This window comes from Pantoea sp. DY-15, from assembly GCF_019795935.1.
Taxonomy (GTDB): domain Bacteria; phylum Pseudomonadota; class Gammaproteobacteria; order Enterobacterales; family Enterobacteriaceae; genus Pantoea; species Pantoea leporis.
Map to the genome: position 1 here is coordinate 230,381 of NZ_JAIMIF010000003.1, position 114,069 is coordinate 344,449.

109 protein-coding genes, 7 tRNA genes and 1 pseudogene (2 of these 117 only partly in view) are annotated in these 114,069 nt (G+C 55.2%); 80 read left to right on the forward strand and 37 right to left on the reverse strand.

The features are described from left to right. A protein-coding gene (gene ligA, locus K5Y32_RS13650) for an NAD-dependent DNA ligase LigA (RefSeq protein ID WP_222184557.1) crosses the window boundary here: on the forward strand, window positions 1-771 show its final stretch. 1,248 nt of this gene lie to the left of the window's left edge; only the last 771 of its 2,019 coding nucleotides appear in the window; its start codon lies beyond the left edge, outside the window; the stop codon is at window positions 769-771. A gap of 1 nt (window position 772) precedes the next feature. Next, complete coding sequence (locus K5Y32_RS13655; RefSeq protein WP_101763581.1) at window positions 773-991, forward strand: DUF3820 family protein; 219 nt, start codon at window positions 773-775, stop codon at window positions 989-991. A gap of 31 nt (window positions 992-1,022) precedes the next feature. Here the strand turns inward: K5Y32_RS13655 and K5Y32_RS13660 are convergent, their stop codons facing one another. Next, window positions 1,023-2,024: a bile acid:sodium symporter family protein gene (locus K5Y32_RS13660; protein WP_101763582.1), complete on the reverse strand. Its 1,002-nt coding sequence runs from the start codon at window positions 2,022-2,024 to the stop codon at window positions 1,023-1,025. Window positions 2,025-2,125: 101 nt separating this feature from the next. Here K5Y32_RS13660 and K5Y32_RS13665 point away from each other — a divergent pair, with 101 nt between their 5' ends. Further along, window positions 2,126-3,046 (forward strand): LysR family transcriptional regulator, encoded by a 921-nt coding sequence (locus K5Y32_RS13665; RefSeq protein ID WP_101763583.1) that lies wholly within the window; start codon window positions 2,126-2,128, stop codon window positions 3,044-3,046. Here K5Y32_RS13665 and K5Y32_RS13670 read toward each other — a convergent pair. The 5 genes from K5Y32_RS13670 to K5Y32_RS13690 all read right to left on the reverse strand — a co-directional run bounded on the left by K5Y32_RS13670 (window position 3,043) and on the right by K5Y32_RS13690 (window position 3,929). Beyond that, a complete protein-coding gene (locus K5Y32_RS13670; RefSeq protein WP_222184560.1) occupies window positions 3,043-3,372 on the reverse strand; it encodes a FlxA-like family protein in 330 nt (109 codons plus the stop codon). The two genes, K5Y32_RS13665 and K5Y32_RS13670, sit on opposite strands and share 4 nt — an antisense overlap. 159 nt (window positions 3,373-3,531) lie before the next feature. Next, window positions 3,532-3,607 (reverse strand) — tRNA-Lys (locus K5Y32_RS13675). Between the two features lie 4 nt (window positions 3,608-3,611). Further along, window positions 3,612-3,687, reverse strand: a tRNA-Val gene (locus K5Y32_RS13680). Between the two features lie 41 nt (window positions 3,688-3,728). Then, window positions 3,729-3,804 (reverse strand) — tRNA-Val (locus K5Y32_RS13685). A 49-nt stretch (window positions 3,805-3,853) separates the two neighbouring features. Continuing rightward, window positions 3,854-3,929, reverse strand: a tRNA-Val gene (locus K5Y32_RS13690). Window positions 3,930-4,202: 273 nt separating this feature from the next. Here K5Y32_RS13690 and gltX point away from each other — a divergent pair. Continuing rightward, on the forward strand, window positions 4,203-5,624 hold the full coding sequence (gene gltX, locus K5Y32_RS13695) for a glutamate--tRNA ligase (RefSeq protein WP_101763585.1): 1,422 nt from the start codon (window positions 4,203-4,205) through the stop codon (window positions 5,622-5,624). Window positions 5,625-5,659: 35 nt separating this feature from the next. Here gltX and K5Y32_RS13700 read toward each other — a convergent pair whose 3' ends face one another. Continuing rightward, complete coding sequence (locus K5Y32_RS13700) at window positions 5,660-6,013, reverse strand: YfeC-like transcriptional regulator (protein ID WP_192411427.1); 354 nt, start codon at window positions 6,011-6,013, stop codon at window positions 5,660-5,662. A gap of 111 nt (window positions 6,014-6,124) precedes the next feature. Then, complete coding sequence (locus K5Y32_RS13705) at window positions 6,125-6,913, reverse strand: formate/nitrite transporter family protein (RefSeq protein ID WP_222184561.1); 789 nt, start codon at window positions 6,911-6,913, stop codon at window positions 6,125-6,127. A 361-nt stretch (window positions 6,914-7,274) separates the two neighbouring features. Here K5Y32_RS13705 and K5Y32_RS13710 point away from each other — a divergent pair. Next, window positions 7,275-7,350 (forward strand) — tRNA-Ala (locus K5Y32_RS13710). A gap of 42 nt (window positions 7,351-7,392) precedes the next feature. Further along, window positions 7,393-7,468 (forward strand) — tRNA-Ala (locus K5Y32_RS13715). Between the two features lie 137 nt (window positions 7,469-7,605). Here the strand turns inward: K5Y32_RS13715 and K5Y32_RS13720 are convergent. The 4 genes from K5Y32_RS13720 to K5Y32_RS13735 all read right to left on the reverse strand — a co-directional run bounded on the left by K5Y32_RS13720 (window position 7,606) and on the right by K5Y32_RS13735 (window position 12,282). Beyond that, window positions 7,606-9,222, reverse strand: coding sequence for a rhodanese homology domain-containing protein (locus tag K5Y32_RS13720; RefSeq protein WP_222184563.1), 1,617 nt, complete (start codon window positions 9,220-9,222; stop codon window positions 7,606-7,608). Further along, the gene (locus K5Y32_RS13725; protein WP_137386238.1) at window positions 9,215-9,805 is read right to left on the reverse strand and encodes a cysteine dioxygenase; all 591 of its coding nucleotides are present in this window, start codon (window positions 9,803-9,805) and stop codon (window positions 9,215-9,217) included. The genes K5Y32_RS13720 and K5Y32_RS13725 overlap by 8 nt, the downstream gene beginning before the upstream one ends. Window positions 9,806-9,810: 5 nt before the next feature. Beyond that, complete coding sequence (locus tag K5Y32_RS13730) at window positions 9,811-10,899, reverse strand: LLM class flavin-dependent oxidoreductase (protein ID WP_222184565.1); 1,089 nt, start codon at window positions 10,897-10,899, stop codon at window positions 9,811-9,813. A gap of 192 nt (window positions 10,900-11,091) precedes the next feature. Continuing rightward, window positions 11,092-12,282, reverse strand: a complete 1,191-nt coding sequence (locus tag K5Y32_RS13735) for a NupC/NupG family nucleoside CNT transporter (RefSeq protein ID WP_101763591.1) — start codon at window positions 12,280-12,282, stop codon at window positions 11,092-11,094. A 369-nt stretch (window positions 12,283-12,651) separates the two neighbouring features. Here K5Y32_RS13735 and K5Y32_RS13740 point away from each other — a divergent pair, with 369 nt between their 5' ends. Then, window positions 12,652-13,893: an Nramp family divalent metal transporter gene (locus tag K5Y32_RS13740; RefSeq protein ID WP_008101352.1), complete on the forward strand. Its 1,242-nt coding sequence runs from the start codon at window positions 12,652-12,654 to the stop codon at window positions 13,891-13,893. A gap of 45 nt (window positions 13,894-13,938) precedes the next feature. Here K5Y32_RS13740 and K5Y32_RS13745 read toward each other — a convergent pair whose 3' ends face one another. Then, on the reverse strand, window positions 13,939-14,295 hold the full coding sequence (locus tag K5Y32_RS13745) for a DUF2502 domain-containing protein (RefSeq protein WP_101763592.1): 357 nt from the start codon (window positions 14,293-14,295) through the stop codon (window positions 13,939-13,941). Between the two features lie 159 nt (window positions 14,296-14,454). After that, the gene (mgrA, locus tag K5Y32_RS13750) at window positions 14,455-15,444 is read right to left on the reverse strand and encodes an L-glyceraldehyde 3-phosphate reductase (RefSeq protein ID WP_222184567.1); all 990 of its coding nucleotides are present in this window, start codon (window positions 15,442-15,444) and stop codon (window positions 14,455-14,457) included. Between the two features lie 213 nt (window positions 15,445-15,657). On the opposite strand from mgrA, the gene K5Y32_RS13755 reads away from it, so the two are divergent. Both K5Y32_RS13755 and glk read left to right on the forward strand, forming a co-directional pair. Beyond that, on the forward strand, window positions 15,658-17,310 hold the full coding sequence (locus K5Y32_RS13755; RefSeq protein ID WP_222184569.1) for an alpha-keto acid decarboxylase family protein: 1,653 nt from the start codon (window positions 15,658-15,660) through the stop codon (window positions 17,308-17,310). Between the two features lie 160 nt (window positions 17,311-17,470). Beyond that, window positions 17,471-18,436: a glucokinase gene (gene glk / locus K5Y32_RS13760; protein ID WP_101763595.1), complete on the forward strand. Its 966-nt coding sequence runs from the start codon at window positions 17,471-17,473 to the stop codon at window positions 18,434-18,436. A gap of 31 nt (window positions 18,437-18,467) precedes the next feature. Here the strand turns inward: glk and K5Y32_RS13765 are convergent, their stop codons facing one another. Continuing rightward, entirely contained in the window at window positions 18,468-19,193 is a 726-nt protein-coding gene (locus K5Y32_RS13765; RefSeq protein WP_222184571.1) for a LytTR family DNA-binding domain-containing protein, read from the reverse strand. Beyond that, window positions 19,190-20,881, reverse strand: a complete 1,692-nt coding sequence (locus tag K5Y32_RS13770; protein ID WP_110866529.1) for a sensor histidine kinase — start codon at window positions 20,879-20,881, stop codon at window positions 19,190-19,192. Before K5Y32_RS13770 ends, K5Y32_RS13765 begins: the two co-directional genes overlap by 4 nt. 330 nt (window positions 20,882-21,211) lie before the next feature. Between K5Y32_RS13770 and K5Y32_RS13775 the strand changes: the two genes are divergently transcribed. Further along, window positions 21,212-21,736, forward strand: a complete 525-nt coding sequence (locus K5Y32_RS13775; RefSeq protein ID WP_222184573.1) for a GNAT family N-acetyltransferase — start codon at window positions 21,212-21,214, stop codon at window positions 21,734-21,736. Window positions 21,737-21,854: 118 nt separating this feature from the next. After that, window positions 21,855-23,093, forward strand: a complete 1,239-nt coding sequence (alaC, locus tag K5Y32_RS13780; RefSeq protein WP_008101332.1) for an alanine transaminase — start codon at window positions 21,855-21,857, stop codon at window positions 23,091-23,093. 41 nt (window positions 23,094-23,134) lie between these two features. Here the strand turns inward: alaC and ypdK are convergent, their stop codons facing one another. The 3 genes from ypdK to K5Y32_RS13795 all read right to left on the reverse strand — a co-directional run bounded on the left by ypdK (window position 23,135) and on the right by K5Y32_RS13795 (window position 26,044). Continuing rightward, window positions 23,135-23,206 carry a membrane protein YpdK gene (gene ypdK, locus K5Y32_RS13785; protein ID WP_099686956.1) on the reverse strand — a complete coding sequence of 24 codons (72 nt, stop codon included), beginning with the start codon at window positions 23,204-23,206 and terminating at the stop codon, window positions 23,135-23,137. Window positions 23,207-23,408: 202 nt separating this feature from the next. Next, window positions 23,409-24,437, reverse strand: a complete 1,029-nt coding sequence (locus K5Y32_RS13790; protein ID WP_222184575.1) for an HlyD family secretion protein — start codon at window positions 24,435-24,437, stop codon at window positions 23,409-23,411. Between the two features lie 5 nt (window positions 24,438-24,442). Further along, complete coding sequence (locus tag K5Y32_RS13795) at window positions 24,443-26,044, reverse strand: MFS transporter (RefSeq protein WP_222184578.1); 1,602 nt, start codon at window positions 26,042-26,044, stop codon at window positions 24,443-24,445. 150 nt (window positions 26,045-26,194) lie between these two features. Here K5Y32_RS13795 and K5Y32_RS13800 point away from each other — a divergent pair, with 150 nt between their 5' ends. The 4 genes from K5Y32_RS13800 (at window position 26,195) to K5Y32_RS13815 (ending at window position 28,786) form a co-directional block, all read left to right on the forward strand. After that, window positions 26,195-26,980: an IclR family transcriptional regulator gene (locus K5Y32_RS13800; RefSeq protein ID WP_008101326.1), complete on the forward strand. Its 786-nt coding sequence runs from the start codon at window positions 26,195-26,197 to the stop codon at window positions 26,978-26,980. A 7-nt stretch (window positions 26,981-26,987) separates the two neighbouring features. Further along, window positions 26,988-27,440, forward strand: a complete 453-nt coding sequence (locus K5Y32_RS13805; RefSeq protein WP_101763602.1) for a universal stress protein — start codon at window positions 26,988-26,990, stop codon at window positions 27,438-27,440. Window positions 27,441-27,449: 9 nt separating this feature from the next. After that, a complete protein-coding gene (locus K5Y32_RS13810) occupies window positions 27,450-28,253 on the forward strand; it encodes a hypothetical protein (RefSeq protein WP_222184580.1) in 804 nt (267 codons plus the stop codon). Window positions 28,254-28,504: 251 nt separating this feature from the next. Continuing rightward, complete coding sequence (locus K5Y32_RS13815) at window positions 28,505-28,786, forward strand: membrane lipoprotein lipid attachment site-containing protein (protein ID WP_154190406.1); 282 nt, start codon at window positions 28,505-28,507, stop codon at window positions 28,784-28,786. A 516-nt stretch (window positions 28,787-29,302) separates the two neighbouring features. Here the strand turns inward: K5Y32_RS13815 and K5Y32_RS13820 are convergent. Beyond that, the gene (locus K5Y32_RS13820) at window positions 29,303-30,517 is read right to left on the reverse strand and encodes an MFS transporter (RefSeq protein WP_222184582.1); all 1,215 of its coding nucleotides are present in this window, start codon (window positions 30,515-30,517) and stop codon (window positions 29,303-29,305) included. 269 nt (window positions 30,518-30,786) lie between these two features. On the opposite strand from K5Y32_RS13820, the gene K5Y32_RS13825 reads away from it, so the two are divergent. Then, a complete protein-coding gene (locus K5Y32_RS13825; RefSeq protein ID WP_008101313.1) occupies window positions 30,787-31,026 on the forward strand; it encodes a hypothetical protein in 240 nt (79 codons plus the stop codon). Window positions 31,027-31,064: 38 nt separating this feature from the next. On the opposite strand, the gene K5Y32_RS13830 is transcribed toward K5Y32_RS13825, so the two are convergent. Beyond that, complete coding sequence (locus tag K5Y32_RS13830) at window positions 31,065-31,964, reverse strand: DMT family transporter (protein ID WP_222184584.1); 900 nt, start codon at window positions 31,962-31,964, stop codon at window positions 31,065-31,067. A 180-nt stretch (window positions 31,965-32,144) separates the two neighbouring features. Here K5Y32_RS13830 and K5Y32_RS13835 point away from each other — a divergent pair, with 180 nt between their 5' ends. The 3 genes from K5Y32_RS13835 (at window position 32,145) to K5Y32_RS13845 (ending at window position 33,688) form a co-directional block, all read left to right on the forward strand. Then, window positions 32,145-33,014 carry an AraC family transcriptional regulator gene (locus tag K5Y32_RS13835; RefSeq protein WP_222184586.1) on the forward strand — a complete coding sequence of 290 codons (870 nt, stop codon included), beginning with the start codon at window positions 32,145-32,147 and terminating at the stop codon, window positions 33,012-33,014. A 187-nt stretch (window positions 33,015-33,201) separates the two neighbouring features. Beyond that, complete coding sequence (locus K5Y32_RS13840; RefSeq protein WP_210081370.1) at window positions 33,202-33,453, forward strand: hypothetical protein; 252 nt, start codon at window positions 33,202-33,204, stop codon at window positions 33,451-33,453. Window positions 33,454-33,478: 25 nt separating this feature from the next. Beyond that, window positions 33,479-33,688 (forward strand): hypothetical protein, encoded by a 210-nt coding sequence (locus tag K5Y32_RS13845; protein ID WP_137386226.1) that lies wholly within the window; start codon window positions 33,479-33,481, stop codon window positions 33,686-33,688. Between the two features lie 20 nt (window positions 33,689-33,708). Here K5Y32_RS13845 and K5Y32_RS13850 read toward each other — a convergent pair. Continuing rightward, a tRNA-Arg gene (locus K5Y32_RS13850) sits at window positions 33,709-33,783 on the reverse strand. 87 nt (window positions 33,784-33,870) lie between these two features. Then, window positions 33,871-34,785: a formate/nitrite transporter family protein gene (locus K5Y32_RS13855; RefSeq protein ID WP_137386225.1), complete on the reverse strand. Its 915-nt coding sequence runs from the start codon at window positions 34,783-34,785 to the stop codon at window positions 33,871-33,873. A gap of 243 nt (window positions 34,786-35,028) precedes the next feature. Here K5Y32_RS13855 and ccmA point away from each other — a divergent pair, with 243 nt between their 5' ends. Genes ccmA through mlaA form a run of 10 tightly spaced genes read left to right on the forward strand, consistent with a single transcriptional unit; the run spans window position 35,029 to window position 42,787 of the window. Continuing rightward, the gene (gene ccmA, locus K5Y32_RS13860) at window positions 35,029-35,643 is read left to right on the forward strand and encodes a cytochrome c biogenesis heme-transporting ATPase CcmA (protein ID WP_192411448.1); all 615 of its coding nucleotides are present in this window, start codon (window positions 35,029-35,031) and stop codon (window positions 35,641-35,643) included. Then, window positions 35,643-36,302 (forward strand): heme exporter protein CcmB, encoded by a 660-nt coding sequence (ccmB, locus tag K5Y32_RS13865; RefSeq protein WP_137386223.1) that lies wholly within the window; start codon window positions 35,643-35,645, stop codon window positions 36,300-36,302. The genes ccmA and ccmB overlap by 1 nt, the downstream gene beginning before the upstream one ends. Window positions 36,303-36,359: 57 nt before the next feature. Then, entirely contained in the window at window positions 36,360-37,100 is a 741-nt protein-coding gene (locus tag K5Y32_RS13870; protein WP_222184588.1) for a heme ABC transporter permease, read from the forward strand. After that, on the forward strand, window positions 37,097-37,330 hold the full coding sequence (ccmD, locus tag K5Y32_RS13875) for a heme exporter protein CcmD (protein ID WP_110866542.1): 234 nt from the start codon (window positions 37,097-37,099) through the stop codon (window positions 37,328-37,330). The genes K5Y32_RS13870 and ccmD overlap by 4 nt, the downstream gene beginning before the upstream one ends. Next, window positions 37,327-37,812 (forward strand): cytochrome c maturation protein CcmE, encoded by a 486-nt coding sequence (gene ccmE, locus K5Y32_RS13880; protein WP_008101293.1) that lies wholly within the window; start codon window positions 37,327-37,329, stop codon window positions 37,810-37,812. Before ccmD ends, ccmE begins: the two co-directional genes overlap by 4 nt. Continuing rightward, entirely contained in the window at window positions 37,809-39,767 is a 1,959-nt protein-coding gene (locus tag K5Y32_RS13885) for a heme lyase CcmF/NrfE family subunit (protein ID WP_110866543.1), read from the forward strand. The genes ccmE and K5Y32_RS13885 overlap by 4 nt, the downstream gene beginning before the upstream one ends. After that, window positions 39,764-40,321, forward strand: a complete 558-nt coding sequence (locus K5Y32_RS13890; RefSeq protein WP_101763614.1) for a DsbE family thiol:disulfide interchange protein — start codon at window positions 39,764-39,766, stop codon at window positions 40,319-40,321. The genes K5Y32_RS13885 and K5Y32_RS13890 overlap by 4 nt, the downstream gene beginning before the upstream one ends. Next, on the forward strand, window positions 40,318-40,773 hold the full coding sequence (locus tag K5Y32_RS13895; RefSeq protein ID WP_101763615.1) for a cytochrome c-type biogenesis protein: 456 nt from the start codon (window positions 40,318-40,320) through the stop codon (window positions 40,771-40,773). Before K5Y32_RS13890 ends, K5Y32_RS13895 begins: the two co-directional genes overlap by 4 nt. Beyond that, on the forward strand, window positions 40,773-41,984 hold the full coding sequence (gene ccmI / locus K5Y32_RS13900; protein WP_222184590.1) for a c-type cytochrome biogenesis protein CcmI: 1,212 nt from the start codon (window positions 40,773-40,775) through the stop codon (window positions 41,982-41,984). The genes K5Y32_RS13895 and ccmI overlap by 1 nt, the downstream gene beginning before the upstream one ends. Window positions 41,985-42,019: 35 nt before the next feature. Continuing rightward, a complete protein-coding gene (gene mlaA, locus K5Y32_RS13905; RefSeq protein ID WP_101763617.1) occupies window positions 42,020-42,787 on the forward strand; it encodes a phospholipid-binding lipoprotein MlaA in 768 nt (255 codons plus the stop codon). Between the two features lie 47 nt (window positions 42,788-42,834). On the opposite strand, the gene fadL is transcribed toward mlaA, so the two are convergent. Beyond that, complete coding sequence (gene fadL, locus K5Y32_RS13910) at window positions 42,835-44,118, reverse strand: long-chain fatty acid transporter FadL (protein ID WP_222184592.1); 1,284 nt, start codon at window positions 44,116-44,118, stop codon at window positions 42,835-42,837. Window positions 44,119-44,477: 359 nt separating this feature from the next. On the opposite strand from fadL, the gene K5Y32_RS13915 reads away from it, so the two are divergent. From K5Y32_RS13915 to sixA, 4 genes and pseudogenes are all read left to right on the forward strand, one after another. Further along, window positions 44,478-44,774 carry a YfcZ/YiiS family protein gene (locus K5Y32_RS13915; RefSeq protein WP_222184593.1) on the forward strand — a complete coding sequence of 99 codons (297 nt, stop codon included), beginning with the start codon at window positions 44,478-44,480 and terminating at the stop codon, window positions 44,772-44,774. Between the two features lie 166 nt (window positions 44,775-44,940). After that, a pseudogene (gene fadI / locus K5Y32_RS13920) lies at window positions 44,941-46,249 on the forward strand (acetyl-CoA C-acyltransferase FadI). Then, complete coding sequence (fadJ, locus tag K5Y32_RS13925) at window positions 46,249-48,378, forward strand: fatty acid oxidation complex subunit alpha FadJ (protein ID WP_222184595.1); 2,130 nt, start codon at window positions 46,249-46,251, stop codon at window positions 48,376-48,378. The pseudogene fadI and the gene fadJ overlap by 1 nt, the downstream one beginning before the upstream one ends. A 195-nt stretch (window positions 48,379-48,573) precedes the next feature. Then, window positions 48,574-49,056: a phosphohistidine phosphatase SixA gene (gene sixA, locus K5Y32_RS13930; RefSeq protein WP_101763719.1), complete on the forward strand. Its 483-nt coding sequence runs from the start codon at window positions 48,574-48,576 to the stop codon at window positions 49,054-49,056. 54 nt (window positions 49,057-49,110) lie between these two features. Here sixA and smrB read toward each other — a convergent pair whose 3' ends face one another. After that, window positions 49,111-49,659 (reverse strand): endonuclease SmrB, encoded by a 549-nt coding sequence (smrB, locus tag K5Y32_RS13935; protein WP_222184597.1) that lies wholly within the window; start codon window positions 49,657-49,659, stop codon window positions 49,111-49,113. Window positions 49,660-49,819: 160 nt separating this feature from the next. Between smrB and prmB the strand changes: the two genes are divergently transcribed. From prmB to K5Y32_RS13965, 6 genes are all read left to right on the forward strand, one after another. Further along, window positions 49,820-50,752 carry a 50S ribosomal protein L3 N(5)-glutamine methyltransferase gene (prmB, locus tag K5Y32_RS13940; RefSeq protein WP_110866547.1) on the forward strand — a complete coding sequence of 311 codons (933 nt, stop codon included), beginning with the start codon at window positions 49,820-49,822 and terminating at the stop codon, window positions 50,750-50,752. Window positions 50,753-50,798: 46 nt separating this feature from the next. Next, complete coding sequence (aroC, locus tag K5Y32_RS13945) at window positions 50,799-51,884, forward strand: chorismate synthase (RefSeq protein ID WP_101763624.1); 1,086 nt, start codon at window positions 50,799-50,801, stop codon at window positions 51,882-51,884. A 5-nt stretch (window positions 51,885-51,889) separates the two neighbouring features. After that, complete coding sequence (mepA, locus tag K5Y32_RS13950; protein WP_370635109.1) at window positions 51,890-52,717, forward strand: penicillin-insensitive murein endopeptidase; 828 nt, start codon at window positions 51,890-51,892, stop codon at window positions 52,715-52,717. 8 nt (window positions 52,718-52,725) lie between these two features. Then, complete coding sequence (locus K5Y32_RS13955; RefSeq protein WP_222184599.1) at window positions 52,726-53,523, forward strand: sulfite exporter TauE/SafE family protein; 798 nt, start codon at window positions 52,726-52,728, stop codon at window positions 53,521-53,523. Between the two features lie 66 nt (window positions 53,524-53,589). Continuing rightward, window positions 53,590-54,135 carry an elongation factor P hydroxylase gene (locus K5Y32_RS13960; protein WP_222184601.1) on the forward strand — a complete coding sequence of 182 codons (546 nt, stop codon included), beginning with the start codon at window positions 53,590-53,592 and terminating at the stop codon, window positions 54,133-54,135. Window positions 54,136-54,165: 30 nt separating this feature from the next. Further along, complete coding sequence (locus K5Y32_RS13965; protein ID WP_008101252.1) at window positions 54,166-54,447, forward strand: YfcL family protein; 282 nt, start codon at window positions 54,166-54,168, stop codon at window positions 54,445-54,447. A gap of 29 nt (window positions 54,448-54,476) precedes the next feature. Here K5Y32_RS13965 and mnmC read toward each other — a convergent pair whose 3' ends face one another. Then, window positions 54,477-56,489 (reverse strand): bifunctional tRNA (5-methylaminomethyl-2-thiouridine)(34)-methyltransferase MnmD/FAD-dependent 5-carboxymethylaminomethyl-2-thiouridine(34) oxidoreductase MnmC, encoded by a 2,013-nt coding sequence (gene mnmC, locus K5Y32_RS13970; RefSeq protein WP_222184603.1) that lies wholly within the window; start codon window positions 56,487-56,489, stop codon window positions 54,477-54,479. Between the two features lie 153 nt (window positions 56,490-56,642). Between mnmC and fabB the strand changes: the two genes are divergently transcribed. Beyond that, window positions 56,643-57,863: a beta-ketoacyl-ACP synthase I gene (fabB, locus tag K5Y32_RS13975; protein WP_222184606.1), complete on the forward strand. Its 1,221-nt coding sequence runs from the start codon at window positions 56,643-56,645 to the stop codon at window positions 57,861-57,863. A 219-nt stretch (window positions 57,864-58,082) separates the two neighbouring features. Further along, window positions 58,083-59,264, forward strand: a complete 1,182-nt coding sequence (locus K5Y32_RS13980) for an MFS transporter (RefSeq protein WP_222184608.1) — start codon at window positions 58,083-58,085, stop codon at window positions 59,262-59,264. Here K5Y32_RS13980 and K5Y32_RS13985 read toward each other — a convergent pair. After that, window positions 59,227-60,663 (reverse strand): PLP-dependent aminotransferase family protein, encoded by a 1,437-nt coding sequence (locus K5Y32_RS13985; protein WP_222184610.1) that lies wholly within the window; start codon window positions 60,661-60,663, stop codon window positions 59,227-59,229. The genes K5Y32_RS13980 and K5Y32_RS13985 overlap by 38 nt on opposite strands. Before the next feature lie 86 nt (window positions 60,664-60,749). Here K5Y32_RS13985 and K5Y32_RS13990 point away from each other — a divergent pair, with 86 nt between their 5' ends. Further along, entirely contained in the window at window positions 60,750-61,193 is a 444-nt protein-coding gene (locus tag K5Y32_RS13990; protein ID WP_222184612.1) for a rhodanese-like domain-containing protein, read from the forward strand. On the opposite strand, the gene flk is transcribed toward K5Y32_RS13990, so the two are convergent. Then, on the reverse strand, window positions 61,190-62,221 hold the full coding sequence (gene flk, locus K5Y32_RS13995) for a flagella biosynthesis regulator Flk (protein ID WP_222184614.1): 1,032 nt from the start codon (window positions 62,219-62,221) through the stop codon (window positions 61,190-61,192). The two genes, K5Y32_RS13990 and flk, sit on opposite strands and share 4 nt — an antisense overlap. A gap of 112 nt (window positions 62,222-62,333) precedes the next feature. Further along, a complete protein-coding gene (locus tag K5Y32_RS14000) occupies window positions 62,334-63,239 on the reverse strand; it encodes a DMT family transporter (RefSeq protein WP_222184616.1) in 906 nt (301 codons plus the stop codon). Window positions 63,240-63,333: 94 nt separating this feature from the next. Between K5Y32_RS14000 and K5Y32_RS14005 the strand changes: the two genes are divergently transcribed. The 15 genes from K5Y32_RS14005 (at window position 63,334) to hisP (ending at window position 77,487) form a co-directional block, all read left to right on the forward strand. Further along, complete coding sequence (locus tag K5Y32_RS14005) at window positions 63,334-64,113, forward strand: helix-turn-helix domain-containing protein (protein WP_008101234.1); 780 nt, start codon at window positions 63,334-63,336, stop codon at window positions 64,111-64,113. 56 nt (window positions 64,114-64,169) lie between these two features. After that, window positions 64,170-65,294, forward strand: coding sequence for a 4-phosphoerythronate dehydrogenase PdxB (gene pdxB, locus K5Y32_RS14010; protein ID WP_222184617.1), 1,125 nt, complete (start codon window positions 64,170-64,172; stop codon window positions 65,292-65,294). Between the two features lie 101 nt (window positions 65,295-65,395). After that, the gene (locus K5Y32_RS14015) at window positions 65,396-66,406 is read left to right on the forward strand and encodes an aspartate-semialdehyde dehydrogenase (RefSeq protein ID WP_222184619.1); all 1,011 of its coding nucleotides are present in this window, start codon (window positions 65,396-65,398) and stop codon (window positions 66,404-66,406) included. Then, window positions 66,406-67,212, forward strand: a complete 807-nt coding sequence (gene truA, locus K5Y32_RS14020; RefSeq protein ID WP_101763635.1) for a tRNA pseudouridine(38-40) synthase TruA — start codon at window positions 66,406-66,408, stop codon at window positions 67,210-67,212. The genes K5Y32_RS14015 and truA overlap by 1 nt, the downstream gene beginning before the upstream one ends. 36 nt (window positions 67,213-67,248) lie before the next feature. Continuing rightward, the gene (locus K5Y32_RS14025; RefSeq protein WP_101763636.1) at window positions 67,249-67,902 is read left to right on the forward strand and encodes a DedA family protein; all 654 of its coding nucleotides are present in this window, start codon (window positions 67,249-67,251) and stop codon (window positions 67,900-67,902) included. Window positions 67,903-68,034: 132 nt separating this feature from the next. Beyond that, complete coding sequence (accD, locus tag K5Y32_RS14030) at window positions 68,035-68,943, forward strand: acetyl-CoA carboxylase, carboxyltransferase subunit beta (protein ID WP_008105205.1); 909 nt, start codon at window positions 68,035-68,037, stop codon at window positions 68,941-68,943. 126 nt (window positions 68,944-69,069) lie between these two features. Continuing rightward, window positions 69,070-70,335, forward strand: a complete 1,266-nt coding sequence (gene folC, locus K5Y32_RS14035) for a bifunctional tetrahydrofolate synthase/dihydrofolate synthase (RefSeq protein ID WP_222184621.1) — start codon at window positions 69,070-69,072, stop codon at window positions 70,333-70,335. Beyond that, the gene (gene dedD, locus K5Y32_RS14040) at window positions 70,325-71,074 is read left to right on the forward strand and encodes a cell division protein DedD (RefSeq protein ID WP_222184623.1); all 750 of its coding nucleotides are present in this window, start codon (window positions 70,325-70,327) and stop codon (window positions 71,072-71,074) included. Before folC ends, dedD begins: the two co-directional genes overlap by 11 nt. A 250-nt stretch (window positions 71,075-71,324) precedes the next feature. Then, on the forward strand, window positions 71,325-71,810 hold the full coding sequence (gene cvpA / locus K5Y32_RS14045; RefSeq protein ID WP_064739347.1) for a colicin V production protein: 486 nt from the start codon (window positions 71,325-71,327) through the stop codon (window positions 71,808-71,810). Window positions 71,811-71,846: 36 nt separating this feature from the next. Continuing rightward, a complete protein-coding gene (gene purF / locus K5Y32_RS14050) occupies window positions 71,847-73,364 on the forward strand; it encodes an amidophosphoribosyltransferase (protein ID WP_101763639.1) in 1,518 nt (505 codons plus the stop codon). A 116-nt stretch (window positions 73,365-73,480) separates the two neighbouring features. After that, the gene (locus K5Y32_RS14055; RefSeq protein WP_061717852.1) at window positions 73,481-74,050 is read left to right on the forward strand and encodes a UbiX family flavin prenyltransferase; all 570 of its coding nucleotides are present in this window, start codon (window positions 73,481-73,483) and stop codon (window positions 74,048-74,050) included. 278 nt (window positions 74,051-74,328) lie between these two features. Then, window positions 74,329-75,111, forward strand: a complete 783-nt coding sequence (gene argT / locus K5Y32_RS14060; RefSeq protein ID WP_101763640.1) for a lysine/arginine/ornithine ABC transporter substrate-binding protein ArgT — start codon at window positions 74,329-74,331, stop codon at window positions 75,109-75,111. Window positions 75,112-75,305: 194 nt separating this feature from the next. Beyond that, on the forward strand, window positions 75,306-75,992 hold the full coding sequence (locus tag K5Y32_RS14065) for a histidine ABC transporter permease HisQ (protein WP_008105192.1): 687 nt from the start codon (window positions 75,306-75,308) through the stop codon (window positions 75,990-75,992). Beyond that, complete coding sequence (locus K5Y32_RS14070; protein WP_008105190.1) at window positions 75,989-76,705, forward strand: ABC transporter permease; 717 nt, start codon at window positions 75,989-75,991, stop codon at window positions 76,703-76,705. Before K5Y32_RS14065 ends, K5Y32_RS14070 begins: the two co-directional genes overlap by 4 nt. 8 nt (window positions 76,706-76,713) lie before the next feature. After that, on the forward strand, window positions 76,714-77,487 hold the full coding sequence (hisP, locus tag K5Y32_RS14075) for a histidine ABC transporter ATP-binding protein HisP (protein WP_101763641.1): 774 nt from the start codon (window positions 76,714-76,716) through the stop codon (window positions 77,485-77,487). Between the two features lie 173 nt (window positions 77,488-77,660). Here hisP and K5Y32_RS14080 read toward each other — a convergent pair whose 3' ends face one another. After that, window positions 77,661-78,608, reverse strand: coding sequence for a sugar-binding transcriptional regulator (locus K5Y32_RS14080; RefSeq protein ID WP_101763642.1), 948 nt, complete (start codon window positions 78,606-78,608; stop codon window positions 77,661-77,663). Between the two features lie 195 nt (window positions 78,609-78,803). On the opposite strand from K5Y32_RS14080, the gene dalD reads away from it, so the two are divergent. From dalD to K5Y32_RS14095, 3 genes are read left to right on the forward strand one after another with little or no spacing between them, the layout of a single operon-like run. After that, window positions 78,804-80,198: a D-arabinitol 4-dehydrogenase gene (gene dalD, locus K5Y32_RS14085; RefSeq protein WP_222184625.1), complete on the forward strand. Its 1,395-nt coding sequence runs from the start codon at window positions 78,804-78,806 to the stop codon at window positions 80,196-80,198. 10 nt (window positions 80,199-80,208) lie between these two features. Next, on the forward strand, window positions 80,209-81,678 hold the full coding sequence (xylB, locus tag K5Y32_RS14090; RefSeq protein ID WP_222184628.1) for a xylulokinase: 1,470 nt from the start codon (window positions 80,209-80,211) through the stop codon (window positions 81,676-81,678). Window positions 81,679-81,700: 22 nt separating this feature from the next. Then, window positions 81,701-82,981, forward strand: coding sequence for an MFS transporter (locus tag K5Y32_RS14095; protein WP_192233267.1), 1,281 nt, complete (start codon window positions 81,701-81,703; stop codon window positions 82,979-82,981). 32 nt (window positions 82,982-83,013) lie between these two features. Here the strand turns inward: K5Y32_RS14095 and K5Y32_RS14100 are convergent, their stop codons facing one another. After that, on the reverse strand, window positions 83,014-83,907 hold the full coding sequence (locus tag K5Y32_RS14100; RefSeq protein WP_101763646.1) for a TIGR01777 family oxidoreductase: 894 nt from the start codon (window positions 83,905-83,907) through the stop codon (window positions 83,014-83,016). Window positions 83,908-84,111: 204 nt separating this feature from the next. On the opposite strand from K5Y32_RS14100, the gene yfcF reads away from it, so the two are divergent. After that, the gene (gene yfcF, locus K5Y32_RS14105; RefSeq protein WP_008105173.1) at window positions 84,112-84,753 is read left to right on the forward strand and encodes a glutathione transferase; all 642 of its coding nucleotides are present in this window, start codon (window positions 84,112-84,114) and stop codon (window positions 84,751-84,753) included. Window positions 84,754-84,864: 111 nt separating this feature from the next. After that, the gene (yfcD, locus tag K5Y32_RS14110) at window positions 84,865-85,410 is read left to right on the forward strand and encodes an NUDIX hydrolase YfcD (protein WP_007889295.1); all 546 of its coding nucleotides are present in this window, start codon (window positions 84,865-84,867) and stop codon (window positions 85,408-85,410) included. 46 nt (window positions 85,411-85,456) lie between these two features. On the opposite strand, the gene K5Y32_RS14115 is transcribed toward yfcD, so the two are convergent. The 3 genes from K5Y32_RS14115 to ackA form a co-directional block, all read right to left on the reverse strand. After that, a complete protein-coding gene (locus K5Y32_RS14115; RefSeq protein ID WP_222184630.1) occupies window positions 85,457-86,716 on the reverse strand; it encodes a 4-aminobutyrate--2-oxoglutarate transaminase in 1,260 nt (419 codons plus the stop codon). A gap of 128 nt (window positions 86,717-86,844) precedes the next feature. Further along, on the reverse strand, window positions 86,845-88,989 hold the full coding sequence (gene pta, locus K5Y32_RS14120) for a phosphate acetyltransferase (RefSeq protein WP_176971183.1): 2,145 nt from the start codon (window positions 88,987-88,989) through the stop codon (window positions 86,845-86,847). 73 nt (window positions 88,990-89,062) lie between these two features. After that, window positions 89,063-90,265, reverse strand: a complete 1,203-nt coding sequence (ackA, locus tag K5Y32_RS14125) for an acetate kinase (RefSeq protein ID WP_101763649.1) — start codon at window positions 90,263-90,265, stop codon at window positions 89,063-89,065. Window positions 90,266-90,604: 339 nt separating this feature from the next. Here ackA and yfbV point away from each other — a divergent pair, with 339 nt between their 5' ends. From yfbV to K5Y32_RS14140, 3 genes are all read left to right on the forward strand, one after another. After that, window positions 90,605-91,057, forward strand: coding sequence for a terminus macrodomain insulation protein YfbV (gene yfbV / locus K5Y32_RS14130; RefSeq protein WP_222184632.1), 453 nt, complete (start codon window positions 90,605-90,607; stop codon window positions 91,055-91,057). Between the two features lie 151 nt (window positions 91,058-91,208). Next, window positions 91,209-91,703, forward strand: a complete 495-nt coding sequence (locus K5Y32_RS14135) for a YfbU family protein (protein WP_008105160.1) — start codon at window positions 91,209-91,211, stop codon at window positions 91,701-91,703. A gap of 14 nt (window positions 91,704-91,717) precedes the next feature. Next, window positions 91,718-92,377 carry a sugar phosphatase gene (locus K5Y32_RS14140; RefSeq protein ID WP_222184634.1) on the forward strand — a complete coding sequence of 220 codons (660 nt, stop codon included), beginning with the start codon at window positions 91,718-91,720 and terminating at the stop codon, window positions 92,375-92,377. A gap of 27 nt (window positions 92,378-92,404) precedes the next feature. Here K5Y32_RS14140 and yfbR read toward each other — a convergent pair whose 3' ends face one another. After that, window positions 92,405-93,004, reverse strand: coding sequence for a 5'-deoxynucleotidase (gene yfbR / locus K5Y32_RS14145; RefSeq protein ID WP_176971187.1), 600 nt, complete (start codon window positions 93,002-93,004; stop codon window positions 92,405-92,407). Between the two features lie 70 nt (window positions 93,005-93,074). Further along, entirely contained in the window at window positions 93,075-94,292 is a 1,218-nt protein-coding gene (locus K5Y32_RS14150; RefSeq protein WP_008105154.1) for a pyridoxal phosphate-dependent aminotransferase, read from the reverse strand. A 967-nt stretch (window positions 94,293-95,259) separates the two neighbouring features. On the opposite strand from K5Y32_RS14150, the gene lrhA reads away from it, so the two are divergent. From lrhA to K5Y32_RS14225, 15 genes are all read left to right on the forward strand, one after another. Continuing rightward, window positions 95,260-96,183, forward strand: coding sequence for a transcriptional regulator LrhA (gene lrhA, locus K5Y32_RS14155; RefSeq protein ID WP_021509211.1), 924 nt, complete (start codon window positions 95,260-95,262; stop codon window positions 96,181-96,183). A gap of 660 nt (window positions 96,184-96,843) precedes the next feature. Next, window positions 96,844-97,287, forward strand: coding sequence for an NADH-quinone oxidoreductase subunit A (locus K5Y32_RS14160; RefSeq protein WP_007889316.1), 444 nt, complete (start codon window positions 96,844-96,846; stop codon window positions 97,285-97,287). A gap of 15 nt (window positions 97,288-97,302) precedes the next feature. Then, the gene (locus tag K5Y32_RS14165) at window positions 97,303-97,983 is read left to right on the forward strand and encodes an NADH-quinone oxidoreductase subunit B family protein (protein ID WP_008105151.1); all 681 of its coding nucleotides are present in this window, start codon (window positions 97,303-97,305) and stop codon (window positions 97,981-97,983) included. 116 nt (window positions 97,984-98,099) lie between these two features. Next, window positions 98,100-99,899 carry an NADH-quinone oxidoreductase subunit C/D gene (nuoC, locus tag K5Y32_RS14170; protein ID WP_008105149.1) on the forward strand — a complete coding sequence of 600 codons (1,800 nt, stop codon included), beginning with the start codon at window positions 98,100-98,102 and terminating at the stop codon, window positions 99,897-99,899. Window positions 99,900-99,901: 2 nt separating this feature from the next. Further along, complete coding sequence (gene nuoE / locus K5Y32_RS14175; RefSeq protein ID WP_101763655.1) at window positions 99,902-100,417, forward strand: NADH-quinone oxidoreductase subunit NuoE; 516 nt, start codon at window positions 99,902-99,904, stop codon at window positions 100,415-100,417. 2 nt (window positions 100,418-100,419) lie between these two features. Next, on the forward strand, window positions 100,420-101,760 hold the full coding sequence (nuoF, locus tag K5Y32_RS14180; protein WP_222184893.1) for an NADH-quinone oxidoreductase subunit NuoF: 1,341 nt from the start codon (window positions 100,420-100,422) through the stop codon (window positions 101,758-101,760). Window positions 101,761-101,863: 103 nt separating this feature from the next. Further along, the gene (nuoG, locus tag K5Y32_RS14185) at window positions 101,864-104,587 is read left to right on the forward strand and encodes an NADH-quinone oxidoreductase subunit NuoG (RefSeq protein ID WP_222184636.1); all 2,724 of its coding nucleotides are present in this window, start codon (window positions 101,864-101,866) and stop codon (window positions 104,585-104,587) included. Then, window positions 104,584-105,561 (forward strand): NADH-quinone oxidoreductase subunit NuoH, encoded by a 978-nt coding sequence (gene nuoH / locus K5Y32_RS14190; protein WP_008105140.1) that lies wholly within the window; start codon window positions 104,584-104,586, stop codon window positions 105,559-105,561. The genes nuoG and nuoH overlap by 4 nt, the downstream gene beginning before the upstream one ends. A gap of 11 nt (window positions 105,562-105,572) precedes the next feature. After that, complete coding sequence (nuoI, locus tag K5Y32_RS14195; protein WP_007889332.1) at window positions 105,573-106,115, forward strand: NADH-quinone oxidoreductase subunit NuoI; 543 nt, start codon at window positions 105,573-105,575, stop codon at window positions 106,113-106,115. 10 nt (window positions 106,116-106,125) lie between these two features. Continuing rightward, window positions 106,126-106,677, forward strand: coding sequence for an NADH-quinone oxidoreductase subunit J (gene nuoJ / locus K5Y32_RS14200; RefSeq protein ID WP_008105138.1), 552 nt, complete (start codon window positions 106,126-106,128; stop codon window positions 106,675-106,677). After that, the gene (gene nuoK, locus K5Y32_RS14205; RefSeq protein WP_007889334.1) at window positions 106,674-106,976 is read left to right on the forward strand and encodes an NADH-quinone oxidoreductase subunit NuoK; all 303 of its coding nucleotides are present in this window, start codon (window positions 106,674-106,676) and stop codon (window positions 106,974-106,976) included. Before nuoJ ends, nuoK begins: the two co-directional genes overlap by 4 nt. Continuing rightward, window positions 106,973-108,808, forward strand: a complete 1,836-nt coding sequence (gene nuoL, locus K5Y32_RS14210) for an NADH-quinone oxidoreductase subunit L (protein ID WP_176971190.1) — start codon at window positions 106,973-106,975, stop codon at window positions 108,806-108,808. Before nuoK ends, nuoL begins: the two co-directional genes overlap by 4 nt. An 84-nt stretch (window positions 108,809-108,892) precedes the next feature. Continuing rightward, a complete protein-coding gene (gene nuoM / locus K5Y32_RS14215) occupies window positions 108,893-110,413 on the forward strand; it encodes an NADH-quinone oxidoreductase subunit M (RefSeq protein ID WP_222184638.1) in 1,521 nt (506 codons plus the stop codon). A 6-nt stretch (window positions 110,414-110,419) separates the two neighbouring features. Further along, on the forward strand, window positions 110,420-111,877 hold the full coding sequence (nuoN, locus tag K5Y32_RS14220) for an NADH-quinone oxidoreductase subunit NuoN (RefSeq protein WP_008105131.1): 1,458 nt from the start codon (window positions 110,420-110,422) through the stop codon (window positions 111,875-111,877). Between the two features lie 189 nt (window positions 111,878-112,066). Beyond that, window positions 112,067-112,519: a GNAT family N-acetyltransferase gene (locus K5Y32_RS14225; protein WP_101763661.1), complete on the forward strand. Its 453-nt coding sequence runs from the start codon at window positions 112,067-112,069 to the stop codon at window positions 112,517-112,519. A 29-nt stretch (window positions 112,520-112,548) separates the two neighbouring features. On the opposite strand, the gene K5Y32_RS14230 is transcribed toward K5Y32_RS14225, so the two are convergent. Continuing rightward, window positions 112,549-114,069 carry the 3' portion of a glucan biosynthesis protein D gene (locus K5Y32_RS14230; RefSeq protein WP_222184640.1) on the reverse strand. It continues 138 nt past the right edge of the window, so only the last 1,521 of its 1,659 coding nucleotides appear in the window; the start codon falls outside the window, past its right edge; it ends in the stop codon at window positions 112,549-112,551.

Genomic DNA, 114,069 nt, shown 5'->3' on the forward strand with positions numbered 1-114,069 from the left:
CGCGTGGAAGGTGAAGTCGTGACGCGCTGCACCGGCGGCCTGATTTGTGGCGCGCAGCGTAAAGAAGCGCTTAAACATTTCGTTTCGCGTCGTGCGATGGATGTCGATGGCATGGGTGATAAGATCATCGATCAGTTGGTCGAGAAAGAGTACGTCTTAACGCCAGCCGATCTGTTCCGCCTTACTGCCGGTAAGCTAACCGGACTCGATCGCATGGGCCCTAAATCGGCTCAGAACGTGGTTGATGCGCTGGAAAAGGCCAAATCCACCACGCTGGCACGTTTCCTCTATGCGCTGGGTATTCGCGAAGTGGGCGAAGCCACTGCCGCCAACCTTGCCAATCACTTTGGCGAGCTGGAAAAGGTGATGAACGCCGATCTCGATGCGCTGATTGAAGTACAAGATGTCGGCAAAGTGGTGGCGACGCATGTGCGTAACTTTATGGATGAAGAGAGCAACCGCGCCGTTATTCGCGATCTTACTGAAGAGATTGGCGTGCACTGGCCGCAGGTTGAAGTGGTCAATGTCGAAGAAATTGATAGTCCATTTGCCGGTAAAACCGTGGTACTGACCGGCTCTCTGTCGCAGATGAATCGCGATGATGCCAAAGAGCGTCTGGTAGCGTTGGGCGCTAAGGTGAGCGGTAGCGTGTCGAAGAAAACCGATTTGCTGATTGCGGGTGAAGCGGCCGGTTCCAAGCTGGCGAAAGCGCAGGAGCTCGGCATTCCGGTGATCGACGAAGCGGAAATGATTCGCCTGCTCGGAGCGTAATGTGGATAAACAGCAACTGGTTGAAATCGCCAATACCGTGATGCCGTTCGGCAAGTACAAGGGCAGAGCGCTGATTGATGTGCCGGAGGAGTATTTGCTGTGGTTCGCTCGCAAAGATGAATTCCCGGCCGGTAAGTTAGGCGAATTGATGCAGCTTACGCTGACCATCAAGATCGAAGGGCTGGAAGGTTTAATCAAACCGCTCAAGCGCAATGAATAATAAAACGGCCCGCTTTTGCGGGCCGTTTTATTTAGGACTTCTGCGCTTCTACTTGCTGCTGCGCCAGCCGTTTTTCATTCCCGGCTTTGTAGCGCTGGGCAATGAAAGAACACACCATTAACTGCACCTGATGGAAAATCATCAGCGGCAGCACGATTATCCCCACGGAACTGGCCGGGAACAGGATGTTAGCCATCGGCACACCGTTCGCCAGACTCTTTTTCGAGCCACAGAACAGCACCACAATCTCGTCCGCACGGCTGAAACCAAACAGGCGCGATGCTGCCAGGTTAATCGCCAGTGCGATAAACAGCACCAGCACGCTACCAACCAGAATCCACAGCAAGGTATCCACGCCCACGCGATGCCAGATGCCGTTCACCACCGCTTCGCTGAACGCGGAGTAAACCACCAGCAGAATCGAGGTTTGGTCGGTTTTACCAATCAGGCTGCGATGTTTTTCGACCCACGCGCCAATCCAGCGACGCGACAGATGTCCTAAAACAAACGGCACCAGCAGTTGCAGCATGATTTTGCCAATCTGCTCCAGACCGTTGCCCGGCATTTCGCTGTGAACATTCATCACCAGATTCACCAGCAGCGGCGAGACAAATACGCCGAGCAGGCTGGAGGCTGAAGCCGCACATACTGCAGCGGCGACGTTGCCGCCCGCCATTGAGGTGAAGGCGATTGAGGATTGCACGGTCGCTGGCAGAATACACAGATAGATAAAGCCGGTGTAGATTTCCGGGCTGACGTTAACCGGATGCCACCAGACAATTAGCAAACCAATAATCGGGAAAATCACAAAGGTGCTGCACATAATCCACAAGTGCAAACGCCAGTGGCTGCTGCCGGCAATGATCTTCTCGCGCGACAGTTTGGCGCCATGCATAAAGAACAGCAGGGCGATGGCGGCGGTGGTCAGATATTCGAAGATATCGACAAAGACGCCTTTGGCAGGAATAAAGCTGGCCAGCAGCACGGTAATGATGAGTTTAATCATCATCGGATCGAGGCGTAAAAATCCCATTGTTAAAATCCGGTTAAATTTAAAAAATGATGGTGCTGATTGTGCGCCTGCTAGGTTTAGAAATAAAATTGATTTATTGCATCAATCTATGAGCGATATCGATGAATTACACCTTACGTCAGTTGCGCACCTTTGTCGCGGTGGCGCATCACGGCAGCTTCAGTCTGGCCGGACAAGCGATTGGTTTAAGTCAATCGGCGGTCAGCCATAGCATTAAAGAGCTGGAAGCGGAAATGGGCGTGCGCTTACTCGATCGCACTACGCGGGAAGTAATGCTGACCGAGGCGGGGCAGCAGCTGGCCACACGGCTTAACCGTCTGCTGGACGACCTCAATACCACCGTGTTGGATGTGCGCAGCTATGGCGAACAGCGCAGCGGCACGGTGCGTGTTGCCGCCAGCCAAACGCCTTCTGCCCATCTGATGCCGCAGTGCCTGGCCAGCAGCCAGCAGCGCTATCCGGATATCCGCGTCATCCTGCATGACCGCGTACAGCAATGGGTGCTGCAAAGCGTACGCAATGCGGAGGTTGATTTTGGCATTGTAATTGGCCCGCTCAACGACACTGATTTCGACAGCGAAGAGATTCTGCAGGAGCCTTTTTTACTGCTGTGTCATGAAGATGACGAGCTGGCGCAAATTGAACAGGCGCAATGGTCGATGCTGGCCGGACGCAATATGGTGCTACAGGATTATGCTTCCGGCAGTCGCGTGTTAGTTGATGCCGCGCTGCAACAGCTGGCGTTGAGTGTGCATGTGGTGCAGGAAATCGGTCATCCCGCTACGCTTTATCCGATGGTGGAAGCGGGAATTGGCATCAGCATTCTGCCTGCGCTGGCCTTGCCGTTGCCGTCAGGACGCAAACTCACGGTGCGGCGTCTTTATCCGGAAATTAATCGCAGCCTGATGCTGATAAAGCGCAAAAATCGCTCGCTGACACCCGCCGCAGAAGCGATCTGGCAGGAAGTGCGCCAGCAGGCAGCCCTGCTGACGCAACAACGCATGCTAAAGCCGGCGTTTTAAACGTACACGTTGATTTGATTGGTATCAGTTGGGCGGTTAATACCATCAGCTTTGGTGGCCGCAGGTTGCTGTGCTTCCTGTTTCTGTTGCGCTTTCTCAGCTTGCTGCTGCTCAATCTGCGCGATTTGCGCTTCAATCATTTGAATCTGTGATTGCAGCATCTGCTCCTGTTCAGACTTTTGCTCATCGGTGAGCGTATCGTCGCTGGAAAGATCTTTCAGCTGCTTAGTGATGGATTGAATCTGTTTATAGAGGCTGGCGATTTCTGAGGTAGAACCGCTGCCGCTACTTGCGGTGCTGACACTACCTACGCTGGATATAGACATGGTTTTCTCCTTGCAATAGACCATTATCGTTATCGGTCAGAGTATAAGGAGGCTTGAGGGCAGGGAGTGTTAAACTTGCGAAAAGGGGTTGTTAGGATTTGGCGCTAACCACAGATTTAACGCATAGCAAAAAGGCGCCTTTAGGGCGCCTTTCTACATTGGTGGGTCGTGCAGGATTCGAACCTGCGACCAATTGATTAAAAGTCAACTGCTCTACCAACTGAGCTAACGACCCGAAGTGGTGGGTGATGACGGGCTCGAACCGCCGACCCCCTCCTTGTAAGGGAGATGCTCTACCAACTGAGCTAATCACCCACTTCGGTACTGCTTAACAAGAGTGTCATCTGACTAAGATATGGTGGGTGATGACGGGCTCGAACCGCCGACCCCCTCCTTGTAAGGGAGATGCTCTACCAACTGAGCTAATCACCCATATCTTATCTCTTGTTCACTGCGGGCCATCTTTAAACCTTCTAAAGAGTGGTGGGTGATGACGGGCTCGAACCGCCGACCCCCTCCTTGTAAGGGAGATGCTCTACCAACTGAGCTAATCACCCCCGCTGTGTGGAGTCGCATTATAGGGATCCTTCAAAGTGAGTCAACGGTTTTTAAAACTTAAATGTGCGTTCGCTTTAAAAATAATCATCGTGGGGCGCTTTTCGCCAATGTGCTGGTTTTATTAGCAGAAAAGCGCACAGCAAACCGGGATGCCACCGCGACAATCATTGAGGAATCAGCCTCACCTGCTAGAATGTGCGCACTGTTTTTTCGCGTTAACCCGTTTTTTTGTCATCCAGACAATGAAACCTGCGCATTTAAGGCAATGCTGAATGAAAATCAAAACTCGCTTCGCACCCAGCCCAACGGGCTATCTGCACGTAGGCGGTGCTCGTACTGCTCTTTACTCCTGGCTTTATGCTCGCCATAACAAAGGCGAATTCGTTCTGCGTATCGAAGATACCGATCTGGAGCGTTCCACACCGGAAGCCATTGAAGCCATCATGGATGGTATGAACTGGCTGAGCCTTAACTGGGATGAAGGTCCGTATTATCAGACCAAGCGTTTTGATCGCTACAACGCGGTGATCGACGACATGCTGGAAGCGGGCACGGCCTATAAATGCTACTGCAGCAAAGAACGTCTCGATGCGCTGCGTGAAGAGCAGATGGAAAAAGGCGAAAAACCACGTTATGACGGTCGCTGCCGCGACAGCCATGAACATCACGCCGCTGATGAGCCGTGCGTGGTGCGCTTCCGCAACCCGCAGGACGGTTCTGTCATCTTTGACGATCAGATTCGTGGTCCGATTGAATTCAGTAATCAGGAACTGGATGACCTGATCATTCGCCGTACCGACGGTTCGCCCACCTATAACTTCTGTGTGGTGGTGGATGACTGGGATATGGGCATCACTCACGTGATTCGTGGTGAAGACCATATCAACAACACGCCACGCCAGATCAATATCCTGAAAGCGATCGGTGCAGAAGTGCCAACTTACGCGCACGTATCAATGATCCTCGGCGATGACAGTAAGAAGTTGTCCAAGCGTCATGGCGCTGTTGGCGTGATGCAGTATCGTGATGACGGTTATTTGCCGGAAGCGCTGCTCAACTATCTGGTACGTCTTGGCTGGTCACATGGCGATCAGGAGATTTTCAGCGTGCCGGAAATGGCAGAGCTGTTCACTCTGGATGCCGTGAGTAAGTCGGCCAGTGCTTTCAATACTGAAAAACTGCAGTGGCTGAATCATCACTACATTAATACGCTGCCGCCGGAGTACGTTGCTACGCAGCTGCAATGGCATATTGAACAGCAGAAGATTGATACCCGCACCGGTCCGGAGCTGGCAAAGCTGGTTACCTTGCTGGGCGAGCGTTGCAAAACCCTGGTAGAGATCGCGGCATCTTGCCGTTACTTTTATGAAGAGTTTGAAGCCTTTGATGCTGACGCGGCGAAGAAGCATCTGCGTCCGGTCGCGCGTCAGCCGCTGGAAGTGGTGCGCGACAAACTGGCTGCAATCAGCGACAGCAACTGGAACGCAGAGAATGTGCATCATGCAATTCAGTCTGCGGCAGATGAGCTGGAGCTGGGGATGGGCAAAGTCGGTATGCCACTGCGTGTAGCGGTGACCGGTTCTGGTCAGTCACCGGCGCTGGATGTGACGGTGGAAGCGATTGGTCGCAGCCGCAGCGTTGCGCGAATCGAAAAAGCGCTGGCATTCATCGCGGAGCGCGAAGCAAACGCATAATGTGAAAAAGCCGGAAGCATCTGCTTCCGGCTTATTTATTCTTCCTGAATCCCCAGACGTTCCATTACGCCTCGAATTCCCTCCCGCAACAACAACGCCGCAAATTGCTCTTGCTCCGCTGCCGTCATTTGCTGGACAGAATTTATTAATAACGCAGGTAACGTATTTTGTTGTGCACCGTAATTAGCCGCCGGTTCGTTCGCGTGGCGGGTGGATTGAACAAAGCTCTTTACGCGCTCATCTATATGGATCAATCGCGCTTTACCGCCCTGAACACCGGGCTTTGGCGTGGTTGTCCAGTTTTCACGCTTGATCCATTTATTCACCGTTTGCCGACTGTAGCCCGTTTCCTGCGCGAGCTCCTCGGGGGTAAGCCATTCCTTTTTCACGATGCTGTCCCTGTTAAATACATTAGTTCTACATATTACAACAAAACGTAACGGGGAAAAGTAACCTGAACAGAAAATGCCTTCTGCTCTCCAACAAAAGGCAAAATTAGGTTATTGCGCCTGGCTCACTGCGGCTTGTTCCGGACGGAAAGCGATGAAATAGGTGAGGCCAACAAAAATTGCACCGCCCACGCCGTTACCGAGGAACACCGCGATCACGTTTGGCGCAAATTCCGCCCAGCTCATCTGGCCGGCAAAAATTGCCGCCGGAACAATAAACATGTTTGCGACGACGTGCTGGAAGCCAATCGCCACGAACGCCATCACCGGGAACCACATACCGAAAATTTTACCCACTACATCTTTACTGGCGAAGGCGAGCCACACCGCCAGACACACCAGCCAGTTGCAGCCCACGCCGGAAATAAAGGCATGCAGGAAATCGGCATTCACTTTTGCGTGCGCAATCGCCACGGTTTTTTTCAGGTAATCGCCTTCGGTCATGCCCAGCATGTGACCAAAGAACCATGCAACCGCAACGCTGCCAATGAAATTGGCGAGGGTAACCCAAAACCAGTTACGCAGAACGCTGAAGCCACTGATGCGACGAGCGAACCAGGCGATGGGCATCGTCATCATATTGCCGGTCAGCAGCTCGCCGCCCGCCAGTACCGTCATGATCAACCCGACCGGGAACACCGCAGCGCCGAGTAGCACGCCGAATGAACCCCATTCAGCAGGCAGTTGGTTAATGACATGCAGATCGAGCAGGAAGCCAGTGGCGATAAACGCACCGGCCATAAAGCCAAGAATCAACAAGGTGGAGATAGGCAGGCGGCTTTTAGCCACGCCAGCTTGAATCGCCAGTTGGGCGATCTCTTTAGGTGTATGCAGCGACATAGTTCACTTTTCTTTTATGGATTAATGGGGACGTTGCTGGCCGGTCATTGAGAGAACACCCTGGTAGGATGACCGGTTAATTAGCGCGCTAAGTTTTACACGCACTTTTAACGAAAACAAGACTGCTTCTAACATCTTTAACCTAAAGTTAACGCTGGGTTGAGGTTGGAGTGGGGAAGCATTGTTGGATAATGCATATAAATAGTCGCGAAGCGGGATGGCGTGTTGAAAAAAAACCATGCTGACGCGGGGTTGACGCCTTTTTCAGCGATCAAACACAGAACGAGAATTTGACGTTGACACTCAAGGGGCGGTTTCATATTATCCCGTCCGTCGAGTTTACTCGGCAGTTTTTCGGTTCGGGGGTATAGCTCAGCTGGGAGAGCGCTTGCATGGCATGCAAGAGGTCAGCGGTTCGATCCCGCTTATCTCCACCAAACCGCTCCCAACGGTTTGACCGAAAAATGATTTCCAGATGTGGGGGTATAGCTCAGCTGGGAGAGCGCTTGCATGGCATGCAAGAGGTCAGCGGTTCGATCCCGCTTATCTCCACCAAATCTCTGTTCGTTCTGAACACATTCAAAAAATCATCCTCTAAACGCAACGCAATCAATTGCGATTTTTGTCGTTGTAGGGTCGCCATTTATGGCGACCAACCTGTACGCGAGCAATACGTCCCACATAATACGCTATCAGACGGTTGCTACCTGCGGCTGCAACTGCAGCACCCGGAAACCGTGCGTGCCATCGCGATCCAGCTGCGCCACCAAGCCGTATTCCCAGTCCAGATACGCCTGCATCACGCCCGCTTCAATATCGGTGCCTTCATACGGGCGACGATAGCGATCGATGGCCGGTGACAGCAAATGCTGCTCTCCTTGCTCCGTTGGCAAACCCGCACCGCGCCAGGCAGCGTTACCGCCTTCCAGCACAAACACCGGCTTGCCGGTCAGCTCAGCCACTTGTTCCACCGCATAACCCGCCAGCAGGCTGCTGCCGCAGGTCAGAACATAGCGACGTGCCTCCGGCAACAATGCTTTGCCTTGCTGCTGCAGGGTAGAGCGCAGCAACCAGGCCGCGCCCGGAATATGGCTGTTGAGATGGTTCGCGCGCGTGGTGAAATCCAGTACCTGCGTTTGTCCTTCCTGCAGCCATTCCGCCAACTGTTGCGGTGAGATGAATTCGGGTTGAGCGACGGGCGGCACCTGCGCTTTCCAGTTACCGCGTTCACTGAAATCACTGGCCTGCAGCTCCTCCAGTACCGAAACCTGCCAGCCAAGCTGCGCCAGCCAGGATGCGGTCATATTGGCGCGCACGCCGTCATCATCAATCAGCACGATGCGCGCACCGCGCACGCTGGCGTAATGATCGGTCTCCTGCACCAGTTGACCTCCCGGCACATGGCGGCTGCCAGGCAGATGCCCGGCAGCGTATTCGTCGGCATCACGCACATCAAACAGATAAGTGGTGCGCGTCTCCTGCTGCCAGCGCTTCAGCGTGGCGAGTGGGATACGTTCCACACCGGCGCGATCGGCGATGATGCGCGCATTGTTCGCCGCCTGATGCTGTGCGGTTTCGCTGGCCTCGCCGTAGCGGCGCGACTGGCCTTTATCCAGCGCATGCCCGGCCAGCGTCCAGCCGATGGTACCATTACGCAGTGCGAACACCGGATTGCGAATCCCGGCGTTCACCAGCGATTGCGTGCCAATGATGCTGCGCGTGCGACCGGCGCAGTTAACAATCACTGTGGTCTCCGGCGATGGCGCGATGTCACGCACGCGCAGCACCAGTTCACCGCCCGGCACGCTGGTGGCGCCTGGAATACTCATGGTTTGATATTCATCGAAACGACGCGCATCGAGCACTACCACGTTAGCATCGCTGTTAATCAGCTGATGCACCTCGTCCGCAGACAAAGAAGGTGTGTGATTGTGATGCTCAACCAGCTCGCCAAAGGCTTTGCTGGGTGAATTCACGTCGATAAACAGTTCGCCGCCCGCCGCTTGCCAGCCGGCCAAATCATCTGCCAGCAGCGCGACGTTGCTGTAACCCAGCGCGGCAATCCGTTCGGCAGCGGTTTGCGCCAGGCCTTCGTTACCGTCATACAGCGTGATCGCGGTGGTGCGCTGCGGAATGCGGTCCAGCAGCTCAAGCTCCAGTTTTGACAGTGGAATATTCACCGCAAACAACGGATGCGCGGTGGCAAAAAGCGCTTCATCGCGCACATCGACAATCGCCACTTCCTGCTGCTGACGCAGGGCCTCAATAATTTCCGCCGCCTGGCGTAAAGGGAAAACCGATTTAGTCATGTGAAAGGTCCCAAATGTTCGGTAAGTAACGGTTGCTGTAACCGGAGATAAACGTTTTTTCACTGCCGTCTTCGCGGTAGACCGCGCGTTTGACCGCGCCAATGTTGGCGCCATAAACGTGAATGCTGATGGAGACGCGGTCGTCATAGGCGTTGCTGACGCGATGAATATCGCCCACCGTCGGCGACACCGCTTCAACGCGGCCGGGATCGAGTCGGACTGGCGCGCCTTCCGGCTGCAATCCGTTTGGCCCCGGCTGCCAGGATTGTGAAATCTCTGCGCCGCGCAGCATGCCAATCAATCCCCATACACGATGGTCGTGAATCGGCGTTTGCTGGCCTGGCCCCCAGACGAAACTCACCACCGAAAAGCGCTGCTGCGCATCGGCATACAACAAATATTGTTGATAGTGTTCGGGATGAGGTTGGGTAAAGGCGTCGTCCAGCCAGTCGTCGTGGCGAATCAACTCGCCAAGCCACGCGCTGCCACGTTGCAACACCGTGGCCTCCTCCGGCTGCGCATCCAGCAAGTTGGCAAGATTGGTGACAAAATCACGCAGGCGCTGGTGCTGATACTGGCTCATAGGCTTCAGGCGCTCCTTTTATCGGCGGCGGAGAGCGCATCGACTTTCGCGCGCGTCAGCGGAATCAGCTCGCGACCATATTCCACCGCATCGTTAAGCGGATCGAAGCCGCGAATCAAAACGCTATGAATGCCAAGGCGATAATATTCCAGCAGTGCATCGGAAACTTGCTCCGGCGTTCCCACCAGCGCAGTGGAGTTGTAGCCGCCCTGAACCAGTTTTGCGACGCCGGTCCACAGCACTTTATCCAGACGATCGCCTTCATTGGCGGCGGCGAGTAAACGCTGCGCGCCAACGCTCTGCGGCTTCGCCTTACCAAAGGCAAAGCCACTTTCGTTAAGCTGTTTTTCGGCCGTGGCGCGGATGTGCTCCGCACGTTCCCAGGCTTCTTTTTCAGTTGTACCAAGAATCGGCCGGAACGAGATGTTGAAGTTAATTTCGCGGCCCTGTCTGGCGGCAGCGACACGCACGTTGCGTACCGTCTCTTCCGCGCCTTTCAGCGGCTCGCCCCACAGCGCAAACACATCGGCATGGCGTGCTGCAACATCAATCGCCTCCTGCGACGATCCGCCAAAATAGATGGGCAGTTTATTCTGCAGCGGTTTGATGGCTGAGAACGCCTGCTCGGCCTGATAAAACCGGCCTTGATGATCGTACGGCTGCGCGGATTCGAGACTCTGCTTCAATACGGTGAGGAACTCATCGCTACGCGCATAGCGCTCGGCTTTATTGAGGAAGTCACCGTCGCGGCGCTGCTCGGCATCGCTGCCGCCGCTGATGATGTGCACCGCTAAGCGACCGTCGGTGAGGTGATCAAGCGAAGCCAGTTTGCGCGCCGCTAGCGTCGGCGAGACAAAGCCGGGACGATGCGCCAGCAAAAATTTCAGCGTCGAGGTGTGCGCCGCCGCGTGCGCGGTGACCAGAAAACCATCCGGCTGATCCGACCAATAGCCCACCAGAATGCGATCAAAACCGGCGTCTTCGTGCGCCCGCGCAAAACGCGCAATGTACTCTTTATCGAACAGCGGGCCGCTAGCCGGAATAATTTCGGAAGCGAGGCGGTGGCCAATCATGCCAAGGAATTGAATGCTCATGCGGTTCTCCTGAAGTGACGTCATGGAGAAAAACTACGGGCGCAGGCGGTGTGAACGGAAATTCAATATTGTGCAAAGGTTTTGCGTTTAACAGTGAAGCGGGTGATAGCGGGGGAAAAGCGGAAGCGACGCGGATTAGAACCGATGGAAATAATTAAGAAGAGAAGGGCGAGCCGCAGCTCGCCCCGTATATCAGAAGGCCAATACCAGACCAGCGATAGCGGCTGACAGCACGCTCACCAGCGTTGAACCGTACAGCAGTTTCAGGCCGAAGCGTGAAACCACGTTACCTTGCTCTTCGTGCAGACCTTTAATCGCGCCCGCCACAATCCCGATTGAGGAGAAGTTAGCAAAGGAGACCAGGAACACCGAGAGAATACCTTCCGAGTGTGGCGACAGCTGACCGGCGATTTTCTGCAGATCCATCATTGCCACGAATTCGTTGGAAACCAGTTTGGTGGCCATGATGCTGCCTACTTGCAGCGCTTCGTGTGAAGGAACACCCATCACCCACGCAAATGGATAGAACACATAGCCCAGCACGCCCTGGAAGCTGATGCCGAAAATCAGGTCGAACAGCGCGTTCAGACCGGTGATCAAGGCGATAAAACCAATCAGCATTGCGGCAACAATCATCGCAACTTTAAAACCGGCGAGGATGTATTCGCCCAGCATTTCGAAGAAGCTCTGGCCTTTATGCAGGTCCTGCAATTGCAGATCTTCTTCGCTATCCACGCGGTACGGGTTAATCAGCGACAGCACAATAAAGGTGCTGAACATGTTCAATACCAGCGCGGCCACCACATATTTTGGCTGCAGCATGGTCATGTAGGCGCCGACAATTGACATCGAAACCGTCGACATGGCAGTCGCTGCCATGGTGTACATACGGCGCTGTGACATTTTGCCAAGGATATCTTTATAGGCGATGAAGTTTTCTGACTGTCCCAAAATCAGAGAGCTCACGGCGTTAAAGGATTCCAGTTTGCCCATACCGTTTACTTTGGACAGCACGGTACCAATGCCGCGAATCACCCACGGCAAGATGCGGAAATGCTGCAAAATACCGATTAACGCAGAGATGAAAATGATGGGGCAAAGCACGTTGAGGAAGAAGAAAGCGAGACCTTTTTCGCTCATATTGCCAAACACGAAGTTGGTGCCTTCGGCGGCATATTTGAGCAGATGATCAAAGAATCCTGCGAAGCCCTGCACAAAGCCGAGACCGATGGAGGAGTTCAGGAAGAACCAGGCCAGCAGAATTTCGATTACCAGAAGTTGAACGATATAACGAAGACGGATGCTTTTACGATCGTGGCTGACCAGCAAGGCCAGCACCGCTACCACCACTAGTGCTAAAAGAAAATGCAAAACATGGGACATGTCGGCTCCAAATTTGAGGAGGGTTGTATTTTGTTGCGTATTCTATGTAACGCGTTACTTAAAAACGAGATCAAAACCACATTATAAGTATTCGCTATCGCGTTTTTTCTCAGATAAGTCTGACCGCTCACAACCCTATTACAAATTCATCACAAGAAATATCCACAAAAACATTGTCTATAAAATAACCCAAGAGTAGAGTCTTTTGCGTTGCACTTGTTTTTAGCAAGAACTGACTTTACCGCAATGTATAGCAATGGCTATACTTTATAGCACCATCTATTACTACAATAACTATAACCAAATTTCATCTGCCTTGAATGACCCTTAATCTGGACAGGTCAACAAGCATTAGGACAGGGTAAAACTATGCTAGAAAGCCGCACCGCCGAGCGCGCCGCTCGCGGAGCCAGAAAGATCAAACTCGCGCTGCTGGGCCCCGCCTTTATTGCGGCGATTGGCTACATCGATCCCGGCAACTTCGCGACCAACATTCAGGCCGGCGCCGCCTACGGCTACAAGCTGTTATGGGTGGTGGTGTGGGCCAACGTCATGGCGATGCTGATCCAGCTGATGTCCGCCAAGCTGGGCATTGCTACCGGCAAAAATCTTGCAGAACACATCCGCGATCGCTTCCCGCGCCCGGCGGTGTGGTTCTATTGGGTGCAGGCGGAAATCATCGCCATGGCCACCGATCTCGCTGAATTTATCGGCGCGGCGCTCGGCTTCAAGCTATTACTTGGCATTTCCCTGCTGCAGGGTGCGGTGTTAACCGGTATCGCGACCTACCTGATTCTGATGCTGCAAAGTCGCGGGCAGAAGCCGCTGGAACTGGTGATTGGCGGTCTGCTGCTGTTTGTAGCGGCGGCTTATATTGTGGAGCTGTTTTTCTCCCAGCCTAAAGTGAGTGAGCTGGTGGTTGGCATGGCGCTGCCATCGCTGCCAACATCGGATGCGGTATTCCTCGCTGCTGGTGTGTTAGGCGCCACCATTATGCCGCACGTGATTTATCTGCACTCGGCGCTGACGCAGCACGGCAATAAAGGCAGCAAGGCGCAACGTTACAGTTCAACCAAGCTGGATGTGGCTATCGCCATGACCATCGCTGGCTTTGTGAATCTGGCGATGATGGCCACCGCCGCCGCGGCGTTTCACTTTAGCGGTCACTCCAGCATCGTCGATCTCGATCAGGCATACCTAACGCTGCAACCGCTGTTGGGTGAAGCGGCAGCAATTGTGTTTGGTTTGAGTCTGGTGGCTGCCGGTCTCTCCTCAACCGTGGTTGGCACGCTGGCGGGACAAGTGGTGATGCAGGGCTTTATCCGTTTCCACATTCCGCTGTGGTTCCGCCGCACCATCACCATGTTGCCCTCTTTTATAGTAATTTGGGCGGGCTGGGATCCCACGCGCATTCTGGTAATGAGTCAGGTGCTGTTGAGTTTTGGTATCGCGCTGGCGCTGATTCCGCTGCTCTCCTTTACCGGCAACCGCGAATTGATGGGCGATGAGATGGTGAACTCGCGCCTGATGCAAAATGCCGGGCGGCTGATTGTGGTGCTGGTGATCGCCCTCAATCTCTATTTGCTGGTCGGCGAAGCGCTCGGTTGGTAACTGCCAGAGAAAAGAAAAATCCCGCCATTGTGCGGGATTTTTTGTTTAGTGATGATGGTGATCGTGGTGACCTCGACGATCATCATGGCGATGATCGTGGCGGTGATGTTCACGACGTTCACGCTCATGCCAGCGGCGTTCGCGCTCACGTTCATAGGCGCGATGACGTTTCCACTCTTCGTGACGCCACCAGCGATGATCGTTGTACTGATAACGATCGTTCCACCAGCGCGGCTCGCGCCAGCGCCCCCCGTCCCAGTAATTACCGTGACGATCGCGATCGCCGAGATGCAGCGTAACGCCCGGACCCAAATTGATGGTGGCGCTGTCGGCTTGTGCTGTGCTGATAGCCAACGGGGATAAGGTTGCCAGCAAGGCGGCAAACAAAATGGCACGTTTCATAACTTCTCCTTTTCAGTAGCTTATAACTGCCACCGTTGCGCTAGTTTGCCACATCGGACCAGGGAAGCCTTGAGAATCAGTCTGAAAACGCTGAGGGAAATCTGAAATGAGAATTTTCTGCTGCGGAAAACGCCCGACCAATGCCGGGCAGGTAAACGTTTACACTAAGATATTGTGGATAGCGTCGATCTCATCCCGGCTTAGTTCCGGCTGGCTCAACATCTCAACCGCATCATCAATTTGCGCGGTTTTACTGGCGCCAATCAGCACCGAGGTGACACGCGCATCGCGCAGCACCCAGCTCAGCGCCATCTGCGCCAGCTTCTGGCCGCGCTGTTGGGCAATCGCCTGCAGCTGACGCACTTTTTCCATCTTCTCTTGCGTCAGCTGGTTTTCATTCAGGAACTTACTGCCGCTGGCGATGCGCGAATCTTGTGGAATACCCTGCAAATAGCGGTCGGTTAACACGCCTCCCGCCAGCGGCGAGAAGGCGATGCAACCAACGCCGTTGTCGCCCAGCACATCCAGTAAACCCTGCTCAGGCGTACGTTCAAACATCGAATAACGCGGCTGGTGGATCAGGCAAGGCGTGCCGAGGTCGCGCAGAATCGCAATCGCTTCGGCAGCTTTGTCTGCCGGATAGTTGGAGATGGCGGCATACAGCGCTTTGCCCTGACGCACCACCTGATCAAGCCCACGCATGGTCTCTTCCAGCGGCGTTTCGGGATCGGGGCGGTGATGATAGAAGATATCAACGTACTCCAATCCCATGCGCTTCAGGCTTTGATCGAGACTGGAAATCAGATACTTGCGCGAACCCCAATCGCCGTATGGGCCGTCCCACATGGTGTAACCGGCTTTAGTTGAAATCACCAGCTCGTCACGCAGCCCCTGAAAATCCTCGCGCAGAATGCGACCAAAGTTGGATTCCGCCGATCCCGGCGGCGGGCCGTAATTATTGGCGAGATCGAAATGGGTAATGCCGCGATCAAAGGCATGGCGCAGCAGTTCACGGCTGTTATCGACGCGCGTACTGTCGCCAAAGTTATGCCACAAACCCAGTGAAATCGCCGGTAACTTCAGGCCGCTACGGCCACTGCGGCGGTATTGCATCTGTTGATAACGTTCGGGATGGGGAAAAGCACTCATGCAGCGTTCCTGTCTCATAGGGGAGAAAGTGACATCAGCATATCAGTGTATGCGTTTACACTAAGGCGAAACGCGCCGAAGATCGCAACTTACAGAATTATCTGTCGTCGTAACGAATGCTTGCCACAAATCACCACGCCACGATGATGAATATCTCGCCAATTCAGCCACATCGCTAATACTCCTGATTATCCCCTTAACAAGGAGCTGTCGATGAAAAACCCGAACGTTGGCGATTATTTACTGCACCGATTACAGCAAGCTGGCATCCGTCATCTGTTCGGCGTGCCCGGCGATTACAACCTGCAATTTCTCGACAGCGTGATTGCGCATCCCGACATTGCCTGGGTTGGCTGTGCCAATGAACTGAATGCGGCGTATGCGGCGGATGGTTACGGGCGCTGCAACGGTGCGGCGGCACTGCTGACCACCTTTGGCGTCGGCGAGCTAAGCGCGATTAACGGCATCGCCGGCAGCTATGCCGAATATGTGCCGGTGATTCATATCGTTGGCGCGCCCGCCAGTCAGGCGCAACAGCAGGGCGATTGTGTGCACCATTCGCTGGGCGACGGCGATTTTGGTCACTTCCTGCGTATGGCGCAGGAAGTAAGTGTGGCATCGGCGGTGCTGACGGCGGAAAACGCAGTGACTGAGATTGATCGCGTTATCAGCGAGGCGCTAACGCAACATCGCCCCGGCTATTTATTGCTGGCGGTGGATGTGGCGGCGGCTGAGATTTCGCTACCAGGGGAAAAAGCCACAGCCGCAGATAACCATCAGCAGGTTGCCGTGGCCTTTGCCGATGCGGCAGAACGCTTGCTGGCACCAGCACAGCGCGTGGCGCTGTTGGCCGATTTCCTGGCCTCACGCTGGCAGTTGCAGCCACAGCTTGAGGTGTTGCGCCAGCTGCGTGCGATTCCTGCCGCCACCTTGTTGATGGGCAAGGGCGTGCTGAACGAGCAGCAGCCGGGCTTCGTCGGTACATACGCCGCGCAAGGCAGCAGCGATGCGGTGCGTCAGGCCATCGAAGATACTGACGTTACGATTTGCGTCGGCGTGCGGTTTACCGACACCTTAACCGCCGGCTTCACACAAAATCTGCCCGCCGAGCGCGTGATCGATCTGCAGCCGTTTCAGGCCACGGTCGCTGGCGAGGTGTTTGCGCCGTTGAGCATGCAGCAGGCGCTGGCGGCGCTGACGCCGATTTATCAGCGTCACTGCGCGCACTGGCGGCTGGCAGATGCGCCTGAGTGCGAGGAAAGTGAGCAAATTGCTGCGGCGGTAATCAGTCAGCAGGCATTCTGGCAGGCGATGCAGCGCTTCCTGCAACCCGGTGATATTATCCTTGCCGATCAAGGCACTGCGGCCTTTGGCGCGGCGGCGCTGCGTTTACCGCAGGATGCACAACTGTTGGTGCAACCGCTGTGGGGATCGATTGGCTATACTTTACCCGCCACTTTTGGTGCGCAAACCGCGCAGCCAGATCGGCGGGTCATCCTGATCATTGGCGATGGCTCTGCGCAGCTGACGATTCAGGAGTTAGGTTCGATGCTACGCGACGGCCAGCAGCCGATTATCTTCTTGATTAATAACGATGGTTATACCGTTGAGCGCGCGATTCACGGTGCTGAGCAACGTTACAATGATATCGCGCAATGGAACTGGACCGCGCTACCGCAGGCGCTGAGCCAGCACTATGCGGCGCAAAGCTGGCGCGTCAGCGAAACGGTGCAACTCGACGCGGTGATGGAACAATTAATGCGGAATCGACGTCTGTCGCTGGTGGAAGTGGTGATGGACAAACAGGACTTGCCGCCGCTGCTGCGTAAGGTCACCGCCGCATTGCATCAGCGTAATAGTGGCTAAATTTCGGAAAGTTGCCGCTGGGAAGTCGGGCAGGTGATCGGTAGGCTGTGCAGCATCTTTGAATGGATTACGCCCATCGTGCAGGTGGGCGTTGTTGTTTTATTGGCAGGCTTTTATAGTGTCCTGCAATTGTTTATGACCCAAGCGGAGCAGCAGAAGAATGACAACATACGCCCTGGTCGGCGATGTGGGCGGTACCAATGCCCGTCTCGCATTGTGTGAGGTAGAAAACGGCGCTATCTCGCAAGCCCAAACTTTCTCAACATCAGACTACGACAATCTCGAAGCGGTGATTCGCCACTATCTGGACGAGCAAAAACAGGACATTAAGCACGCCTGTATCGCCATTGCCTGTCCGATTACCGGCGATTGGGTGGAGATGACCAACCACGATTGGGCGTTCTCGACCAAAGTGATGAAAGAGCATCTGGCGCTGGAAAGCCTGGAAATCATTAATGATTTCACCGCCGTTTCCATGGCGATTCCGATGCTGAGCGAACAGGAAGTGATTCAGTTCGGCGGTAGAGCGCCGGTTGAAGGCAAGCCTATCGCGATTTATGGTGCGGGTACCGGCCTCGGCGTCAGCCATTTAGTGCACGTGGATAAACGCTGGATCAGCTTGCCGGGCGAGGGCGGTCACGTTGACTTTGCGCCAAATAGCGAAGAAGAGGGTGAAATTCTCGAAGTGCTGCGCGCGGAGATTGGCCACGTTTCGGCGGAACGCGTGCTGTCCGGTGCCGGTTTGGTCAATCTGTATCGCGCCATCGTGAAGTCTGATGAGCGTGAGCCAGAAAACCTCAAGCCTAAAGATGTTACCGAACGCGCATTAAAAGATACCTGCATTGATTGCCGTCGCGCGCTGTCGCTGTTCTGCGTGATTATGGGCCGTTTTGGCGGCAACCTGGCGCTGAATCTGGGCACCTTCGGCGGCGTTTATATCGCGGGCGGTATTGTGCCGCGCTTCCTCGATTTCTTTAAAGCCTCCGGTTTCCGCGCGGCATTTGAAGATAAAGGTCGCTTCCGCGATTACCTGGTCGATATTCCGGTATATATGATTACTCACGATCAGCCGGGCTTACTCGGCGCCGGTGCGCACCTGCGTCAGGTGTTGGGCCGCGAGCTGTAAACACGCAGGCGAGCGGCATCCGCCGTTCGCCTTATAATCTCATCAACTGCCGAAAGGCTTTCACCTTGCTGCGACTCACCGGCACCTGCGCATCCAAATCACGCAACTTCACCAAATAGGTATTGTTAAACCACGGCTCGATTTCACGAATCTTGCTCAGGTTGACGCAGTAAGAGCGATGGCAGCGGAAGAACTGCTGTTCCGGTAAACGGCTGCAAAACTCACTGATCACCATCGACATCACATAGGCTTCGCGCCGCGTATACACAAACGTCAACTTCTCGTGCGCCTCAACGTAATAAATCTCGTTGATATCGGTGACGATAATGCGTTCATCTTTCACCAGATTGACGGTTTGTGGCGAGCTGGTGGCTGCGTTTTGTGGTTGCAACTGCTGTTGCGCGCTGGCTTCCAGTTTCTGCAGCATGGTCATGATGCGCGACTCATGATACGGCTTGAGAATGTAGTCAAACGCGTCCAGCTCAAACGCTTCAACCGCATGCTCTTTCCACGCGGTGATAAACACAATCAGCGGTTTGTGGGCAAACTGATTGATGTTTTGCGCCAGCAGCATGCCATCGAGCGAAGGAATGTTGATATCAAGGAAAATCACATCCACACGATGGTTCTGCAGATATTTCAGCACTTCCAGCCCATCATCAAAGCAGGCCTCAACGCTGATTTGGCTATGATGCTGAATCATCCAGCTTAACTCTTGCTGGGCGAGAAACTCGTCTTCAACGATGATGGCTTTCACGTGGCGGTTTCCGTGGTGGGGCGCAGCGGGGCAGGCAGCCGCTGGCCATTCTTGCTAAGCGTAAAGGCAATTTCCGTGCCGGGATGATGGCGGGTGATGACCAAACCCTGGCCGGAGAGCAGCTTAACGCGATGATGCACATTCAGCAGACCAATTTTATTGCCGGGCATCTCGTTTCGCGCCACGCGGCTCATCACATCATCGCTGATGCCATCACCGGTATCGCGCACCGCAACGCGCACCCGATCGCCTAAATCCTTCACGCTCAGCGTCACTACGCCTTTGCCGCGACAAGGCTGAATGCCGTGCACAATGGCGTTCTCTACCAGCGGCTGAATCAGCAGGCTGGGCAGCGTGAAGTGCAGATCTTCATCCACGTCATAAATCATCGACAGCTTATCGCCGAAACGCGCCTGCTCAATCGCGATGTAATCCTTCACCTGCCACAACTCTTTCTTGATATCGATAAGCTCGTCATCGTTGAGTTCGAGGTTGTAACGCAGATAACGTGACAAATTGATCACCAACTGGCGCGCGGTGTCCGGATTAAGGCGAATCGAAGAGGAAATAGCATTCAGGGCGTTAAACAGGAAATGCGGGTTAATTTTGCTCTGCAGTGCGCGCAATTCTGCCTTGTTCGCCATCTCGCGCAGCTGTTCAGCCCGCGAGACTTCCAGCTGGGTGGAGATGATTTGCGACAGCCCAATCGCCATCTCTTTCAGCGACCCGGTGATGCGATGCGCACGGCGATAATAGATTTTTAGCGTGCCTGTTACTTCCCCTTTTTCCCAAAGGGGAATAACCAGCATCGAGTGAATATCTTTGGTGCGATGTGCCTCGTCGTTGTTTTTAATAATAATTTTACCGCTGGCGATCGCCTGCGCGGTGGTCGGGCTGATAGCATCATCGCCGTTGTGATAGTTCTGCTCGCCGTAACCGACATAGGCGAGAATCTGTTTGTTATTGGTGATGGCGACTGCATCGGCGTGAATGTCGGTGCGGATGATATCACACACTTTATGCAGCGACTGGCTATCAACCTGGCGAAACAGCGGCAATGTTTTGTTGGCGATCTCCAGCGCAAGCTTGGCCTGACGCGCCGCAATCGCCTCTTTTTCACCTTCGACGCTCTGCACCAGCAGCACGATTAAACCGATGCTCGATGCGCCCAAAATCATCGGCAGCGCAATCTCGGACACAATCGCCAGTCCCAGCGTCATTGGCTTGGCCCACAGCACAATCAGCAGCATGGTCAGGCTTTCGCACAACATGCCGCCAAGAATACCGGCGCGCCAGCGCTGCTCTTTATTCACCCGGCGATTAATCACGCCCGAAGCGATGCCGGCAATGATGCTGGTGATCAGGCAAGGCACCGCCGTGACGCCATCCATATCAATTAGATAGCGATGCAAACCGGCAATCACGCCGGTGGCGATGCCCACCCACGGACCAAACAGAATGCCGCCGGACATCACTGCAATCACGCGCACATTGAGCAGCGAGCCGTCGACGTTAATGCCTGACCAGGTGCTGAACAGCGCAAACAGCGAGAATATTGCCGTCACCACCAGTTTTTCTCGCACCGAATGCTCATCTTTTTGCAGCAGCTGACGAAACACCCGCGTGCGAGTGAGGAAGAACAGGCAAATCAGCATCAGCGCCGCGCGGTCAAAAACCGCCAGCAGCATGTCGAAGTGGGAAGGCAAGGGCATCTCTCAGGCAAGAAACGGGAGGCTATGATAAAAAATGTGATCACGATGCGCCAGCGCCACAGCATTCAGCAGACCTTTCTCGTAGTCGAGATCAATTTTTAATATGCAGGTCGCCATAAATGGCGCCCCTACGACGTAATGGCGGATCAATATCGTTACGACTTTGTAGGGTCGCCATTCATGGCGACCTCCCCAAAAGAGGAAAACTTGACCAGAAAAAAGAGGATTAGCTAAAGCGTGCGCCGATCGCTGGTTGTGAATACTCCGGTTTGCTATGTTGCCGTATAAAAAAAGGGGAGCTCAGCCATGCAATTACTCACTCCACGTTTGTCCCTTAGTCGGCTTCAACCTGAAGACTGGCAGATTTTCAAGGCTGTACATCAGGACCGCGCGACCATGACGTGGGTCAGTGAAATCCCGGATGAAAATGATATTCGTCAACGCTTTACTGAGCGTCTGGCGCCATGGCAGGCGAGCAGTTTTCATATGCTGTGTCTGGTGGCGCGCATCCGGGAAACCGGCGAGCCGATCGGCCTGTTTGGCTGCAGCGCCGAGTGGCATCCTTATCGTCAGGCCGAAGTGGGTTACATGCTGCGCGCGGCGTTTACCGGCATGGGTTATGGCAGTGAAGCGCTCGACGCGCTGTGCCAATTTTTGCTGCAGGTAGAATTTCATAAACTGAAAGCGATGGTGATTGAGGGAAATTGGCCGTCACGCCGCATTCTGGAGAAGAATGGTTTTGTTCTTGAGGGCACGCTGCGGGATAATTATCTGCTAAACGGCCAATGGGTAAGCGATTGGGTGTTTGGCCGCCTGAATCCGCAACATTAAAAAAATTTCCGTCTGCTCTCGACAATCTTGTAATCAGCGCGTTATGTTCTTGGTGCGGTCACCACAGTGACCCACGTCGCTCGGACGGTCCGGGCGCTTACGTAAACCAGAGGACATCATGGCTGATAACAGCACACCCCGTCGTTTCTCGCGTATTGAACGCCTTCCACCGTATGTTTTTAATATTACAGCTGAATTGAAGATGGCTGCGCGTCGGCGCGGCGAAGACATCATCGATTTTTCGATGGGCAATCCGGATGGCCCCACGCCGCCGCACATCGTCGAAAAACTCTGCCAGGTAGCGCAGCGCGAAGACACGCACGGTTACTCGACCTCAAAAGGTATTCCCCGTTTGCGTCGCGCGATTTCGCGCTGGTACGCAGATCGTTATCAGGTGGAGATCGATCCGGAATCGGAGGCGATTGTCACCATCGGCTCCAAAGAGGGTTTGGCGCACTTGATGCTGGCCACGCTCGACCACGGCGACACCGTGCTGGTGCCAAACCCCAGCTATCCAATTCACATTTACGGCGCGGTGATTGCCGGTGCGCAGGTGCGTTCTGTCCCGCTGGTGGCGGGCGTTGATTTCTTCAACGAGCTGGAGCGGGCGATTCGCGAAAGTTATCCCAAGCCGAAGATGATGATTCTCGGCTTCCCGTCAAACCCTACGGCGCAATGCGTTGAGCTCGACTTCTTCGAGCGCGTCATCGCGCTGGCGAAGCAGTACAACGTGCTGGTCATCCACGATCTCGCCTACGCTGATATTACCTACGATGGCTGGAAAGCGCCGTCGATTATGCAGGTGCCAGGCGCGCGTGATGTGGCGGTAGAATTCTTTACCCTGTCGAAAAGCTACAATATGGCGGGCTGGCGCATCGGCTTTATGGTCGGTAACAAAGAGCTGGTTTCCGCGCTGGCGCGTATCAAGAGTTATCACGATTACGGCACCTTCACGCCACTGCAGGTCGCGGCGATTGCGGCGCTGGAAGGCGATCAACAGTGCGTGCGCGATATCGCTGAACAGTACAAACGCCGCCGTGATGTGCTGGTGAAAGGCCTGCACGAAGCGGGCTGGATGGTCGATCTGCCGAAGGCGTCGATGTACGTCTGGGCGAAAATTCCCGATCACTACGCGCATCTCGGCTCGCTGGAGTTCGCCAAATTACTGATGCAGGAAGCCAAAGTGTGCGTCTCGCCGGGCATCGGTTTTGGTGATTACGGTGATACCCATGTGCGTTTCGCGCTGATTGAAAACAGCGATCGTATTCGTCAGGCGGTGCGGGGGATTAAATCGATGTTCCGTGCCGATGGCATTTTGCCGGGAACGGTAAAAGCGCTGGAAGAAGAAGAGGAATAACCAGTAAGTGGGGCGACTCAGCGTCGCCCCGCCTGGCGGCTCTACAGCATCAGTACAAAAGTACCGACCCAAAGCAACAGGAAGAAAGAAATTCCCATCAAAGCGTATCTCACAAAACAACTCCTCTGAGCGGCTACCCGGCGGGCGATCCCAAACCCGCGTAACCCGAACAGAATAAGAGAAAGGTGGAGTTCATCATCGCTACACGCTTTCTTCTCAGGTCGCTCCAGGCAAGCCCGAAACAGGATCGAGGGCTAATTTACGCGGATTTGTCCCAAAAATAAATAGGCCGCTTCTGAGATATTGCTCACATTTTCAGCGGGTCTCAATCTCCGGTATCGCCGACATTCCCACGCGCAGTTTGGCCAGATCCGGCTGGTTTTCATCGAGCACAATTTTCACCGGTAAACGCTGTACCACTTTGGTGTAATTGCCGGTGGCGTTGTCCGGCGAAATGGCGGAAAAGGTCGCGCCCGTCGCCGGAGCGATGCTGTCGACGCGGCCGCTAAATACCTTGTCTGGCAAGGCGTCCACCTTCACGCTCACTTTCTGCCCTTGCTTCACATCCGCCAGCTGGGTTTCCAGATAATTAGCGGTGATATAGGTTTGCTGCAGCGGCACCACCGCCAGCAAACGCGTGCCTGCGCTAACGTAGGCGCCGAGGCGCACCGAACGCTGACCGACCATGCCATCCACCGGCGCTACAATCCGCGTGTAGGAAAGATTGAGCTGCGCCTGATTGACGCTGGCCTGCGCGGCAGCGACATCGGCAGCAGCCTGACGCACCGCAGCTTGCAGCACACCCACTTGCTTGACGGCGGAAGCCAGCGCCGCTTCGCTCTGGCGGACGGTAGCCGAGGCGGAGCGCTGCGTTGAGTTGGCTTTTTGCTGATCGTCTGCGGCGATGGTGCCACTTTTATACAGCTGGTTGTAACGCGCGGCGCTTTGTCCGGCGTACTGCGCGGAAGCCTGGCTCGCCGCTAACGTGGCCTTCGCCTGGTCGATAGTGGATTGCTGCTGTTCCAGCTGCGCCTGGCTACTCAAACGCTTCGCCTCGCTGACCTGCAAATTGGCCTGCGCGGTCTCTAACGCCACACGGTAATCGCGATCGTCGAGTGTCGCCAGCAGTTCGCCGGCCTTCACGCGCTGGTTGTCTTGCACGTTGACGCTGGCGATGTAGCCGGAAACTTTCGGTGCAACCAGCGTGTAATCGGCATTCACGTAGGCATCGGTGGTGCGGTGATCGTTGCCGGTCATTGATGACCAGACAAAAAAAGCCATCGCTAATAACACCAGTAATAAGGCGCTCAACAGCACCGTTCTCTTCAAAGCAAAAGCTTGCATATCAATTATCTCGACGTCGTCGTAACAGGTTGGATCAGTGTTTGTGGTGGCCACACGCGTTTTGGCAACCAGGCGGTTAACAGTAAAAGCAGGGCGGCGAAGGCAATCAGCATCTGGTAGCAATCACTCAGGCTCAGCACCATTGCCTGCTGTTTCAGCAAGGTGGCGAAACCGCTGAGGTTTTCCGCGCTGCTGGCGCTGCCGTCCGGCAGCAACGGCACGCTGCTGCTGGATTGTGCGCTGTTCGGCGCCGTCATCAGCCATGAACGGCTGGCGGCGCTATCGACCAGCACGTTGGAGTGGAATTTTTCACGGTGGCTGATAAACCATTCCACCAGCGTGCTGGCGGCGATGCTGGAGAAACCGCGCACCGTGTTGAACATCGCCGAGGCAAAGGGGCCTTCTGGTGGTGCAACCACGCTGGTGGCACTCATCAGCACCGGCAAAATCACCATGGGCTGGCCGAACGCCTGCAAAATCTGAATCAGCCAGAAATTCTGCCGCGCCCAATCGGTGGTGATGTGCATGCCCATCAGGCAGGACGTCACCAACAGCGCTACGCCCGCCGTCAACATCCAGCGGCAATCCACCCAGCGAATATTCAGTAGCGCGGCAACAAAAGGCGCGATCAGCAACTGCGGCAATCCGATGGTCAACGCCAGCGGGGCGAACTGCAGCGTGCGGAAGCCTTGCACCTGCGCCAGATAGGCCGACGGCAGCGCCGAACCTGACAGCGACAGAATCAGCACGCCCGCCAGCACCAGCAAGCCGTGCGCGAGATTGCGCCGCCCCAGCATCTGCAATTTGAACAGCGGCAGCGGGTGAAACCATTCATTAATAAAGAACACAGTCAGCAACGCCAGTGCGCTGAATAATAGGCCGCAAAATAACGGCGATTCGAGCCAGTCGAGTCGCTCGCCCTGCGTCAGCGCCAGAATCAACAGCGCCATACCGGAGCAGCCGGTCAGCATGCCGAACAGGTCGATCTGTTTAAAACGCTCAAGGCGCAGCGGATCCTGCGGCAAACCCCAGCTAATCAGCAGCATGGCAATCAGCATGGCGGGCACCACTTGCCAGAAGACAAACAGCCAGCTGACGTCATCGGTCCAGAACGCCGCCAGCGAAGCGGCCATATTCGGACCGAAGGTGGCGGTCAGCGCATATCCGGCTAAACCGTATAATTTGATCGGCGGCGGAAGAAAGCGCAGCGCAACGGTCATCAGCATTGGCGGCAGCGCGCCGCCAAATAACCCCTGCACCACGCGCAAGGCGATAAACAGCGTGGCGTTAGGCATCAGCGGCAGCAGCAGACCGCTCAGCATAAAACCAGCGGAGACGGTGAGCGCAAAGCGGCGCAGCGAAAAGGTGACGGCGAACCAGGGCGCAATCATCATTGCCGCCACTTCAGCGGCCTGATACGCGGAGATGATCCAGCTGCCTTGATCGTAACTGATGCCGATGGCAGCGCGGATATCGGCTAACGCGATATCAGTGACGCGATCGTTTAATCCCGATGTGAGCGCGGCAATCAGCACGCCAACCAATCCCAGCGCGAGGCGCAGAGTAAACGGATGGGGGGCCGGAGCCGCAATGGGCTGGGCGTTCATAGCAGGCTTCTCGTTATAATGTTGATGCAGTGTATTGCAATGTGATACAGATGGCATCTTACATATCGATATGCTGTATTGCAATGTGATACAGGGTGTAAAAGTGCGATCATTCGCGTTAAAGTAGGGCAGGCCAAAAAGGAACGCATCATGGTTGAACTTCCCTCAAGCCGTGAGGATGAAAAAGCGGGTGGCATTCAGGTCATCGCGCGTGCGGCAAAAATTCTGAACGCGCTGGGTGAGCATCCCGGCGGCATGAGTTTAGGTGAAATTGCGCAGGTGGTTGATCTGCCGCGCTCGACGGTGCAGCGAATTATTGGTGCGCTGGACAGCGCACAGCTGGTGCGCAGCAGTGGTGCCGGCGGGTTACGTCTTGGTCCGGCGCTGCTCAAGCTGATCTCCAGCGTGCACAGCGACGTGGTGGAAATCGTGCGTCCATTCCTCGAACAACTCTCTGCAGAGATTAATGAAACGGTATCGCTGGCGCGGGCCAGCGGCACGCAGCTGGCGATCGTGCATTATGTGGTGGCCTCGCGCGAACTGCGCGTGGTGCCGCGCATCGGGCTGAATTTGCCGCTTTACAGCACATCGGGCGGCCGCGCTTTGCTGGCGCTGGAGAGCGATGAAGATGTGCGCGTGATGGTGGGCGAAGCCTATAAAGAGTTAACCGAGATGACGGTGAAAACGCTGCCGCAATTGCTGGAGCTGATTGCCGAGGTACGCGCCAGCGGATTGGCGATTGATCGCGGTGAGACGCTAGAGGGCATTTCGACCATGGCGGTCGCCATTGATACGTTGTTTGGCCGCTTCTCCATCTCATTACTGGTGCCGACCGCGCGTTTTCATAAGCAGGAAGCGCACTATCGTGAGCAAATCATCAAGTGCAAAGACGCCTTAATTCGTGAAATTGGCAAAATGACCGCTGTGGAAGGATAACCAACTGATGAAAACCTTGCTGATGGCCATCGATAACTCTCCGGTGGCGGAAAAAGTGATTGCGTTGACCATTGAACAAGCGCTGGCGCATCAGGCGCAGGTCACGGTACTGTGCTGCGTTGATCCCGCTTACTCCTCCTGCAATCAACCGATTGAGATTGATGCCGGTGAAGATCCGGATGATTTTGTGGCGGCGAAAGATGAGCAGAACACCGCCGAAATGGTGGTGCGTCATGCACTGGCGCCGCTACTGCGCGCGGGCGTGGCGGCAAAGGGATTGATTCTGGCCGGTGAAGCGGCGGAAACCATTGTGGCGCAATCCACACTTTTGCATGCCAGCATGATCATCATGGGACGTCGCCATTTGTCGCCGTTTAATCGTCTGCTGAAAGGCTCGGTCAGCGCCGCAGTGATTGAGCGCGCCAATTGCCCCGTTTTAATCGATGTACGTAAGGATTAATCCCGCTCGATGCTCTCGCTTTTTCCGATTACGCTAGCGGCGTTCGCGCTGCTGGCGATCATTATTATTCTGCTGGTGCGCACCACCTCGCTGCGACTGTGGCAAGGCGTGCTGTTATTTATCTTGCCGCTAATACTGGCGAATCTGCTGTGGTTCAGCTGGCTGCATCCGCGTCAGGAGCGTCAGGCACTGGTGGAAGAGGTGGCAACCCAACTCAGCCTCGCGCCCGGTTATCGCCTGCTAAAAATTCAGGAACCGGCCTTGTGGCAGTTGCTCAATCGCGAACTGCTGCATAAACGGCTGGAAGGCGTTCCCGCCGATCAGGCGTTGGGGGATATGCGCGGCTGGTTGATGGATCTGGTCAATCAACGTCTGACAAGAGCCAGCGATGCGGCGATCATTGACTACATCCGTGTCTCGGTCGAGGAGATGCAGGCGTTGCAGCAGCAGGAACCGCAGCGCTGCTTCCGCTTCCTCTATCCGCAGGTGAATGGCGGCGTCAATTTGCAACAGGTGCTGTCACCGGAACTGAATCAGCGCGATGCGCAGGCGCTCGAAACGCTGCTGCAGCAAAGCACTGGCAATGAACAGCCGCTGGATCAGGCTGCGGCGCAGCGCGATCTGCAAAGCGTGGTGGAAAAGCTGTATGGCAAGTGGGGCGATCGGCTGCAACAGCTGAACATGCCGGCGGATACTGCGGTTGATCGCAGCGCAATGTGCGCGATGTCGATTGATCTCTACAGCGGCATTCTCGCATTGCCTGACAAACAAGCGGCCAATCTTTTACGTAAGATGGTCAGCCTTACCGGTTAGCGGGCAAAAAAAAGCCCGCTCAGCGCGGGCATGAAGGTCACTATCAGTATGTTTATTATTAACTCACCTGGTGTGGTGCAGACTTCGCTTTGTCTGGGTACATAATCGCACCGCTAAGTTGATAAGGGAAACCGTTTGGTTTTATCGATTTGATTGGCGAAAGCTTCAATAATCCCGGACATTTCGCGCTTTAATCCTATAGATAAGCGCGGCGTTGCATTTTAGACTGCGACGTTTTAGAGGAAACCCTAATGAAAAAAATGCTTATTAGCGCAATGGCGCTTTTTATGCTGGCCGGTTGTAGCGTCAGCAAACCAGGAGGATTTGAGCGTGTCGATGAAGATACCAGCTCAAATACCGTGCAGTATCGTTACGATCCGCACACGCTGAATAAAGACGCAATGGAGATCGACCTTGCGAATTATTGCAGTCAGCGTGGATTTGATAAGGTGGAATCACTGCCGTCGCAAAATAGCCATTTGCCCGGACTAAAGAAAGCCTGGTATCAATGTAATTACGCGGTAAAAAGCTAAAAAATAGGGCGGGATAATTTCCCGCCCTTTTTTATTTTCTTATTATTTGCTGTGTGTGCTTTGCCCAACTATCTGCGGTGTCCATAACCGCCGTGCCCATGATGCCAGCCTCCGCCACCATGATGGCCCCAACCTGGGGCGCCGCCTCCACGATGATGATCGATAATACAGCCACTCAACATCGTCATAATGGCTACAACCGATGCAAGCTTAATAACTTTCTTCATGGAGAGTCCTCCTCTGTTCCAATGACGTCAGATTACAGGGGAATAGTGGAGTGAAGATGCAGGAAATGTAGAGTTATTGCGGGATGTATTACGAAGTGTGTCAATTAAATGCTAAAAAAGTCGCGGGGTAAAATAAACCAATCGGAATAAGCCGAATGCCTGATAATAATAACGAGATTCCTCCGAAAGGCAAGGCTTAATAATAGTGGTTCTCAATTAATGCGTTATTGTGGATCAATTATGGAGAAATGGGATGCCGAGTATTAATGCGGCATCCCAGCGAACTTAATTATTGCAGTAAAGGTTCTGCCACGTTTTGGCGATTTGGCATACGAATGCTCAGCGACAACACCAGCGAAATCACCAGTAAGGTCATAATCAGGCTGAAGGTGACGGTGAAGCCGCCAAAGGCGGAAGCAACCAGCGAACCCAGCACGCTGCCGATACCGAAGCCAAGGTAAATCAGACCATAGTTTTTGGTCAGGTTGTTCAGGCCAAAGAAATCGCTGACCAGCGATGGGAACACGGTAATGGTGCCGCCGAAGCTGAAGGCTACGCAGGCTAAGGAGAGGAAGAAGGTCGATTCACTCATATGGGTGAACAGCAGAATACTCATCCCCACCAGCGAGACGATCTGCGCCAGCGTAATCACGCGGATGCGCGCCATTTTATCCGACAGCACACCAAGAATCAGACGCCCGCTGAGGTTGGCAATCGCAATCACCGTGACCGCATTGGCGGCGGTTTGCGCGCTCAGATGTACCATGCCTTCACCGATATCTTTCGCCACGCCAATCACGTACAGGCCGCTCATGCAGGCAGTCAGGAACATCAGCGCCAGCATCCAGTACTGCGGTAAACGCACCGATTGCGCCAGCGTATAATCTTTGGCTTCCAGCTGCGTATTACGGCCACTCTTCTGCATCGGTGCATCACGCATCAGCAACGCGCCGACAATAATCATGCTCATCGCCAGCACGCCCCAGATCATGAAGGTATTCTCCAGACCTTGTGCACTCAGCAGTGCGCCGCAGATGAATTTGAAGCCGAGGCTGCCCAAACCGTACGCACCAATCGAGCAGGCCGAAATGAGCCCTTTGCGCTCCGGGAACCACTTCACGCAGTTAGAGAGCGTCATCAGATAACCAGCACCATCGGCCAATCCCACCAGAATCCCGGCGCTGAGGTAAAGCATCATCAGATTATCGGCATGCGCGGTCAGCCAGAAACCTACCGCCATCAGTATGCCCGCACCGATGGTGACGTTGCGCACGCCAAAGCGCTCCTGCAATTTCCCGGCAAGCGATGAAGCGATCGCCAGGCCAAGACTGAGCAAACCGAACGAGAAAGCCACTTCACTGATGGGCGCATCCAGCTTATTTGCCAGCGGGCCGTTAAACAGGCTCCAGGTATAAACCGAGCCCAAAGCGAACTGGGTGATAATGGTGCCAATAAGGGTGAGCATGCGGGTACGTTGGTAATTCGCGGGGGTTGCTGTTGTCATTTTTATCTCTCACTCGAGAAAGCGGAATCTGTGGAGATAATAAGTTGCTCTCGCGCGTGCGGGGGAAACAGAGGCGTGAATGAACCGGACGGTGGAATGAAATGCAGTTATACGGGTATGAATGACATTGTGATGACAGCGAATGATGTCATTTAAACCGCAGCGGTTGCCACGGGTAACCATGTGTAAGCATTTGTATCGATCGCGCCATATAGCCTGCAAAGTTGTGGATGTTTGCCAGGCTTAGAATTCATTCAAGAGGAGGAAATATGAAAGACCGAACATATGAATCCGCGTCAAATGAGGATGAGGTTTGCTGCATTATCGGTCAGGCGGTGATCGAGTTAAGCGATGAGCATCAACCAGTGAATAAATCCACGTTGTCGCTGAAATTACTGGCAATGGCCGACCGCGACAAAGATGATGAACGCGTCCTGCTTTACTGGATTGCCAGAAAAGCCATAACTAAACCTCACCAGCTCAATATCGGCGTTCAGGGCTGGCGCTAGAGGAACAAAAGAGCGGGCGCAATGCCCGCTCTCGTTATTTAAGCGGTCCGTAATCGCCCCATCGTCGGCCAGCGCACAAACATCACCATATTCCCCGCCAGAATCATTACCAACCCGACAATCGCATTACTGTGCCAGTGATAACCTTCGTAAAGCGTGGAGAGCGTTAGCGCCACCAGCGGGAACAGCAAAGTACTGTAAGCGGCCTGACTGGCACCAATACGGCCCACCAGCGTGAAATAGGCACCAAATCCTACCACCGAACCAAATATCGCCAGGTAGCTCATCGCGCCTAGCCACTGCATATTCAGCGCTGGCGCCAGCGAATCGCCGTTGATGAATGCCAGTGCGGCCATCACCAAAGCGCCATACAGCATCGCGTAGCTATTGGTGGTCAACACATCACGCTGACGGCGTTGATGGCGCAGCGAAATCATATTGCCGAAAGAGAATCCCAGCGTGCCAAGCGCGCTGAGGCCCACGCCCCACAGCAACTGCGGAGCCGGATGCGCCGCCTGAATATCATTCCAGAACAGCGCGACAATACCGCCCAGGCCAAGCACCGCCGCTGGTAACAGGCGAAACGATGGGCGCTGACGGAAGAAGATCCAGCTGTTAAGCGCGTTATACAGCACGGCCATCGAGAAAATCACCGACTCCAGTCCGCTGCTGATCCACGCGGCAGCATGATAGAAGCAGACAAAATTGAAGCCAAACACGCAGCAGCCCTGCAGCAGACAAAACAGATGATCGCGCTTATCCAGCGTTCGTAGCCGATGCAGCAGTTTGAGGATCACCAGCATCACCAGCGACGCCAGTAAGAAACGCCAAAATACCGCCACCAAAACGGGCGTATCGCCCGCTTCCTGCTGCAGGAAAATGGCAATCCAGGTGGTTCCCCAAATCATCACCACGGCAAGGTATAACATCACATTCATAGCGCACTCTCCGACATAATCTGGCCCGCAGTGTGGCGTGAAAAGCAACCTGCGGCTTGCACGTTTTTGCGCGGCAATTGCAAAATCTTGCGCTTTTTACTTCTGTGTCCGGCTGTGGCCTGTTTTCTGTCTGCGGAGATCCGTACACTGGGCGCTCATGAACTTCGAGTGATATGAACCATGGCCGATTACCAGACCTTCAACATGCTGCAGCGCCACAAAGCGCAGCTGCGCGACAGTGTGCAGTTGTCGAGCGGCATTAAGCTGGCGGCCTGGTTTAACAGCGGCGATCGCGTCACTAATCTTAGCGATCATCATACGCTGAGCCTGTATACCGCCGACGGCTATGAAACCTGGTATAAAACTCAAAACGGCTGGCGCAACGGCGGCGGCCCGGATCGCTTTTGCCTGATGCCCAGCGGGGTAGAATCGGTGTGGGATATTCGCGCCGATTTGTCGTTTGTGCATCTCTATTGCACCGACGAACATCTGCGGCATTTGGGCGAGCAGATTTGGGATCGCAGTCCGTCGCAGCTTAATCTGCATGAAAAGATCTTCGCGGCGGACGATCGCATCACTCAACTATATCGCCACTTCTTGCTGAGCACCGACTGGCAACAGCCGGCGAACCAATTGATGCTCAGCAGCGCATCAACGTTGCTGATGACGCATCTGCTGCAACGCTACAGCGATGTGCAATGGCAAGCGCCGCAGGTGCGTGGCGGACTGGCGCCCGCCGTGTTGCGGCGAGTCATGGCGTATATTGATGCGCAGCTCGATCAGCCATTAACGCTGGCGCAACTGGCAGCTGAAGCGGCGCTGAGCGAATACCATTTTGCCCGCATGTTCCGCAGCAGCGTTGGCGAGGCCCCGCATCAATATGTGATGCGCCGCCGCATGGATGCGGCGCTGCAGTTGCTGAAATTCAGCCATTTACCGCTAACAGAAATCGCATTGCGCTGCGGTTTTCACTCCTCGAGTCACTTCAGTAACCGCTTCCGTCAGCTGCATGGCGTGACGCCATCGGCATGGCGCCACGATCAAGTCTGATTACGATCTCACTTTTAAAACGTTGTAATCGGCTGCAAGAACCCCTGTTTTTTTCTGAACACATCTCTCAGTTGAGCATTTTCAAACTCAGTGAGGCATTTTTTCCATGGATTTTGGAGTAGGATGCTTTGCAGGAAAATTAAGCTATCACATTGATTACAATGACAAGTTACAAGAGGCCGTAATTATGGAAAAGCGCGTGTCAAAGCTGGAAGCGGATATTGACGATATCAAAACCGATATGGCAGTAATGAAAACGGATATCGCGGTGATCAAATCGAATTACGTCACCAAAAGCGATCTTTATCAGGAGATCGGCAAAGTGCATCAGGATATTGGGAGAATTCATCAGGAGTTGAGCAAACAGACAAAATGGATAGTCGCGGGGATGCTGAGTACCGCAGGTATGACGCTGGCACTGGCTCGCTGGTTGTTTTGAGTGAATTGATGATCAAGGAGTGAACATGGAAAAGCGCGTTTCAAAGCTTGAAGCGGATATCGACGATATCAAAACCGATATGGCGCTGATGAAAACGGATATCGCGGTGATTAAATCGAACTACGCCACTAAAAGCGATCTTCATCAGGCGATAAATCAACAAACGAAATGGATTGTGGCGGGAATAATGAGCACCGCTGGACTGACACTTGCTCTGGCGAGATGGCTGTTTTAGGCGGGAGAACGATGAAAATCTGGTGTCCCCTGCAGGAATCGAACCTGCAACTAGCCCTTAGGAGGGGCTCGTTATATCCATTTAACTAAGGAGACGCCGGGCGCGCAGTATAGCGCACCGCGAACCTGATTTTAACTATGCAGCGGTTGTTTGCTCAATCTATCAGCAATTTAAGACCAGGCTTACGCCTGTTTTTGCTTCTCTTTCCGCTTCTGTTCCGCACGCGCTTTGGCTTTCGCCGCTTCACTCATATCGTTACGAATCTGCGCATGGCTGATCAACGCAAATATCAGCGTACCGCCCGTGATGTTGCCAAGCAGCGTAGGCAAGGCAAATGGCCAGAAGAATTCGTACCACGGCAGCGTGCCCGCAAACACCAGATATAGCACCTCAACCGAACCGACCACGATATGCGCTAAATCACCTAACGCCACCAGCCAGGTCATCATCACAATCACTACAATCTTTGCGCCACCCGCATACGGGAACATCCATACCATGGTGGCGATAATCCAGCCTGATATCACCGCATTAGCGAACATTTCGCTTGGTGAGTTCACCATCACTTTTTCACTGATGGCGGTAAAGGCCTGACGCGTCGCATCGTCGAATATTGGCATATGATTAAAGGCCAGCGCCCCCAATGCGGTGCCAATCAGATTGCCGAGCAGCACCACGCACCAGAGCCGTAACAGCAGCGCAAAGTTGCTGCCGGTCGGTTTGTGCATCACCGGCAAAACGGCGGTAACGGTATTCTCGGTAAACAGTTGCTGGCGCGCCATAATCACGATGACAAAGCCAAAGGTATAACCCAAATTTTCCAGTAAAAATGCGCCCGGCACGCCTTTAAGATGGACCTGAAAAATGCCTTTCGCCATCAGCGAAGCGCTCATTGACAGTCCCGCCGCAACCGCGGACCAGAGCAGCGCCATGCCGTCACGCTCGAGCTCTTTTTCCCCATCCTGGCGTATCTCTTCATGAATCGCCGCAGCCTGCGAGGGCAGGGCATCTTCATCGACTTCTATCTCCTTACCTTGCTCCTTCTCATCACTCTCTACATCGTTGTCACTGTTTGAAATCGATGGTGATTGTTTCATGTTTTCCTCAGGTGATAATGCCATTGCGTCATAAGCGTAGCTGGTTTTTGCAAGGTCGATTTGTTACGAAGATTCAAATTAAGAGTAACGAAATTTTAACTGAGTTGGATTTTTGAGCAATTTGTTGATCTGGGGCGCACGAATACCCCATTTGGGGTAAGTGGGAGCCAGCTCACAGACTTCGGCCCACAGATTCAATGTGGTATTATCCCCGCCTCATTCATTGCCGCGATTCTCCCTTCTATGCTTGAAGTCATTAATCTCTCATGCGTTCGTGATGAGCGAACCTTGTTTCATGGGTTGAGCTTCCGCGTGCAACCGGGTGACATTGTGCAAATTGAAGGGCCAAACGGAGCCGGGAAAACTTCGCTGTTGCGCCTGCTGGCCGGATTAAGCCGGGCGGAAGAGGGCGACGTAACGTGGCAGTCACAGCCCCTTCGTCAACAGCGCGAAGTATGGCAACAAAATCTGCTCTATCTTGGCCATCATCCCGGCGTGAAATCGGTACTCTCACCGCTAGAGAACCTGCATTTCTGGCACGGTAGCAGCAAAGAAGACGCGATTTTTGCCGCGCTTGAGCAGGTCGATCTGCTGGGCTTTGAAGAGGTGCCGGTGGCACAACTCTCCGCCGGACAGCAGCGGCGCGTGGCATTAGCACGCTTATGGCTTAGCCCAGCGTCGATATGGATCCTCGATGAACCCTTAACCGCCATCGATAAAGGCGGTGTGGAAAAATTAATGGCGCGATTCGTCAGCCATGCCGATAACGGCGGAGCGGTGATTCTGACCACGCATCAGGATCTGCCCGATCACAGCGCGCGCGTGCGTAAAATTCGTCTTACTTCGGAGTGGGCTTGATGTTAGGCCGGGTCATTCAGCGTGAATTAAAAATCGCCTTTCGTAGCGGCGGGGAAGTGATCAATCCGCTGTGGTTTTTCCTGATTGTTATCACGCTGTTTCCGTTAGGTATCGGACCGGAGCCACAGCAGCTGGCGCGCATTGCGCCGGGCGTGGCGTGGGTTGCCGCGTTACTGGCCTCATTGCTGGCGCTGGAACGGCTGTTTCGTGACGATTTTCTTGATGGTTCGCTTGAGCAACTACTTCTGTTGCCGACGCCGCTGCCGATCACGGTGCTGGGCAAAGTGATTGCTCACTGGCTGATTACCGGGCTACCGCTGATTTTATTGTCGCCGCTGGCGGCATTGTTGCTGTCGCTGGATTTTGCCAGCTGGCGCGCGATGGCATTGACGTTATTACTTGGCACGCCAACGCTGAGTTTTCTCGGCGCGATTGGTACCGGATTAACCGTTGGGTTGCGGCGCGGCGGCGTATTACTGAGTTTACTGGTATTGCCGTTGTCGATACCGGTTTTGATATTTGCCAGCGCGGCGATTGATGCCGCCGGAATGGGATTGCCGATCGGGGGTTATCTGGCGATTCTTGGCGCGATGCTGGCGGTAAGCGCAACGCTGTCGCCGTTCGCGACGGCAGCGGCCTTGCGTATCAGTCTGCATTAATTCGTGCCGCCCCAGAGCGGTCGAAACCTGAATTCTCTTTATTGTGAGCTATGCAAAATGTGGAAATGGTTACACCAGTGGGCAAAGCCTGAGCGGCTTTACCAGCTATGCGGTCGCTTGATTCCGTGGTTCGCTGTGCTGGGTTTTGGCACGCTGTTACTCGGCTGGGTCTGGGGCTTCGGCTTTGCACCGGCGGATTATCAGCAGGGCAACAGCTTCCGGATTATGTACATTCACGTGCCTGCAGCGATGTGGTCGATGGGCGTGTACGCGTCAATGGCAATCGCGGCGTTTATCGGCCTGGTGTGGCAGATGAAGATGGCCGATCTGGTCTCGGCGGCGATGGCGCCGATTGGCGCGGTGTTCACCTTTATCGCGCTGATTACCGGCTCCGCCTGGGGTAAACCGATGTGGGGAACCTGGTGGATCTGGGATGCACGCCTGACATCTGAGCTGGTGCTGCTGTTCCTCTATATGGGCGTTATCGCGCTGTATCACTCCTTTGAAGACCGCCGCACCGCCGGGCGCGCCGCCGGCATTTTGATTCTGGTTGGCGTGGTTAATCTGCCGATCATTCACTTCTCGGTGCAATGGTGGAACACGCTGCATCAGGGCTCATCAGGCATTCTGCAGCAGGCTATCGATCCAAGCATGCGCACACCGCTGCGCTGGTCCATTCTCGGTTACCTGCTGGTGTTTGGTGCGCTGACCTTAATGCGCCTGCGCAATTTGATTCTATTCACCGAGCGTCATCGTCCGTGGGCGATTGATGTGGCGCAGAGAGTAAGCAAATCATGACGCCAGCCTTTGCATCGTGGAGCGATTTCTTCGCCATGGGCGGCTATGCCTTTTACGTCTGGCTCGCCGTTATCCTCACGTTGATCCCGTTATTCGGTCTGGTGCTGCACACCGTGCTGTTCCGCCGCCGTTTGCTGGCGGAAATTCGCCAGCGTCAGTCCAGGGATCGCCGCATTCGCGCGGCTAAATCGAAAAAAGCTGCCAGTGGAGCAGCGGGAGAATCCGTGTGAATATCCGTCGTCGTAATCGCCTCTATGTGGCGATCGCGGTGTTGATCGGGCTTGGCCTGGCGACCGCGCTGGTGATGTACGCGCTGCGTTCCAACATCGACCTTTTTTATACCCCGAGTGAAATTATCAACGGCAAAGGTGAAGATCATCAGAAGCCTGAGCCGGGCCAGCGCTTGCGCATTGGCGGCATGGTGATGCCGGGCAGCGTAAAGCGCGATCCGAAAACGCTCGCCGTCTCTTTCAAACTGTATGACGCCAACGGCGTGGTCAGTGTGACCTATGAAGGCATTCTGCCGGACCTGTTCCGTGAAGGGCAAGGCGTGGTAGCGCAAGGCGTGCTGGAAGAGGGCAATCTGGTGAACGCCAAAGAAGTGCTGGCGAAACACGATGAAAAATATACGCCTCCCGAAATTGAAGATGCCATGAAGAAGAATCACACAGGACCTGCAGCAGCCTATCAGCAGTCGGGTGCGCAATCATGATGCCGGAAATTGGTAGCTTTCTGCTGTGTCTGGCGCTGGCTTTAGCGCTCCTGTTGAGCGTCTATCCGTTGTGGGGCGCTGCGCGGCAGGATGCGCGTTTGATGGCCATGGCGCGCCCGTTGACCTGGGGCATGTTTATCTGTGTCGCCGCCTCTTTTGTGGTGTTGGTGCACGCCTTTGTGGTGAATGACTTTACCGTTGGCTATGTCGCCACCAACTCCAACACCTTGCTGCCGGTCTATTATCGCATCGCGGCAACCTGGGGTGCGCACGAAGGTTCACTGCTGTTGTGGGTGCTGTTGCTCAGCACCTGGACGCTGGCGGTGGCGATCTTCAGTCGCGGGATGCCGCAGGATGCGCTAGCACGCGTGCTGGCGGTGATGGGCATGATTAACCTTGGTTTCCTGCTGTTTATCATTCTCACCTCGAATCCATTTACCCGCACCTTACCAAACTTCCCGATTGACGGGCGCGATCTCAACCCGATGCTGCAGGATATCGGGCTGATCTTCCATCCGCCGCTGCTGTACATGGGTTACGTCGGCTTCTCGGTGGCCTTTGCGTTTGCTATTGCCTCGCTGATGGCCGGACGTCTGGATACCGCATGGGCGCGCTGGTCACGTCCGTGGACTACCGCCGCGTGGGTCTTCCTGACTATCGGTATCGTCCTCGGTTCGGCGTGGGCTTATTACGAACTCGGCTGGGGCGGCTGGTGGTTCTGGGATCCGGTCGAAAACGCCTCCTTTATGCCGTGGCTGGCTGGTACCGCGCTGATGCACTCGCTGGCGGTGACGGAAAAGCGCGGCAGCTTCAAGTCCTGGACGGTGTTACTGGCGATTACCGCGTTCTCGTTAAGCCTGCTTGGCACTTTCCTCGTGCGCTCCGGCGTGCTGGTTTCCGTGCACTCGTTCGCCTCCGATCCGGCGCGCGGCATGTTTATCCTCGCCTTCCTGGTGATTGTGATTGGCAGCTCGCTGCTGCTGTACGCGCTGAAAGGCGGTCAGGTGCGCAGCCGCGTACAGAGCGAAGCCTGGTCACGCGAATCCTTCCTGCTGGGTAATAACGTGCTGCTGATCGCCGCGATGCTGGTGGTGTTACTCGGTACGCTGCTGCCGCTGGTGCATAAACAGCTCGGTCTCGGCAGCATCTCGGTGGGCGAACCGTTTTTCAACACCATGTTTACCTGGCTGATGGCACCGCTCGCGCTGATGCTCGGTATCGGTCCGCTGGTGCGCTGGCGTCGTGACCAACCACAGAAACTGTGGAAACGCCTTGGCGTGGGCCTGTTGGTGACGCTGATTCTGTCGATCGCCCTGCCGTGGCTGCTGCAGGATCGCATTGAGGCGATGACGGTTATCGGCCTGCTGATGTCGATCTGGGTGATTATGTTGACGTTGATGGAACTGCACGAGCGCGCCACCCATCGCCACTCTTTCTTCAAAGGTTTACGACATCTATCGCGCAGCCATTGGGGCATGGTGCTGGGGCATTTAGGCGTGGCGGTGACCGTGGTTGGTATCGCCTTTAGCACCCAATACAGCGTTGAGCGTGATGTGCGCATGAAGGCGGGCGACACCGTAGATATTCACAATTATCACTTTACCTTCCACGGCGTGCGCAACCTGCAAGGGCCGAACTACAGCGGCGGCGTGGCGGTGATTGAAGTGACGCGTAACGGCAAGCTGGAAGCGGTGATGCAGGCGGAAAAACGCTTCTATGCAGCCGCGCGCACCATGATGACCGAAGCGGCAATCAGCGGCGGTTTCACCCGCGATCTGTATGCGGCGCTGGGCGAAGAGCTGGATGACGGTTCGTGGGCGGTGCGGATTTACTACAAACCGTTTGTGCGCTGGATCTGGTTCGGCGGCGTGTTTATGGCGGTGGGCGGCTTGTTCTGCCTGTTCGATCCGCGCTATCGCTCACGCAAAAAAGAGCAGCGCGAGGAGCTGGCATGAACAAAAAAATCCTGTTTATCCCGTTAGTTCTGTTTTTGCTGCTGGCCGCAGCGCTGCTATGGCAGCTGTCGCGCAACGCCAACGGCGATGATCCAACGCGTCTCGAATCAGCGTTGATCGGCAAACCGGTACCCGTATTCAAACTGGAAGCGCTGGATCAACCCGGCAAAATCTATGATCAGCAGGTGCTGACCGACGGCAAACCGATTCTGCTCAACGTCTGGGCAACCTGGTGCCCAACCTGCCGCGCGGAGCATCAATACCTCAACACGCTGGCGGAAAAAGGCATTCGCGTGGTTGGCCTCAACTATAAAGACGATCGCACCAAAGCGGTGACCTGGCTGAACACGCTGGGCAATCCTTATGCGCTCAGCCTGTATGACGGCAACGGGATGCTCGGTCTCGATCTCGGCGTTTACGGCGCACCGGAAACCTTCCTGATCGACGGCAAAGGGATCATTCGTTATCGCCACGCAGGCGACATGAACGATCGTGTCTGGCTCGAAGAAGTGAAACCGCTGTGGGACAAATACAACAAGGAGGCGGGCGTATGAAACGGCTGCTTCTACTGTTAGCGGGCATTCTGCTCAGCACCAGCCTGTGGGCGGCGATTGATACGTATCAGTTCGATTCGGTGCAGCAGGAAGAGCAATACCGCGATCTCACCGCATCGCTGCGTTGCCCGAAATGCCAGAACAACAGCATTGCCGATTCCAATGCGATGATCGCGTCGGATATGCGTCTCAAAGTCTACGAGTTGATGAAGCAGGGCGAAAGCCGCCAGCAGATCATTGATTACATGGTGGCGCGTTACGGTAATTTCGTGACGTATGAGCCGCCGGTAACGCCTTCCACGCTAATTTTGTGGGTGGGTCCAGCGCTGTTTGTGGTGTTGGGCGCGCTGATCATTATTCTGCGTAATCGTCGTGGCAAAGCGCGTAGCGAACTCGACGACAGTGAACAACAGCGCCTTGCGGCGTTACTCAAGCGTGACGGGAAGCCGTAATGACTGGATTCTGGATTACCCTGATTATTTTACTGCTGGCGGCTATTGCGCTGTTTCTGCGTTCTGGCTGGCGTCAGCGCGAGGCCAGCAGTGGCGATCGCGATCGTCTCAACACCGATTTCTATCAGCAGCGCCTGCGTGAGCTGGAGCGTGATGAAGAAGAGGGCGTGGTGGCTGAGCGCCCGGAAATGGTGCGCGAACTGCAACAAACGCTGTTAACCGATGTGCCGCAGCAGGATGCCGCGACCATTCATCGCAGCAGTCGCTGGGTGTTGCTGCCGGGCGTGATTGTGCTGCTGGTGGTATCGGTTGGCGTGTATCTGAAAACCGGCGGACTCACGCAGCAAACCGCGTTTGTTAGCGTGCAACAAGAGTATCCTGCCTTACGCGCGCGCGTGATGGATCCCCAGGCTAAGCCGCTGACCATGGAAGAGCTGGCGCGTCTGCAGCTGGGTCTGCGCAGCTCGCTGCAAAATGACTCTTCAAACCTCAACGATTGGGCGATGCTGGGCCGCTTAGGGATGGTGCTGAATAACGCCACCGATGCCAGCCAGGCATTTGAACATGCGCTACAGCTGGCGCCAGACAACATCGAACTGCAGCAGGATTATGCCGAAGTGCTGACGCGCTCCAGCGATCCGCAGGATAACCGTCAGGCCAACGTGTTGCTGAAAGCGCTGCTTAAACGCGATCACAGCGATGTGCGTACGCTGAGTCTGCTGGCGTTTAACGCCTTCGAACAGCAGCAGTACAACGAGGCGATTGGTGCGTGGCAGGTGATGCTGAAACTGTTACCGGCAGGCGATCGCCGCATCACCATGATCGAGCGCAGCATTGAACAAGCGAAAACCGACGCGGGACAGCAAAATAGCAGCCTGGCATTGACGGTGAGTTTGACGCCGCAGGCAGAAAAAATGTTACCGCAAGGCGGAGTGTTGTATATTTCTGTGTCTGACGGTGTTTCACCGGTGCCTGTGGCTGTAAAGCGTTTACCGCTGAGCCACTTCCCGTTATCGCTCACGCTCGATGACAGCAATGCCATGATGCCCGATCGCCTGCTTTCGGCACAGCATCAGGTGCAAGTCAGGGTGCGCATTTCGCGCGATGGCAGTGCCAATCCACAGTCTGGCGACTGGTTGGGTTTAAGCGCAGTTACACCCTGGGATGGTCATCAGCAACTGGCTGTGGAAATTAATCAACAGCAGCCCTGAAGCGATACCTTACTGATCCGCACAGGGAGAGAAGAATGAATAACCGCCTGACCGGTTTGGCGTTAGCCAGCTTACTGCTGGTGGGTTGTGCCAGCTCAAAACCGGCTGAAAATACGGAACCTGCGCAGCGCAGCGATCCGCTGGAAGGCTTTAACCGCACGATGTTTAACTTCAACTACAACGTGCTGGATCCGTATGTTCTGCGTCCGGTGGCAGTCGCCTGGCGCGATTATGTGCCGGTGCCGGCTCGTAGCGGCATCAGTAATGTGTTATCCAACGTTGAAGAGCCCGCCAGCATGGTCAACGCCATTCTGGTGGGTGAACCGCGCCAGGCAGGCATCCACTTCACCCGCTTCTTCCTGAACACCGTGTTAGGGCTGGGTGGCTTTATCGACGTGGCGGGCAAAGCCAATCCGGCACTGGCGCGTGAAGTGCCGCATCGCTTTGGTAGCACGCTGGGACGTTATGGCGTGGGTTACGGCCCGTATGTTGAATTGCCGGCCTACGGTAGCTTCACCATCCGTGAAGATGGCGGTGACTTCGTTGATACGCTCTATCCGGTCTTAAGCTGGTTGAGCTGGCCGATCTCGGTAGGTAAATGGACGCTGGAAGGGATTGAAACCCGTGCGCAGTTGCTGGATTCGGACGCCATTTTGCGTCAGCAGCAAGATCCGTACGCCTTTATTCGTAATGCCTACTTCCAGCGACATGACTTTATTGCCAACGGCGGTAAGCTGAAGCCGGAAGATAATCCGAACGCCAGTGCGATTCAGGATGATCTGAAAGATATCGACTCCGAATAAAACAAAAAGGCGACTCAATGAGTCGCCTTTTTTTATCAAGCTACGTATCAGAACTTGTAGTTAAAGTTCGCGCCGTACAGCCAGGCTTTACCTTCAGAGTTAAAGGTATACGGGCCTTCTTTCACGGTGACTTTCTGACCGTGCATGTAAGAAATACCCAGGTCGACAGAAGCATCTTCATTGAAGGCGTAAGACGCACCGGCACTCAGCCACAGACGATCCTGATCCGGGATAGAGATAGAACGCTTATCGGCCGGAACCGGGCTGTCATCAAAGGCGATACCGGTACGGAAGGTCCAGTTATCATCGTAGAAGTAAGTGGTACCCAACGCGATACGGTAGGCATCGTGGAAACTTTCATCCTTATAGAACAGCGTCTGGCCATTGCTGCCGGTGGCTTTCAACTCCTGGAATTGACTCCAGCTGGTATAAGTCAGGCTATAGTGAACCGCCCATTGCGGCGCCACTTTATGCCAGCCGGACACTTCCCACATCTCTGGCAGATTCAAAGTCAGAGAACCTGGAATCGTGGTGCCGCTGGTGCCGTAAGGCAGGCCTAAAGCCAGTGCCTGCGGTGTACCGTTAAAGGCGGTGGGGATGTTGCTTTTGTAGTCGCCATCAAAGTCGACTTTTACTTCTGAGCGGTAGGTAAAGCCAAAGCGGTTATTTTTATCCACTTCGTACAGGATGCCGGCGTTCCAGCCGTAACCCCATTCATCACCTTTTAAATGCGCAATCTGGGTATCGGCTGGCAATCCTGCAACGGCACCTGCTTCACCGGCATAACGCTCAATTTTCGCTTTTGCGTAGACCGCATCAAATCCGATACCGAAGCTGAAATTCTCATTCAGTCGATAAGCGGTGCTGATATTAAAATTACCGGTCATCAGGTCGGTTTTGCCGCCATAACCTCCTGCGGTATAGCCGTTATTAAATTCGGTTGCCAGACCATAGTTGGAGGTCGCAGATGCACCAATCCACCACTGATCGTTAATTGGGTGCACATAGTGAAGATTAGGGATCCACTGATTTGGGGCGATATTTTTGGCATCGAGGCTGCGACCAGTCGGGCTCTGACCGCTAATATCCACTTCGGGATCAATATAAACCGCGCCGATAGAGAAAGAAGGGCGATCCATTAACGCCATGGTTGCCGGGTTACGGCTGGCAGAGGCGGCGGTATCACCCATCGCACCTTCGCCGGAATATGCACGACCTAAACCAATTGCTGAGAATTCATTCAGTTGAAAGCCCGCGGCGTAAACATGAGAACAGACGAGCGTTACTGCAGCTGCCACAGCTGACTTTGCAAACAGGTTTTTATGGTTCATGACCACAACCTCATCTAGATTTATTATTTAACGTTGTTACGTCGCGTAACAAAGAGCGGCGAATTGTAGGGACTGATGGCAAAACCACATATCAGACCAGTGCGACGAGTATAGGTCCGACCTGTATATTTGTTGCAATATTGTTTTTTAAATATTTCTGATTTGATCGATAAAATCAGATCTGCTTAACAAAATCTTAGCGGTTCGACTTAAACATAGCGTTCAATTTTGCTGTGGATCAATTTTTAGTGTGATATTCGTCACTTAGCGGCTTGATCGTGGATGTGAAAACGCAGCAGGCGTACACTTTGCGGCAGAAAATAATCCGATCATGTTGAAATTATCGTCAGGAGAGAATCATGACTGATGCCATTAAAAATTGTAATGCCAACGAAACGGCGGCTTGCTGCTGTGTCGATGTGGGAACCGTGATGGATAACACCGATTGCACCGCAAGCTGGTCTGGCGTGTTTACCGATCGCCATGCGGCGGAAGCGATGCTGGCGCATTTGACTGAACGCGCGCGTCAGGTGGAATCCGATCCTTGCGATATTCGCGCGGATTTTGTCAATGAAGGCGACGCGGTGCGTTTGTCTATCGACTTCACCTTTGCCTGCCAGGCCGAAACCCTGATTTTCCAGCTCGGCCTACGCTAATCATGCCGCTGCCGAAACCCCTTCGGCAGCCTTAACTCATTTTCGTGTATTCCCTCGCACTTTTTTCCTCTGCTTATTGGCTACTTAGCAACACTTAGTTAACACTGATGATCAGGTCAGACCTGTTTGGCAATGATGCCCCGGTCGAAAAATACAGGTGATTGCAATGAGCAAAGCGCAGCCGCTGCTGACGCGTCAGGGCGAACGTATCGCCATAACCCACGGATTACGCACCCCTTTTGCCCGCCAGGCTACAGATTTCCACGGCATTCCCGCGCTGGAGCTGGGGCGCATGGTGATCAGCGAACTGATGGCGCGCAGCGAATTACCGGTCGAGATTATCGATCAACTGGTGTTTGGTCAGGTGGTGCAGATGCCGGAAGCACCCAACATTGCGCGTGAAATTGTTCTGAGCAGCGGATTAGGCGTGCATACCGATGCCTATAGCGTTAGCCGCGCCTGCGCCACCAGTTTTCAGGCGGTGGCAAACGTGTCGGAAAGTTTAATGGCTGGCACCATCGATGCCGGCATTGCCGGTGGCGCGGATTCATCCTCGGTGCTGCCGATTGGCGTCAGTAAAACTCTGGCGCGTGCGCTGGTGGATCTCAACAAAGCGCGCAGCTTCAGTCAAAAACTCAGCATCCTGCGTCGTTTGCGTCCGCGCGATCTGTTGCCGGTGCCACCGGCGGTCGCGGAGTATTCTACCGGATTACGCATGGGCGATACCGCCGAGCAGATGGCGAAAAGTCACGGCATTACGCGTGAACAGCAGGACGCGTTAGCCCTGCGTTCGCACCAGCATGCGGCGCGCGCCTGGCAATCGGGCGTGTTAAGTCAGGAAGTGATGCCCGCATTTGTGCCGCCGTGGAAAGCGCCCATCGAGCAGGACAACAATATTCGCTTCAACGCCAGCGCCGCCGATTACGCCAAACTGCGCCCGGCGTTTGATCGTCGCCACGGTTCGGTGACCGCCGCCAACAGCACGCCGCTGACCGATGGTGCCGCAGCGGTGATCCTGATGCGTGAAGGGCGCGCGCGAACTCGGCATTCAGCCGCTCGGCTATCTGCGCAGCTATGCTTTTACGGCGATTGATGTCTGGCAGGATATGCTGCTTGGACCGGCCTACGCCTCGCCGCTGGCGCTGGAGCGCGCCGGCATCACGCTCAACGATCTGACGCTGATTGATATGCACGAAGCCTTTGCCGCACAAACCTTAGCCAACCTGAAAATGTTCCGTGACGAACGCTTTGCGCGCGAGGTGCTGAATCGTCCGCATGCGTTAGGTGAAGTCAATGAAGAACGCTTTAACGTGCTTGGCGGATCGATTGCTTATGGTCATCCGTTTGCCGCCACTGGCGCACGCATGATCACGCAAACGCTGCAGGAACTGCGGCGGCGCGGTGGCGGATTGGGATTGGTCACCGCCTGCGCGGCGGGCGGCCTGGGCACGGCAATGGTTTTGGAGGCCGAATAATGAGTGAATCCGCCTTTCATTTACACATGCGCCTCGACCACGTTGGTGTGATCACCATCGATGTGCCGGGCGAGAAGATGAACACGCTGAAGGCCGAGTTTGTGCCGCAGATCAAAGCGGTGCTGGACGAAGCGCGCAGCCATCAGCAGTTGGCTGGATTAGTGTTGATCTCCGGCAAGCCAGACAACTTTGTTGCTGGTGCGGATATCAGCATGATCGCCAACTGCAAAACGGCGCAGGAAGCTGAGGCGCTGGCAAAGCAGGGACAAGATGTGATGGCGATGATTGCCGCGCTGCCGTTTCCAGTGGTGGCGGCGATTCACGGTGCCTGCCTCGGCGGCGGTCTGGAACTGGCGCTGGCCTGCGATGCGCGCATCTGTTCGCTGGATGACAAAACGCGCCTCGGTTTGCCGGAAGTACAGCTCGGTCTGCTGCCGGGTTCTGGCGGTACGCAACGTTTGCCGCGCCTGATTGGCGTACAGCAGGCGCTGCCGCTGATCCTTACCGGCAAACAGCTGCGCGCTAAACAGGCGCTTAAGCTCGGGATTGTCGATGACGCGGTGCCGCAACCAATTTTGCTGGAAACGGCGATTGCGCGCGTACATAAAGGAAAAGGCGCGCGCCGGGAGCTTTCGCGCCGCGATCGTTTGCTGCAGGGACCGATTGCGCGTCAGGTGCTGTTCTCGCTGGCGCAGCGGCAAACCCACAGCAAAACCCAGGGCAACTATCCAGCGGCCGAGCGCATCCTTGACGTGGTGCGCATCGGTCTGGAGCAGGGCAGCAGCGCCGGACACGAAGCGGAAGCGCGCGCCTTTGGCCAACTGGCGATGACGCCTGAATCGGCCGCGCTGCGCAGTTTGTTCTTCGCCTCGACTGCCTTAAAGAAAGAGTCGATGGCCAGTGTCGAGCCGCAAGTGCTGAAGCAGATTGGCGTGCTCGGCGGCGGTTTGATGGGCGGCGGCATCGCCAGCGTTACGGCGCTGAAAGCCGGTTTGCCGGTGCGTATTAAAGATATCAATCTCAATGGCGTGAATCATGCGCTGCAATACAGCTGGGATCTGCTGAGCAACAAGGTGAAGCGGCGTCAGCTAAAAGCCGCCGAACGTCAGCAGCAGATGGCGCGCATCAGCGGCGGCACCGATTATCAGGGATTCAGCCAGCGCGATCTGGTGATTGAAGCGGTATTTGAGGATCTGGCGCTCAAGCAGCAGATGGTCAGGGAAATCGAAAGCCATTGCCAGCCGCACACCATTTTCGCTTCCAATACCTCGTCGCTGCCGATTGCCGACATTGCCGCCAATGCGCAGCGACCAGAAAATATTATCGGCCTGCACTACTTCAGCCCGGTGGACAAAATGCCGCTGGTGGAGGTGATTCCGCATGCCAACACCTCGGCGCAAACGCTGGCGAACACCGTGCAGCTGGCGCGACAGCAAGGCAAAACGGCGGTGGTGGTGGCGGATCGTCCCGGCTTTTACGTTAACCGCATTCTCGCGCCCTATATAAATGAAGCGATGCACTGCTTGCAGGAAGGTGAGCCGATTGAGCATATCGATCGCGCTCTAGTGAAGTTTGGTTTCCCGGTTGGGCCACTGCAGCTGCTGGATGAAGTGGGCATTGATGTCGGCAGCAAAATCAGCCCGATTCTTGAGCAGGCTTACGGTTTACGTTTCAGCGCCCCCAACGCCGCGAACGCCATTCTGGCCGACGGCAGAAAAGGGCGCAAAAATCACAAAGGGTTTTACCTCTATCAACGTTCGCGCTGGCCGGGAAAACGCAAAGTCGATGCTTCCCTTTATTCACTGCTGAATATCAAACCGCAGGCAAGGCAGAGCGAAGCGCAGATCGCTGAGCGCTGCGTCTTGATGATGCTGAACGAAGCGGCACGCTGTCTTGATGAAGCGGTGATCCGCAACGCGCGTGATGGCGATATTGCGGCGGTATTTGGCATCGGTTTTCCGCCGTTCCTTGGCGGTCCGTTCCGCTATATGGATCAGCGCGGCATTGGCGATATCGTCAAAGCATTAAGGTCATTAATGCAGCAACATGGCGAGCGTTTTGCGCCGAGTGAGGCGTTGATCGCAATGTCAGAACAGCAAACGAATTTTTACACTTCTGCACAATCGTGAATAGGCGCAAAGATTCAGCGGGTTAGTCAGCGGGCCGCGCAGCGGCAAGCGCGGCACCATTCTGAGATATGCTTATTTAATAAACAACCGGTTGACTATACTGAAGCCATTGGGGTAAAACACACCGTTCATTCGCAGAATGAAGCGTCTGGTGCTGTGGTACCGGCCGATATCGACAAACAACAGCGGTGCTTTATGCAAGTTTTTATCATGCGTCATGGCGATGCAGCTCTGGAAGCAGCGAGTGATTCCGTTCGACCTCTCACACTCTGTGGCTGTGATGAATCGAGAGCGATGGCGAGCTGGCTCAACGGCAAAACGCCAGAAATTGATCGGGTATTAGTCAGTCCTTACCTGCGTGCCGAGCAAACGCTCGCCACGGTGCGCGAAACCCTGAAATTGCCAGAAGGGCAGGATGTCTTGCCGGAACTGACGCCGGGCGGCGATCCAGGCATGGTGGCCTGCTATCTGCAGGCGCTGGCACAAAAAGGGGTTAAATCGGCGCTGGTGATTTCGCATCTGCCGCTGGTGGGTTATCTGGTGTCTGAACTCTGCCCGCAGGAAGCGCCGCCGATGTTCGCGACCTCGGCAATAGCCTGTGTGAACTTTGATGCAGAGGCCTGCGAAGGCAAGCTGGAGTGGCAGGTCAGCCCGTCAAAATTGGCTAAAGCGATGTAATTCCGCTCTATGGGCCGCTTACAAATGCGGCCCTATCCTTTTTTACCGCAGCTTTTACGGCAGTTCAGGCGGTTGCCACTCTTCTACCTCTATCAGCACCAGCAATGCGGCGTCGCCGCCAAACATTTTCGGTGCCTGATGAAATGCCATCACATGCGGATGTTGTGCCAGCCACAGCGGTGTTTGCTGCTTGAGGATGTGTTTGCCGTGCCCGGTCATCACGCTGGCGCAGAACAGATGTTCGCGGCGACAGGCGGCAATCAACGCACCGAGTTCCTGCTTGGCCTGCATCTGCGTTAAGCCATGCAGATCAAGAAAAATTTCTGGCGTGTAATCGCCACGACGCAATTTCTTCTGCTCGTAATGGCTGACATCCGCGCGCACGTAGCGCACCGGACCTTCGCTCGACAGCAACGGCTGAAACTCGTCTGAAAAATAATGGCTGTTATCAACCTGTTCTGAAAGCAGGCGTTTAAGCGGTACTTCGCGCGTTTTCACTACCGGTTTATGCACGATAGTGTCCTGTTTCAGCTTGCGGGTTCCACTCATTAACTGGCGGAACATCTGCTGATCGTCCTGGCTTAGCGGCGTTTTCTTACTCATGGCTCTGTGATTGGGTCAGAAAAGGCTGGTTAAACAGCCGGTGGCATACCTTAACCGTTACTGTTAACAAATGTCAGCTTTTTCGCCTCGCTGCGCTGAATTCTGCCCGGCTTCGTGGCACACTATCGGCCGATTGATTTTATGGCCTGCGGAGGGCTACGTGGACAAGATATTCGTCGATGAGGCAGTGAATGAACTGCACACCATTCAGGACATGCTGCGCTGGGCTGTCAGCCGTTTTTCGGCGGCAGGCATTTGGTACGGCCACGGCACGGATAATCCCTGGGACGAAGCAGTCCAACTGGTTCTTCCAACGCTGTGGCTGCCGCTGGATATTCCAGAAGATATGCGCAATGCGCGCCTGACTGCCAGCGAGCGTCATCGCATTGTTGAGCGCGTGATTCGCCGCGTCAACGAGCGTATTCCGGTGGCGTATCTCACCAACAAAGCCTGGTTCTGCGGCCACGAATTTTACGTTGATGAGCGCGTATTAGTGCCGCGTTCACCGATTGGTGAACTGATTGAGAACCGCTTTGCCGGTTTGATCAGCGATTCGCCTCATCACATTCTGGATATGTGTACCGGCAGCGGCTGCATCGCCATTGCCTGCGCTTACGCCTTCCCGGAAGCGGAAGTGGATGCAGTCGATATCTCCACCGATGCACTGGCTGTCGCCGAGCAGAACATTGAAGAGCACGGCCTGCTGAACCACGTCACGCCAATCCGCGCCGATCTGTTCCGCAACTTGCCGCCGGTGAAATACGATCTGATCGTCACCAATCCGCCGTACGTGGATGCGGAAGATATGGACGATCTGCCGAACGAATATCGCCACGAGCCGGAACTGGGTCTGGCGGCGGGCAGCGACGGCCTGAAACTGGTGCGTCGCATTCTGGCCTGTGCGCCGGATTACCTCACCGAACAAGGCGTGCTGATTTGCGAAGTGGGTAACAGCATGGTGCACATGATCGATCAGTATCCAGACGTGCCGTTTACCTGGCTGGAGTTTGATAACGGCGGTGACGGCGTGTTTATGCTGACGCGCGAGCAAATCGTGGCGGCACAGCATCACTTCTCATTTTACAAAGACTAAATAAGAGGGCGAGCGCTCGCCCGCAACATCGCAACAAGGAACCAGCATGGCCGGAAACAGCATCGGACAAGTTTTTCGCGTAACCACTTTTGGCGAGTCGCATGGTATTGCGCTGGGCTGCATCGTTGACGGTGTGCCACCCGGCATTCCGCTGACGGAAGCCGACATCCAGCACGATCTCGATCGTCGTCGTCCTGGCACTTCGCGCTATACCACGCAGCGCCGCGAGCCGGATCAGGTGAAAATTTTGTCTGGCGTGTTTGAGGGCGTGACGACGGGAACCTCAATCGGTTTGCTGATTGAGAACACCGACCAGCGTTCACAGGATTACGGCACCATCAAAGATCTGTTCCGTCCTGGCCATGCCGATTATACCTACGAGCAGAAATACGGCCTGCGCGACTACCGTGGCGGCGGCCGCTCTTCGGCGCGTGAAACCGCGATGCGCGTGGCAGCAGGGGCGATTGCCAAGAAGTATCTGCAGATGAAGCACGGCATCGTGGTGCGCGGCTATCTGGCGCAGATTGGCGATGTGGCCTGCGAGCTGAAAGACTGGAGCATCGTGGAAGAGAACCCGTTCTTCTGCCCGGATGCCTCCAAACTGGAAGCGCTGGATGAGCTGATGCGCGGCCTGAAAAAAGAGGGCGATTCCATCGGCGCCAAAGTTACCGTGCTGGCAGAGAACGTGCCGCCGGGCCTGGGCGAGCCGGTATTTGATCGTCTGGATGCGGATTTAGCGCATGCGCTGATGAGCATCAACGCGGTGAAAGGCGTGGAGATCGGCGACGGTTTCGCGGTGATCAACCAGCGCGGCAGCCAGCATCGCGATGAGATTCGTGCCAACGGTTTCCAAAGCAACCACGCGGGCGGCATTTTGGGCGGCATCAGCAGCGGCCAAACCATCAGCGCCAATCTGGCGATGAAACCGACCTCCAGCATCACCGTGCCAGGTAACACCATCACGCGCGAGGGTGAAGAAGTCGAGATGATCACCAAAGGTCGTCACGATCCCTGCGTCGGCATTCGCGCTGTGCCGATTGCCGAAGCGATGATGGCGATTGTGTTGATGGATCACCTGCTGCGCCAGCGTGCGCAAAACGGTGACGTCAACAGCAGCGTTCCGCGCTGGTAAACCCGATGATGCGCCGTCTGCTCATTATCTGTGCCGCGCTGCTATGCAGTGCGGCCGCCGTTGCCGCCACGCCGTGGCAGCAAATTCATCAGCCGATTGCCGGCAGCCCGCAGTCGATTGGCGGCTTCGCCAATGGCTGTATTGTTGGTGCGCAACAGCTGCCGCTTAACTCACCCAATTATCAGGTGATGCGCCAGGATCAGCGTCGTTATTACGGCCATCCCGATCTGATTGCCTTTATTCAGCGTCTCAGCACCCAGGTTCATCAGCTTCAGCTGGGGCAAGTGCTGATTGGCGATATGGGCATGGCGGCGGGCGGCCGTTTTAGCAGCGGCCACGCCAGCCATCAAACGGGTCTGGATGTCGATATCTGGCTGCAGCTGCCGAAAACCCGCTGGACGGCGCAGCAATTGCTCAAGCCGCAGCCGCTCGATCTGGTTTCTGCCGATGATAAGCAGGTGATCGCACGTCACTGGCAACCACAAATTGATAGCCTGATTAAACTGGCAGCGAAAGACGACGAAGTAACGCGTATCTTCGTCAATCCAGCGATTAAGCGGCAGCTTTGTGCCGATGCCGGTAGCGATCGCGCGTGGCTGAATAAGGTACGTCCGTGGTTTGCCCATCGCGCGCACATGCATGTGCGTTTGCGTTGTCCGGCGGGCAGTCTGGAGTGTGAAGATCAGGCGCCTCAACCGGCAGGCGATGGCTGTGGCGCAGAGCTGGATAGCTGGTTCCTGCCGAAAAAACCAGGCAGCACGCCGCCGGTGAAGAAAACGCCGCCGCCACTACCGCCGTCCTGTCAGGCGCTGTTAGATAAACATCTTCTGTAGGTATCTCAATGGATTGGTTTGTTGTCAGCCCGCTAGTCGTTGGCGTGCTTTTTTTTGTGGCAATGCTGGCGGCATTTATCGACTCGATCGCGGGCGGTGGTGGATTGCTTACCGTGCCGTCATTGCTGGCGGCCGGACTCTCTCCAGCGCAGGCGTTAGCCACCAATAAGTTGCAATCGGTCGGTGGTTCGTTCTCTGCCAGCCTCTACTTCATTCGTCGCGGCGCGGTAAAGCTGAACGAGCAGTGGCTGAATATCGCCATGACCTTCCTCGGCGCGATTGCTGGGACCATTTTGATTCAGCACTTACAAGCGGATGTACTGCGCCAAATCTTACCGCTGCTGCTGATCTGCATCGGTTTGTGGTTCCTGCTGATGCCGCGTTTGGGTGAAGCCGATCGCGAACGTCGTCTGCACGGTTTGCCCTATGCGCTGGTAGGCGGCGGCTGCGTCGGCTTTTACGACGGCTTCTTTGGTCCCGGCGCCGGCTCGTTCTATGCGCTGGCCTTTGTTACGCTGTGTGGCTTCAATCTGGCGAAAGCCACCGCCCACGCCAAAATCCTAAATTTCACCTCGAATTTTGGCAGTTTGCTGTTCTTTATGTTCGGCGGAAAAGTGGTGTGGGGCACCGGCGCGATTATGTTGCTCGGCGCCTTTATCGGCGCGCGCCTCGGCGCCAGGCTGGTATTGAGCCGTGGTCAGAAACTGATTCGCCCCATGGTAGTGATCGTTTCTGCGGTAATGAGCGCTAAATTGTTATGGGACAGTCATGGCGCAGAACTGATGGCCTGGCTGGCCACGCTGTAATCCAACACTCGTCAAGACCGGCTGCCAATGCGACAATGGCGCCGGTTTTTTTAAAGATTAAAAATTATGAGTACAACACACCATTACGATCAGCTGATTGCCATCTTTGATGGCTGCTTCGTTGACGATTTTCAGACCCGTCTAATTAAAGGCGACGACGAACCTATTTATCTTCCAGCGGATGAAACCTCACCGTGGAATCGCGTGGTGTTCGCGCACGGCTACTACGCCAGCGGACTGCATGAAATTTCCCACTGGTGCATTGCCGGTGAAGCGCGCCGCAAGCTGGTGGATTTTGGTTATTGGTATTGTCCGGACGGACGCGATGCGCAAACGCAGAGCCAGTTCGAATCGGTTGAGGTAAAACCGCAGGCGCTGGAGTGGTTATTCTGCGTGGCGGCGGGCTTTCCCTTCAACGTAAGTTGTGACAATCTCGAAGGCGATTGTGAGCCAGATCGCATTGCGTTTCAGCGCAAGGTTCATGCGCAGGTGATGACGTATCTGGAGCAGGGCATTCCGGCACGACCAGCTCGCTTCATTGATGCACTGACGAATTATTACGGCACGCCGGCGCTGACGGCGGCACAATTCCCCTGGCCGGAAGATCTGTAATCCGCGAAGGTTATAAGAAGAGAGGAAGAGATGATCGTAGAATTTGAAACCCGAATTCTGGCCCTGATTGACGATATGGTCGATCACGCCAGCGATGACGAGTTGTTTGCGGGCGGCTATCTGCGTGGTCATCTGACCCTGGCAGTGGCGGAGATTGAGCTGAGCGGTGAACACACGCCGGAAGCGCTGCAAACTCACGTCACCAACAGCCTGCAAAAAGCCATTGCTGCTGGCGAACTGTCACCACGCGATCAGGCGCTGGTCACCGGCATGTGGGACAATCTGTTCCTGCAGGCACGTCAAACCGCTTAACGTCTCGGGGCGATCGCTCGCCCCGCAGATTATCGACCCGCTTTTTTACCCTTCAGCAGTTTCCGCACCCAATAGCGATTCGGACTCATCGCCGCCAGCGTGGCTGCATCCAGCGGCTGCGGTTCGCCGCTCATCTGCGCCGCCAGGACTTCGGCTGCCAGCGGTGCGCTGCACAAACCACGCGAACCTAATGCGCCCAATACAAACAAACCGTTGTGCACCGGCGCATCGGCTACGCTTGCACCGCGCGCACGCTGTTCTGGTAGATCGGCGTATTGCGTGAGTGTCGCTTCATAATCTGGCGCGCTGCCGCTCATCGGCAGATGATCGCGCGTGGCACAGCGCACGCCGTTGCGCGCCTGGTTATCGGACACATCAATCTGTTGCGGCCATTGGCTCTGCGGCAGACAGTTAATCAGCCGCTGGCGATTCTCGTGCTGATCGTCGGTGCGGAAATCTGTGGCGATATCGCCGCGATGATAGCTGGCGCCGATGCAATGGGTGGCGAAGTTCGGGCTGACCGGCGTGAGATAGCCGTCGTAACACAGCACGGTGCGCAGCGCGCCCAACGACGGATTAGTCGGCGCGTGGCTCACTTGTCCCGCCACCGCGTACACCGGCAGCGTTTTGCTGTGCTCAAGTTCCAGCAACGCGTGACCATTCGCCAGCACCACTTGGGAATGCTGCACCGGCGGCTGCTCATCAAAGTGCAGCGTCCAAAGATCTTCATCGCGCGTTAATTGCGTGACGCGATGCAGCCAGTGCAGGTGTAATCCCCGCGATTGCGCGTATTCCAGCAGGTTGCTGGTCAGTTGTGCAGGCGACAACCAGCCGCCTTGCGGATAAAAAATCCCGCCGACATCAAGTTCAACGCCCGCCAGCTGTTGCGCTTCTTCTTTATTAACGCCGTAGGCGATGTCATGCGGCAATGCCATGTTGAGCATCTGCGCAATTTTCTCCGCACTTTTCTCATCCCACCCCAGCTGCAACACGCCGCTCCAGTCATGCTCAAACTCCACTGGCAGCCGATCGTACAGACGTCGGGCAAAACCAAAAGCCGCCGGGAAGAAGGTGGCCAGCGCGGGATCGTGCTGATTCAGCAGCGGATAGAGCGCGCCCTGACGATTGCCGGATGCGCCCAGCGCGGGCGCGTCATCGGCGCAGTAGAGCGTTACGCGCCAACCGCGTCGCAGTAGCGCGAGCGCCAATACTGCGCTGGCGACGCCGCCGCCAATCAGCGCTACTTCATTGCTGCCTGCCGGTGGGCGCGCATACCACGGCTGGCTGTGCGGCAATGCAGCGGCTTGCTCCAGCACGCCGACCAGCATTTCACGTTTGTGACCAAAGCCTTTGCGCTTCTGCATATTGAAACCGGCGTCCTGCAACCCGCGTCGCACATACCCCGACGCGGTAAAAGTCGCCAGCGTGCCGCCCGGCCGGGCGAGACGCGCCATCGCGGCGAACAGCGCTGGCGTCCACATCTCAGGATTTTTTGCCGGCGCGAAGCCATCAAGGAACCACGCATCCACCTGACGATTGAGGCTGTCATCAAAGGTGTGAATTAGCGCGTTAATATCACCAAGCCAGAGGTCCAGCGTGACTTCGCCGCCGTTGAACAGCAGGCGCTGACAACCCGGCAACGCCTGCGGCCACTGCTGTTGCAGCTGTTCGGCCCACGGCTTTAGCTCCGGCCAATGGGCATGTGCAGCCACCAGATCGGCGTGCGTCAGCGGGAATTTCTCGCAGCTAATGAAGTGCAGACGCTGCAAAGTGGCGTTGGGTTGCTCATTGCGGAAGCGATCGAAGGCTTGCCACAGGGTAAGAAAGTTCAGACCAGTCCCAAAACCGCTTTCGGCGACAATAAATAAATCGCGTGAATGTTCAGCAAAACGGTGCGGAATATGGTTGCCATCAAGGAACACATAGCGCGTTTCCTCCAGTCCATTATCGTTGGAGAAATAGACGTCGCCGAACGCTCGGGACACAGGTGTACCCTGTTCATTCCAGTTTATTTGGGCGTGTTCAACCGGGGTTAATTTCACGGGAAAGGCTCATATTTCAGGCAGTGGCGCGAGTTTAGCGATAGACGTCACATGACGCAAATTTACAAAGGGAAATGGCTGATCGGACTTGTTCGGCTTACAACTGTACGCTAGAGTGCACCACATCCAAATATGTGGAACGAGGATTATTGAATGAAACGTGCAGTGATTACTGGCCTGGGTATTGTTTCCAGCATTGGTAATAACCAGCAAGAAGTGCTGGCTTCTCTGCGTGAAGGCCGTTCCGGTATTACTTTCTCTGAAGAGATGAGAGATGCCGGTATGCGCAGCCACGTATGGGGCAACGTCAAACTGGATACCAACGGGCTCATCGATCGCAAAATCGTGCGTTTTATGAGTGATGCCTCTATTTATGCCTACCTTTCAATGGCCGAAGCGATCAAAGACTCAGGCCTGACTGACGAACAGTATCAGCAAAACCCACGTGTGGGTTTGATTGCCGGTTCTGGCGGCGGTTCTCCGCGTTATCAGGTATTTGGTGCTGACGCCATGCGTAGCCCACGCGGCCTGAAAGCGGTCGGTCCTTATGTGGTGACCAAGGCGATGGGTTCAGGCGTTTCTGCTTGCCTGGCAACCCCGTTCAAAATTCACGGCGTGAACTACTCCATCAGTTCAGCCTGTGCTACTTCTGCACACTGCATCGGTAACGCGGTTGAGCAGATTCAACTGGGTAAACAGGACATTGTATTTGCTGGCGGCGGTGAAGAGCTGAGCTGGGAAATGGCCTGTGAGTTCGATGCGATGGGCGCACTGTCGACCAAATACAACGAAACGCCAGAAAAAGCCTCACGTACTTACGATGCCAACCGTGACGGCTTCGTTATCGCTGGCGGCGGCGGTATGGTGGTGGTTGAAGAGCTGGAGCACGCTCTGGCACGTGGTGCACACATTTATGCTGAGATCGTGGGCTACGGCGCAACCTCAGATGGCGCAGACATGGTAGCTCCTTCAGGCGAAGGCGCAGTGCGCTGCATGAAGATGGCGATGCAAGGTCTGGATACCCCAATCGATTACCTCAATACCCACGGCACTTCTACGCCGGTTGGTGATGTGAAAGAGCTGGGTGCGATTCGCGAAGTGTTCGGCGATAACTGCCCATCACTGTCTGCTACCAAAGCCATGACCGGCCACTCACTGGGTGCGGCGGGCGTGCAGGAAGCGATCTACACCTTGCTGATGCTGGAGCACGGTTTCATCGCACCAAGCATCAACGTGGAAGAGCTGGATGAAGCGGGTAAAGGTCTGAACATCGTGACCAAGCCAACTGAAAAAGCGCTGACCACCGTGATGTCAAACAGCTTCGGTTTCGGCGGTACCAACGCCACCCTAACAATGCGTAAGTTGCCAGCATAATCCCGTAGGGTCGCCATTTATGGCGACCAAATTATGCCAGCACTATCTCTAGGGCCAGTTAATCTGGCCCTTGTTGTTTTTGACAATCCACCTTCTGCTTGCCTACACTCTCACTCCATCCGAAACAAAATTATCACTTCACACTAACGTGAACCAAATATCCCGTTTCTGTTTTGGCAGCAAGCGCGTGTCTGGTTATTACAAGGAGTTCGACCCATCATGCCCACGACTGCTGACGCGCAGACGCAATCCGTTATGCCGCTGGCCTGCACCTCATTTGCGGTGTTCCTCACCTATCTAACCGCCGGCCTCGCGCTGCCAGTGATCCCGCTATATGTCCATCATGAACTCGGCATGAGCAACCTGATGGTTGGTGTGGCGGTGGGGATTCAGTTCTTCGCCACGCTGTTGACACGCAGCTTTGCCGGGCGTCGAGCCGATCAACACGGTGCGAAACTCACCACGCAGCACGGCATGCTGGCCATCGCGCTGGTGGGCGTGGCGTATCTGGCGGCCGCGATGTTACCGGTTTCTCCGTGGGCGAAGTTCGGTTTGCTGGCGGTAGGGCGCTTGCTGTTAGGATTCGGCGAAAGTCTGCTGCTGACCGGCAATCTGACCTGGGGCATGGGATTGGTGGGCAGCAAACGTTCCGGATTAGTGATGTCGTGGAACGGCATGGCGATTTATGGATCGCTGGCAGCCGGTGCGCCACTCGGCTTGCTGATCAATCAGTACGGCGGCTTTGCTGCTCTCGGTGCGGTTGCGCTGCTGTTGCCGCTGCTGTCGCTGGCGATTAATGGCTGGATCCGCAAAGTGCCGGTGGTGGGCGGTGAGCGCCCATCGCTGCTTAGCGTGGTGAAAACCATCTTTCAGCCGGGACTAGCGCTGGCGCTGCAGGGCACCGGTTTTGCGGTGATCGGCACCTTTACGTCACTCTATTTCGCTGCGGAGAACTGGGGCAATGCCGGTTTCGCGCTGACCGCCTTCGGCTGTGCGTTTGTGCTGGTGCGCGTATTCTTCGGCGGCTTGCCGGATCGTCACGGCGGCGTAAAAGTGGCGATGGTCTCTTTACTGGTGGAAACCGCCGGTCTGCTGCTACTGGCATTCGCAACTTCCGGCTGGATGGCGCTGATTGGTGCGGCTCTGACCGGCTGCGGCTGCTCGCTGATCTTCCCGGCGCTGGGCGTTGAAGTGATCAAGCGCGTATCACCGCAGATTCGCGGCACCGCGCTTGGTGGTTTCTCTGCGTTTCAGGATATCGCGTACGGAGCCAGCGGCCCGTTGACCGGCTTACTGGCGACGGCGCTGGGTTACGGCTCGGTCTATGTCGCGGGTGCCTGTTGTGCGGCGCTGGGCATTCTGGTTATCTGGACGTTTGCGCGGGCTGCGACAACAGCGTAACCAGCTTATCGCAGGCGCTGACAATCTCACCGGGCGTCAGCGCCGCAAAGCCCAGCAGCCAGCCCGCTTGCTGCACGTCACCGGCATAAAGCGGCGACAGGCGCGGCAGCAATAATCCGCTCTCTTTCGCCTGGGCGGTTAAGCGCGCTTCATCACCTTGTAACAGCCGCACTGCTAACTGTAAGCCGCCAGCCGCCGGCAGCGGCTCCAGCCAGGTTGTTAAGCGCGTTTCGATCTGCTGCAGCAAGCAGTCACGTCGGCTGCGATAGAGTTGGCGCATCAGGCGCAAATGGCTGGCGAAATGGCCTTGCTGCAAAAACTCCGCGCTGATCGCCTGCGGCAGCAATGCGCTATGACCATCCATCACGCTGCGCGCGCGGCCCAACGGTTCCACCAGTTGTGGCGGCACCACCATCCACGCCAGCCGCAGCGACGGGAACAGCGTTTTGGAGAAAGTGCCGAGGCAAATCACCCGACCATCCGCGGCTAATCCTTGCAGTGCCGGAGCCGGGCGATCCTCGTAGTGAAATTCGCTGTCGTAATCGTCCTCAATCAGCCAGCTATCCTGCTGCCGCGCCCACGCCAGCCACTGCAAGCGCCGCGCCAGGCTCATGGCTGTGCCGGTGGGATAGTGATGCGCTGGCGTCAGATAGACCAGTTTCGCGCTGTCTTTGAGCGGCACCGCACCTTCTGCATCCAGCGGCATGGCGCGACAGCGCGCCCCGGCGGCAAGAAACGCATTGCGCGCGCCGGGATAACCCGGCTCTTCCAGCCACACTTCGTCACCCGCATCAAGGAACATCAACGCCAGCAACTGCAGCGCCTGCTGTGAGCTGGTGAGGATCACCACTTGCTCCGCCGTGCAGCGCACGCCGCGTGATAGCGCCAGATAATCCGCCACCGCCTGCCGCAGCGATGGCAAGCCAAGCGGATCGCCGTAGCCCATCACTTTGCTGCCCAGCGAGCGCTGCACCTGATTGCTGATGCGACGCCACTGCGCATGCGGGAAGGCGCGTAACTCGGGTGAACCGGCGGCAAAGGCGAGCGGAAAGGGCGGATCCTGACAGCCGCCCGTTGCCAAAACCTGCTGGCCGCGCTGAGAAAAGTGTGGCGAGCGCTTGATGCGGGTTTTGTTGGTGGGCGACGCCATGCGAATCGAAACAAAGGTCCCGCGCCCGCCGTGACGCTGCAGATAACCTTCGCTTTCTAGCTGCGCATACGCCGCCTCCACCGTGACGCGCGACAGCGATAAATCGCTGGCTAACTGGCGGCTGGACGGCAATTTCTGCTCATGCCGCAGATGCCCGTTGGCGATGGCCTGACGCAAGGTGTTGCACAGTCGCTCACGTAAACCGCCCTGAGTTTGATGGCTAAATAGCGCGAGAAATGATGTGGTCACGGTGGTCTTATCACTATGGTGAAAGTGGTATCAATATGCAGACCACTTTGCCGTAAACTCAGGGGAAATCACAACAGGAGAATGCGATGTCAGCGGTCTTAAAAATTGCCCCAGCCAGCGCCAGCGCAAGCGTGGCGTATCTGCAACATAAACTGGCGTACTACACCGATGCGTGGGATTTAGCAGAGGATTTGGCGCAGGGCATCACAGCAATCGTGGTGATTGATGCGCGCTCTGACGAGGTTTATCAGGCTGGACACATTTGCGGTGCACTTTCGTTTCCACATCGCACTATGAATGCGGAATCCACGGCGCATCTCGATTGCAGCAAGGTTTACATCACCTATTGCGACGGCATCGGCTGTAACGGCTCAACCAAAGCCGCGCTCAAGCTGGCGTCGTTGGGTTTTCAGGTCAAGGAGTTGATTGGCGGGCTGGATTTCTGGAAACGCGATGGCCATCCAATGGCGTGGGGCGCGGCAGCGGGTGAGTGGCCACTCGGCACGCCCGCTGCACACTGCGGCTGCTAGATAAACAGCCACAGCAGGAAGATAAACAGGAAGATGCCGACAATCAGCGTTAACGCTGGGCGCTGGGCCAGCGGCTGCGGCAGCATCTGGATAAACGGCGACCAGATTGGCTGTGGCCGAATTTCGCTATCGGCCAGCGGCTGTTCGTGCAGTTTTTCGGCGCGGCGGCTAAACAGCAGATTCAGCAGATCCTGCGTCTGCGCTGGCGTCAGCACGGTGGTCGGCAGCGCCTGGAAACGTTGCTGGCTGTAATCTTCCAGCAGTCGCTGCTCATCATGGGTTAACGGCTGGCGCAGCGAGGTTTCCAGCATCTGCAAGGTTGGCGCACTGTGCTGAGCCAGCGTCTGGCGCACCTGCAAATATTGCGTCAGCAACGGGAAGTGGCGCGATGGTATCGGATCGCCACTTTTCAAATTCACCAGCTTCAGCGTATCGGCCAGCAGTTTCACCGGCGATTCACCGGTTTTCGCTGCAAGGCGCGTAACCTGCTGATTGAGCGATTGCTGTTCTGCCGGCAACAAGCTGCGATCGGAGACGCGCGTTTGCTGCGGCTGCGGAATCGCCATCTGGCCGTTTTGCAGCATGGTCAACACCTGACGCAGCTGATCCTGCGACAACGCGCTCAACACCGTTTGGTTAAACTGCTGACGAATAAATTCGCTCACCGCCTGGCGATTATTGCCCTGCGGCAATTTTTCCAGCAGCTGTTGCAGCAGCTGGCGCGTAGCGAGGCTGTTTTGAACCTGGGTTAAGCGACCATTGAGATGCTGCTCCGCTGCCGGGAAATGGCGCGATTGCAGCTCGGCCTCACTCTTCACCCCGACTTCATGCCGCACGCCAGCCCAGAGTTCCGGCGCTTTCAGCGTACTCAAAGACATAATGCGAACAATCAGTCGTTCCAGCGTGGTGCGCTGGGCAGGAGAGAGCGGCTGCTCACCGGCTGGACCGCCAGGACGCGTTGGGCCAGTGGCCTGAGATAAAGGGGAACGATCGCCCGCGGGCACACCGGGACCGCTGAGAGGTTGCATGGCGGAATCCTTGAAAACGGGTCAGATCCGGGTGCGCCGGAAAAAAGAGGCCACATGATAGCAAAAGCCCCCAGGAAATCCACGGGGGCTGCGGCCTTTCCGGATAATAAAATCAGGCGGCGGGATCGGGAAGGTTCGCGCTGCGCGGCTTACGCAGCGGGGTTTTCAGCCGTTGCGCCAGAATAACGCCGACTAACGTCATGCCGCCGCCAATCCAGTGATAGCCATGCAGCTGCTCATGCAGGAACATTACGGCAATAATGGCCGTAAATGCCGGCACGAAGTTCATAAAAATGCTGGTGGTGCTGGCGCCCAGACGCTGTACGCCAAGGATCCACAGGAACGGCGCGATGATCGACGCAAACAGCCCGGCATACAGCACCAGCGGCAGATTGTGCCCGTTGAGCGTGACATCCGGCGCGCGCAGGAAGCCAGGCAGCAACAGCAGCACGCCAAAGAAAATCTGCACATACAGGCTTTGCCAGGTCGGCAGCGGAATCGCCCAGCGCTTGGTCAGCACGCCGTACAAGGCGTACGAGGTCGATGCTGCCAGCATCATCAATTCGCCATTGCCGAGCCGTTGATTCAGCAGCTGCGCCGGATTGCCTTCGCTCACCAGCCATACCAAACCGGCGAACGACAGCACGCCGCCAATCAGAATGCCGCGCGTCGGCGCGAGGCGCAGCACAACCAGACTGAGCAGGATGGTCAGCAGCGGAATGGTCGCGCCGAGAATTCCCATCATCACCGCAGAAACGCTGTGCGCCGCGTAATAGGCGAGGCTTTGATACAGCACCATGCCAAGCAGACCAAGGAACAGCAATCGCCAGCCGTTAGCTTTAATGGTGTGACGATGGCGCCACACGCCCGGCAGGCAAAACGGTGCCAGCACCACCAGCGCCAGCAGCCAGCGATAAAAGGAGATCGCCGCAGGATCGATGCTTCCCGCCGAGAGTTTGCTGACGATAGTGTTGATCGACCAGATCAGCACCGAGATCAGCGGAAACAGTAAATTCATAATACAGCTCCTCAGATAATCGCGAATAGTTTACGTTTGACCGGTTTAAAGCAGATAGTTAAAATCGGACAATATTTGTTAGTGACCGGACAGAATGAATCTACAAGTCGAATACCAGCCGCCGATTGATGCGCCCTTGCTGCGCTTCTTCATGCGTTACGACGAGGTCAACGCCAAAACCGAATACCTCACGCATGCGCATGATTGGGGTCAGGTGATTTTCGTCACCAGCCACGTGCTGGAGATGGAAGTGGAGGGCGAACGTCTGCTGACGCCTGCGGATATTCCGATCTGGATCCCGGCCGGTCATCGTCACAGTAGCTACAACCACAACGATGCGCGCTTTCGCACCTTTAATCTTGCCGCCGATCTCTGCGCGGGCCTGCCGGATAAAGCCTGTTTATTGCATGTCGATGCCATTGGGCACGCCATCATGAATGATTTTGCCCGCCGTGAACTGGAGCAGCCGCAGACGCAAGCCGACTGGCGCATGTGTGAAGTGTTGATCGACCGCCTGCGTCTGGCGCCGGTGCATAACAGTTATTTGCCGATGTCAGATGACAAATTCCTCGCGCCGATTCTGCGTGCGCTCGAAGCGCATCCCGGCGATAACACCACGCTGGCACAATGGGCGAAGCGCGTGTTCACCACCGAGCGTACGCTAGCGCGACGCTGTCAGCAGCAGTTGAATATGTCATTCAGCGAATGGCGGCAGCGTTTACGCTTTCTGCGCGCTATCGCGCTGCTGGAGCAGGGCTGCAGCGTGCAGGGCATCGCTCACGAGTTGGGTTACAGCTCTGCGTCGGCGCTGATAGTGATGTTCCAGCAGCAGGCCGGTACCACGCCCGATCGCTATCGTAGTCGGTTAGGTTAATCCCCGGCTTTATGGCAAAATACGCGCCTCAAATTTTTGCAGACAGGACCGCCGCAGTGAAAATTCTCGTCGATGAAAATATGCCTTATGCCCGTGAACTGTTCAGCCGCACCGGCGATGTTGTGGCGGTGCCGGGACGTCCATTGCCGGAAGCCGAGTTGCAAGATGCCGATGGCCTGATGGTGCGTTCCGTCACCAAAGTGAATGCGGCGCTGCTGGCCGGTACGCCGGTGAAGTTTGTCGGCACCGCGACCGCCGGCACCGATCATATTGATGATGCATCGCTGGCGGCGGCGGGCATCAGCTTCTCTGCGGCGCCAGGCTGTAATGCGATTGCGGTGGTGGAGTATGTGTTCTCCTCGCTGCTGCTGCTGGCGGAGCGCGATGGTTTTGCATTGCGCGATCGCACCGTGGGCATTGTTGGCGTGGGTAATGTTGGCGGCCGCCTGCAGAAGCGTCTGCAAGCCTGGGGCGTGAAAACGCTGCTGTGCGATCCACCGCGCGCCGATCGTGGCGATCAGGAAACCTTCCATTCGCTGGATGATCTGGTGGCGCAGGCCGATATCCTGACCTTCCACACGCCGCTGTTTAAAGATGGCCCGTATAAAAGCTGGCATCTGGCCGATGCGGCGCTGCTGATGGCGCTCAAACCTAATACCATTCTGATCAACGCCTGCCGCGGTGCGGTGGTGGATAACGCGGCGCTGCTGGAAGTGCTGAAGATGCGCCACGATCTCAGCGTGGTATTGGATGTGTGGGAGCCGGAGCCGGATTTGTCGCTCGATCTGCTGGATAAAGTGGATATCGCCACCGCGCATATCGCTGGCTACACGCTGGAAGGTAAAGCGCGCGGCACCACACAAGTATTTGAAGCCTGGTGCGACTTTATCGGCCAGCCGCAACAGGTAGCGTTGGAAAGCCTGCTGCCGGCACCTGAATTTGGTTCTATCACCCTGCGCGGCAAGCTCGATCAGCCAACGCTAAAACGCTTAGTGCATCTGGTGTATGATGTGCGCCGCGACGATGCGCCACTGCGTAAAGTGGCGGCAAAGCCAGGCGAGTTTGATCGCCTGCGCAAGCAATATCAAGAGCGTCGTGAATGGTCATCGCTGCAGGTGCATTGCGATGATGCGGAGACGGCGGCGATGCTCAATCAACTTGGCTTCCGCGCCAGTTTGTAAAGAAATTTCAATCACCTGCACTATTGCGGGGGATAATTCCTAAATCTCGGGCGATGTTTTCATCGCCTTCTGTTTTTGTGTCAATCTCTGGAGTAACCAACATGTCTGACGGCTGGAATATCGCGCTTTTGGGCGCAACAGGCGCAGTAGGGAACGCTGTACTGGAACTGCTGGCTGAACGCCAGTTCCCGGTTGGTGAGTTGTATTTGCTGGCGAGTGAAAACGGTGCCGGTGAGAACAAACGTTTTGAGGGACGTACCGTGCTGGTGCAGGACGTGGCCGAATTTGACTGGACGCAAGTGCAGCTGGCGTTCTTCACTGCGGGTCGTGAAGCCTCGGCGCGCTATGCCGAAGAAGCCGCCAGCCAGGGTTGTCTGGTGATCGATAGCAGCGATCTGTTCGCGCTCGAACCGGACGTGCCGCTGGTGGTGCCGGATGTGAATCCACAGGTGCTGGCGGATTACCGCAATCGCAACATCATTACCGTTGCTGATAGCCTGGTGAGCCAGCTGCTGTGCTCAATCAAACCGCTGGTGGATCTGGCCGGTCTGAGCCGTTTGCAGGTCACCAACCTGATTGCGGCCTCCAGCCATGGTAAAGCGGCGGTGGATGGCCTGGCCGGTGAAAGTGCGCGTTTGCTGAACGGCGTGCCGGCGGAAACGCACTATTTTGGCCGCCAGTTGGCGTTCAACATTCTGCCGCTGCTGGCTGACAGCAATGGCAGCGTCGAGAGCGAGCGTCGCGTGGTTGACCAGGTGCGTAAAGTGCTGCAGGACGAAGGTTTGCCGATCGCGGTAAGCAGCGTGCAGGCGCCGGTATTCTACGGCAATGCGCAGATCGTACATGTCGAGAATCTGCGTCCGCTTTCCGCTGAAGAAGCGCGCGATGAACTGGGCCGCTCCGGAGATATCAACCTGACTGAAGAGAGCGATTACCCCACGCAGGTGGGCGATGCTTCCGGCAGCGACGTGCTGAGCATTGGCTGCGTGCGCAATGATTACGGCATTCCAGAGCTGCTGCAGTTCTGGTCTGTGGCAGACAACATCCGCTTCGGCGGTGCACTGATGGCGGTAAAAACTGCTGAGAAACTGGTGCAGGAGTATTTCTATTAATGTTGCCTGAAGGGAAGACGCTTAAGCTGGCGTTGGGTATTGAATACGATGGCAGCCGTTATTACGGCTGGCAGCGGCAAAATGAAGTGCGCAGCGTGCAGGAAAAGCTGGAAAAGGCGCTGTCGAAGGTGGCCGATCATCCGGTGGTGGTGTTCTGCGCGGGCCGCACTGATGCTGGCGTGCACGGCACCGGACAAGTGGTGCATTTCGAAACCACCTCGCCGCGTGCTGACGCGGCCTGGACGTTAGGCGTGAACGCCAATCTGCCCGATGACATCGCGGTGCGCTGGGTGAAAGCGGTGCCGGACGAGTTTCATGCGCGTTTTAGCGCCACGGCACGCCGCTATCGCTACGTGATTTACAACCATCGGCTGCGTCCGGCGATTCTGGGCAATGGCATTACCCATTATTACCATCCGCTGGATGCAGAGAAGATGCAGCGCGCTGGTCAGGCGCTGATTGGCGAGAATGACTTCACTTCGTTCCGCGCGGTGCAGTGTCAGTCACGCACGCCGTGGCGCAACGTGATGCATCTCAACGTCACGCGTCATGGGCCGTATGTGGTGGTGGATATCAAAGCCAATGCATTTGTGCATCACATGGTGCGTAACATTGTCGGCAGCCTGATGGAAATCGGCACCGGCAACCAGCCGGAAGAGTGGATGGCGACGCTGCTCGCGGCCAAAGATCGTAAGCTGGCGGCGGCGACCGCCAAAGCCGAGGGGCTTTATCTGGTAGCGGTGGATTATCCATCCCACTTTGCATTACCTCAGCCTGCGTTGGGACCGTTGTTCCTCGCGGATTAACCGTTAATTGTTGGGTGTTAGGGGAGTTGTGGTTATATGGATTTCATCCACTTTTTAGTCGATTTTATTCTGCATATTGATGTGCATTTGGCCGAGCTGGTGGCGCAATACGGCATCTGGATTTACGCCATTCTGTTCCTGATTCTGTTCTGTGAAACCGGTTTGGTGGTCACGCCGTTCCTGCCAGGTGATTCCCTGCTGTTTGTTGCCGGTGCGCTGGCGGCCTTGCCGGGGAACGATCTCAACGTACACCTGATGGTAACGCTGTTGGTGATCGCCGCCATCCTCGGTGATGCGGTGAACTACACGATTGGGCGTCTGTTCGGTGAGAAGCTGTTCAGCAACCCGAACTCGAAAATTTTCCGTCGCAGTTACCTGGATAAAACCCACGCGTTCTACGATCGCCACGGCGGCAAGACCATTATACTTGCGCGCTTTGTACCAATCGTGCGAACCTTTGCCCCCTTTGTGGCGGGGATGGGACACATGTCTTATCGCCACTTCGCGCTCTACAATGTGACGGGCGCACTGCTGTGGGTGCTGCTGTTCTCTTACGCCGGTTATCTGTTTGGCGACCTGCCGGTTGTGCAGGAGAACCTGAAGCTGCTGATTGTCGGCATCATCGTGGTTTCTATACTGCCAGGCGTAATTGAAGTGTGGCGTCATCGCCGCCAGCAGAAGTCGCAGTAAGCTCGTTACCAGATTTTTATCCACAGCGTGAACGGGTTGTGGTTTAATGAGCGACATTTACGGCCTGCTGAAGGTGATTTCAGCAGCAATGAGAAGACTGGACCAGGTCAGCATTAAATAGAAAGGTCATCAATGAGCTGGATTGAACGCATACTGAATAAAAGCACTGCCACGCCAACGCGCAAAGCCAGCATCCCGGAAGGGGTGTGGACCAAGTGCGATAGTTGTGGGCAGGTGCTGTACCGCGCCGAGCTGGAGCGTAACCTCGAGGTCTGCCCGAAGTGCGACCATCACATGCGTATGCACGCCCGTGAGCGTCTGCATAGCATGCTGGATGAAGGTTCGCTGGTTGAGCTGGGCAGCGAGCTGGAACCGAAAGATCTACTGAAGTTCCGCGACTCGAAGAAGTATAAAGACCGTTTGGTCGCCGCACAGAAAGACACCGGTGAGAAAGATGCGCTGGTGGCGATGAAAGGCACGCTGCACGGCATGCCAATTGTTGCTGTGGCCTTTGAGTTCTCCTTTATGGGCGGCTCAATGGGTTCAGTGGTTGGCGCGCGCTTTGTGCGTGGCGTTGAGCAGGCGTTGGAAGACAACTGCCCACTGATCTGCTTCTCCGCGTCAGGCGGTGCACGTATGCAGGAAGCGCTGCAGTCGCTGATGCAGATGGCGAAAACCAGTGCGGCACTGGCGAAAATGCAGGAGCGCGGCTTGCCGTATATCTCCGTGCTGACTGACCCAACCATGGGCGGCGTTTCAGCCAGCTTCGCGATGCTGGGCGATCTCAACGTGGCGGAACCGAAAGCGCTGATCGGCTTTGCCGGTCCACGCGTTATCGAGCAGACCGTGCGTGAAAAACTGCCGCCGGGCTTCCAGCGCAGTGAGTTCCTGATCGAGAAAGGCGCGATCGACATGATCATCCGTCGTCCGGAAATGCGCTTTAAGCTGGCAAGCCTGCTGGCGAAAATGATGAACCTGCCAGCGCCGCAGCTGGATGGTGATCAGCCTAATGTGGCTGAGCCGGAGAGCAACGAAGCCTGACAGGCAACGGAATGAGGCAGTAATGTTTCCTTCCTCCAATGCACCGTCTACATTGAATACTTAAGGTTGCATCCAACGTGGTCCGCGACCTTAAGTTACTCGATGTATTGATTTTGAACGGGACACATGGACAAATCTCTTCCTCAAGCCACGTCGCCTTTGGCCACGTGGCTTCATTATCTTGAGCATCTGCATTCGCAGGCCATTGAACTGGGTCTGGATCGTATTCAACGCGTCGCCGCACGCCTCGACCTGCTCAAACCCGCTCCTTTTGTCTTCACCGTCGCCGGTACCAACGGCAAAGGCACCACCTGCCGCACGCTGGAAACGCTATTGATGGCCGCGGGCTATCGCGTGGGCGTTTACAGCTCGCCACATCTGGTGCGTTACACCGAACGTGTACGTGTGCAGGGCGCTGAACTGGATGAAGCGCAGCACAGCGCCAGTTTTGCCGCGATTGAAGCCGGGCGCGGTGACACTTCACTGACCTATTTTGAGTTCGGCACCTTGTCGGCCTTCAATCTGTTCCGCGCGGCGAATCTCGACGTGGTGATCCTTGAAGTCGGCCTGGGCGGACGTCTTGATGCCACCAATATTGTCGATGCCGACGTGGCAGTGATCACCAGCATCGCGCTCGATCACACCGATTGGCTGGGTCCTGATCGTGAAAGTATCGGTCGGGAAAAAGCCGGCGTGTTCCGCGCAGGTAAACCAGCAATTGTCGGTGAAGCCGATATGCCGGGCACCATCGCCGACGTCGCAGCGGAGAAGGGTGCGGTGTTGCTGCAGCGCAATCGCGACTGGCAGTGGCAGCAAACGGGTACCAGCTGGACGTTGCAGGATGCGCACGGCGAGCTGCGCGATTTACCGCTGCCGCAGGTGCCGTTACCCAATGCCGCCACCGCGCTGACCGCGCTGCGTGCGTCGGGTTTAACGGTGAGCGAAGCGATCATTCGTCAGCATCTGCCGCTGGCGATTTTGCCGGGGCGCTTCCAGACCGTCAGCGAAGCGCCGCGCGTGATACTCGATGTGGCGCACAATCCGCATGCCGCTTATTATCTGGCTTCGCGTCTGGCTGAAGAGCCGCGCAGCGGTGAAGTGCATGCGGTGGTTGGCATGCTGCACGACAAAGATATCGCGGGCACGCTGGCGGCGCTGGCACCACAGGTTGATCGTTGGTACTGCGCGCCGCTCGACGGCCCGCGCGGTGCCTCTGCCGATGAGCTGCTGGCTCATCTGGACGGCGGTGTGGCTTACAGCAACGTTGATGCAGCCTGGCAAGCGGCGCGTCAGCAGGCGCGTCCCGAAGATGTGATTCTGGTGTGTGGCTCTTTCCACACCGTAGCGCAGGTTATGGAATCGATGGCAGCGGAGAACGGCAGTGGCAAGTAAGTTCCAAAATCGCTTAGTCGGTACGGTCATTCTGGTGGCGATTGGTGTCATCGTCTTGCCCGGCCTACTGGACGGTAAGAAGAAACATTATAAAGAAGAGTTCGCCGCCATTCCGCTGGTGCCAAAACCGGACGATCAGCAGGATAGCGAAATGGTGCCGCCGGTGACGCAACCTTTACCGGCGCAGCCGCCGGAAGGGGCGGGCGCGGCCCAGAATCAGAACGGTGGTAAAACCGCCACTAACGGCAGCGCGCAGCCCACGCAGAATAGCGAGCCCAGCGTGGTCACGCCGCCGCCGGTGCATCAGCAAGTGCAGCCGAAACCGGTGGAACAGTCGAAGCCAAAAGCGGTCGAGCAGCCGAAACCGAAGCCGGCTGAACAGCCGAAGCCAAAACCGGTGGAGCAAGCTAAGCCGAAGCCCGTCGAGCAGCCGAAACCGGTAGAGCAGTTGAAACCGGTGGAAACGCCGAAGCAGAGCGAACCCGCAGCGCCAGCTGGTCAGGCATTTGTGGTGCAGCTCGGAGCGCTGAAGAATGCGGCGAAAGTGAGCGAGATTGTGGCGCAGCTGCGTCTTTCCGGTTATCGCGCCTTTACCGTGCCGTCTACGCCGGTGCAGGGACAAATCACCCGCATTTACGTCGGTCCGGATGCCAATAAAGCGAAGCTGCAAGGCTCGCTGAGTGAGTTGCAAAGCATCTCCGGCCTCGGTGGCGTGGTGAAACCGTATAGCGCGCGATAACGCGCTGATAAGCCGCGCCAATAGCAGAAAAAGGCGCGGCTTTACAAAATTTTTGTAGCGAAGCGCGACAGGAAAATCATTGAATATCAGTGGATTAAATCACTGATAATACACAGGGCGAGGAAAGTTTTTTTCATCGCCCTTTTTGCGGAAACAGAACCGGAAAACCCTACGCAAACGTTTTCTTTTTCTGTTAGAATGCGCCCCGAACTGGATGCAGGGGTGCGATAGCACTGGGCTGGAAGAGTTCATGATCTGGATTGATTACGTCATTATTGCGGTAGTTGGTTTTTCGGCTCTGGTCAGCCTGATTCGCGGGTTTGTCCGGGAAGCCTTATCTCTCGTTACCTGGGGATGCGCGTTTTTTGTCGCCAGTCATTATTACGCCTACCTTGCAGTCTGGTTTACAGGTTTTGACGACGAACTGGTTCGCAACGGCATCGCTATCGCGGTGTTGTTTGTTGCCACCCTGATTGTGGGTGCCATCGTGAACTATGTGATCGGCTCGCTGGTTGAAAAAACCGGCTTGTCGGGAACCGACAGGGTGTTGGGTGTCTGTTTCGGGGCGTTGCGCGGTGTGCTGATCGTGTCTGCTATGCTGTTCTTTCTCGATACATTCACCGGCTTTTCTAAAAGCCCGGACTGGCAACAGTCGCAACTCATTCCCCAGTTCAGTTACATCATCAGGTGGTTTTTCGATTACCTGAAAAGCACGTCGAGTTTTTTACCCCGGTGACACCATCGGGAGTGCGGCTAATGAGGAAATGACAATATGTGCGGTATTGTTGGTATCACCGGTTTCATGCCAGTAAACCAGTCAATCTATGACGCGTTAACGGTGCTTCAGCACCGCGGGCAGGATGCCGCCGGCATTTGTACCATCGATGCTATTAACTGCTTCCGTTTGCGTAAAGCCAACGGCCTGGTCAGCGATGTGTTCGAAGCGCGCCATATGCAGCGTCTGCAGGGTAACATCGGGATTGGTCATGTGCGCTACCCAACGGCAGGCAGCTCCAGCGCCTCTGAAGCGCAACCTTTCTACGTGAACTCTCCTTACGGCATCACGTTGGCGCATAACGGCAACCTGACTAACGCCCACGAACTGCGTAAACAGCTGTTCGAAACGGGTCGCCGTCACGTTAATACCACCTCAGATTCCGAAATCCTGCTGAATATCTTCGCGCAGGAGCTGGACCGTTTTCAGCACTATCCGCTGGAAGCTGACAACATTTTTGCTGCGGTGGCGGCTGTGCATCAGCAGGTGCGCGGCGCTTACGCAGTGGTTTCAATGATTATCGGACATGGAATGGTCGCCTTCCGCGATCCCAACGGTATTCGTCCGCTGGTGCTGGGCAAGCGCGTTATCGCCGATGGCCGCACCGAATACATGGTGGCGTCAGAGAGCGTCGCGCTGGATACGCTGGGCTTCGAGTTCATTCGTGACGTAGCGCCTGGCGAAGCGGTGTACATCACCGAGCAGGGCCAGCTCTCTACGCGTCAATGCGCTGAGAACCCGAAAACCAATCCGTGCCTGTTCGAATACGTCTACTTCGCGCGTCCGGACTCGTTCCTCGACAAAATCTCGGTGTACAGCGCACGCGTGCGTATGGGCACCAAGTTGGGTAACAAAATTGCCCGCGAGTGGGAAGATCTGGATATCGATGTGGTGATTCCGATTCCGGAAACCTCAACCGATATCGCCCTGGAAATCGCACGCATCCTCGACAAGCCTTATCGTCAGGGCTTCGTGAAGAACCGCTACGTTGGCCGTACCTTTATCATGCCGGGCCAGCAGCAGCGCCGCAGCGCCGTTCGCCGTAAGCTGAACGCCAACCGTGCTGAGTTCCGTGATAAGAATGTGTTGCTGGTGGATGACTCCATCGTACGCGGCACTACGTCTGAGCAGATCATTGAGATGGCACGTGAAGCGGGCGCGAAAAAAGTGTATCTCGCCTCAGCGGCACCGGAAATCCGTTTCCCGAACGTCTATGGCATTGATATGCCGAGCGCTACCGAACTGATTGCGCATGGCCGTGAAGTTAACGAGATCTGCCAGCTGATTAAAGCGGATGCGTTGATTTTCCAGGATCTCAACGACCTGATTGAAGCGGTGCGTGAAGAGAACCCGGATATCGCCAACTTCGAGTGCTCAGTATTTAACGGCATCTACGTCACTAAAGACGTCGATCAACAGTATCTTGAGTATCTGCAGTCGCTGCGTAATGACGATTCCAAAGCCATCGCGCGTCAGACAGAAGTAGAAGGTCTGGAGCTGCACAACGAAGGCTAAGCCAGCGGTTGTGGCAGATTAAAAGCAGGGCGGGCGCAATCCCGCCCTGCTTGTTTTTGTATTTTTGTTCAGCGAGCCGCTATCATTGCCGCAATCTGAACCTGCAAGGCTGAATTATGAAACGACTGATCATTGGTATTTCCGGCGCCAGCGGCGCGATCTACGGCGTGCGCATGTTGCAAGTGCTGCAACCGCTGGCGGAGGTGGAAACCCATTTGGTGATCAGCCCCGCCGCGCGGCAAACGCTGGCGCTGGAGACCGATTTCAGCCTGCGCGAGGTGCAAGCGATGGCCGATGTGGTGCATGACGTGCGCGACATCGCCGCCAGCATCTCATCCGGATCTTACAAGACTCTTGGCATGGCAATCGCGCCGTGCTCGATGAAAACGCTGTCAGGGATCGTGCACAGCTACAGCGATAGCCTGCTGACCCGCGCCGCCGATGTGGTGCTAAAAGAGCAGCGTAAGCTGGTGCTGTGCGTACGTGAAACGCCGCTGCATTTGGGACATCTGCGCATGATGACCACCGCCGCAGAGTTGGGCGCGCTGATCATGCCGCCGGTGCCAGCGTTCTATCATCGTCCGCAATCGATCGGCGATTTAGTCGATCAAACGGTGAATCGTGTGCTCGATCAGTTCGATATTGAGCTGCCAGAAGATCTTTTCACTCGCTGGAGTGGCGCATAATGGTGCATTAATGCACTGCTCGTGTGCAAATTCGCGTGTGCGATCACTCTTCGTGCATCTTGTGCACCAAAAGTTAACAATGTCGCTTTTTCTTCCTCACACCACTGTTATATTTCCCTCACAAACTAAGTGCTTGCGCCGCTAACCGGCGCAGTATTTAGCGCGCTTGCGCAGCGTTTAACCAATTCGCACAACTGGCATGAAACGTGCACATATTACAGCGCAAACCAACACATCACGCACCACATAACAATAAGCACTTCACTTGAGGGTTACCTATGAAAAAGCGAGTTCTGGCTCTTTCTCTGATGCTGACAATGGTAAGTAGCGCGAGCGTCTTCGCCGCTGTGCCGCAGTCGCTGCGCATCGGAACTGACCCGACTTATCCGCCATTCGAATCCAAGAACGCGCAAGGTCAGCTGGTGGGCTTTGATATCGATCTGGCGAACGAAATTTGTAAACGTATCAAGACTAAATGTACTTATGTGGAAAGTGATTTCGATGCGCTGATCCCGTCGCTGAAAGCGAAGAAGATCGACGCCATCATCTCTTCTCTGTCAATTACCGAAAAGCGTCAGGAAGAGATCAATTTCTCTGAAAAACTGTATGCGGCAAACGCGCGCTTAGTGGCACCGAAAGGTTCTACGCTGCAACCGACCATTGAATCCCTGAAAGGGAAAAACATCGGTCTGCTGCAGGGCACCACTCAGGAAACCTATGCAAAAGAGTACTGGCAGCCAAAAGGTGTCACCGTTACGCCTTACGCTAACCAGGATCTGGTGTATCAGGATCTGAATGCCGGTCGTATTGATGCCGCGTTCCAGGACGAAGTGCAGGCGAGCGAAGGTTTCCTGAAGCAGCCTGTTGGCGCTAAATATGCGTTTGCCGGCCCGGCAGTGAAAGACGACAAGATCTTTGGCGTCGGTACCGGTATGGGCTTGCGTAAAGATGATGCCGATCTGAAGGCCGCGATCGATAAAGCTTTTGTTGAGATGCGTAAAGACGGCACTTACGACAAGATTGCTAAGAAGTACTTTGATTTCAACGTGTACGGCGATTAATTATCCTGTTTCCTAATCCTGGTCTGTGAAAGGCAGGAAGGTTGCACATAAGTATTCACTCCGGGCGCTTACCTATGTAAACTGCCCGGCTTCATACGCTTGCCGCCATCCATCCTGCGATTCAAATTCCCTGGTTAGGACTGTCCGTCAGTTGGGCAGCGTTTGTAACTTACCCTCACGACAGGATTGAACCCATGTTGTATGGCTATTCCGAAGTAATTCTCAAGGGCACCCTTGTGACGCTGGAGCTGGCGCTCAGTTCCGTGTTGCTGGCGGTGGTGCTCGGCTTGATTGGCGCTGGCGCCAAACTTTCCCGCAGTCGCCCGCTGGCGATGCTGTTTGAAGGCTACACCACCTTAATCCGCGGTGTGCCCGATTTGGTGTTGATGCTGCTGATCTTCTACGGTCTGCAGATCGCCTTGAATACTCTCACTGATGCGCTGGGACTGGCGCAATTTGATATCGACCCGATGGTCGCCGGTATCATCACGCTCGGCTTTATCTACGGCGCCTACTTCACTGAAACCTTCCGTGGTGCGTTCCTCGCGGTGCCAAAAGGGCAGATCGAAGCGGCAACCGCCTTCGGTTTTACTGGCTCGCAAACCTTCCGTCGCATTCTGTTCCCGGCCATGATGCGCTTTGCGCTGCCGGGCATCGGCAACAACTGGCAGGTTATTCTCAAAGCCACGGCGCTGGTTTCGCTGCTGGGGCTGGAAGATGTGGTGAAAGCCACGCAGCTGGCAGGTAAAAGTACCTGGCAGCCGTTCTACTTCGCCATTGTGGCGGGTGTGATTTATCTGGTGTTTACCACGCTGTCGAATGGCGTGCTGTGGTGGCTTGAACGTCGCTACACGGTGGGTGTGAAAAGGGCAGAGCTATGATTGAGATTATTCAGGAGTATTGGAAACAGCTGCTCTGGACCGATGGTTACCGTTTTACCGGCATCGCGATTACGCTGTGGTTATTGATCATCTCGGTGGTGATTGGCGGTTCGCTCGCGGTGCTGCTGGCGATTGCGCGCGTCTCCTCTAACCGCTTTATCTCCACGCCGGTTTGGCTGTTCACCTATGTGTTTCGCGGCACGCCGCTGTATGTGCAGCTGCTGGTGTTCTACTCCGGCATGTACACGCTGGAAGTGGTGAAGGGCACCGAGTTGCTGAACGCCTTCTTCCGCAGTGGATTGAACTGTACGCTGCTGGCGTTCACGCTGAACACCTGCGCCTATACCACCGAAATCTTTGCCGGTGCGATTCGTTCGGTGCCGCACGGTGAAATCGAAGCGGCGCGCGCCTATGGCTTCTCACCGTTTAAATTGTATCGCTGCATCATTCTGCCTTCAGCACTGCGCACCGCGCTGCCGGCGTACAGCAATGAAGTGATCCTGATGCTGCACTCCACCGCGCTGGCGTTTACCGCGACGGTGCCGGATCTGTTAAAAATCGCGCGCGATATCAACTCGGCCACCTATCAGCCGTTTACCGCGTTTGGCATCGCTGCGGTGCTGTATCTGATAATCTCTTACGGGCTGATTAGCTTGTTCCGCAAAGCTGAACAACGCTTCCTGGCGCACGTAAAACCTTCTTCATCGCATTGAGTATCACTATGGCTGACAATAAATTAAGCGTTACCGAACTGCACAAACGTTACGGTGAACATGAAGTTCTGAAAGGCGTATCGCTGCAGGCGAATGCCGGCGATGTGATCAGCATTATTGGCTCGTCCGGTTCCGGGAAAAGTACCTTCTTGCGCTGCATTAACTTCCTCGAGAAACCGAGCGAAGGCACCATTGCGGTCAACAACCAGCAGATCAATCTGGTGCGCGACACCGATGGTCAACTGAAAGTCGCGAACAAAGAGCAGCTGCGTATGCTGCGCACGCGCCTGACCATGGTGTTTCAGCACTTCAACCTGTGGAGCCACATGACGGTGCTGGACAACGTCACCGAAGCGCCGATTCAGGTGCTGGGGCTGAGCAAGGCGGAAGCGCGTGAGCGTGCGATCAAGTATCTGGATAAAGTCGGCATTGATGCGCGTGCGCGTGCCAAATATCCGGTGCACCTTTCCGGTGGTCAGCAGCAGCGCGTGTCGATTGCGCGGGCGTTGGCGATGGAGCCCGAAGTGTTACTGTTTGACGAACCCACTTCTGCGCTCGATCCGGAACTGGTCGGCGAAGTGCTGCGTATCATGCAGAAACTGGCGGAAGAGGGTAAAACCATGGTGGTGGTGACGCATGAGATGGAGTTTGCTCGTCACGTCTCTAATCATGTGATCTTCCTGCATCAGGGCAAAATTGAAGAGCAGGGCACGCCGGATGAGCTGTTCGGCAATCCAAAAAGCCCACGTTTGCAGCAGTTTTTGAAGGGATCGTTGAAGTAGATTTTGTGCCCGCTGTCCCCCATCCAGGCCATTCCTCGCTGTCCCCCTCCTCGGTCCTCCCCCAAAATTGGGGGAGGAAGATGCTGCTATATGTGGGTGTTGAAGTGGCATTTGGCAGCATCTCCTTACCCCGCGGGCGGGGGAAGGCCGGGATGGGGGACAGCAAGCACCCTCTACCCCCGCAACAACTTCAGCGCCGTATCCTCATCGGTCACCAGACCTGACACCCAGCCGCCCTGCAACGCCGCGCGAATCGCCGGATATTTACGCTCGCTGCCGGCAAAGCCAATAATCTGGCGTTGCGTCTGGCTCTCCAGCAACACGCTGGTGAGCAGTTCATCGGTTTCACCCCACACGCGTTCACCTTGCTGATTGAAAAAGTGCCCGAGCATTTCGCCCACTACGCCGCGCGCGTTGAGCGCAGCCACTTGCGCATCGGTGATAAAGCCTTCGGCATGCAGCGGGCAGCCGGGCTGCACTTCGCCGATGCCAACGAAGGCCACATTCGCCTGTAAGGCGCGTAACGTCACGCGCTGATAAACCTGATGCTGAATCCACATCTCTTTATCTTCGGGCGTATCCGCATACAGCGGCGCAGGAATGAAGAAATACTTGCCCTGCATCTTCTCCGCCATCTTCAGCGGCACGTCGTAGCGCGTACCCGAGTCGTCCCGCGCAATCGCGCCAATCATCGAAACGCACTGATGCTGCGGTCGCTCAACCCAGGGCAGCGCATCAATCATCGAGCGCAGCGTCTTACCGGAACCAATGCCAAATACCTGCGGCTGCTCCTCGCTGATGTATTGCGCCATCACCGCCGCGCCTTCCACTGCCAGCATCTGCTGAATAGCGTCATCATCCAGATTGGCGGATGGCACCACACGGCACAGTTGCAGGCCAAATTTATCCTGAACGTCGCGCGCCAGATGCAAGCAATGGGTAACCGGATGATCAATCTTTACGCTCACCATGCCCATTTCACGTGCGCTGGAGACCAATCGCTGCGCCACCTGACGTGACAATCCTAATGCGCGCGCAATCTCTTGCTGCGTCACGCCCGCCACGTAATACATCCAGGCCGCACGTGCTGCCAGTTCTTGTTTTTTCTCTTCTCTGCTCATCGCGCTGTTCCGTCAAAACCGGTGCGCCATGTTAACGCGAGATGCCGATGAAGTGTTAACTGAGCAAAAGCCCTAAAAAAGAGCAAAAGTATTAATTGTGATTGAGCTCGCAGAACAAGGCTGCTCGCTCGCACTATGCTACGCCTCATCGGGCAAATGCCCTTAATCGTGGCAAATGTTTATTTTGAGGCGACTATGACCAATCAATCAGTGTGGATGCATATCGGCGCAGGATCTTTTCACCGCGCTCATCAGGCGTGGTATCTGCATAAACTACGCGAGCAGGGCGATGACAGCTGGAGCATTGCCCTCGGCAATATCCGCAATGATGCCGCGCCGTTGCTAAAGCAACTCGCTGCGCAAGAGGGCGAATATGTGCTGGAAACCGTTACACCCGATGGCGAACGCGCCTACGAAACCATCACGTCACTGCGCAAAATCTTGCCGTGGGATAGCAACATCAGCGCGCTGGTGGAGCAGGGAGCGAAAAGTGAAACCCGCGTGATAGGTTTTACCGTCACCGAAGCCGGTTACTATTTGACACCGGAATTCGAACTGGATCTGACGCAGCCGGATGTGCAGGCCGATGTGAAAGGCGACATCCGCACGATTTATGGCGCGCTGGCACGCATCCTCACGCAGCGCGTGGCCAACGGTGGCGCGCCCGTTACGCTGCTCAACTGCGATAACCTGCGCCACAACGGCGAACGTTTCCGTCACGGCTTCCTCGCGTTTCTTACCGCCAAAGGTGACAACGCCTTAGCGAATTGGGTGCGCGAAAATACCACCTCGCCCAACACCATGGTGGATCGCATAACGCCGCGTCCAACGCCGGATGTGGCTGAGCGCGTTAAAGCCGCTACGGGTAAAGAGGATGGTGCATCGGTGATGGCCGAATCCTTTATTCAATGGGTGATTGAAGATGACTTCATTGCCGGTCGGCCGGCGCTGGAGAAGGTTGGCGTTGAGCTGGTGGAATCGGTATTGCCGTGGGAAGAGGCGAAAATCCGCATCCTTAACGCCACGCATGCGGCGATTGCCTGGGCAGGCACGCTGATTGGCCTCAATTACATTGATGACAGCACGCGTCAGCCGGCGATTTACCAACTGGCCTATGACTACGTGACCCAGGATGTGATGCCATCGCTGTCGCCGAGCCCGCTGGATTTGGCCGATTATCGCGATGTGGTACTGGCGCGTTTTAGCAATCCCTACATTAAAGACACCAATCAACGTGTTGGCGCGGACGGTTTGTCGAAAATCCCCGGCATGGTGACGCCAACACTGCGCGAATGCTACCAGCGTGGCGCAGAACCGGCGGCCACTGCCGTGCTGCCTGCACTGTTCTTCCTGTTCCTGCAACGCTGGGCCAGTGATGATTTGCCTTACACCTATCAGGATGGCGTGCTGCAAGCCGATGCTCTGCGCCAGCAGTTTAGCCGCTCCGATGCACTGAACGCTTTCCTCAGCGATAGCGCGCTATTTGGCGAACTGGCACAGGACAAGGCGTTTCATGCGCTGGTGACGCGCAGCGTGGCGGATCTGCAACTGTGGCTGAAACAGCCAGAACGCATGCTGGCTGCGGTGTAAGGAGCGCGTTATGTATCTTGGGATTGATATTGGCACCTCCGAGCTCAAAGCGCTGATCATTAATGCGCAGGGCGAGATCATCGCCTCGAATCACGCCACGCTCAACGTGCAGCGCCCGCATGCGCACTGGGCAGAACAGGATCCCGAGCGCTGGTGGCAAGCGTGCGGTGATGTCCTTGCTGGATTGCGCCAGCAGGACGCGCTGGCCTGGAGCGAGATTCGCGCTATTGGTTTATCCGGGCAGATGCACGGCGCGGTGCTACTGGATGCGCAGGGCAAGGTGCTGCGCCCGTGCATTCTGTGGAACGACACACGCAGCGCGCCGCAATGTGCCGCGCTCAGTGCCCAACATCCGGAAATGATGCAGCTCAGCGGCAATATGATTATGCCGGGCTTCACCGCACCTAAACTGCGTTGGGTGGCGGAACATGAGCCTGAGATTTTCCGTCGCATCGATAAAGTGCTGCTGCCGAAAGATTACCTACGCTGGCGTTTAACCGGACAATTTATCAGTGAACCTTCAGACGCGGCAGGCACGTTGTGGCTCGATGTGGCTCAGCGCGACTGGTGCGACGAACTGTTAGCCATCACCGGTCTCACGCGCGCCAATATGCCGGCGCTGGTGGAAGGCAGCGCGGTGAGCGCCCCATTGAAAGCCGAACTGGCAAGTGAATGGGGCTTGTCGGCCGCGGTCTGCGTGGCGGGCGGCGGTGGCGACAATGCCGCATCGGCGGTTGGTGTGGGCGCGGTTAATCCGGGTGATGCTTTTATCTCGCTGGGTACCTCCGGCGTGATTTTTGTCGTCAACGATCGTTTGCTGGCCGATCCGCAATCGGGCGTACACGCCTTTTGTCACGCCTTGCCCGGACGCTGGCACCAGATGAGCGTGATGCTCAGCGCCGCCAGCTGCCTGCGCTGGCTGTGTAATCTGCTCTCCGTTACCGAAAGCCAACTGATGGAAGAGATGGCACAGCTCAGTGAAGAGCAGCGGCGTCATGCCCCTTTTTTCCTGCCCTATCTTTCCGGTGAACGCACGCCACACAACGATCCTGACGCCTCCGGTTCTTTCTTCAATCTGCGCCACGAAACGCCGCGTGCGCTGCTCGGCTATGCGGTGATTGAAGGCGTGGCGTTTGGTCTGGCCGACGGGTTCGCGGTGCTTGGTGATGCGCAGCGCCAGATTCAGCAGTGCAGCCTGACCGGTGGTGGGGCGCGCAGCACGTTGTGGGCGCAGTTGATCGCCGATGTGCTGCAACTGCCGATCGTCACGCATTCCGCCAGCGCGTCCGGCGCTTTGGGGGCTGCGCGTCTGGCATGGCTGGCCGCGGGTGGTGTGGAGAGCGAAGTTTGCCTAAAACCGCCGGTGCAGGCGCGATATCAACCAGATGCTGCGCGCGGCAAGGTGCTGCAGCAGCGATTGCAGCTGTTCCGCACGCTCTATGCACAACAGCAGCAGGCGCGAGTGTTGTTGCCTGAATAATTCCAGACAGAGGATGAATGAGATGCAATCGAATGATTACTGGTTTGGCTTACCGAAAAAGATGTTCTGGGGCTTCCTCGCCATCGCTATTTTTATGGCGGGTGACGGCTTTGAAATGGCATTTCTGTCGCGTCACATCACCGATATGGGCTTCACGCCAGCGCAGTCGGCGGTAGTATTTACTTTTTACGGACTGGCGGCAGCGCTAGCGGCGTGGGCATCGGGCGTGGTAGCGGAACTGATTACGCCCCAGCGTGCCATGATGATTGGCTTCGTGCTGTGGATTGTCATGCACACGCTGTTTATGTCGCTGGGACTTGGCATGCGCAACTATCCGCTGATGGTGCTATTTTACGGCATTCGCGGTCTGGCGTATCCGCTATTCATTTACTCATTCATGATGATGCTGGTGCAGGTGCTGCCGCGTGAAAAACTGGCGGCAGCCACCGGTTGGTTCTGGGCAATGTATTCCGTCGGTATCGGTGTGGTCGGCAGCTATTTACCGAGTCTGACCATCCCGATGCTTGGCGAAACCGGTACGCTGTGGCTGGCGATTATTTGGGTTGCCTGTGGTGGCGTGCTGGCCTATTTCAGCTTGCGCCATGTGCCGGTTGATCGTTCGCGCGTCAATTTGCCGATGCGCGATAAAATGACCGAAATGTCGCGGGCAGTAACTATTCTGTTTACCAACCAGCACGTGTTTTATGCTTGCCTGATTCGCATCATTAATACGCTGTCACTGTTTGGTTTCGCCATTATCATGCCGCTGCTGTTCGTTGATCGTCTTGGTTTTACCATTTCCGAATGGCTGCAAATCTGGGCGGTGTTCTTCTTCGTTACCATTTTTACCAACATCTTCTGGGGCATTACCGGTGAGAAACTGGGTTGGATCCGTCAGGTGCGCTGGTTTGGCTGTCTCGGTATGGCCATCTCCAGTCTGGCGTTTTACTACCTGCCGCTGTATGCCGGGCATAACTTCTGGGTGGCGCTGATTCCGGCGGTGATGTTAGGAATTTTTGTCGCCGCCTTCGTGCCGATGACCGCAGTGTTTCCGACACTGGAGCCGCATCACAAAGGCGCCGCCGTGTCGATTTATAACCTGTCGGCCGGACTGAGTAATTTTGTCGCGCCCGCGATTGCGTCGGTGTTGCTGCCGTTTTTCGATATCGTCGGCGTGGTGTGGGCGTATACCGCGCTGTACGTGTTTGCTGGCGTGCTGACCTTTATCATCCGCGTGCCGCAGCCGGGACATACGCATGAACCTGCGGCAGTGAAATCACGCGTGGCGCAGCAAAGGAGTTAATCTGTGATAGGCGGGCGCCATTAATGGCGCCCCTACACGACATCCCGCAACGCTTCCTCCAAATCGTACCAGCGAAAACCAAAGCCTGACTCTTCCAGGCGCTTCGGCAACACATGTTGGCCGCCGAGCACCAGTACCGCTGATTCGCCCATCATCAGCTTGATGGCGCTGGCGGGCGTGCGCATAAAGGCTGGGCGATGCATCACATGGCCGAGCGTGGCGGCGAACTGCTCATTGCGCACCGCATAGGGCGCAACCATGTTGAACGGGCCGCGCAGTTCAGAGTGATCGATTAGCCACAGCAGCGCGTTAACCAAATCGTCGATGTGAATCCACGGTAAATACTGTTTGCCGCTACCAATCGGACCGCCTACGCCAAGCTTAAACGGCAGTTTCATCTTCGATAACGCGCCGCCTTCTTTCGCCAGCACCACGCCGGTGCGCAGCAAACAGACGCGCGTGCGATCGCTCTGTGCAGTTAACGCCAATTGTTCCCAACGTGCGCACAGCGTATGGGTAAATTCATCCTGGCCCGGATCCTCTTCGGTCAGCACTAAGTCGCCGGTATCGCCATAAAAGCCGGTAGCCGAGCCGGAAATCAAAAATTGCGGGGGATTGCTGCTGGCGTGAATCAGCGACACCAACTGCTCGGTGATCTGCCAGCGGCTTTCGCACAGCCGCTGCTTCTGCTGTTCGGTCCAGCGTTTATCGGCGATCGGTTCGCCCGCAAGATTAATCACACCATCAATACCGTTTAAATCGGTTTGCTGATTGATGCCGGACCACAGCGCCACGCTGGCGTCGAGTTTCTCACGTGCGGCGGCGACATCGCGCGTGACGACGCTCACCTGATGGCCAAGCTGCAACAGACGCGGAATCAGATGGCGGCCAATCAGGCCGGTGCCACCGGTGATCAGTAAATGCATGTTGAGCCTCCTTGTCATTTTTTATCTGCTCAGATTGAGCATAGAAGAGAAGCGTGCGCGCGGCGTGACTCGGCTTACGCTTATGAAGAAAAAGGAAAAGTCAGCGCTGGTCTTAGCCGCTAAAGATCCGACCAGCGCACCATTGCCTTAATAAATAAAAATCGGTAAACATGATGCACACCTGACGCTTTTCTGAGGCAGCCAATGAATTATCCAACCATTACTTTGTGGTCAGATTCTTGCTTTTTCAGCCCTTACGCCATGTCGGTTTATGTTGCGCTCACCGAGAAGGGCATTCCCTTCACCCTTAAGCGCGTCGATTTATCGCAGAATGCGCAGTGGGATGAGGAATACCGCGCGCTGTCGCTGACCTGCCGCGTGCCGACGCTGCAAATCGATGATGTGCTGCTGACGGAATCTTCAGCCATTGCTGAGTACCTGGAAGAGCGTTTTCCGGCGCCAGAGTTCGAGCGGCTCTATCCGCGCGATCGTGAGAAACGGGCGCATGCGCGCGAAGTGCAGGCATGGCTGCGCAGCGACTTAATGGCGCTGCGCTCTGAGCGTCCAACCGAAGTGCTGTTCGCCGGCGAACGCTTTGCGCCGCTTACGCCGGCGGGTGAGCAAGCTGCCAACAAACTCATTGCTGCGGTGCAGCGCCTTTTGCCTGATGGTCAGCAAAATCTGTTTGGCGAATGGTCGATTGCGGATACCGATTTAGCTGTGATGATTAATCGACTGGCGCTGCACGGCGATGCGCTGCCGGTGAAGCTGCAACACTATGCTGAGTTCCAGTGGCAGCGTGCTTCGGTGCAACTCTGGTTAGCGGAATCGGGTAAAACACGCTGAGCACGATGCGCCTTGCGATGGCGAAAAGAACGCTTTACCTTACCGCTCATTCTAATAAAGCATGGCAAACAGGCGCGTGCTGGGCACGCCGAAAACAGAAAAGGGTTACGGATGGTGGATCAAACGGCAGGTGACGGTATCGAGTGGGTTGATATCGTTAACGAAGAGAACGAAGTCATTGCGCAGGCCAGCCGTGCGCAGATGCGTGCGCAGTGTCTGCGTCATCGGGCTACCTATATTGTGGTGCACGATGGCATGGGCAAAATTCTGGTGCAGCGTCGTACTGAAATCAAAGACTTCATGCCGGGTATGCTGGATGCCACTGCCGGTGGCGTGGTGCAGAGTGGCGAAGACCTGCTGGAATCGGCGCGTCGTGAAGCGGAAGAAGAATTGGGTATCGCGGCCGTTCCGTTCGCCGAGCACGGTCAGTTCTACTTTGAAGATCAGCATTGCCGCGTATGGGGCGGGCTGTTCAGCTGCGTTTCCCATGGCCCGTTTGCCATGCAGGAAGAGGAAGTGGATGAGATCTTCTGGATGACGCCGGAAGAGATCACCGCGCGCTGTGACGAGTTCACCGATGATTCGCTTAAGGCGCTGTCGCTGTGGCTGAGCCGAAACAGTGATGCTGCACGTCGTAAACAGAGCAGCGAAGCGTAATCTTGCCGTAAGGTCGCCATTTTTGGCGACCTTATACACAACATTGTTAATGTTCCCGCAGAATCCCCGCCAACAGTGCCAACGCATCCTCGAACTGCGCATCGGGAATAGTCAGCGGATAGAGGAAGCGGATCACGTTGCCGTACACGCCACAGGTTAGCAGAATCAAACCTTTTTCCAGCGCCTGCTGCTGAATAGCTTTGGCAATCTCCGCCGACGGCTTGCCCGCCGCATCATTGAATTCCGCCGCCATCATTGAGCCATAACCACGAATTTCCGCCAGCGCTTTACAATCTGCTCGCTGCAACGTCTGTTTTAATCGGCTGCCAAGCTGGTTGGCGCGGCTGCACAGCGCCTCTTCTTCGATAATGTCTAACACCGCCAGCGCCGCCGCAATCGCCGGTGGACTGCCAGCATAGGTTCCGCCCAGGCCGCCGGGTTCTGGCGCATCCATGACTTCTGCGCGTCCCGATACCGCCGAGAGCGGGAAACCACCGGCCAGACTTTTCGCCATGGTGATGATATCAGGCTGCACGGCGTAATAGTCGCTGGCGAACAGCTTGCCGGTGCGCGCAAAACCGCTCTGGATCTCATCGGCGATCAGCAGTATGCCGTGGCGATCGCACAACTCCCGCAGCGCAACGACAAACTCTGGCGGCGCATCGTAGAAACCGCCTTCGCCCTGAACCGGTTCAAAGATAATGGCTGCCACCTGCTGCGGGCTGATATCGCTGCGGAAAATCGCTTCCAGGCTGTCGAGCGCATCGCTCACGCTGACCTTGTGCAGCGCGTTGGGATAGCGCGCGTGAAACACCGGGCTGGCGAAGGGGCCGAAGCCGGTTTTATACGGCACCACTTTCCCGGTCAGCGACATTGTCATATTGGTGCGGCCATGAAACGCGCCGGTGAAGGCGATGATGCCGGGCCGACCGGTGGCCGCACGCGCGATTTTGACCGCGTTTTCGACCGCTTCAGCACCGGTTGAGAAAAAGGTGGTTTTCACCGGCCCGCTAATCGGCACCAGCGCATTTAGTCGCTCAGCGAGATGAATGTAGTTCTCATAAGGGATGATTTGAAATGCGGTGTGGGTAAAGCATTCTAGCTGCTGTTGCACCGCAGCCATCACTTTCGGGTGACGATGCCCGGTGTTAAGCACTGCGATGCCTGCGGAAAAATCGGTGTATTCGCGGCCATGCTGATCCCAAACCGTGGCATTCTCGGCTCTTACCGCATAGAAATCACACATCACACCTACGCCGCGCGGCGTGGCTTGTAAACGACGGCGGTGCACATCACTGTTGCTCATTATTCACCTCGCAATTAGCGGCAGACTTCAATCAGTGTTAGCGCAGCGTGAGGTTTATGCCAGTGAAGTGCGGAGCAAAAAAAAGCACGCACCGAAGTGCATGCTTTTTTGGCGGGCGGGGAAGGGGATTAGCCTTCGGCCTGCTGCGATTGAATCGCCGTCAATGCGATGGTGTAGACGATATCATCCACCAGTGCGCCGCGCGAGAGGTCGTTCACCGGCTTACGCATGCCTTGCAGCATCGGTCCGATGGAGATCAGATCGGCAGAACGCTGTACCGCTTTGTAAGTGGTATTACCGGTGTTCAGATCTGGGAAGATGAACACGGTAGCGCGGCCGGCAACCGCAGAGTTTGGCGCTTTGGATTTGGCGACGTCTTCCATAATCGCGGCGTCGTACTGCAGCGGACCATCGATCACCAGATCCGGGCGTTTTTCCTGCGCGATGCGCGTGGCTTCACGTACTTTCTCAACGTCGCTACCGGCACCGGAGTTACCGGTTGAGTAGGAGATCATCGCGACGCGTGGATCGATACCAAAGGCTTTGGCTGAGTCGGCAGACTGAATCGCGATCTCTGCCAGCTGTTCTGGATTGGGATCCGGGTTGATGGCGCAGTCGCCATACACCAGAACCTGCTCCGGCAGCAGCATGAAGAATACCGACGACACCAGCGAGCTGTTTGGCGCGGTTTTGATCAGCTGCAGCGGTGGACGAATGGTATTCGCCGTGGTGTGAACCGCGCCGGATACCAGACCGTCAACTTCGCCGCTCTCCAGCATCATGGTGCCGAGCACCACGTTATCTTCCAACTGCTCCTGCGCGACCACTTCGGTCATACCTTTGCTCTTACGCAGCTCAACCAGACGCGGCACATAGTTTTCGCGTACCACTTCTGGATCCACGATCACGATGCCTGTGCCGAGTTCAACACCCTGCGCCGCCGCGACACGCTGAATCTCTTCCGGATTGCCGAGCAGCACACAGGTAGCGATGCCGCGTTCGGCGCAGATTGCTGCCGCTTTGACGGTACGCGGCTCGTCGCCTTCTGGCAGCACGATGCGTTTGCCGGCTTTGCGCGCCAGCTCGGTGAGCTGGTAGCGGAATGCCGGTGGAGACAGGCGACGGCTGCGCTCAGACGTCGCAGTCAGTGATTCCACCCAATCTTCATTAATGAAGCTGGCCACGTACTCCTGCACTTTCTCGATGCGCTGTGTATCGTCAGTCGGGACTTCGAGGTTGAAGCTCTGCAGGCTAAGCGACGTCTGCCAGGTGTTGGTTTTCACCATAAACACCGGCAGGCCGGTCTGGAACGCACGTTCGCACAGGCGTGCGATTGGCGCTTCAATCTGATATCCACCGGTTAACAGTACTGCACCGATTTCAACACCGTTCATCGCGGCCAAACAGGCGGCAACCAGCACATCAGGGCGATCGGCGGAGGTCACCAGCAGTGAACCCGGACGGAAGTGCTCCAGCATGTGTGGAATGCTCCGCGCACAGAAGGTGACAGATTTCACACGGCGCGTCTGGATTTCACCTTCGTTGATGATATCGGCGTTCAGGTGACGGCACATGTCGATGGCGCGGGTGGCGATCAGATCAAAGCTCCACGGCACACAACCCAGCACCGGCAGCGGACTGTTAGCAAACAGTTGCTTAGGATCGATGTTGGCGATGCTGGCTTTGGAAGAGTCATCGAAAATTTCTGACAGATCCGGGCGCGTACGACCTTGCTCATCCACCGGCGCATTCAGTTTGTTAATGATCACGCCAGTGATGTTTTTGTTTTTGCTGCCGCCAAAGCTGCTTTGCGTCAGTTCGATACGCTCTTTAAGCTGCGCCGGAGAATCGTTGCCCAGCGCCATGACGAAGACGATTTCGGCGTTCAGGGTTTTAGCGATCTCATAGTTCAGAGCAGATGCGAACTGATGTTTACGCGTGGGGACCAGACCTTCAACCAGCACCACTTCCGCGTCTTTAGCGTTTGCGTGATAGTTGGCAATGATCTCTTCCATCAACACGTCTTGCTGGTTAGATCCAAGCAGCGACTCAACGCGTGACATCTGCAGCGGTTCTGCGGCAGGAATTGCGGAGCTTTTACGGATAATGCTGGTGGTTTGGTCTGGCGCATCGCCACCCGCACGTGGCTGGGCAATTGGCTTGAATACGCTCAGGCGCACGCCTTTGCGCTCCATGGCACGGATCACGCCGAGGCTGACACTGGTCAGACCGACGCTGGTGCCGGTAGGAATGAGCATAATTGTACGTGACACGATAGAAACCTCTCAGGTGTTGCAGACTGTCTAAAACAACTCCGTCAGCCTAAGCTGACGGAGAGAAGTGTTTTTAAGCGGTGAGACGCGCGGCGTCTTGAGCAATCACCAACTCTTCGTTGGTTGGGATCACCACGGCTGGGCGCGTGCCTTCTTTGTTGATGAAACCCGATTTGCCGAAGCGTGCTGCCAGGTTGCGCTCGTGATCGACTTCGAAGCCGAGCAGACCCAGTTTCTGCAGCGCCAGCTCGCGCACCATCGCCGCGTTTTCACCGATACCACCGGTGAAGACCACGGCGTCCAGACGGCCTTCCATCAGCGCAGTGTAGCTGCCGATGTATTTCGCCAGACGGTGGCAGAACACATCCATCGCACGCTTAGCATCTTCTTTGGTGCTGTAGTTGTCTTCCACATAGCGGCAGTCGCTGGTGACTTCGGTCAGACCTAACAGGCCAGACTCTTTGGTCAGCAGCTTGTTGATGGCATCAACGCTCATGCCCAGGGCATCATGCAGGAAGAAGATAATCGCAGGATCGATGTCGCCACTGCGCGTGCCCATCACCAAACCTTCCAATGGCGTCAGGCCCATTGAAGTATCAACACACTGACCATTGCGAATAGCAGAAACGGAACCGCCATTACCCAAGTGGCAGGTGATGACGTTCAGTTCGCTAACGGGTTTGTTCAGCATTTTCGCGGCTTCCTGCGTCACATAGTAGTGGCTGGTGCCGTGTGCGCCGTAGCGACGAACGCCGTGCTCTTTATACAATTTGTACGGCAGAGCATAGAGATAGGACTCTTCCGGCATTGTCTGATGGAATGCGGTGTCAAAAACCGCGACATTTTTATCAGAAAGATGTGGGAAGTTTTTCAGCGCTTCATCTATACCGATCAGATGCGCAGGATTGTGCAGCGGCGCAAAAGAAGAGGCGTCTTTGATGCCCTGAATAACAGATTCGTCGATGATGACTGATTTGGTCAGCTGCTCGCCGCCGTGAACAATACGATGGCCGATTGCAGCGATTTGTGCCGAAAGCTCTGGTTTTTGTGCCAGAATAGTTTTGACCATGAAATTCAGTGCTTCGCTGTGTGCCGCACCCGCGCCAAGCTGAGCTTCTTGTTTGCTGCCGTCCAGTTTCCACTTAATACGTGCTTCCGGTAAATGGAAACATTCAGCCAAACCGGAGAGGTATTCGTCGCCGGTAACAGGGTTAAGGATGGCAAACTTAAGTGAAGAACTGCCGCAGTTCAGAACCAGAACTAACTTCGTCGACATGGAAGTACCTATTTTTGTTAAATAGTGGCTAAAAAAAACGCAATCAGACTAACAGCGTAGCCCATGAAAGCTGGTAGGTTAATGATAAACATCATGTGCTAGTCAAAAATTCAGTGACATGCAAAAAATTTTGGTGATTTTACGCTTATTTTTGATAAGCACTTAGCGAAACATGGCTCTGGCCGCTCTTTTATTGAGCTAAAGCTTCCGGTAATGTTACTCAAACGGCGTCAGAATACTCACTGTCACCCGCAAAGACAAAAACTTTTGAAGGATGTCACGTAAAGTTGTGTAGTTATCGGTTTATTTTAAATATTGCAGATTTAGTTGAGGTCTATCATGGCGAATGAGACAGACAAACCCGGCTGGTTCGGCTTGTTCCAGCGCGGACAGCGATACATGAAGACCTGGCCTGCAGACAAGCGCCTGGCGCCGGTATTTCCTGAAAATCGCGTGGTGAATGCAACGCGTTTTGCCATTCGCTTTATGCCGCCGCTGGCGATTTTCACCTTGACATGGCAAATCGCGATGGGGGGACAACTTGGTCCAGCAATTGCCACCGCGCTGTTTGCTTGCAGCCTGCCGATGCAAGGATTATGGTGGTTGGGTAAACGTTCTGTGACGCCGTTGCCGCCGACACTGCTGCAGTGGTTCCATGAAGTGCGTAGCAAACTGCAAGAAGCGGGGCAGGCGATTGCACCTGTCGACGGTAAGCCGACATACCAGTCGCTCGCCGATGTGTTGAAGCGTGCCTTTAAACAGCTCGATCGCACTTTCCTCGACGATCTTTGATCCGCTGACGCTTTTACCTGCCGGAGAATTTGAGCCAAATCCCGGTTCAAATCAAAGAAAAGTGGTGCGGACATACACGCATCACTTTCCTTGTGTAATCATTTCTTCATTGTTTAAATCTTAAGCGGCCGCCTGGCCCGGGAGCAAACCAATGGAAATGACCCACGCACAACGACTGATCCTCTCCAATCAATACAAAATGATGGCCATGCTGGAACCCGATAACGCCGAGCGCTATCGTCGTTATCAAACCATTATTGAACGCGGCTATGGCTTGCAGTTACGCGAACTGGATAAAGAGTTCGGCGAGCTAACCGAAGCGACCTGTCGCCTGCTGATCGATATTATGGAAATGCACCATGCGCTGCATGTTTCCTGGTCAAACCTCAAAGATGGCAGCGCGATTGACGAGCGTCGCCTGGCGTTTCTCGGCTTTGATGCGGCCACCGAAGCGCGTTATCTCGGCTACGTACGCTTTATGGTGAACGTTGAAGGGCGCTATACCCACTTTGATTCCGGCACACATGGCTTCAATGCTCAAACGCCGATGTGGGAAAAATACCAACGCATGCTAACGGTGTGGCACACTTGTCCGCGTCAATATCATCTCAGCGCGAATGAGATCGCGCAGATTATCAATGCCTGAATAAGGAGCTATGCGTGAAGTACAGGGGTTTTCTGTTTGATTTAGACGGTACGCTGGTGGATTCACTGCCTGCTGTGATTCGCGCATGGTCATTGTGGGGCGAGCGCCACGGTTTGTCGGCGGAAGAGGTCCTGAGCTATATACACGGTAAGCCTGCCATCAATTCGCTGCGCCATTTTATGGCAGGACAATCTGAAGAGGCGATCCAGGCGGAGTTTCTCTGGCTTGAACGTCTCGAAGCGGAAGACACGCAAGGCGTGCAGGCGATTCCGGGCGCATTAGCGTTACTGACTACCTTGAACGAGCTTCAGATCCCATGGGCGATTGTGACGTCGGGTTCGATTCCTGTTGCCCACGCGCGCCATAAAGCCGCCAATCTACCCATGCCAGAGGTGTTCATCACTGCGGAGAACATCAAGCTCGGTAAGCCGAATCCCGAGCCTTATATGTTGGGTGCTGAGCGTTTGGGGCTTTCGGCGACGCAATGCGTGGTGGTTGAGGATGCGCCAGCGGGTATCATTTCAGGATTGGATGCGGGCAGTGCGGTGATCGCCATCAATGCGCCAGCCGATGCGCCGCGCCTCGACGAAGTCACCTTCCGCGTGGCAACGCTTGAACCGCTAAACGTCACCAAGGAAGATAGCGGCGAATTTACCCTTTCGATCACCGCATAAAGTAACGGGCCGCAGCGGCCCGTTTTTTTACAGCGGCGTATCCTGTGAGATTTCATCCAGCGACAGGCTAAAGCTGGGAATAAACACCTCAACAAAATAATCCATTTCCGGCGAGCGCCGCTGCGTCAGGGTTTTTTCCAGGCGCGCTTTGGCCAGCAAAAACTCGTTATTACCCGCCGATAACTCTTCCAGACACTTCACATAGGCGCAGAGTGCATCCGCTTGCTTCACCACGGATTGTTCACTTTCGCTATGCAAGTGTTCATCAATCAGCGGGCGATAAGCGTCCTGCAGTTCGGGCGGCAGCATATCGATGAGTTTCTGTTGTGCAATCTTCTCGATCTTTTTGTATTCGTGCGCAATTTGCGCGTTGTAGTACTTCACCGGCGTCGGTAAATCCCCGGTCAGCACTTCGCTGGCATCGTGATACAGCGCCAACATGGCAATGCGCTCGGCGTTCAGATTGCCGTTAAACTTTTTGTTTTTGATGATGGCGAGTGCGTGAGCAACCATCGCTACCTGAAGACTATGCTCGGAGACGTTTTCAGTGCGCACATTGCGCATTAATGGCCAGCGGTTGATTAGTTTGAGGCGCGAGAGGTGGGCGAAAAAATGGCTACGAGTCATGGACGGTTCCTGTTCGTATGGCGGGGAAAGTTAGCTTTCCCCGAAATACGATGACTATACTCGTAGCTTGTTACTGACGATACCCTTGCAGGAAACGACCAAACTTGCTGACGGCCATTTCCAAATCGTCCACGCGCGGCAGCGTAACGATACGTACGTGATCCGGCCACGGCCAGTTGAAAGCGGTGCCCTGAACCAGCAGCACTTTTTCCTGCAACAGGAAATCCAGCACCATCTTCTGATCGTCGAAGATGTTGAATTTCTTGGCGTCAATACGCGGGAACATATAGAGCGCACCTTGCGGCTTCACACAGCTGACGCCAGGAATATCATTAATCAATTCCCACGCACGCTGGCGCTGTTCATACAAACGTCCGCCGGGCGCGATAAATTCACTAATGCTTTGATAACCACCCAATGCGGTCTGAATCGCGTGTTGTGCCGGAACGTTGGCACACAGGCGCATCGACGCCAGCATCTCCAGCCCTTCAATGTAACCTTTGGCGTGTTTCTTCGGACCATTCAAAACCATCCAGCCCTGACGGAAACCCGCCACGCGATAAGTTTTGGACAAGCCGTTGAAGGTCACCGTCAGCAGATCGGGTGCCAGCGCAGCAATCGAATGATGTTGTGCTTCGTCGTAGAGAATCTTGTCGTAGATTTCATCGGCGAAAATAATCAGATTGTGCTGGCGCGCGATTTCAACAATCTCAAGCAACAACTCTTTGCTGTAAACCGCGCCGGTCGGGTTATTCGGGTTAATGATGACAATGCCACGCGTGCGCGGGGTGATCTTGCTGCGAATATCATCCAGATCAGGGAACCAACCTGCTGATTCATCACACAAATAATGCACCGCTTTACCGCTCGACAGCGAAACGGCAGCGGTCCACAGCGGATAATCCGGCGCAGGCACCAGCATTTCATCACCGCTGTTGAGCAATGCCTGCATCGCTTGCACAATCAGTTCGGATACGCCGTTACCAATATAGATGTCTTCGACAGTGACATCGCGCATGTCACGCGCCTGGTAATGCTGCATGATCGCTTTACGCGCCGAATACAGCCCCTTTGAATCGCAATAACCCTGCGAGCTCGGCAGATTGCGAATGACATCGACCAGAATTTCATCAGGCGCTTCGAAACCAAACGGGGCAGGGTTGCCGATGTTCAGCTTGAGAACTTTGTTGCCTTCTTCTTCGAGACGTTTAGCTTCTTTCAGTACCGGGCCACGGATGTCATAACAGACATTTTCCAGCTTGCCGGATTTATCAATTTGAAAATTCATTGTTACCGCCTTTATGGGCAGAGTCCTTTAACCTGCCACCAAAAATCAAACTCGCCCAATTTACTCTTCTCACCTTAACAAAAGAAGGGCAGCGCTTGGTTTTGGCGTGTTTGCCATTTTTTCCCCCTTCACTTGGCGTAAAAGTCATTGGAAATCGATTAATCTGGTTCATTAGTCCACAAATGTGAAGAATGTTAATATTAAACGCTGGTAAGGTGTGCCTGACGTGTAAATGCCTTCTTCCATCGACATCCGAGACAATTCAGAAATTTTTCAGTCAAAACTGGCTTAAAAAAACATTAGCGACCAGACGAAATAGTTAAATGAATCTTGTTGGATGGCGAAAAATTGTCTGGTAATGATTAAGCACTGTTTGGCGTCACAAAATAGAGTTCATTCTCATACACTTTTTATTGGCAGGATTAAGCACCATCGTCAGCTGCAACTCAGTGTAAAACACGCGCAAAATGGCATTTGCGCTGTATCTTTAACGTAAGTCTTTAATATTCAGAACCTGGAGGGGTTAAAAAAAGAGCAGCATTATGGCAGGATGTGTGCGAAAAGACTTTTGGTCAAAAATTGCGATGTTTTGAACAAAAACATTTCCATTTATAGCGTAAAAATGATTAAGTATAATTTATTATTTGATGCACTTTATCGCTTCGCATCTACATAACATGATGTTATTTCTTTTAACCCGCAGGGACTTTGTGCGGGAGACATAGACAACTACGCAGCTTCCAGCACCTGTACGACTTACGTTTTCGGCCCAGAAGTTCTGCTGTCTATAATGACGACGCTGCTCTGATCTCAGAGTGGTGCAATCGTCGGCATCCGCCTGACAAAATTTTTTCATGGCAGCTCCACACAGGGCTGTCATTAAGCACCATTGCCTCTTATCTCTTTGATAAGTCGGGTAATACACCAGGGTAGTAGTTTTAAAAAATCTTATAAGTGAAGAAAAAACATGACTAATGCAAATCGTCCGATACTGAATCTCGACCTCGATCTGCTGCGTACATTTGTTGCCGTTGCCGATCTGAACACTTTTGCAGCTGCCGCTGCCGCCGTGTGCAGAACGCAGTCCGCAGTGAGCCAGCAGATGCAACGTCTGGAACAATTGGTAGGTAAAGAGCTGTTTGCCAGACATGGACGTAATAAATTGCTGACGGAGCATGGCATTCAACTGCTGGGTTACGCCAGGAAAATCCTTCGTTTTAATGACGAAGCTTGCACCTCTTTAATGTACAGCAACATCCAGGGCGTTCTGACCATAGGCGCTTCAGATGATACTTCAGATACCATTCTGCCGTTCCTGCTTAACCGCGTAACGTCGGTCTATCCGAAGCTGGCCATTGATGTGCGTGTTAAGCGCAACCCGTTCATGATGGAAATGCTGAATCAAGGTGAAGTCGATTTGGTTGTGACCACGTCCAGCCCAGGAAACTTTACTTATCAGGTACTGCGTACATCACCAACATTGTGGTACTGCGCGGCAGATTATATCTTCCAGCGTGGAGAGGCCATTCCTTTGGTTCTGTTGGATGAGCCAAGCCCGTATCGCGATATGGCCATTGATCACCTCAACGAGGCTGGCATTCCGTGGCGCATCTCCTATGTTGCTTCAACGCTGGCTGCCGTCCGTGCAGCGGTTAAAGCCGGTTTGGGTGTGACAGCGCGTCCAGTTGAGATGATGAGTCCAGAACTGCGTGTGATGGGCGCGGCAGAAGGTTTGCCAGTATTGCCTGATACGCAGTATCTGCTGTGCCGTAATCCCGACAGCGATAACGAACTGGCGCTGGCGATCTTCAATGCCATGCAGTCCACCAACGATCCTTATAATTTGAGTGCTAATCCAGACGGTACCTTGTTACTGGATGATGAAGAGTAAGGGTTGCAGTTACTGGTAATTCCTCTCAATTGGAATACCGGTTAATTGTTAAAAGCGACAAAAATGAGCCTTAGCTGGGTAATTATCCGCTAAGGCTTTTTTTATGCCTTTTAACACGTCATTTTTAGAGCGATTTTCTGAAAAAGATTTCACTCGACATCTTAAAAATGAAATGTGTTCCATTTTTACTCTACATGGAATGATTTTATCAATTCGTGCCAACTTTCCCAGGGCAATTGCCCGTCCACTCCGCTGTTTTTTGCAGCATAAAACCCAGTTATGTGCTTTAGATCAAAAAAATACCCCTGACAAGGGGGGGGAATCTCGGGCGAGACCTGTCAAAATATGATTGTTAAATGCACGATCCACGCATGTGAATACCCGCTACACTAAAATTAACCTCACAAACTGAAGCGATTTAGCTGGCGCTCAGAGGGTTGAATGTTAATAATATGATGCAGCTGTAAAATAATGTTTGGATACTTTTGTCAAAGTTGACAAAAGGTTATAGAAAGGAGTAAAAACCCCTATAAAATTGCTGCTTTATTGCTAATGACAGCAAAGTTTATAAGGTTTTTTATCCTTCCCTTGAATCGATGTGGTGTGTTTGCTGCAACAGCGCAGGATGCCATCACCACTTTTGATGAGTAAGCAAAGAGTATGTCGACAACTACAGAAGTGATCGCTCATCACTGGGCATTTATTGTTTTTATCGTTATCGCATTCGGCCTGTGTGCCTTTATGTTGACCGGTGGCTGGTTGTTAGGTGGTCGTGCGCGTGCGCGACACAAGGACACCCCGTTCGAATCGGGTATTGAGTCGGTCGGTGACACTCATATTCGCCTCTCTGCAAAATTCTATCTGGTTGCGATGTTCTTCGTCATATTCGACGTCGAAGCCCTCTATTTATACGCATGGTCGACTTCCATTCGCGAAAGCGGTTGGGTCGGCTTTGTCGAAGCCGCAATTTTCATTTTGGTGCTCTTGGCAGGCCTGGTTTATCTGGTGCGCATCGGTGCGCTGGATTGGGCTCCTGCGCGTCGTCGCGTAGTGGTCAAATCTGTCCCGGTCAGTCACAGCCACACCAACCCTCATAAGCAGTAAAAGCGAGGCAATAAGATGGACTACACGCTGACACGCGTAGACCCGAACGGGGGCGGCGATAACGATCGTTATCCTCTGCAGAAACAGGAAACGGTTACCGATCCGCTGGAGCAACACGTTCACCGCAGCGTCTACATGGGCAAGCTCGAGCACGCTCTGCATGACATGGTGAACTGGGGTCGTAAAAACTCTCTATGGCCGTATAACTTCGGCCTTTCCTGTTGCTACGTGGAAATGACCACATCCTTCACCGCAGTGCATGACGTGGCACGTTTTGGCGCCGAAGTTATGCGCGCCTCGCCACGTCAGGCTGACTTCATGGTGATCGCCGGTACGCCATTTACCAAAATGGCGCCGGTTATTCAGCGTTTATATGACCAAATGCTGGAGCCGAAATGGGTGATTTCCATGGGCGCTTGCGCTAACTCGGGTGGCATGTATGACATCTACTCGGTGGTGCAGGGCGTGGATAAATTCCTGCCGGTTGACGTTTACATTCCTGGCTGCCCGCCGCGTCCAGAAGCTTATATGCAGGCGTTGCTGCTGCTGCGCGAGTCGATTGGCAAAGAGCGTCGTCCACTTTCGTGGGTGGTCGGTGATCAGGGTGTTTATCGCGCCAATATGCAGCCAGAGCGTGAAAGAAAGCGTGGCGAGCGTATTGCCGTCACCAACCTGAGATCGCCAGACGAAGTTTAAGCTTCCCGTACACGGATGGAGCCACGGCCACAGCAGAACATCACAATTTAATGTGCGCCGCCATCCTGACGCCTTCTTTTGAGCGCCTGATTACAGGCCGGAATGGTGAGTAACGTATGACTGATTTAACCACGCAAGATCTCGCACAGCCTTCATGGCAAACCCGCGATCACCTGGATGACCCAGTGGTCGGCGAGCTGCGTAACCGTTTTGGGCCGGATGCCTTTACCGTTCAGGCTACCCGCACCGGGATTCCGGTTGTCTGGGTAAAGCGTGAACAGCTATTAGAAATCGTTGAATTCCTGCGCAAGCTGCCAAAGCCGTATGTCATGCTTTATGACTTGCACGGTTTTGATGAGCGCTTACGCACTAACCGCGCCGGTTTGCCCGCCGCTGATTTTTCCGTTTTCTATCATCTGCTTTCAATTGAACGCAACCGCGACATCATGCTCAAGGTCGCTTTATCTGAAAACGATCTAAATGTGCCAACCATCACCAAAATTTTCGCCAACGCCAACTGGTATGAGCGCGAAACCTGGGAGATGTTTGGTATCACTTTCAATGGTCACCCGCACCTGACGCGCATCATGATGCCGCAGACGTGGGAAGGACATCCGCTGCGTAAAGATTATCCGGCGCGTGCTACCGAGTTCGATCCTTTCGAGCTGACTAAGCAGAAAGAAGATCTGGAGATGGAGGCGCTGACCTTCAAGCCTGAAGATTGGGGCATGAAGCGCAGCACCACCAATGAGGACTTCATGTTCCTCAACCTCGGTCCGAACCACCCCTCTGCGCACGGTGCTTTCCGAATCATTCTGCAGTTAGATGGTGAAGAAATCGTCGATTGCGTTCCCGATGTCGGCTACCACCATCGTGGCGCGGAGAAGATGGGCGAGCGCCAATCCTGGCACAGCTACATTCCGTACACCGACCGTATCGAGTATCTCGGCGGCTGCGTGAACGAAATGCCGTACGTGCTGGCGGTGGAAAAACTGGCGGGCATTACCGTGCCGGATCGCGTCAATGTGATCCGCGTGATGCTGTCTGAACTGTTCCGCATTAACAGCCATCTGCTCTATATCTCCACCTTTATTCAGGACGTCGGCGCGATGACGCCGGTGTTCTTCGCCTTTACCGATCGTCAGAAAATTTATGATGTGGTGGAAGCGATTACCGGTTTCCGTATGCACCCGGCGTGGTTCCGCATCGGCGGCGTCGCGCATGACCTGCCGAAAGGTTGGGAACGTCTGCTGCGCGACTTCCTCGACTGGATGCCGAAGCGTCTGAAAGAGTACGACAAAGCCGCACTGCGCAATACCGTGTTGATGGGCCGTTCGCAAGGTGTTGCGGCGTACAACATGGACGAAGCACTGGCGTGGGGCACCACCGGCGCAGGTCTGCGCGCCACTGGTTTAGATTTTGACGTGCGCAAATGGCGTCCATATTCAGGTTACGAAAACTTCGATTTCGAAATTCCGGTTGGCGCTGGCATCAGTGATGCGTACACCCGCGTGCAGCTGAAAATGGAAGAGATGTGGCAGTCACTGCGCATTCTGGAACAGTGCCTGAACAACATGCCTGAAGGCCCGTTCAAAGCGGACCATCCGCTGACAACGCCGCCGCCGAAAGAGCGCACGCTGCAGCACATTGAAACCCTGATCACTCACTTCCTGCAGGTTTCGTGGGGCCCAATCATGCCGGCCAACGAATCCTTCCAGATGATTGAGGCGACCAAAGGGATCAACAGTTACTACCTGACCAGCGATGGCAGCACCATGAGCTATCGCACCCGCGTGCGTACGCCGAGCTTCCCGCATCTGCAGCAGATCCCATCGGTGATCCGCGGCAGCCTGGTATCCGACTTGATCGTTTACCTCGGTAGTATCGATTTTGTTATGTCAGACGTGGACCGCTAATTATGCACGATCAAAAAATTGCTATTCACACCATCGACCCTACTGAGGTCTTCGTGCTGAGCGAGGCCGAGCACCACGCTATCGAGCACGAGAAACACCATTACGAAGATGCACGCGCCGCTTCGATCGAAGCGTTGAAGATCGTGCAGAAACAGCGTGGCTGGGTGCCGGACGGCGCGATTAACGCCATCGCAGACGTGCTGGGGATTCCAGCCAGTGATGTTGAAGGCGTAGCGACTTTCTATAGCCAAATCTACCGTACGCCGGTTGGCCGTCACGTTATTCGCTACTGTGACAGCGTGGTGTGCCACATCACGGGTTATCAGGGGATTCAGGATGCGCTGGAGCAAAATCTGAACATCAAGCCGGGCCAGACTACGGCGGATGGACGCTTTACGCTGCTGCCAACTTGCTGCCTGGGTAACTGCGATAAAGGGCCAACCATGATGGTGGATGAAGATACCCACGTTCATCTGACGCCTGAAGGCATCGCCAACTTGCTGGAGCAGTATCAATGACCATTAAACAGATCATTCGTACTGCCGAAACGCATCCACTGACCTGGCGTCTCCGTGACGACAAGCAGCCGATCTGGATCGATGAATATCGCAGTAAAAACGGTTATGTCGGCGCAGAAAAAGCGTTGAAAGATTTCAGCCAGGACGAAATCGTCGCGGCGGTAAAAGACTCCGGCCTGAAAGGCCGCGGTGGTGCAGGCTTTAACACCGGCCTGAAGTGGAGCCTGATGCCGAAAGACGAATCCATGAACATCCGTTACCTGCTGTGTAATGCCGATGAAATGGAGCCGGGCACTTACAAAGACCGCTTGCTGATGGAGCAACTGCCGCACCAGCTGGTGGAAGGCATGCTGATCAGTGCGTTCGCGCTGAAAGCCTATCGTGGCTATATCTTCTTACGTGGTGAGTACATCGAAGCGGCCGTTAATCTGCGTCGCGCGATTGCTGAAGCCACCGAAGCGGGCTATCTCGGCAAAAATATTCTTGGTACTGGTTTTGATTTCGAGCTGATCGTCCACACCGGCGCAGGTCGTTATATCTGCGGTGAAGAAACAGCGCTGATCAACTCGCTGGAAGGACGTCGTGCGAACCCGCGTTCTAAGCCACCATTCCCGGCCAGCGCCGGCGTGTGGGGCAAGCCGACCTGCGTTAACAACGCCGAAACGCTGTCGAACGTGCCTGCCATCTTCCTTAACGGCGTTGACTGGTACAAAAACATCTCTACCAGCGAAGACACCGGCACCAAAATGATGGGCTTTTCTGGCCGCGTGAAAAATCCTGGCGTCTGGGAATTGCCGTTCGGCACCACGGCACGTGAAATCCTTGAGGATTACGCCGGTGGCATGCGCGATGGCCTGAAATTTAAAGCCTGGCAGCCAGGCGGAGCAGGCACTGACTTCCTCACCGATCAGCACCTCGATTTGCCGATGGAATTTGCCAGCATTGGTAAAGCCGGCAGCCGTTTAGGTACTGCGCTGGCGATGGCGGTCGATCACGAAATCAACATGGTTTCGCTGGTGCGTAACCTGGAAGAGTTCTTTGCGCGCGAATCCTGCGGCTGGTGTACGCCGTGCCGTGATGGATTGCCATGGAGCGTGAAGATCCTGCGTGCGCTGGAGCAGAAGAAAGGTCAGCCGGGTGATATCGAAACCCTGCAGCAACTCTGCCGCCAGCTTGGCCCAGGTAAAACCTTCTGTGCCCACGCACCGGGCGCCGTCGAGCCATTGCAGAGCGCGATTAAATATTTCCGTGAAGAATTTGAAGCTGGCATTGCGCCGCAGGTGTTTGGCAATACCCGAGCCATCGGCGGTATTCAGCCGAACCTGCTGAAAGCGCGCTGGTAATCAGCCGCCGTACACGGAACTCACCTCATGCCGAAATGGCGTGGGGAAAGAATTAGATGTTTAACGCTCGTCTTATGGCGAGCCTTACGGAAGCATGTTCACTATGGCTACAATCCATGTAGACGGTAAAGAATATGATGTGAACGGAGCGGACAACCTGCTGCAGGCGTGTCTTTCTCTGGGCCTTGATATTCCTTATTTTTGCTGGCATCCGGCGCTGGGAAGCGTGGGGGCCTGCCGCCAGTGCGCGGTGAAGCAATTCCAGAATGCCGAAGATACCCGCGGTCGCCTTGTCATGTCCTGCATGACGCCAGCGTCGGACGGCACCTTTATCTCCATCGACGATGGCGAAGCGAAAGAGTTTCGTGAAAGCGTGGTGGAATGGCTGATGACCAACCATCCGCACGACTGCCCGGTGTGCGAAGAGGGCGGTAACTGCCATCTGCAAGATATGACGGTAATGACCGGACACAGTTTCCGTCGTTATCGCTTCACCAAACGTACCCACCAGAATCAGGATCTCGGCCCGTTCATTTCTCATGAAATGAACCGCTGTATCGCCTGCTATCGCTGCGTGCGTTACTACAAAGATTATGCCGACGGCAAAGATCTTGGCGTTTATGGCGCTCACGACAACGTCTACTTTGGTCGTCCGGAAGATGGCACGCTGGAAAGCGAATTCTCCGGTAACCTGGTGGAAATCTGTCCGACCGGTGTATTCACCGATAAAACGCACTCCGAACGCTATAACCGTAAATGGGATATGCAGTTCGCGCCAAGCATCTGTCAGCAGTGCAGCGTGGGTTGTAACACCAGCCCAGGCGAGCGCTACGGCGAATTGCGTCGTATAGAAAACCGCTATAACGGCACCGTAAACCACTATTTCCTCTGCGATCGCGGTCGTTTCGGTTACGGCTACGTCAACCGCAAAGATCGTCCACGTCATCCGGTACAGCAACGCGGCAACGATTTGGTCAGCCTGAATGCTGAACAAGCGGTGAATGCGGCGGCGGATGTATTGCGTCGGGCGAAGAAAGTGATCGGTATCGGTTCTCCGCGTGCCAGCATTGAAAGCAACTTCGCGTTGCGTGAGCTGGTTGGCGCAGCCAACTTCTCAACCGGTATGCCAGCCGGTGAGCAGGCTCGGGTTGAGCTGATGCTGAAAGTCCTGCAGGACGGCGGCATCTACACGCCATCACTGCGCGAGATTGAAGGCTACGATGCGGTGCTGGTGCTGGGTGAAGATTTGACTCAGGTTGGCGCACGCGTGGCGTTGTCTGTACGTCAGGCAGTTAAAGGTAAAGCGCGTGAGATGGCAGCGGCACAGAAAGTGGCTGACTGGCAGATCGCGGCAATCCTTAACATCGGTCAGCACGCTAAACATCCGCTGTTCGTGACCAACGTTGACGAAACCCGTTTAGATGATATCGCTGCGTGGAGCTATCGCGCACCGGTGGAAGATCAGGCGCGTCTCGGCTTCGCTATTGCCAATGCGCTGGATGAAAGCGCGCCGGCAGTCAGCGGCTTCGACAGCAAACTGAACGGCAAAGTAGATGTGGTGGTTCAGGCGCTGGCAGGTGCGAAAAAACCGCTGATTATCTCCGGTACCCACTCCGGTAGTATCGCGATGATTGAAGCCGCAGCGAACGTGGCGAAAGCCCTGAAAGCGCGCGGTGCCGATGTCGGTATTACCTTCCTCGCGGGTGCGGCGAACAGCTTTGGCCTCGGCCTGATGGGCGGTCAATCGCTGGACAGCGCGCTGGAGCAGCTGAGCAAAGGCGAAGCCGATGCGCTGGTGGTGCTGGAAAACGATCTCTATCGTCATGCGCCGAAAGCCAACGTAGATGCAGCGCTCGATACCACCGCCAACGTGATCGTGGTTGATCATCAACGTACCGCAACGCTGGAAAAAGCCGGTTTGGTGCTTTCAACCGCCAGCTTCGCGGAGAGCGATGGCACCTCCATCAACCACGAAGGCCGTGCGCAGCGCTTCTTCCAGGTTTACGATCCCGCTTATTACGATGACAGCGTCGTGATGCTGGAGAGCTGGCGCTGGTTGCGTTCGCTGCACAGCGCGGTTGAGAGCCGTCACATCGACTGGACTCAGCTGGATCACGTGATTGATGCCACCGTAGCGGCGCTGCCACAGCTGAAAGGCATTAAGGATGCCGCGCCAGACGCGAGCTTCCGTATCCGCGGTCAAAAACTGGCACGTTCACCGCACCGTAACAGTGGCCGTACTGCGATGCGCGCCAACATCAGCGTGCATGAACCGCGTCAGCCGCAAGATAAAGACACCATGTTTGCTTTCTCAATGGAAGGGAACAACCAACCCAGCGCACCGCGTTCGCAGATTCCATTTGCCTGGGCGCCGGGCTGGAACTCACCGCAGGCATGGAACAAGTTCCAGGCTGAAGTGGGCGGCAAACTGCGTCATGGCGATCCGGGCGTGCGTCTGTTTGAAGCCAGCGATCGTTCGCTGCCGTGGTTTACCGCGATTCCGGAAAGCTTTGTTGAAGGCAGCCAGTGGCGCGTCGCACCTTACTACCAGCTGTTTGGTAGCGAGGAGATGACACAGCGTTCAACCACCTTCCAGAAACGTATGTCACCGGCCACGCTGGTGATCAACCCGGCTGATGCTGAGAAACTGGGCGTTAATAACGGTTCTTCCGTTGAGCTGGTGTGTGCGGGCGAAACACTGCGCTTGCCGGTACGTTTCTCTGCGTCGCTGCAAGCAGGGCAGGTTGGTTTACCGCTCGGTATGCCGGGCGTGCCGCCGTTCCTCTCAGGTGCGCAAATTGACAAACTGCAGGAGGCCGCGCAATGAGTTGGCTGACACCGGACGTTATTGAAATCCTGATCAACATCGGCAAAGCGCTGGTCATCTTGTTGGTAGTTGTCGGTTGCGGTGCTTTCATGAGTTTCGCCGAGCGTCGTCTGCTCGGCCTGTGGCAGAACCGCTACGGACCAAACCGTGTGGGTTGGGGCGGCTCGCTGCAACTGGCTGCTGACATGATCAAAATGTTCTTTAAAGAGGACTGGGTTCCGCCATTTACCGACCGCTTCATCTTTACGCTGGCACCGGTTATCGCCTTCGTATCGCTGCTGCTGGCTTTCGCCATTGTGCCAGTTTCGCCGACCTGGATGGTCACCGACCTGAACATCGGTCTGCTGTTCTTCCTGATGATGGCGGGCCTGGCGGTGTATGCGGTGCTGTTCGCGGGCTGGTCGAGTAACAACAAATACTCACTGTTGGGTGCGATGCGTGCATCGGCGCAGACGCTGAGCTATGAAGTGTTCCTTGGTCTGTCACTGATGGGCGTGGTGGCGCAAGCCGGCTCGTTCAACATGAATGCCATTGTCGAAAGCCAGGCGCATCTGTGGAACATCATTCCTCAGTTCTTCGGCTTCCTTACCTTCTGCATCGCGGGCGTAGCGGTATGTCACCGTCATCCGTTTGACCAACCAGAAGCAGAGCAGGAACTGGCGGACGGTTACCACATCGAATACGCCGGTATGAAATTCGGTCTGTTCTTCGTCGGTGAATACGTGGCGATCACCACCGTTTCAGCGCTGATCGTGACGCTGTTCTTCGGTGGCTGGCACGGTCCGTTCCTGCCGCCATTCATCTGGTTCGCTCTGAAAACAGCGTTCTTTATGGTGATGTTTATCCTGATTCGTGCTGCGCTGCCGCGTCCACGCTATGACCAGGTGCTGTCGTTCGGCTGGAAAGTGTGTCTGCCGTTGACGCTGTTGAACCTGCTGGCGACCGCCGCAGTGATTCTGTACACCGCGCAGTAAGGGACATTGAGATGACTTTAAAAGATATTGTCGTTGGCTTCGGCACGACAGTGCGCAGTATCTGGATGATAGGCATGCATGCCTTCGCCAAGCGCGAAACCCAAATGTATCCGGAAGAGCCGGTTTATCTGCCGCCGCGTTACCGTGGCCGTATCGTGCTGACGCGCGATCCGGACGGTGCAGAGCGCTGCGTTGCCTGTAACTTATGTGCGGTAGCTTGTCCTGTCGGCTGTATCTCACTGCAGAAAGCCGAGACGCAGGATGGACGTTGGTATCCCGAGTTCTTCCGCATCAACTTCTCACGTTGCATCTTCTGTGGCCTGTGTGAAGAGGCTTGCCCAACCACCGCAATTCAGCTGACACCCGATTTCGAACTGGGTGAGTTTAAGCGTCAGGATCTGGTGTATGAGAAAGAAGACTTGCTGATTTCCGGTCCGGGTAAATATCCGGAGTACAACTTCTATCGTATGGCTGGTATGGCGATCGACGGAAAAGAGAAGGGCGAAGCGGAAAACGAAGCCAAGCCGATCGACGTCAAAGGGTTGTTACCTTAAGGAGCCAGGTATGGAATTTGCGTTTTATCTTTGCGGACTGGTGGCGGTGTTGACGACGCTGCGCGTCATCACCCACACCAATCCAGTACATGCGCTGCTGTACCTGATTGTTTCGCTGCTATCGATTGCCGGCGTGTTCTTCTCAATGGGCGCCTACTTTGCCGGTGCGCTGGAAATCATCGTCTACGCAGGTGCCATCATGGTGCTGTTCGTCTTCGTGGTGATGATGCTGAACCTGGGAAAAACCCAGCAGGATCAAGAGCGCGAATGGCTGAAGCCTTCGCTGTGGATTGGTCCGGGCATCGTCTCTTTACTGCTGCTGGCGGTAATGATTTACGCGATTAGCACGGCAACCGATCAGGGCATTGATGGCACCGTCATCGACGCGAAAGCAGTCGGTATCAGCTTGTTTGGTCCCTATGTTCTGGCGGTTGAGCTGGCATCAATGCTGCTGCTCGCCGGTCTGGTCGTGGCCTTCCATATTGGACGTGAAGAGCGTCACGGCGAAGTGCTGAGCAATCGTCAAGCTGATGCGCAAGCGAATAAGGAGGATCACGCATGATCCCGTTACAACACGGCCTGATGCTGGCCGCTGTGCTGTTTGTTCTCGGCCTGACCTCCGTGGTGCTGCGTCGTAACATCCTGTTTATGCTGATTGGTCTGGAAATCATGATCAATGCCTCCGCGTTAGCGCTGGTGGTAGCAGGCAGCTATTGGGGACAAGCTGATGGTCAGGTGATGTACATCCTGGCAATTAGCCTTGCGGCGGCGGAAGCGAGTATTGGTCTGGCGCTGTTGCTCCAGCTCTATCGTCGTCGTCAGACGCTGAACATTGACACAGTGAGCGAGATGCGCGGATGAATCTTCTCTATTTAACCGTATTATTTCCGCTGATTGGCTTCCTGCTATTGGCGTTTTCACGCGGTCGCTGGTCGGAGAACCTGTCGGCAGCAATCGGTATGGGTTCTGTTGGTCTGGCAGCATTAACCACTATTTATGCCGGTTTCGACTTCTTCAACCAGGGTCAGCAGCCGTTTACTCAGGCGCTTTGGACCTGGATTCACGTCGGCAACTTTGACATTAAAGTGAATCTGGTGCTGGACGGACTTTCTCTGACCATGCTGTCCGTCGTCACCGGCGTTGGCTTCTTCATCCACATGTTCGCTTCATGGTACATGCGTGGTGAAGAGGGTTATTCGCGCTTCTTCGCTTACACCAACCTGTTCATCGCGAGCATGGTGGTGTTGGTGCTGGCCGATAACTTGATGCTGATGTATCTCGGCTGGGAAGGCGTGGGCCTGTGCTCATATCTGCTGATTGGCTTCTACTACAGCAATCCAGAGAACGGCAAAGCGGCGATGAAGGCCTTTATTATCACCCGCGTAGGTGATGTGTTCCTCGCTTTCGCCTTGTTCATCCTCTACAACGAACTGGGCACGCTGAACTTCCGCGAACTGGTTGAACTGGCACCAGCCCACTTCGCTGCAGACAACCACATGCTGCAGTGGGCAACCCTGATGCTGTTGGGTGGCGCGGTCGGTAAATCGGCACAGCTGCCATTACAAACCTGGCTGGCGGATGCGATGGCCGGTCCAACTCCGGTTTCGGCACTGATTCACGCCGCGACCATGGTAACCGCCGGTGTTTACCTGATTGCACGTACACACGGTCTGTTCCTGTTGACGCCGGAAGTACTGCATCTGGTAGGTATCATTGGTGCGATTACATTGGTGCTGGCAGGTTTTGCTGCGCTGGTGCAAACCGACATCAAACGCGTGCTGGCTTACTCCACCATGAGTCAGATCGGCTACATGTTCCTCGCGCTTGGCGTGCAGGCATGGGACGCGGCGATTTTCCACCTGATGACGCATGCCTTCTTTAAAGCCTTGTTGTTCCTCTCTTCGGGCTCGGTCATTCTTGCCTGCCATCACGAGCAGAATATTTTCAAAATGGGCGGCCTGCGTAAGAGCATCCCGCTGGTATATGTCTGCTTCCTGGTGGGCGGTGCCGCGCTGGCCGCGCTGCCGCTGATCACCGCAGGTTTCTACAGTAAAGATGAAATCCTGTTTGGTGCGATGGCGAATGGTCACATCAATCTGATGGTAGCGGGTCTGGTGGGTGCATTCCTCACTTCGATCTACACCTTCCGCATGATCTTTATCGTGTTCCACGGTGAAGAGAAAATTCATGCTCACGCCGGTAAAGGCATTACGCATCACCTGCCGCTGATTGTTCTGATGGTGCTCTCCACCTTTATTGGTGCGCTGATTACACCTCCTCTGGCGGGTGTTCTGCCGCAGAACGAGTTTGGTGAAGGCGGCAAAGTGATGCTGGAAATCACCTCAGGCGTGGTGGCCATTGTCGGTATCCTGATCGCGGCAGCACTGTGGCTGGGTAAACGTCAACTGGTGACCAGCATTGCTAACAGCGCGCCGGGGCGTTTCTTCGGCACCTGGTGGTTCGCGGCCTGGGGCTTCGACTGGCTGTATGACAAGGTGTTTGTAAAACCTTATCTCGGCATTGCCTGGTTACTGAAGCGCGATCCGCTTAACTCACTGATGAACCTGCCTGCGCTGCTGTCGCGCATTGGTAATAAAGGTTTGGTAGTGAGCGAAAACGGTTATCTTCGCTGGTACGTTGCCTCGATGAGTGTTGGTGCCGTTGTGGTGCTGGCGCTGCTGCTGGTGATTTAAAGATTGATGAGCGGGGCGGGTTCGCTCGCCCAATTAGAATGTCAAAAATTGCCTGAAGTAAGGCAATAAAAAGGGAAGTTTGCCGTGTTATTACCTTGGCTAATTATCATACCTTTTGTCGGTGGCTTGCTCTGCTGGCTTGCGGAGCGTCTTGGCGCAAAAGTTCCGCGCTGGATTGCCATGATCACCATGGGCCTGACGCTAGCGCTTGGCCTGCAGCTGTGGTTGCAGGGAGGCTATTCACTGACGCAGGCTGCGGGCATTCCGCAATGGCAATCGACTTTCTCAGTACCGTGGATCCCGCGTTTTGGCATCAACTTCCATCTGGCGATTGATGGTCTGTCCCTGCTGATGGTGGTGCTGACCGGACTGCTCGGTTTGATGGCGGTGCTGTGCTCCTGGAACGAAATTGAGAAATATCAGGGCTTCTTCCACCTCAACCTGATGTGGATTCTCGGTGGTGTGATTGGCGTTTTCCTCTCCATCGACATGTTCCTGTTCTTCTTCTTCTGGGAAATGATGCTGGTGCCGATGTACTTCCTCATCGCACTGTGGGGCCACAAAGCATCAGACGGTAAAACGCGTATCAGCGCGGCGACCAAGTTCTTCATCTACACCCAGGCATCTGGTCTGATCATGTTGGTGTCGATTCTGGCGCTGGTCTTTGTCCATTACAACGCCACCGGCGTATGGACTTTCAGCTACGAAGAACTGCTGAAAACCCCAATGTCGCACACCGTTGAATATCTGCTGATGCTCGGCTTCTTTATCGCCTTTGCGGTGAAAATGCCAGTGGTGCCATTGCACGGTTGGTTACCCGATGCGCATAGCCAGGCACCCACCGCTGGTTCGGTTGACCTCGCAGGTATCTTGCTGAAAACCGCGGCCTACGGCTTGCTGCGCTTTAGTCTGCCGCTGTTCCCGAATGCGTCAGCAGAGTTCGCACCGATTGCCATGTGGCTGGGTATCATCGGCATCTTCTACGGTGCATGGATGGCATTCTCACAAACTGATATCAAGCGACTGATCGCTTACACCTCTATTTCGCACATGGGCTTCGTGCTCATCGCCATCTACACTGGCAGCCAGCTGGCCTTCCAGGGCGCGGTGATTCAGATGATTGCGCACGGTCTCTCTGCTGCGGCACTGTTCATCTTGTGTGGTCAGCTGTATGAGCGTCTGCACACCCGCGACCTGCGTCAGATGGGCGGCTTGTGGTCACGTATCAAATGGATTCCGGGTCTGTCACTGTTCTTCGCGGTTGCAAACCTTGGTATGCCGGGCACCGGTAACTTTGTTGGCGAATTTATGATTCTGACCGGCAGCTTCCAGGTGGTACCGGTGATTATCGTCATTGCAACCTTTGGTCTGGTGTTTGCTTCGGTTTACTCCCTGATCATGATGCAGCGCGCTTACTTCGGCGAAGCAAAGTCGAAAGATCCGCTGCCAGGCATGTCACCGCGTGAGTTCATGACTATCGGCGTATTGGTGGTGTTGCTGGTGCTGCTGGGGATTTATCCTCAGCCGATCCTCGACACATCCCATGCTGCGATGAGCAATATTCAGCAGTGGTTTACCGCTTCAATTTCAACTACAAGGCCGTAATTCGCCATGACAATAACTCCTCAACATCTGATCGCGTTACTGCCGCTGTTGATCGTCGGATTGACGGTGGTGGTGGTGATGCTGTCCATTGCGTGGCGACGCAATCACTTTGTTAATGCCACGCTGACGGTGATCGGACTTAACATTGCGCTGTTTTCTCTGTGGTTTGTAGGCCAGGCGGGAGCGATGGACGTCACGCCGCTGCTGCGCGTTGATGGCTATTCGATGTTCTACACCGCGCTGGTGGTGCTGGCGAGTTTAGCCACCTGCACCTTCGCTTATCCGTGGCTGGCCGGTTTCCCGGACAACAAAGATGAGTTCTATCTGCTGGTGCTGATTGCAGCACTCGGCGGGATCGTGCTGGCGAGCGCCAATCATCTGGCAGCGCTGTTCATCGGTATCGAACTGCTGTCACTGCCGCTGTTTGGTTTGATTGGTTATGCTTTCCGCCAGAAACGTTCGCTGGAAGCGTCGCTGAAATATACCATTCTGTCGGCGGCGGCCTCATCGTTCCTGCTGTTCGGTATCGCGCTGATTTATGCTGATTCCGGCAGCCTGAGCTTTGTGCAGCTGGGTAAAAGTCTGAGCGATAGCATGATTCAGGAGCCGCTGTTGCTGCTCGGTCTGGGCATGATGATTATCGGACTGGGCTTTAAACTGTCGCTGGTTCCTTTCCATCTGTGGACGCCAGACGTTTATCAGGGTGCGCCTGCGCCGGTTTCAACCTTCCTCGCCACCGCCAGCAAGATCGCCATCTTTGGCGTGATCATGCGCCTGTTCATGTACGCGCCAGTCACTGACAGCGAAGCGGTTCGTACCGTGCTGGGCATCATTGCCTTTGCGTCGATTCTGTTCGGTAACCTGATGGCGATTTCCCAGAGCAACATTAAGCGTCTGCTCGGTTACTCCTCGATCGCGCACCTTGGTTATCTGTTGGTGGCGCTGATTGCGGTGAAAACCCATCAGCTGTCGCTGGAAACCGCAGGTGTTTATCTGGCCGGATACCTGTTCAGCAGCCTTGGCGCGTTCGGCGTAGTGAGCCTGATGTCGAGCCCATATCGCGGTCCGGATGCCGATACGCTCTATTCCTATCGTGGTCTGTTCTGGCATCGTCCGATTCTGTCTGCGGTAATGACGGTGATGATGTTGTCACTGGCGGGTATCCCAATGACGCTTGGCTTCATCGGTAAGTTCTACGTTATCGCCTCGAGTGTGAATGCACATCTGTGGTGGTTGAGTGGCGCGGTGGTAGCGGGTAGTGCGATTGGTCTTTACTACTATCTGCGCGTGACGGTGAGCCTGTATCTCAGCCCACCAGAACTGCACAATCGCGATACGCAAGCCAACTGGGCGTTTACGGCCGGCGGCGTTGTAGTGCTGATCTCTGCGATTCTGGTGCTGCTGCTCGGTGTTTATCCGCAGCCGCTGATTACACTGGTGCAGATGGCTCAGCCGCTAATGTAATTCAGATTCACGAAACCACTGAATCAGGCCTGCGGGCCTGATTTTTTTGCCTGCAGTTCACGGCGTAGTGAGAGGTTGAGCACAGAGTCACCACGAGGTTTTCAGCTGCCGCTGCTGCTCACTGCGTTTGGCGTAGCCAGTGTGATATTCTCAGCGGATCCCTTTTTTTCGCTCAGACAAGGAAGCACCATGGAAATGCTTTGGCTTGATTGCCACCACAGTGAACTGACAGCGCAACAACTCTACACTTTGCTGGCACTGCGCAATCATGTCTTCATCGTGGAACAAAACTGTCCTTATCAGGATATTGATGGCCAGGATCTAGCTGCCGAAAATCGCCACATTCTCGGATTTCTCGACGGTAAGCTGCTGGCCTATGCGCGCGTGTTAACGCCAGCGCTAGACTCTGCGCCGGTAATGATTGGTCGTGTGATTGTTTCTGAAGAAGCACGCGGTTTGAAGCTGGGCTATCGCTTGATGGAGAAGGCGCTGGAGAGCTGTGAAAAGTATTGGTCGCAGCGCGCTATTTATCTCTCTGCGCAGGCACATCTGGAAGGGTTCTACGGTCGTCTGGGCTTTAAAGCGGTGACTGAAGTCTACATGGAAGATGACATTCCGCACATCGGCATGCAAAAAGCATAACGGCGAGGATTGCTCCTCGCCGTCAATCATCAGCCTGGCGTCATCTGCCGGTCATCAACGTATTTACGTTGATCTGGCGGCGGCGGGAAGTACTGATAAAGCCAGGTTTCACTCAGCGTTTCATCTTTGGTACGTAGGAACAGGCGCATATCAACCGGTTTGGTCGAGTCGCTGTTTGGATACCAGTCAAACAGAATGCGGTAACCGTTGAGTGGCTCGACGTAGAGAATCTCAACCTGCTTAAATGTGCCTTCTGAAACGGTAATCACCGGCTCAATACCTTTCGGCGCTGCGGCTTTCAGATCGCCACCAACAAAATCAATGGCAAAGCGACGTGACCAGGTATCCGGGAAGTGTTCGCCTGGCGCCCAACCTTCCGGGAATCCGCCGATACCGGTGCGCGTGGCATCGACACGCGCCAAACCACTGCGCACTGGCGGCAACTGGCTCCAGTAAAGCTTGTACTGGAAGCTGAACTCGCTGCCGGCTTTCACCGGTTCTGACGGCTGCCAGAAGCACACCACGTTATCCAGCGTTTCGCCGGTGGTAGGAATCTCCATCACGTTAATGGCGCCTTTGCCCCATTTACCAATCGGTTCCACCCACAGGCTGGGACGTTTGTCGTACCAGCCAATCACATCCTGATAATTTTTAAAGTCATGATCGAGCTGCAACAGGCCAAAACCACGCGGGTTTTCGTCCTGATAAGCGTTGAACTGCAAACGCTGCGGGTTGTTCAGCGGACGCGCAATCCATTCGCCTTCACCGGTCCACATCGCCAGACGATCGGAGTCATGGATTTGCGGATGGTAAGTGTTGCACATGCGGCGCTCGTTGGTGCCACAGCTGAACATGCTGGTCATCGGCGCGATGCCGAGCTGACGAATGTCGTTACGTGCAAACAGGTGGTTTTCCACCTCCATCACTACGCGTTTCTCTTCGCAGTGAATGGTGAACTTGTAGGCACCGGTGACGCTCGCGCCATCCAGCAGGGCATAGACCACGAAAGTGGTGTCATCCGCTTTTGGCGTTTCGAACCAGAACGCGGTGAAGTCCGGGAATTCTTCTTTGCCGTTGCTGAAGGTGTTTACCGCCACGCCGCGCGCGGAAAGGCCGTACTGGAAGGTCTCATCAACCGCGCGGAAGTAGCTGGCGCCGAGGAAAGAGACGATATCGCGGCGCGCCAGTTCAGGTTTCTTAAAAGCACGGAAACCGGCAAAGCCGAGATCGGTTTTACCGACCAGCTGCTTAGTATCGACGTTGGCGTTGTGATAATTGAACAGCTCCGGGCGGAAGTGGATCTCACGCGCTTCACGGCTCTGGGCATCGACCGAGAACATGCGGATGCGGCGCTTGAAGCCCATACCGACGTGGAAGAATTGCACGTCCAGCTGACGATCGGGGATGTTATTCCACAGCGAGTGATTGGCGTCGTACTGAATTTCGTTATAAGCCTGCGGAGTGAGATTGGCCAGGGTGTCGGGCAAGGGGCCGGGGGCGCCGCCCCAGGGCTGTTTTGCCAGCGCGGAGGCTTTCTTTTTCAGTGAGTC

Excerpts from the sequence above, each read along its gene's own strand:
- K5Y32_RS13660 (WP_101763582.1), bottom strand. The coding sequence starts at position 2,024 with ATGGGATTTTTACGCCTCGATCCGATGATGATTAAACTCATCATTACC.
- K5Y32_RS13665 (WP_101763583.1), top strand. The coding sequence starts at position 2,126 with ATGAATTACACCTTACGTCAGTTGCGCACCTTTGTCGCGGTGGCGCAT.
- K5Y32_RS13670 (WP_222184560.1), bottom strand. The coding sequence starts at position 3,372 with ATGTCTATATCCAGCGTAGGTAGTGTCAGCACCGCAAGTAGCGGCAGC.
- gltX (WP_101763585.1), top strand. The coding sequence starts at position 4,203 with ATGAAAATCAAAACTCGCTTCGCACCCAGCCCAACGGGCTATCTGCAC.
- K5Y32_RS13705 (WP_222184561.1), bottom strand. The coding sequence starts at position 6,913 with ATGTCGCTGCATACACCTAAAGAGATCGCCCAACTGGCGATTCAAGCT.
- K5Y32_RS13720 (WP_222184563.1), bottom strand. The coding sequence starts at position 9,222 with ATGACTAAATCGGTTTTCCCTTTACGCCAGGCGGCGGAAATTATTGAG.
- K5Y32_RS13725 (WP_137386238.1), bottom strand. The coding sequence starts at position 9,805 with ATGAGCCAGTATCAGCACCAGCGCCTGCGTGATTTTGTCACCAATCTT.
- K5Y32_RS13730 (WP_222184565.1), bottom strand. The coding sequence starts at position 10,899 with ATGAGCATTCAATTCCTTGGCATGATTGGCCACCGCCTCGCTTCCGAA.
- K5Y32_RS13735 (WP_101763591.1), bottom strand. The coding sequence starts at position 12,282 with ATGTCCCATGTTTTGCATTTTCTTTTAGCACTAGTGGTGGTAGCGGTG.
- K5Y32_RS13740 (WP_008101352.1), top strand. The coding sequence starts at position 12,652 with ATGCTAGAAAGCCGCACCGCCGAGCGCGCCGCTCGCGGAGCCAGAAAG.
- K5Y32_RS13745 (WP_101763592.1), bottom strand. The coding sequence starts at position 14,295 with ATGAAACGTGCCATTTTGTTTGCCGCCTTGCTGGCAACCTTATCCCCG.
- mgrA (WP_222184567.1), bottom strand. The coding sequence starts at position 15,444 with ATGAGTGCTTTTCCCCATCCCGAACGTTATCAACAGATGCAATACCGC.
- K5Y32_RS13755 (WP_222184569.1), top strand. The coding sequence starts at position 15,658 with ATGAAAAACCCGAACGTTGGCGATTATTTACTGCACCGATTACAGCAA.
- glk (WP_101763595.1), top strand. The coding sequence starts at position 17,471 with ATGACAACATACGCCCTGGTCGGCGATGTGGGCGGTACCAATGCCCGT.
- K5Y32_RS13770 (WP_110866529.1), bottom strand. The coding sequence starts at position 20,881 with ATGCTGCTGGCGGTTTTTGACCGCGCGGCGCTGATGCTGATTTGCCTG.
- K5Y32_RS13775 (WP_222184573.1), top strand. The coding sequence starts at position 21,212 with ATGCAATTACTCACTCCACGTTTGTCCCTTAGTCGGCTTCAACCTGAA.
- alaC (WP_008101332.1), top strand. The coding sequence starts at position 21,855 with ATGGCTGATAACAGCACACCCCGTCGTTTCTCGCGTATTGAACGCCTT.
- K5Y32_RS13790 (WP_222184575.1), bottom strand. The coding sequence starts at position 24,437 with ATGCAAGCTTTTGCTTTGAAGAGAACGGTGCTGTTGAGCGCCTTATTA.
- K5Y32_RS13795 (WP_222184578.1), bottom strand. The coding sequence starts at position 26,044 with ATGAACGCCCAGCCCATTGCGGCTCCGGCCCCCCATCCGTTTACTCTG.
- K5Y32_RS13800 (WP_008101326.1), top strand. The coding sequence starts at position 26,195 with ATGGTTGAACTTCCCTCAAGCCGTGAGGATGAAAAAGCGGGTGGCATT.
- K5Y32_RS13805 (WP_101763602.1), top strand. The coding sequence starts at position 26,988 with ATGAAAACCTTGCTGATGGCCATCGATAACTCTCCGGTGGCGGAAAAA.
- K5Y32_RS13810 (WP_222184580.1), top strand. The coding sequence starts at position 27,450 with ATGCTCTCGCTTTTTCCGATTACGCTAGCGGCGTTCGCGCTGCTGGCG.
- K5Y32_RS13815 (WP_154190406.1), top strand. The coding sequence starts at position 28,505 with ATGAAAAAAATGCTTATTAGCGCAATGGCGCTTTTTATGCTGGCCGGT.
- K5Y32_RS13820 (WP_222184582.1), bottom strand. The coding sequence starts at position 30,517 with ATGACAACAGCAACCCCCGCGAATTACCAACGTACCCGCATGCTCACC.
- K5Y32_RS13825 (WP_008101313.1), top strand. The coding sequence starts at position 30,787 with ATGAAAGACCGAACATATGAATCCGCGTCAAATGAGGATGAGGTTTGC.
- K5Y32_RS13830 (WP_222184584.1), bottom strand. The coding sequence starts at position 31,964 with ATGAATGTGATGTTATACCTTGCCGTGGTGATGATTTGGGGAACCACC.
- K5Y32_RS13835 (WP_222184586.1), top strand. The coding sequence starts at position 32,145 with ATGGCCGATTACCAGACCTTCAACATGCTGCAGCGCCACAAAGCGCAG.
- K5Y32_RS13840 (WP_210081370.1), top strand. The coding sequence starts at position 33,202 with ATGGAAAAGCGCGTGTCAAAGCTGGAAGCGGATATTGACGATATCAAA.
- K5Y32_RS13845 (WP_137386226.1), top strand. The coding sequence starts at position 33,479 with ATGGAAAAGCGCGTTTCAAAGCTTGAAGCGGATATCGACGATATCAAA.
- K5Y32_RS13855 (WP_137386225.1), bottom strand. The coding sequence starts at position 34,785 with ATGAAACAATCACCATCGATTTCAAACAGTGACAACGATGTAGAGAGT.
- ccmA (WP_192411448.1), top strand. The coding sequence starts at position 35,029 with ATGCTTGAAGTCATTAATCTCTCATGCGTTCGTGATGAGCGAACCTTG.
- ccmB (WP_137386223.1), top strand. The coding sequence starts at position 35,643 with ATGTTAGGCCGGGTCATTCAGCGTGAATTAAAAATCGCCTTTCGTAGC.
- K5Y32_RS13870 (WP_222184588.1), top strand. The coding sequence starts at position 36,360 with ATGTGGAAATGGTTACACCAGTGGGCAAAGCCTGAGCGGCTTTACCAG.
- ccmD (WP_110866542.1), top strand. The coding sequence starts at position 37,097 with ATGACGCCAGCCTTTGCATCGTGGAGCGATTTCTTCGCCATGGGCGGC.
- K5Y32_RS13885 (WP_110866543.1), top strand. The coding sequence starts at position 37,809 with ATGATGCCGGAAATTGGTAGCTTTCTGCTGTGTCTGGCGCTGGCTTTA.
- K5Y32_RS13890 (WP_101763614.1), top strand. The coding sequence starts at position 39,764 with ATGAACAAAAAAATCCTGTTTATCCCGTTAGTTCTGTTTTTGCTGCTG.
- K5Y32_RS13895 (WP_101763615.1), top strand. The coding sequence starts at position 40,318 with ATGAAACGGCTGCTTCTACTGTTAGCGGGCATTCTGCTCAGCACCAGC.
- ccmI (WP_222184590.1), top strand. The coding sequence starts at position 40,773 with ATGACTGGATTCTGGATTACCCTGATTATTTTACTGCTGGCGGCTATT.
- mlaA (WP_101763617.1), top strand. The coding sequence starts at position 42,020 with ATGAATAACCGCCTGACCGGTTTGGCGTTAGCCAGCTTACTGCTGGTG.
- fadL (WP_222184592.1), bottom strand. The coding sequence starts at position 44,118 with ATGAACCATAAAAACCTGTTTGCAAAGTCAGCTGTGGCAGCTGCAGTA.
- K5Y32_RS13915 (WP_222184593.1), top strand. The coding sequence starts at position 44,478 with ATGACTGATGCCATTAAAAATTGTAATGCCAACGAAACGGCGGCTTGC.
- fadJ (WP_222184595.1), top strand. The coding sequence starts at position 46,249 with ATGAGTGAATCCGCCTTTCATTTACACATGCGCCTCGACCACGTTGGT.
- sixA (WP_101763719.1), top strand. The coding sequence starts at position 48,574 with ATGCAAGTTTTTATCATGCGTCATGGCGATGCAGCTCTGGAAGCAGCG.
- smrB (WP_222184597.1), bottom strand. The coding sequence starts at position 49,659 with ATGAGTAAGAAAACGCCGCTAAGCCAGGACGATCAGCAGATGTTCCGC.
- aroC (WP_101763624.1), top strand. The coding sequence starts at position 50,799 with ATGGCCGGAAACAGCATCGGACAAGTTTTTCGCGTAACCACTTTTGGC.
- mepA (WP_370635109.1), top strand. The coding sequence starts at position 51,890 with ATGATGCGCCGTCTGCTCATTATCTGTGCCGCGCTGCTATGCAGTGCG.
- K5Y32_RS13955 (WP_222184599.1), top strand. The coding sequence starts at position 52,726 with ATGGATTGGTTTGTTGTCAGCCCGCTAGTCGTTGGCGTGCTTTTTTTT.
- K5Y32_RS13960 (WP_222184601.1), top strand. The coding sequence starts at position 53,590 with ATGAGTACAACACACCATTACGATCAGCTGATTGCCATCTTTGATGGC.
- K5Y32_RS13965 (WP_008101252.1), top strand. The coding sequence starts at position 54,166 with ATGATCGTAGAATTTGAAACCCGAATTCTGGCCCTGATTGACGATATG.
- fabB (WP_222184606.1), top strand. The coding sequence starts at position 56,643 with ATGAAACGTGCAGTGATTACTGGCCTGGGTATTGTTTCCAGCATTGGT.
- K5Y32_RS13980 (WP_222184608.1), top strand. The coding sequence starts at position 58,083 with ATGCCCACGACTGCTGACGCGCAGACGCAATCCGTTATGCCGCTGGCC.
- K5Y32_RS13990 (WP_222184612.1), top strand. The coding sequence starts at position 60,750 with ATGTCAGCGGTCTTAAAAATTGCCCCAGCCAGCGCCAGCGCAAGCGTG.
- flk (WP_222184614.1), bottom strand. The coding sequence starts at position 62,221 with ATGCAACCTCTCAGCGGTCCCGGTGTGCCCGCGGGCGATCGTTCCCCT.
- K5Y32_RS14000 (WP_222184616.1), bottom strand. The coding sequence starts at position 63,239 with ATGAATTTACTGTTTCCGCTGATCTCGGTGCTGATCTGGTCGATCAAC.
- K5Y32_RS14005 (WP_008101234.1), top strand. The coding sequence starts at position 63,334 with ATGAATCTACAAGTCGAATACCAGCCGCCGATTGATGCGCCCTTGCTG.
- K5Y32_RS14015 (WP_222184619.1), top strand. The coding sequence starts at position 65,396 with ATGTCTGACGGCTGGAATATCGCGCTTTTGGGCGCAACAGGCGCAGTA.
- truA (WP_101763635.1), top strand. The coding sequence starts at position 66,406 with ATGTTGCCTGAAGGGAAGACGCTTAAGCTGGCGTTGGGTATTGAATAC.
- K5Y32_RS14025 (WP_101763636.1), top strand. The coding sequence starts at position 67,249 with ATGGATTTCATCCACTTTTTAGTCGATTTTATTCTGCATATTGATGTG.
- accD (WP_008105205.1), top strand. The coding sequence starts at position 68,035 with ATGAGCTGGATTGAACGCATACTGAATAAAAGCACTGCCACGCCAACG.
- folC (WP_222184621.1), top strand. The coding sequence starts at position 69,070 with ATGGACAAATCTCTTCCTCAAGCCACGTCGCCTTTGGCCACGTGGCTT.
- cvpA (WP_064739347.1), top strand. The coding sequence starts at position 71,325 with ATGATCTGGATTGATTACGTCATTATTGCGGTAGTTGGTTTTTCGGCT.
- purF (WP_101763639.1), top strand. The coding sequence starts at position 71,847 with ATGTGCGGTATTGTTGGTATCACCGGTTTCATGCCAGTAAACCAGTCA.
- K5Y32_RS14055 (WP_061717852.1), top strand. The coding sequence starts at position 73,481 with ATGAAACGACTGATCATTGGTATTTCCGGCGCCAGCGGCGCGATCTAC.
- argT (WP_101763640.1), top strand. The coding sequence starts at position 74,329 with ATGAAAAAGCGAGTTCTGGCTCTTTCTCTGATGCTGACAATGGTAAGT.
- K5Y32_RS14065 (WP_008105192.1), top strand. The coding sequence starts at position 75,306 with ATGTTGTATGGCTATTCCGAAGTAATTCTCAAGGGCACCCTTGTGACG.
- K5Y32_RS14070 (WP_008105190.1), top strand. The coding sequence starts at position 75,989 with ATGATTGAGATTATTCAGGAGTATTGGAAACAGCTGCTCTGGACCGAT.
- hisP (WP_101763641.1), top strand. The coding sequence starts at position 76,714 with ATGGCTGACAATAAATTAAGCGTTACCGAACTGCACAAACGTTACGGT.
- K5Y32_RS14080 (WP_101763642.1), bottom strand. The coding sequence starts at position 78,608 with ATGAGCAGAGAAGAGAAAAAACAAGAACTGGCAGCACGTGCGGCCTGG.
- dalD (WP_222184625.1), top strand. The coding sequence starts at position 78,804 with ATGACCAATCAATCAGTGTGGATGCATATCGGCGCAGGATCTTTTCAC.
- xylB (WP_222184628.1), top strand. The coding sequence starts at position 80,209 with ATGTATCTTGGGATTGATATTGGCACCTCCGAGCTCAAAGCGCTGATC.
- K5Y32_RS14095 (WP_192233267.1), top strand. The coding sequence starts at position 81,701 with ATGCAATCGAATGATTACTGGTTTGGCTTACCGAAAAAGATGTTCTGG.
- K5Y32_RS14100 (WP_101763646.1), bottom strand. The coding sequence starts at position 83,907 with ATGCATTTACTGATCACCGGTGGCACCGGCCTGATTGGCCGCCATCTG.
- yfcF (WP_008105173.1), top strand. The coding sequence starts at position 84,112 with ATGAATTATCCAACCATTACTTTGTGGTCAGATTCTTGCTTTTTCAGC.
- yfcD (WP_007889295.1), top strand. The coding sequence starts at position 84,865 with ATGGTGGATCAAACGGCAGGTGACGGTATCGAGTGGGTTGATATCGTT.
- K5Y32_RS14115 (WP_222184630.1), bottom strand. The coding sequence starts at position 86,716 with ATGAGCAACAGTGATGTGCACCGCCGTCGTTTACAAGCCACGCCGCGC.
- ackA (WP_101763649.1), bottom strand. The coding sequence starts at position 90,265 with ATGTCGACGAAGTTAGTTCTGGTTCTGAACTGCGGCAGTTCTTCACTT.
- yfbV (WP_222184632.1), top strand. The coding sequence starts at position 90,605 with ATGGCGAATGAGACAGACAAACCCGGCTGGTTCGGCTTGTTCCAGCGC.
- K5Y32_RS14135 (WP_008105160.1), top strand. The coding sequence starts at position 91,209 with ATGGAAATGACCCACGCACAACGACTGATCCTCTCCAATCAATACAAA.
- yfbR (WP_176971187.1), bottom strand. The coding sequence starts at position 93,004 with ATGACTCGTAGCCATTTTTTCGCCCACCTCTCGCGCCTCAAACTAATC.
- K5Y32_RS14150 (WP_008105154.1), bottom strand. The coding sequence starts at position 94,292 with ATGAATTTTCAAATTGATAAATCCGGCAAGCTGGAAAATGTCTGTTAT.
- lrhA (WP_021509211.1), top strand. The coding sequence starts at position 95,260 with ATGACTAATGCAAATCGTCCGATACTGAATCTCGACCTCGATCTGCTG.
- K5Y32_RS14160 (WP_007889316.1), top strand. The coding sequence starts at position 96,844 with ATGTCGACAACTACAGAAGTGATCGCTCATCACTGGGCATTTATTGTT.
- K5Y32_RS14165 (WP_008105151.1), top strand. The coding sequence starts at position 97,303 with ATGGACTACACGCTGACACGCGTAGACCCGAACGGGGGCGGCGATAAC.
- nuoC (WP_008105149.1), top strand. The coding sequence starts at position 98,100 with ATGACTGATTTAACCACGCAAGATCTCGCACAGCCTTCATGGCAAACC.
- nuoE (WP_101763655.1), top strand. The coding sequence starts at position 99,902 with ATGCACGATCAAAAAATTGCTATTCACACCATCGACCCTACTGAGGTC.
- nuoG (WP_222184636.1), top strand. The coding sequence starts at position 101,864 with ATGGCTACAATCCATGTAGACGGTAAAGAATATGATGTGAACGGAGCG.
- nuoH (WP_008105140.1), top strand. The coding sequence starts at position 104,584 with ATGAGTTGGCTGACACCGGACGTTATTGAAATCCTGATCAACATCGGC.
- nuoI (WP_007889332.1), top strand. The coding sequence starts at position 105,573 with ATGACTTTAAAAGATATTGTCGTTGGCTTCGGCACGACAGTGCGCAGT.
- nuoJ (WP_008105138.1), top strand. The coding sequence starts at position 106,126 with ATGGAATTTGCGTTTTATCTTTGCGGACTGGTGGCGGTGTTGACGACG.
- nuoK (WP_007889334.1), top strand. The coding sequence starts at position 106,674 with ATGATCCCGTTACAACACGGCCTGATGCTGGCCGCTGTGCTGTTTGTT.
- nuoL (WP_176971190.1), top strand. The coding sequence starts at position 106,973 with ATGAATCTTCTCTATTTAACCGTATTATTTCCGCTGATTGGCTTCCTG.
- nuoN (WP_008105131.1), top strand. The coding sequence starts at position 110,420 with ATGACAATAACTCCTCAACATCTGATCGCGTTACTGCCGCTGTTGATC.
- K5Y32_RS14225 (WP_101763661.1), top strand. The coding sequence starts at position 112,067 with ATGGAAATGCTTTGGCTTGATTGCCACCACAGTGAACTGACAGCGCAA.